We start from the raw sequence: 106344 nt of genomic DNA, 5'->3' as shown, positions 1-106344 counted from the left end.
GATTAATTTTACTAATTCTCCCTGAATGTTGGATAACTTTTCTTGTTCGGTGACTGAGCGTTGCTGATTTTGTTCTAGGATTGTCTCAGATTTTTGATTCAAGTCAGTAATTTTTATTCCTAACTCAACCATAGTTGTCATTGAACGCTGGAAGTCTTGAGTTAAAGAAGCTAGAGATTGAGTTGATTGGTTTAACTCAGACTGTAAGCTTTCCTTGACTTGAGTAAGTTGCTCTGTCACTGTATCAATATTATTACTTAAGCGGTTGACTTTTTTGGTTGACTCTTGGAGATGTTTATAGAGAGCAATTAAGACGGTGGGAAAAATAACCAAGACTAGAATTAAAAGAATCAGATAGGGAGGAAAAAGGTTAAGTAATGCCATGATAGTTATTGGATACCTCGAATTGTGGTTGATAGAGAGAGTTGGGGGTGAATGTTTCCTCAGATAGCTGGGGAAACATCATTAAGATTAATAAATTTTATCATTCATCAGTAGTGCTAACCTCTCCGGGTAAACTGGGTTGACTACTGTTATTGTTTGTTCCCAGTAAAGTTTGTTGCTTTTTCAACGATTAAACCCATGATTGCTTTATATAGCTATAATAATCTCACTCCAGAAGAATATCTTCAGTTTGAAGAAACCAGTCTCATTAAACACGAGTATATCGATGGACAAGTTTACGCCATGGCAGGGACGAAGGATACTCATAATATTGTTTTGGGGAATATATACACAATTATTTGTAATCATTTGCGGGGTTCCGATTGTCGAGTTTATTTTGCCGATGTGAAAGTCAGATTAGAAAAACGCAATCACTTTTACTATCCTGATATTCTTGTCACCTGCGATGACAGAGATAGAGAAACTGCTACCTACAAAAGGTTTCCTAAATTGATTGTTGAAGTTCTCTCCGATTCTACAGAAGCTTTTGACAGGGGTGATAAATTTAATGATTATCAAACTCTAGAAAGTTTAGAGGAATATGTCTTAGTGAATAGTAAACACCAACGAGTGGAAACTTTTCGACGGGGTGAACAGGGTTTATGGATTCTGCCGATTTATCTTCATCTCGGTAGTAAGTACGTCTATACATAGTTGCTTAGAATGGTTTTTTGATACTATCAGATACTTGATTGATTTCTTTTTCCATCTCAGATAAAAAAGAATTTTTCTGTTGATTGCTAAGGTTAATAATTTGGTTTAAGATGGCTTGTATATCTCTGAGATAACTGACTGTTTGCTGACTTTTCTCAGCAATAATTTCTCCTTGATAATTATTACGGCCAACTTCTTGAGAAATTAATCGACTTAACCGGTCGCCTAAAGCAGTTAATTGGTCTGAGTTATTGTTAATATTGTGAGTAGTTTCTAATAAGTTGTTTTGGATTGACTGAAGAGAAATAAGTAGTTGTTCAGTCCTTTCATTGAGAACAATGTTTAAATTTTGACTTTCTTTACGAATTGATAGAGAAGACTGTCCTAAATTTTTAATTTCCGCTTCTACGCTTACCAAGCTTTTGAAAGTATTATGAACATTATCTGTTGCTTGACTCATCAATTTAGTTAAACTATCTATATGTTCCACTGTTAGACATAACTTAGCATGAGTAGAATATAACTTTTCAGAAGTTGCGACTAAATTATCAGTAACTTGACTATTAACTAATTTATCAACTGTCGATTTAAAGTTACTAACGCAGTCATTCAGAGTTTGACTATATTTAACAAAGTTTTCGTGGTGAATTGCCTTATATAGTTTGTTGACATTTTCTTCAAAACTATTGGTAGAACTCTTAAAAGTTGATGCACCAGTAGATAAAGTTCCTGCGGTTTCAGTTAATCTGTCACAAACCTGAGTGACTAATTTAGCAGTTTCCTGATTACCATCATCAATTTTTTTAGCAACTTTTCCTAAAGAAGATTCTAATACTCTCGTCACATTCTTATGAAAGTTTTTAAGAAATTCCTCTTGTTTATCCACCATGCGATTAACCGCTTTATCCAAGCGACTATTCCCTTCTACAGTCGGCTGCAAGATGTTATCTAAATAGTCTTCTAGGGAACTAATTAGATTTACTTTAGCAAGGTTGGTATTAAAGATTAAGTTAATCACAGTCAGTAAAGAACTACAAGCTAAACCAATTAAGCTAGTGATAAAAGCAATCCCCATACTTTCTAGGGGAGTTTTGAGCTTTTCTCCTAAACTTTGCAAATCGACATTATTGATATCGATAAGTGTGCTGATTCCCGTCAGATTGAGAGTAATTCCGAAGAAAGTTCCCAACAAACCAAAAGCGAGGAGGAGATTGGGTAACACTCTTACAAAATAATCCCATTTCTCGCAGCTGAGGGATTTAGACATAAAAGTAAATTTTTCTTCATGGTATAAACTATCCACCAAAGCTGCGGTATTAACATCATCTAGTTGACGACTAGCTTCATCAAATCTCTTCGCTAGATTTAGATTAGAGATAATTTTAGGTATCTTCTCGGAACTTTTTCCCTTTTTAATTTTCTCCCCAATTAAGCTCTTGACTTCTTGGGTTGAATCTTGGAGATGTTTATAGAGAGCCATCCGGATTCCCACAGCTAAGACGGTGGGAAAAATAACCAAGACTAGAGTTAAAACAATCAGATAGGGAGGAAAAAGGTTAAGTAATGCCATGATAGTTATTGGATACCTCGAATTGTGGTTGATAGAGAGAGTTGGGGGTGAATGTTTCCTCAGATAGCTGGGGAAACATCATTAAGATTGATTAATTTTACCATTCATCAGCAGTGCTAATCTCTGCGGGTAAACTGGGTTGACTACTGTTATTATTTGTTCCCAGTAAAGTTTGTTGCTTTTGCTGTTGTCTTTCGAGTTTTTTCTGTTCAGCAGCACGTTTTTCTAGTTCCATTTTCAGTTGATTAACAAAACGGGTGATAATTCCTTCTTTTGCCTCCTGTTGAGTATTTCCATCTTGTCCAGCTACCTTATCTTTGTAGCGATAATTGGGGTGATAGGAGGGTAAATTTTTGACATTGTTGACAAAATAGCTGACATTCTGGAAATAATCACCCTCGTTAGTAAATAATAGAGGAGGATTAGCCAAAATCTCATTTTTTGCCTGATTAAGCAGTATCTGCAAAGCATTAATCATGTCCTTACGAGAAGCAAATTGTTCTAAAGCAAGTCGCCAATTACCGCTAATGTCAATGATGGACTTATTGTTAAATAAATCGCCTTCGATGACTAATTGATAAGTATCATCTTCCTCATCGTATTCTAGTAAACTGAGAGCAATTGCGGGATAGAAAATAAACTCTAATTCCTCAATTAATTTGGCAGGTGGTGGAATAATATCAGCAAAATCTATCCTGTAATCATTGTGTAAAATGCTGATTCTTTTTTGGTCTTGATAGATTTTTTGCAACCCAGATAAATCAGTAATGATTCTTAGGGGAAACCCACCAAACTCGCAGGTAATTAGGATTTCTTCGTCGGTTTGAATTGATTCAAAAGAAGTCCCCAGATTAATATTTAAATCAGATTCAAGAGTCTTCATAAATCTTTGCATGGTGGGTGAATTATCATCCTTAGTCCCAATTAGTAATGCTTTATCTGTATGCAAGCGATAGTAAGCATCATTAACATTTATCGGTAACATTAAATCAGCTTCTCGCAGAATTTGCGCCAAGCGTTCAGGAAAATCATGGGGTTTATATTGACCCATAAATCGCTTAATTACTGCATCAATTTTATTAGTGCTTACTGATTGAAACTGTTTCTCGATTGTTGCTGTTAGGGTCTCTTTGAGAGTTTCATTATCAATAACAAAAGATTGGCTAAATAAACTGAATAGGGAAGCATTATAGCCTAAATTATTGGTGACTTTTTGGCTAACGGAAATGTATTGAGTTCGGGAGTTACTGTCAGGGATACAGTTATCAATATTCTCCTCTGGGAAAATACCTTCCCCAGTCATCTCGTCGAGATTTAACTGCATTAACTCCTGTTCGTATTTATCGTATTCTGTGATTAGCTGATATAGGGATTCTTTCAGTTGTTGTATCTGCAGCATTCGACTAGAAATATGCTTGAGAATCGCTTCAACAATCTTTCTGGATTCCCCATTAATGCTGAAATTAAAGTTCTGCTGAATTAATTTTTGTCCGCTTTGAACGTAGTCTCTTAACTCAGCTTTGATTCTCTCACTATTGGCATTTTTATTGAACATCTTGAAGACAGACTTTTTCCCGTTTATATCTTCGAGAGTTTGTTTAACATTTCGCCAAATGTTATCAATTTTTTCCGAGGAATGAAACCCTTTATTATCCTGAGATAATTCCTCTAGATTCCCCTTGTAGGTATTAATCTGTACTTGTAAAGCGACCAAAAAAGATAGGCTATTTTCCAAAGAAAATTCTAAGCTATCAGGATTAAGAAGAATCTCCAAAAATTGGTCAATATCTGACTTAAATTTTTCGATTAATTTAGGTTGAGTTTGTTGGGTCAGAGTTAACCAGATTCCGCGACTGCTATCTGTTTCTCCCCCCTGTACTTTGCGAAACTCTTTTTCTAGGGATTGCTTGACGGTTTGGGGTAAATTCTCCAAATCTTGACTATTGGATATTTCTTCCTCTAGGGAATTTTTCCAAGAGGTTAAAGTCTTAGAAAAAGTTTTATTATTCTCTAGGGTTGCCTCTTCCAATCTGGCAGTAAAATAATCCTTATTACTTTGGGTACTCCAATTAGCTAGGAACTTACTTAATAACTCTTGTCCACTGGGACTTTGACCATATCCCTCTAACCAAAATTTAATTAATTTGAGACTAAAACGATTGAGACCAATCTGCACAATTCGGTCGCGAGTAAAATAAATCCTCGCTAGTCCAAAGGAGATATAACCTTGACACATCTGAAAAGGATGATTATCTTTACGAATCATCGGGTCTTTATAGTTATCCCGATTTCTTTTAATGGGAAGAGATAACTCATCGGCAAAATCCAAGAAAATCTTGTAAGCAATGACATTACATAATTTACCTTTGTTATTAATCTGGTAATCTCCCGCAGTGCGATTAGAAAGTAAGTAGGCAAAATCAAAAGGAGAACGTTTTTCATCAATGTTGACGAAATTTTGTTTATCATAACAGGCTTGAAAGGAATTACTTTCATTGGTATAATGATCTAACTCTTTCAAAGCTGCATAGGTATTAGCTCTCATAATTGCCCCATCACCATAAAGTTTAGGACTAATTACCAAATAACCAAAGGATGTATATTCGGCCGTTTGTTGTAAAATATGACGCAAAGTATAGGCCACATCGAGGAAAATACCGCTACCAGTTCCCCCACACAAAGAACCGACAACAAAGACATTTAACCCCCCTTGGACATTAAAACTTTGACCATTAACTTTACCGCTAAACATAAAGGATTCATGACCAGAAGTTCGTCTTTCCGCTGCTTCAATTGCCTCCTGAATTTTTTGATAGTTATGGAAGAAAGCTAAACGACCGACGGGACGAATACCCCCCGCACCATTTTCAATGGCAGTTATTTGTTTTTTTAGTCTTGGATCTAACCAGCTTTCAATATGGGAAAAGGGACTTTCAAAAAGGGTTTGGTGTTCAAGTTCAAAGATTAGATTGTTAACATCCTGAGCATTCATATTAATGAATACTCTTTCAGCAGCTGATAGAAGAATTTCTTCTCCGTGATAGCTATTTCCTGTGGGTAAACCCGAACCATTGAAAGCATTTTTATCTGTGTCAATATGAACAAAACTGACAACGGGTAGGTTAGATAACTTCCCATACTTATCAATAATAAAGCGACGAATTCTCATCAACACATCTCGACCAGTACCACCTAATCCGATGATAATTGTCCGTTTGATAGCGCGGGTTTGACTGGTGTTAGGCATGGTTTAAATCTCCTGAGTTATTTTTTACTAATCTGAATTTGTAGGTCGAAATCTTGATGGTTATGGTGATAGGTTAAAGTCAGGTAATTTTTATCTATCTTCACCTCCTGAGTTAGTTGATTACCTCGATAAAAAATCTCTGCTTGTTTAGTGGGTTTCAGATATAACTGATTGCCGCGTCTTTCTAAATAACAACGGGTTTCTTCACCAGCACGAGAAAAGGTATTCTTCTTATGTTCTTCACCACCGATGTTAATTCTTTCGGATGTTTTTAAAATATATTTTTGGGTTTCATCTTCATCATCATTAGATGAGACTTCAATAGTCCAAGCAGTATTTAACAGCAACCAGTGACGAATTCCCAAAATACTCGCTACTATTCCCCCAATTCCCATTAATGTAATTACCAATGCTGGCAACCATAACTGACTCAAGAGATAAGGATTAATCAAACAGGTTTCTTGTCCTCCCGGTGCGGGAGTGCAAAACTCTTGTGCTGTGGGAGCAATATCGACAACTGATAGTTTATATTTATTGCCGTTAGTGGCAGTAATTTCTTGGGTTCTTAGATTAATTGGTAGGGAACTAAGCCAGTTTTGTCTCTCCAAACTTTCGGGAGCATCAGCAAGACGAAAAGGGCTATTTTTTGGGGTTTCTATCCACTGTTGTGAAGTAATCCCCGCAGCAGTAGAAAGGGGTGCATCGGTAATCCAAACTACCGACTGGGGTTTGATAGCTTGATTGGCAGTTAAACGACACTGATTTAAGCGTGCCAGTCGGGGATAAACGTGCCATTCTGCTCGCTGAATATCGGTATTTTTAGCACTTTGGCTAGATTGCCAGGGAATCGCTTTTAAAACCGCGTCTATATCTTCCTGACTGCGAATTAAAATCGGTTCTGCAATCGGTTGAACATTATCAGCAAAGGGGAATAAATAAACGGAATCGTTATTTTTTAAACTATCGCGAATAATTTGACCGAGGCGCGTGCGTCCTTCATCATTAAAGTTAACACTACCGGTAAGATCGATCGCTAGGATAACATCTCGTCCCTGCCAACGAGCCACCAAATCTAATCCCAGTTTTTGCCAATCGGTAAGCGGTTCCCCGGGGGATACCGTTAAACAGTCAGCACTTTTCATTTAGCCTCGTTCGAGAGTGAAAAATTGAGCTTATCCCTATTCTTGCCCCATTGTACTAAAAAAGTTAATACTTCTTAAAAGTTTTTTTCGCTTTTATTCTCGACTCACTCTAGGTTATTGTCAATAGTAACCATAGACTAAAATAAATTTTAAAGTTAAGCTGCCCGCGCATTTAAATTGCTTGTTGAGATAAGGTACTCTTGCAAGAGACAACAGTAAAGGGATTGGGGGAGATTTAGCGGCTAGAATGCGTCTTAGCTTATCATCTAACCACCTAATCCTAATTCTCGTCTGAGCAATTGAATTGATTTATCCCCAATATAATTATCACTACAGATAATTTCTGGCAGACGAATTAAATCCGATCGCACTTCATTAATCATATTTTTAATTAAAGTATAACTCGCTTGATCACTGATAATTGTCTGGGAAGTTCGAGCTAAAACTTTTAACTTATCCGTTTCATGAATTTGGGCAGACATAACTAATAAATCATCGCCCCGTAAACTATGAATTAAAATTTCGGCCACCTTAATAATACCGGTGCTAATACTGACAATCCCCAAACGGCTATCGGTGGGTAATTTTTTGATTAATGCCAATTCCTTGCTGTAATCGTAGATATCGATGGGAATGACTCGTAGGTGAAAAGGAGCGGCAATTTCCTCCGCCACACTGATAAAATAGCGACTGGTGACAACAGTGGCAGATTTAGTATTGGCTAAAACTTGGGCTAAATCCTCCATTGCCACTAATTGGACGGGAATTTTGAGGGATTGCTCTAATTCTCTCAACATTAGTTTTCCTGCACCCAAATCGTGACGGGGAATGGTGACAAGAACTTGAGAACCACACTGCGAGCGCCAATCGATTTCCGCCAGTAATAACTCGCGAATTTGCTCTAAAGTTAAACCTTGAGCGAGAAAACCAGCCAAACTCTGGCGAATTAGTCGGCCTATTTCTGGATTTTGTTCCAATAGGGGCGAACCCGATAAATTATCGTTTTCATGCCCGCGAGCCTTGACATAAATCCCCGAACCTGCTATTGATTCCACTAACCCATCGTCTTCCAGTTGCTGATAAATTTTACTTATCGTATTACGGTGTAATCCCGTGATCATAGCTAGTTGACGGGTGCTAGGTAAACGATGGCCCGGTGGATACTGACGAGAGGCGATAGCGAAGCGAATTTGGTCAAATAATTGCTTAGAGGCGGGTATTTCACTGTCTGGCTGGATTTGGAACTGCATCGGATCACTTCGCTCACAAACTACTTTCGCTGATGCCCATTCTATCATTAGACCCCCTGCAACAATCGGATATCTTCACCGGTCTGATGGGTCTCCGAGGCGGTATTCAGGAGCCAGAAGCAGCAAGAACCAAGATATTATTTATTTAAACCAGAAAAGCCACTTTTTTACTTAAAAATAGTTAAAACAATCATTTTAATCCGTCCCCGAAATCCCACTTGTGCGGTAGATAGTCAATAGCTGATTAAGGGGATTGATCCTCGTGGAGAAGTTTTAAGCGATCGCTCAAGGTTTTGGTTAAGCGGACAGTTTCCCGTTTTAGCGAATTTTGTTGATAATCAAGCACATTAATCCCTTGACCGATATTTACAGTCGCTTCGCTTCCCCATCCGGGGTAAGGCTGATTATAACTAATGCTTACCGGCAAAATCTTGATATCTGCATCGGGTTTGATAGTCTTAACTTCCAACGCGATCCGCGCTACCCCCGGTTTAAGAGGATGAACCACTCGATCGCGACAGATACCCCCTTCCGGAAAAATCGCCACCATTTCCCCCGCGGCCAAAAGTTCGACGCTATGGACCAGACTACCCATACCGGGGTGATCGGTGTTGACGGGAAAACCCCCCAAACGTTGGATAAACCAACCTTGCACCCCTTTGATCTCGTTAGCGGAAACCATAAAGCGCAAATCCCGTCCACTAACTAAGCGTCCCACCGCATAGGGTAAAATCAGCGCATCCCAACGGGACCGATGGGTAGGTGCCAAGATGACACCTCCCGTTAGGGGAATATTTTCCTGGCCTGTCACCGTTATTTTGCCGAAAAAAGCTGGTAAAACCAGATAATTTCCCAGAAAATAACAAAAGCGAATTAAACAGGGATTAATTCGGGAATTGACAGCAGGACTTTTTCTAATGGTGAGGGACTCGTCAACGATAGTGCTTTGAGACATCCGAGTGTTAGGAAAGATCGAGACTTTCTGACCACTTCTACTTTAGTCTAGTTGTCTGGGGGGTCGCCATCTTGTCCTGACCAGTTCGGCAATTGTCTTGGGGGATTAATGGTTAGGATTGCGGTTCTACTCCCGATCCCACCGGTGCGATCGAGTTTAATTGCAAAGAGGGATGATCTTCTTTGACTTGCTGTAAATTCCACTCATTTTTGAATAATAAGACGGGACGGCCCCAGTAATCTTTGACGGTTAAAGTATTAAAGAGTTTACCTGCTTTTTCTAAAGCAGCCCAACCCCCGGCGACCCAACGGGCTAAACTATAGGCTAGGGGTTCGAGGGTAGTTTCGACTCCGTACTCGCTTAAAAGACGGAATTGCACCACTTCAAACTGTAATTGACCGACGGCGGCTAAAATTGGGTCGCGTTTAAATTCATCGATCGAGGATAATATCTGTACGGCCCCTTCTTCCTGTAATTCCGAGACTCCTTTTTGAAACTGTTTGAACTTGGAAGGGTTAGGATTTCTGAGATAGGCGAATAATTCCGGGGAAAAACAGGGAATCCCTTCGTATTCGAGCTTTTTACCCATATAAATCGTATCACCGATCGCAAAGACCCCGGGGTTATTCAATCCGATCACATCTCCGGGATAAGCTTCTTCAATAACTGCCCGATCTTGGGCAAAAAGTTTCTGAGGACGGGATAAACGGATAGTTTTACCAGTTCTAGCGTGGTTTACTACCATATCCTTCTCGAATTTCCCCGTACATACCCGCACAAAGGCCACCCGGTCGCGATGTTTGGGATCCATGTTTGCTTGCAGTTTGAAGACAAAACCGGTGAAATCGGGATAGGTGGGATCAAGGACACCGAGGGAGGAATTGCGTCCTCTGGGTGGCAATCCATAGTCGAGGAAGGATTCTAGGAATAATTTCACCCCAAAATTGGTCATGGCGCTACCAAAAAAGATCGGGGTCATTTCTCCTGCGTGGACTGCTGGTAAATCCAATTCCGCACCCAATTCCGAGAGCAGTTCTATATCCTCTTTTAACTGGTAATACAGGTCTTTTTCGAGATAATCCTCAATTTTGGGGTCGCCAAGCTCGATCACGGTTTCCTGCGCCTCCTGAGAGCCGTGGGAGCGACGTTCAAACAGGTGTATGGTCTGGGTGGCTCGATCAAAAACTCCCCGAAAGCGATCGCCAATTCCGATCGGCCAATTGACGGGATAGGTTTGTAATCCTAATTCTCGCTCGATTTCGTCCAATAAATCCAGAGGTTCGCGACCGGGGCGATCCATTTTGTTAACAAAGGTAAAGATAGGCAACTGTCGCAGTTTGCACACTTCAAAGAGTTTTCTCGTTTGCGGTTCCAAACCTTTGGCCGCGTCGATTAACATCACCGCATTATCGGCAGCGGCTAGGGTACGATAGGTATCTTCGCTAAAATCTTGGTGGCCGGGAGTATCGAGGAGATTAATCTGAAAATCACGATAATCGAACTGTAAAACCGTGGAAGTAATCGAAATTCCCCTTTGTTTTTCCATTTCCATCCAGTCGGAGGTGGCCTTGCGTTGGTCGCGTCTTGCTTTGACTGCACCCGCTTGATGGATTGCACCCCCGTATAGTAACAGTTTTTCAGTCAGGGTGGTCTTTCCCGCGTCAGGATGGGAGATAATGGCAAAATTTCGCCGTTTTTCCAAGACAGCTTCGCTGGTTTCTAGTTCTTTTTCAATTTCGGTCGTCATTCTAATTTCGATCGCTTTCCTATCTTTCTATTCTAGTTTAGCTGGGGAGTTAATCCGCTCAAAAAATCGATCGCTCCGGGAAAAGTCATTAAAAAAAGTCTATGCTAGGATAATTTACAATCCACAACTGATAGTGTTATGAGTGATAATACCAAACAAATTTATAACTACACCGTTATTCTAGAAAAAGAGTCAGACGGTGGTTATCACGCTTTTTGTCCTGCGCTTAAAGGTTGTCATTCTCAAGGAGACACTTTTGAAGAAACGATTGTCAATATTACAGAAGCTATGGAATTGTACCTCGAAAGTTTGATAGCTTTTGATTTTTAAGCCTTTAAATATTTGGCTCTTCTAGAGTAGTTATAGCGGTAAGCGCTTGAGTGAGATACAGACCAAGCTTTGCCTAGCATGGTTTATAGATCGTGACACTGTACCTCATACGACTGCACACCGCTATATGATATATTAGTACAAAATAATCGACGCAAGCCTTACTTGGCAAGGCTTGCCAGAATTCAAAAAAGCAATTTTAATAAAAAAAGCTTTTTGCTTTGTCGGATTCCAGGCTATTTAAGGGGTTAAGCTCATTTCAACTACTAATTTGCTATAACCAGTCTAGGAGAGCCAAATATTTTAATATGAGTCAGTATCCCGCGGTCTAATAATTTGGTCAAATTATTTCTAGTAAATTTCTAGCCACTGCTTCCACTACAGTTATAGGAACAGCGTTTCCGAATTGTTTTTTAGCGATAGCCGGCTGTGGATGATAGATAAAATTATCGGGGAATCCTTGTAATTTACGCGCATCTTGGGGAGTAATTTCTCGAAACTTTTTGGGTTTATAGATTTTCTTTAAAAACAATTGTTTGTATTCTTGGGGATGAGTAGCGGTAATTGAAATAGTAGCAATATAATCTTTAGCACCCGTAGCGGTTAGCGTAGGAATAATATCGGCCGTCGGTAAAATAATCCGATAAATGCCGTTAATTCCCGTCATATTTTTCGAGTTAATGAATTCATACTTACCCTCCTGGGTTTGCCAACAAATCCCCAGAGAAACTAACTGATTTAGTTCCTCGATTTTTAGATCGGGTATAATTTCCAAAAAAGTAGAAAAAGCCACGGGATGACCATCTTTTTCGCCATACTTTTTACTGCGTCTTAATTTCAGCAAAGCTAAACAGATACTTTTTTGTCGTTCCGTAGTTTTGATAATATCCCAAGAATGAATAGTTGTGTGACCATTTCTTAAATCAGAAAAAATAAAGAAGTCATTTAATTCATCTTCTTTTTGAAAACGAGTTCTCGATGGAGGAACAAAACCATTAAATAAAGTATCCGCCGATAACTTGACTTTCTTAACCGGTTGAATATTCTTGATGTCTTTTAAAATATCCAAAACCTTCGGATGGATACCCAAAGGTAAAGGAAATTTAAACCGATCATAGTTTTCTATATTTTTTCTAATTCCTACGATAAAAACTCTCTCGCGATTCTGGGGTAAACCAAAATCGTAGGCATTTAATAACTGCCAGTAAACTTGATAACCACAGCTGCTTAATTCATCGATAATTAACTCTAAATTCTCCCGATTGCGAGGACTAGCCAACCCACTGACATTCTCGAAAATAAAGCTTTTCGGTTGACTTTTCTGGACTAATTTAATCACATCAAACCAGAGTTTTCCCCGGGGATCCTCAAATCCCCGTAAACATCCCGCCACCGACCAAGGTTGACAGGGAACGCCGCCGACAATAAGATCAAGATTATCGGGTAAATTGCTGATTTTACTCACATCTCCGAAAGCAATTTCATCGCTGTTGAGATAGCTAATAAAATTTTGTTGATAAACTTGGATGGCCTGTTGATCAATTTCTGAATAGCCTAAACAACGTCCTCCCAATTTCTCCAAAGCGATTCTAAACCCACCGATTCCCGCGAATAAATCGACAAAACGATACTGGGGATGGATGATAACTAGATGTAGGGGTAATTGGGTTTGTGTGCTGACTTTAACTGTGGTTTTCAAGGGTCAATAATTCCTTTTCACCGTCTGGGAAGATGCCTATTTGTACTAACTATTTTAGTATAACTTAAGAGTTTTTTTCTAGAGATCTCCTCTCCTGCAAATTTCCTGTCTCCTGACTTGAAAGAGGGTGTGGGGTGTGGGGAAGGACACCTCTTTCATCTCTGGTGGTGAAAATTTTTTCATCGAGACTGACTCCTGACTAACTACGACAATTTTTGATTTTTGCAGGAGATCTATCGAGTCGAGGAATACTCGTAGTCTTCGATAATATGGAGAAGTCGCATAGCTGAACTACAGGATTCTTCTAAAATTTCCTGTTTCTCCTGAGAATCTTCGATTAAATCCTCAGATACCAGACGCAGAGAACCTAAAAGACTATTAAGACTGCTTCTCGCTTCGTAGGATAAATAAGCTTTTCTTTTTTGCTCATCTTCCCTATTCTTAGAGTCGGCCTCTTTGCTATCACTAAATTGCAGAGCGTGTAAACGGGCATAATGACCACCTTGAGCTAATAATTCCTCGTGATTGCCGATTTCTGCCACTTTTCCCTTGTCCAGCACCACAATTTGATAGGCTTTTTGAACAGTGGAAAGACGGTGAGCGATCACAAGAGTAGTCCGCTCGCGACAGAGTTCATCGATCGCTTTCTGTACTAAACGCTCAGAAATCGTATCCAAAGCACTGGTGGCTTCATCGAGAATGAGAATATCCGGATCTCGCAGTAAGGCACGAGCGATCGCTAATCTCTGTTTTTGTCCCCCCGAAAGTCTCACTCCCCGATCGCCAATTTCCGTATCCAGTCCTTCCGGCAGTTTGGAGATAAACTCGTAGGCATTCGCCCTTTTTGTCGCTGCTAAAATTTCTGCATCACTAACATCGCTTAATCCGTAGGCAATATTAAAACGGAGAGAATTATTAAAGAGAAAAGTGTCTTGACTGACTATTCCCATGGCTTTTCTCAGAGATTTGATCTCATAATCCCTTAAATCTTGACCATCAAAAAGAATTCTTCCGGCTGTAGGATCATAAAAGCGTGGTAATAAATCAGCAATTGTCGATTTTCCCGCCCCCGAAGCACCGACAAGAGCGATCATTTTTCCTTTTGGAATCCAAAGATCGATGCCCTTGAGAACTAATTCTTGATGACCAGGATAGGAAAATTGGACGTTATCAAAATGAATACCCGTCTCTAATCTTTGATAGGGAATAGAGCCATTGCTAATAAATGGTTTATTCTCTCGAATGAGAAAATCCGCTACCACCTCTACTGCGGAAACATCACCCAATAGACTACTCCTAGCACTGTTAATCTGACCAACTATCGGCAGGGCCCGGAAAAGTACATAGAGATAGGTCAATAAAATCGTCGCTAAAGCTTGCAGTTGTTCATTAAAAAGATAACGACCAGCAATGATAATTAAAGCAATAATAATTACCCCACCGATCTCATTGAGCGGAGCGATTACAGCATTATTAGTCTGGGCATCTAAACCCGCTTTCTCCCGGGCTTCTATATCTTCCACAATAGATTCTAATTCGTATCTTTCATTGCCTACCGCTTTAATTAGACGAATTCCCGTTAATAGTTCCAACAGTTTATTAGTTTGCTGTTTAGCCGTTACGGTGATAATCTCTCCAAACTTTTTCGATCTCTTGACAAAGTATTGATTAAGCAGACCTAAAAGGCCACCCAAAACACTAGAAAGAATAGTTAATTGCCAAGAAATTGATATTAAAATAGCCAAGTACATGAAAGCTGTGGCGATGACCTTAATCAGGTTTATGTAATTTCTAATTGATGCTACAGCCCGATTAATCTCGGACATAAAACGATTAAAAATATCTCCTATTTTACTTTTTACATAATAATCTATATCCACTTCTAGCAAAAGAATAACTGAATCAATTCGCATATCTTTTGCCATAATTAAAGACAAGTAAGTGCCTAGCAAATTACTGACAAAATTGGTAATATGCTTGAGGATTAAAATTAATAATATCGCCGCAAACATCCAGAAAAAACGAGTATCGACCGAGAAAATCTCAAAAACTGAGAGCAGCTTTTTGATAATTTGGGGGGCAGTTTTTAAGATATCATTTTCGGGATTAATAAAAGAAATTAGTAAGGGGATAACTAAAACAGTTCCTACCCCATTAAATATGGTACTGGCAAAGCCTATAATAATGCTGGAAACCACTAATATCCAGTGTTTCAGCGTATATTTAAGCAGAATTTGATTAGGATTCATCGCAAGTAATAAAGTAAATAGTCAACGGTCAATTATCCTACTCGCTAGACTCTAATATTTCCCTTCCAGAGAAGTAATTAGGCGAGAAAGAGTTGTCGCCATGGCGGTGGTACTATAGGAGGCGATACAGCGCTCTCTCGCTTTTAGTCCTCGTGCATTAGCCGAGTCGAGATGATGAAAAACTTCTCTAATTATGACAGCTAGTTGCCCTGGCGATCGAGGTTCGACTAAATAGCCAATATCAGCTAAAATTTCGGGAATATCTGCCACTTTAGTGGAAATAATCGGTTTAGCCATCGCCATAGCATCGGTGAGTTTAATCGGAAATTGGGCGTTAGCCGTGGCTTCATCCCTCTGGGGAACGATAATAGCATGGGCAGCGGCGATAACTTCTGGCATTTGATCGATCGGTTGAGCAGGTAAATGAATTAACCAAGGTTGACCTTTTTCTAGCAAACTATCCAGATAGCCATCCCCGATTTGGCGACCTCCCACCACCACCAATTTAAAATCAGGATCACCAATTTGATCTAAAGCGATTAAGACATCTTCTAAACCTTTGTGGGGTCTAGCTGTACCGGGGAACATTAAGATTTTATAGGCAGATAAACCGTATTTTTGACGACAAGCAACGGGATCGTAGAGATTGGGATCGAAAAGTTGCGTATCCTTGCCATTCGGTAAATAAATCCCCCCATAACGCTTTTGCAAAAATTGATTATTAACCGTCACCGCATCGGCGCGGTTAATTAAATTTTCCATCCAACGCAGATAGAGAGGGTGATTCGGATCCCTAAGCGCACCATTTTTTTTGAGGATATCCCTAGCTAATTGTCGGGGATGGGGACGATAGGACCATCGATCGCCACCAAACCAACTCATTTCCCAATCGTCAATATCGAGAATTAGGGGCCGTGGGGAAAAAAAACGTTTCAGTAAACCGATGCCGAAACTGGTGGGACGGGGTTTAACCGCATAGATAATCTCTCCGGAGAGGCGATCGAGTAAAGTTTTGATCTGGCCAAAAAACTGGGGATAATTATTGCCTTTGACCGATACCACCGGTAAATTCTGCGGTGGGGTGGGATAGATTTCCCGGCCAAAAATCGGGCCATAGATCGTCACCTGACAGTTTAGCTGTTGCAAGACTTGAGCAATCAAATAGACTCTTGTGCCACCACCACCGGATAAATCTGGTGCTAAAACAGAGATTTTTTTGTTCACGATCGCCGCTCAATCCAGATCATTTAGCACGATAGGAAAATGTTAATCAATGTTAACGTTTTTGTCAATCTTAGGCGAACTTAAGATTAATGCCCCCCGGAGATAGACTAGACAAAGAAAACTAACATATACATAGCCGAGACGACTAACTGAGTAAACATCACGGGTAAACCGTAGCGCAGAAAGGTATGAAAAGTAATTTTGCCCCCGTGTTGTTCAGCGATGCCAGCGGCGACAATATTAGAAGAAGCCCCCACTAAAGTACCATTACCCCCTAGGGTGGCTCCATACATCATCGCATAGAAAAGCGGTAAAACTTCCGGGGGAAAAGAACCGGCATAATCGGGAGAAAGAACCTCAGTCCCGACTAAATTAACATTAACAAGGTACTGTTTCAGTAGTGGAACCATGGCCACCACTAGGGGAATATTCGGAACGACACTGGAAATAAAACCGACAAAAAACAGCAAGACTAGAGAACCTAAAAAGATATTTTTGCCTAAAATTATCGCCAGAAGTCCCGATACACTATTAACTACCCCAGTTTTTTCTAAGCCGCCAATTAGGACAAAAATCGACATAAAAAATAATAGGGTACTCCAGTCCACATCCCGGAGAATATTATGCACCGTATCGATTTTCGATTGCTGGGCTAAAAGTAGGGCTAAAGTGGCACCCATCAAAGCAACGGCAGCAGGAGCAAGGGGTACAGGAAAAGATTCACCGACGACGAATAAAAATAAGACCAAAAAGACGATAATTCCCCCCACCGCTAAGACACGAGGATGATTAATTTTCGGATGGGGTAAGTCTTCTAAATGCTCGAATTTTGTCCGCCAGATTTTCGGGAATAACCAAGGTAACATAACCAGAATGGTAATGACTGCCAAGGCACCACCTAAACTCAAACGCTGTAGGTATTCCATGAAGGTGATATTAATAGAATCACCGACGATATAAGTGGCAGGATCACCAACAATCGTTAATAATCCGGAACTGTTGGCCACGAAAACCATCAGGATTAAGAGCGGCACAAAATCCACACCGATATCTTGAGCTAAGGGGGGAATCAGCGGGGCTAATAACATTACCGTGGTAGCGTTGGGTAATACCGCACAGATTGGGGTAGTAATGGCGACAATTCCTATTAGTAATAATTTGCCCTGTCCCTTGGCTAAAAGCACCATTTGTGCTGCTAAATAATCAAAGATTTTCGTTGGTTCAAAGGATCTCACTAACACCATTACCCCAAAAAATAGGGCGAGAGTGGCATAACTGCGACTGATATAACCGATCGCCTCCTGGAGAGTCATGATATGGGTAAAAACTAAGATTAAAGCCCCCAGTAAAGCCGCTACAGTAATATGAAGCCACTCGAACATAATCAACACGATGACGGCAATAAAAGTCCCCGCAGCAATCCACATTGGTAAAGATTCCAGCATTTTTGATCCTGTTTTTACTCTCGGTTTCTCGATACGACTAAAAGTTTGCTCGAAGAATGTACAGCAAACTCACAAAAAATATGGTTATCTACGGAAAATCTTAAAATTGTTGCGATCGGTAATCTGGCATGAGAATCTCCATAGACAATGTCTCCTGTAAGTTATCACTATCAAGTAGTATCAGCAACATAACTGAACCGATCAAGACATTGCTAGGAATGTAGTGATGTTTCAGTCTTCCCCCCCACGCCGACGAAGTTAGCTGACGGGCTAGGATAGAGAGATATCCTTTTCTAGGCTAAAAAATCTAGAAATACGCCCCAAATATGGTTCCTCCGCTCCGAATTTGTCTAGCTAATATCTAGCACATAAACTTGGATTAGGCTGACTTACTCTATTTAGTCATCCACCATAGCATACTAACCCCAAAAAAAACGATATAGCTCTATACTAGACCTATCCTCTCGCTTATCCCCCAGGTTGCTAGGATAGAACAATGATCAGCTAATAGCTAACGACTGACCGCCATAGCAGCCACATCAGAAATTTCTATGAATAGAAGACCTCGTTATACTCCTCCCCGATCGCGCGATCGTGATTATGACCGATCCTATGGCGATGACTCCCGCGCTTCGGCTGCTGGGGGCCTATTAGCAAAATTAAACTATGCCATGATCGCCCTGATTGGTGGTATTTTTGTACTAGGAGTGGGTCTCGGTCTGGTATTCAGTTCTACCGCTAATTTTAGCCCCGAAAACGTCGCTTCCCGAGAAGTAATTGATCGCAGCGCCCCCAATGCAGAATTATGCGTGCAATTTGGGGCTAGTGCCATTGTCACCGATTTGCGGGTTTATGTCACTCTTAACCCCTTTAATGTTTTTGTTACCCAACCAGTCATGCAACCCGGTTGCGTTTTGCGACGCAATAACTGGTCAATTTTAGAACAACAAAAATTAGTCGATGGACAGCAGGTACAAAGTTGTAAAAACCGGATGAATACCTTTGGTTATACCGGCCCCTTGGAAGGCAAACCGAAAATCGATTGTATCTTCCAAAATGAAGCCGGGGGCAATCTTTTTGTTAATCCCGCCGGTGCTGTTGGCCCCAGACCAGATACAGATAAATTCTAAACCAGAAAATATCTTTCTCCTGACTGCTGACTTGAAAGAGGGTGTGGGGTGTGGGGTGTGGGGTGTAGGGAAGGAAACCTCTTTTATCTGTGGGGGTGAAATTTTTTCATCGGGACTGACTCCTAATTAACTACGACAATTTTTGATTTTTACAAGAGGTCTAATGAGTTAGCCATTGGGCCGTAGTCACCACAAAAATTCCGCCGGCTTTTTTTAAAAAAGGCTGAATTTTATCGATCAGACGACCAAGTTGTTCGTCACTATTACAAACCGTCATAATGTAGTTACCACTGTAATCACAATCCAAGTCATCACAGGATAAACCTCGATCACCTTTTCCCGAAGTACTGCCAAAGACGGTATAACCGGAAACTCCGACAACATCAAGAACGCTTAAGGTTTCTTCCAGAAAAGCATGACTAACAATTATGTCTACTTTTTTGACAGTTTGTAGGGAAGGATGAGGGGATTCAAGCATGGTAGTTAAGTAAAAAAGGGACAAGTGCAAGAGAAAAATTTTGACAGGAATTATTTAAAAACCGCCGGGCCTTTTAGACTCCGCAGCCAATAATTTTGATCATCTCTAGGTACAGAGGAATACCGATGATGATATTGAAGGGAAAAGTTAAAGCCAAGGCCATAGAAACGTATAAACTAGGATTAGCTTCAGGAACAGTCATTCTCATGGCCGCAGGAACAGCAATATAAGAGGCACTGGCACACAAAACAGCGAATAATAAAGCATTGCCCTGTTCAAATCCGAGAACCTTAGCGATGAGAATTCCCACCATAGCATTGATAAAGGGAATGAACACCGAGAAACCGATGAGAAAAGAACCAGTTTTGCCTAATTCTCGGATTCTTTTCGCCGCCACTAATCCCATATCCAGGAGAAAGAAAGTTAACGCACCATAAAAAATCTCTTGAGTGAAAGGTTCTAATTTTTCCCAACCTTTTTCCCCCGTGAGCATACCAATAATAACACTACCGACTAAGAGAAATACCGAACCATTTAAAAAGGCTTCATGTAAAACTTTTGACCAAGAAAACGCTTCTTCTTCGCCATTTTTCTCTTTAAAGACTCGCACCAGGATTAAACCCACTACAATCGCCGGCGATTCCATTAAAGCTAAGGCCGCTACCATGTGACCGCCATAGGAAATATGAAGTTTTTCTAAAAAAGAACTGGCGGTGATGAAAGTAACGGCACTAATGGAACCATAGGCTGCGGCGATCGCTGATGCATTGGCACTATCGAGTTTAATTTTCAGGATAAAGAAAGTGTAAATGGGAACGATGCAAGCCATAACCACAGAGGCAATCAAAGTTAAAGCGATTTGGTTATTGATGCCACTTTCCGCTAGTTCATAACCTCCCTTGAAACCAATCGCCATCAAAAGATAGAGAGAAAAGAGTTTAGGCAGTGGTTGGGGAATCTCTAGGTCGGATTTAAAAAATACTGCCAGCATTCCCAAGAAAAAGAACAAAACCGGCGGATTGAGAATATTGAACAGGATTAAGCTGCCATCCATAGGTTTGCGTACATTGAGTTATTTCAATCTATACTATTCGATTTTGGGAATACTGGGAAAATGTTAAGAACCGGATTAAAACGCTTAACGATGGCCGCCCAAAAAAATTAAGATGGGTGATGTTTCAGTGATCGGTGATCAGTTATCTTGAAACCGTCAGCTTTTCTCCCCTCTCCCCCTCTACAATAATTACTCGCAGCCAGGAATCACTTGGGTTAATATCATACTTTGTGCCTTTTGTCAAAAAAACTTTTTTTTTGCAATAAAACTACACAAAAAAAAGATCATCGTTGTGGGTGAAATTGACTGATTTAACCGTCTTAATTGGGATTACCTTCTAGGTGTGGCAAAGGTTTCAACCTTTGCTGCCCAAAAAAGCACAGAATAACCCATTATGAAATTCAGTAAAATCGCTGTAACTATGATAACATCGTTGTTAAATAAAAATCTTTCTCAATTAATTCTTAAGAATTTATAAATATTGCGGAATGTTAATTTAAATATTCTCAAGTTTTTGGAGTCAATAAATAACTTTTGCTTATATTTGTCAGAAAATAGAACTCCTGCAAAAATCCCACATCTACTATTGGATTCAGGAGACAGGATTCAGGAGACAGGAGATTATTTTTATTTATTCTCCCTTCTCCCCACACCCCACACCCCACACCCCACACCCTGCTCCCTTCCCCGATCAATGGCAAAAATCCAGCTTAAAACCCCAAAATCAGAGCATCTTGCCGCCATGGTGGCACTCGATCGCACCAGTCTCGGCGGTATCTGGACGTTATCGGGATATCAACGGGAATTAGACAGCCCCAACAGTGAATTATTAATTCTTACCCTGGACCGGGATAGCGAAACCCTAATCGGATTGGCTTGTTTTTGGGCAATTCTCGAAGAAGCGCATATTACCCTCCTGGCAATTTATCCCGACTATCAAAGACAAGGATTAGGAAAACTACTTCTCTACAAACTTCTGGAGAAGGCTGTACAAAGACAACTGGAAAGGGCTACGCTAGAGGTGAGGGTATCGAACCAGTCAGCGATCGCGCTCTACGAGCATTTTGGCTTCCGCATCGCTGGAGAGCGTAAAAATTATTATCCGCAAACTGGCGAATCAGCCCTAATTTTCTGGCGCAACGATCTACAAACGGCCGCTTTTCAGGAACAATTAAGCAAGTGGCGACAAGAAATCCTTTCCAGACTGGTGCGGGGAGAGTGGCAATTAGAGGAAGAAACCAGAGCCAAAATAGATACCATGGGGATGCAATGATTACTTACAAGCTTAAATCAGGTCGAGGTTAGGGAAAAATGAGGATTTTAGTGTTGGCGTGGGAATTTCCACCGCGATTAGTGGGCGGTATCGCCCGTCATGTCGCTGAACTCTATCCCGAAATCGTCAAACTCGGTCATGAAGTCCATTTAATCACGATCGAATTCGGTCAGGCCCCCAGTTACGAACTGGTCGAAGGCATTCACATCCACCGCGTCCCCGTACCCCCCGGCAATGACTTTTTCCATTGGGTGGTCAACATGAATAACAGCATGGGGCAACAGGGCGGCAAACTAATCGCCGAATACGGAAAATTTGACCTTGTTCATGCCCACGATTGGTTGGTAGGGGATGCGGCCATTGCCATGAAACATCTCTTTAAAATACCCCTGATTGCCACTATTCACGCCACGGAATACGGACGTTATAACGGACTGCACACCGACACCCAACGCTATATCGCCGGCAAAGAGGGAACCCTCGTCTATAATGCTTGGCGCATTATCGTCTGCACTGGCTATATGCGTCATGAAGTCCATCGGGCTTTGGGTGCACCCTGGGATAAAATCGATGTGGTTTATAACGGTATTCGGGCCGAGAAAAAGCAAAGAGACCCTAACTTTGATTACCGAGCTTTTCGTCGTCAATATGCCCAAGATCACGAAAAAATCGTCTATTACGTCGGGCGTATGACCTTTGAAAAGGGGGTTTCGGTGTTACTCAACGCTGCCCCAAAAGTCCTGGCCCAGACCGAGGGTCAAACTAAATTTGTCATTATCGGTGGCGGCAATACCGACAAACTCAAACAACAGGCCTGGCATCTCGGTATCTGGCATCATTGTTATTTTACGGGCTTTATGTCCGATGAAAACCTCGATCGCTTCCAAACCGTGGCCGATTGTGCCGTTTTTCCCAGTCTTTACGAACCTTTTGGCATTGTCGCCCTGGAAAGTTTCGCCGCTAGGGTTCCCGTGGTAGTTTCCGATACCTGCGGTTTTCCCGAAGTTGTCCGTCATGGCCAAACGGGAATTGTCACCCGCGTCAATAATCCTGATTCCCTCGCTTGGGGCATTTTAGAGGTTTTAAATAATCCCGAATACGCTCAAAAATTAGTTAATAACGCCTATGAAGACCTAGAAAAACGCTTTCATTGGGCGAATTTAGCCCGTCAAACCGAGACAGTATATGGTTTGGTTGTCCAAGAACGACAACTGGTAGAATGGCGTTAATCAGGGAGCGGTTTTTTAGCCGTCAGCCGTCAGTATTAGAGGCCAGTTTATACCCTAAAATAACAAAGGCACAACTTAACTTCTCCAAATATGACTATGAAAGCAGCTGAAATTATGACCACGGAGGTGGCCAAGATTAAGGGTTCTGAAACCGTTGCCAAAGCGGTACAATTGATGAGAGAAAAGAACATTAGAACTCTCATTGTTGATCGTCGTCACGATGAAGATGCTTACGGAATTATCACCGAAACCGATATTGTCTATAAAGTCGTCGCTTTCGGTCAAGATCCGCAAAATGTGCGCGTCTATGAAGTGATGAGCAAACCCTGCATCGTGATTAATCCCGACCTCGGGGTTGAATATGTGGCCCGCTTATTTGCTAATACCGGTATTCGTTTCGCACCGGTAATTAAAGGCGGTTTACTCGGTGTTATCTCTGTTAGTGACATCCTCCATAAAGGTAACGCCGTCGAAAAGCCCCGCAGTCTTGATTTAGAAGCGGAGATTATCAAAGCTAGAGATATTGCCCGGGCAGTATGTGCTGAAAAAGGGGGAAATTCTCCCGATTGTGCTGCAGCTTGGGATATTGTTGAGGAATTACAGGCAGAATTGGCACACCAACGCGCTAAAAAACCGGAAAAAACCTATTTTGAGGAATACTGTCAAGAAAATCCCGATGCTTTTGAAGCGCGTATTTATGACACCTAATCCCCATGGGTTTTCGGTATTCTCCGATACCTCAAACTTTTAATCCGGCAAAAGTAGTGTATAAAGGTTTTATTTGTTAATAATCGAGGAAAAACTATGGCTGATCTATTTGTCATCGCCTATGAGGACGAATTTAAAGCAGAAGAAGTTCGTTTAACTTTGGCTAAACTGCAACGGGAACATCTCATCGAGCTAGAAGATGCCGCCGTAGTGGTTAAAAACAAAGATGGCGAGATTAAACTCAAGCAAGCGGTCAATTTAACGGCAGCGGGAGCCGCTAGTGGCAGTTTCTGGGGATTATTAATCGGAATGCTCTTTTTCTCCCCTTTATTAGGGGCCGTCCTCGGTGCTGCTGGTGGCGCTTTGGGAGGTGCTTTAAGTGATATCGGTGTGGATGACAATTTTATGCGGGAATTGGGAGAAACCATGCAGCCCGGTACATCTGCTCTCTTTGTTCTCGTCCAAAAAGTTACCCCCGATAAGGTCCTCGATGAAGTGGCCCCCTACGGAGGTAAAGTATTACGCACTTCTTTGACCAAAACCGACGAAGCAGAATTACAGAAAATTCTCGACCAAAGAGGTGTTAAACCCGAAATCGTTTAGGATATGGGTCCATAAAAGCCAGAAAAAGGGAATATATTTCCCTTTTTACTTTTTGAGCAAGAATGGGTTTAGTCTCACAACCACAGCAGCTATAAAATAAGAAACAATCAATAATTATTAATGAACTTTAAGCTTTGATCGAGAATAAAAGTGCTTCAGTGTCGTAGTATTTATTCGTTAATCCCATTGATTGCATTTCTAATCTTTCGGTGACACGAATTGAGCGATAATTATCGGGATTAACCACCGCCTAGATAATCGGCAATTGTAAGGTGATTAAGCCGTATTCTAGAATAACTTTAGCCGCTTCGGTCATATTATCCTTGTCCCCAATAGACATCGACCTAATATTATCTCAAGATCAAAAGTCTCTCTAGTTAAGGAATCTACCCGAATAAAAATTATTTTAATTGCCTCATATTTTTTCAGTGAAATTGAATTAGCAACGATAGATATACATTTCAGCTATCGAACCACTTAATTAGTACACAGGCTAAAAGCAAACTGTGACTGGGTTATAATTTTTGGAGATGTCTATTGGTAGGAGCAGTAGGAGCCAGATTAGGGAACTCACCCTACAAGATTGCGCTCTGCTACGCAGTGCCTTTGGCATCGCACTATTTTGCAAGGGGCAAGCAATTATTGTAGGTTGGGTTGACCCAAGGAAACCCAACAAAGAGTAACCTTTGGGGTGGTTGGGTTACGCTTTTTCAAGCGAATTGAGCTATTTTCGCCCCAGTCTTGTTTCGCTCAACCCAACCCACGAAGCTTAGACTCACAGCTTCAATCAATGTGCATGGTGCGTTCCCCAAAATCGATCGCTGAAGCGGTAGAAGTTGTTTTAGGGAACGCACCCTACAAGATTGCGATCGCAGTGCGTTATACCTTAGCTCTTCGCAGACGCAGTTCTCTGTAACTCTTCCCATCGAACTCCATGACGCAGGCTCGATCAAAAGAGCTTAGATACTCATTATTCATCAACTGCTCATGCGGGCGAAGCATACTTGCGCCGACGCTGCCATCTAAGACAAGTAAAAGCAATGCCTCATCAAATCCATCACGCCATTTCAGAATATTCCGTTCTTTGTCGTCAAGCGCATTCTGTATTAGTTCGTCTGTTGTTTCACCGACCCAAAAGCTATCTGTGTAACTCCAATGAGGGGGGTGATCCCCTTCAAGTCGCATTACGCGAACATAGTCGATTTCTTCAGGCCAATCCGGCCCCCACAACTTTTCAGCACGCAAGGTGAAATAATCTCCAATTTTAGGATCATACTTCTCAACCAATTTCACTAGCATCTCAGCTATTTTTCTTTCTCGCCTTGCGATCAGGTCAGCATCACGATAACTGCTAAAGGATACCTGGACATCAATCCATTTGTCGCTACGCCTTGAATGAATATGGGAACAAGTTTTAACTACAGATTCATATATGCCACGACGCTTACGGTCGCGACTGCCAGACCCCTCTTTCTCGTCATTGAATAGATTCCTGATTTCGATTCCAATCGTAATAGAATCAATTCTTGCTATGATATCGGGTCTTTCCAGGTGATCTGGCACGTGCAGTTCTGCGTAGTGGCTCAATCCTCCTGCATCACGAAATAGCTTGACTACGTTTAGCTCGTAAAGTTTTTGGCTTTCTCTGGTCATGGCTCTAATCGGTATAACTACATATTATACAGAAACTTTCTGCATAACAGTCTCCAAAGCAAGGATATGGGTCAACTTTCTGTATGTCACCCGGTCTTACAACACATATACTAATTTGTCAATAGGTAGTAATATTTAATCTGCTTATACTTCGAGTTTTGGTCTGAAAATGGGCGATCAATAGTCGAGCGATCGAGAGATGGGGATGACCACGAGCCTGGGGGATTATGCAACGGTGAACAACTTATCAGCAGGTTTCCAGGGGGACAAAACCATAATCCGGGAGATTCCGGGCATCTCCGCAAGTCAGCTGAGACCGATTGACCCCAGAAAAAATCTTCAGAGCTACAACTACTATAACTAATAGCCGCTCCCCAATAACTGATCACTGAGAGACAGCTAAACTAAAAAGCCGTGCTAAAATCAGCATATCTAGGGTCGCTTGTGTAGGTGATGGATAGGCTATGTTTGAAAGATTTACGGAAAAAGCCATTAAAGTAATCATGCTCGCCCAAGAAGAAGCCCGCCGCCTTGGCCATAACTTCGTGGGAACAGAGCAGATTTTACTAGGACTAATTGGAGAGGGAACGGGAGTTGCCGCCAAAGTCCTCAAGTCCATGGGTGTCAATCTCAAAGATGCGCGCGTGGAGGTGGAGAAAATCATCGGTCGCGGTTCCGGATTCGTAGCCGTGGAAATTCCCTTCACCCCCAGAGCCAAACGAGTTTTAGAACTCTCCCTCGAAGAAGCCCGTCAACTGGGCCATAACTATATTGGCACAGAACATCTCCTTTTAGGACTAATTCGCGAAGGGGAAGGTGTGGCCGCTAGGGTTCTGGAAAATCTCGGCGTGGATCTCTCGAAAGTTCGCACCCAGGTGATCAGAATGTTAGGGGAAACCGCCGAAGTGGCCGCTGGTTCATCTTCCCAAGGTCGCACTAAAACCCCCACTCTTGATGAATTCGGTTCCAATCTCACCCAAATGGCCAGCGAGGGTAAACTCGATCCCGTAGTCGGCCGGCAAAAGGAAATCGAGCGCGTCATCCAAATTCTCGGTCGTCGTACCAAAAATAACCCAGTCCTAATCGGGGAACCGGGGGTAGGTAAAACAGCGATCGCAGAAGGATTGGCCCAACGCATTGCTAACAAGGATATTCCCGACATTCTCGAAGAAAAACGGGTTGTCACCCTCGATATCGGCTTGTTAGTGGCGGGAACCAAGTATCGCGGCGAATTTGAGGAACGCCTCAAAAAAATCATGGACGAAATTCGCCAAGCGGGTAACGTCGTCCTTGTTATCGATGAAGTTCATACTCTCATCGGTGCCGGGGCAGCCGAAGGGGCGATCGATGCAGCCAATATTCTCAAACCAGCTTTAGCCCGGGGAGAACTGCAATGTATCGGGGCGACGACCTTGGATGAGTATCGCAAACATATCGAACGGGATGCGGCTCTAGAAAGACGTTTTCAACCGGTTATGGTCGGTGAACCCTCCGTAGAAGAAACGATCGAAATTCTCTACGGTCTCCGGGAACGCTACGAACAGCACCACAAACTAAAAATCTTAGACGAAGCGCTAGAAGCGGCGGCGAAATTGTCCGATCGCTACATTAGTGATCGCTTCTTACCAGACAAGGCGATCGATTTAATCGATGAAGCTGGTTCGAGAGTGCGCTTGATTAATTCCCAATTGCCACCGGCAGCCAAGGAATTAGACAAGGAACTGCGGCAAATTCTCAAACAAAAAGATGACGCGGTGCGCGGTCAGGACTTCGAGAAAGCTGGGGAATTGCGCGATCGGGAAATGGAAATCAAAACCCAGATCCGGAATCTCGCTTCCACCAAAAAAGGCGAAGATGGCAACGATGAACCCTTTGTCGATGCCGAGGAAATCGCCCACATCGTCGCTTCTTGGACTGGGGTTCCCGTCAACAAACTGACCGAAACCGAATCCGAGAAACTGCTGCACATGGAAGATACCCTGCATCAGCGTCTCATCGGTCAAGAGGACGCGGTTAAAGCGGTGTCTCGTGCCATTCGTCGCGCTCGCGTCGGTCTGAAAAATCCCAACCGTCCGATTGCTTCCTTTATCTTCTCCGGTCCAACGGGGGTGGGTAAAACCGAGTTAACTAAGGCTCTGGCCGCTTATTTCTTTGGTTCCGAAGATGCGATGATCCGTCTCGATATGTCGGAATACATGGAACGGCACACGGTTTCTAAGTTAATCGGTTCGCCTCCGGGTTACGTTGGTTACAACGAAGGGGGACAGTTAACGGAAGCGGTGCGTCGTCGTCCTTATACGGTGGTGCTATTCGACGAAATCGAAAAAGCTCACCCCGATGTCTTCAATATGCTTCTGCAAATCCTTGAAGATGGACGTTTGACCGATGCCAAAGGTCGCACGGTGGACTTTAAAAATACCCTGTTGATCATGACCTCGAACATCGGTTCTAAAGTGATCGAGAAGGGTGGCGGTGGTTTAGGTTTCGAGTTTGCTGATAATCAAGCCGAAGCCCAGTATAATCGCATTCGATCGCTGGTTAATGAGGAATTAAAACAATATTTCCGTCCAGAATTCCTCAACCGTCTTGATGAGATTATTGTCTTCCGTCAACTCAATAAGGAAGAAGTCAAGGAAATCGCCGAAATCCTGCTCAAGGATGTGTTTAAACGTCTGACAGAACAAAATATTACTTTGTCTGTCACCGATAAGTTTAAAGAACGCTTGATCGAGGAAGGTTATAATCCGGCCTACGGCGCTCGTCCCTTACGTCGTGCGATTATGCGTCTATTGGAAGATGTTCTGGCTGAGGAAATTCTCTCCGGACGGGTTTCTGATGGGGATACGGCCATGGTCGATATCGATGAGGAAGGTAAGGTGAAAGTAATTTCCGGTGAAAGACGCGAGTTAATCGCTCCCGTGATCGAATAAATTCTCACTGGAATTAGTTAAATAAAAGGTGGGCTTTTTGCTCACCTTTTCTCGTAAAAATAGCAGGAAAAAGTGCGATGAAAGTCTGGGTTGTGGGTTGTGTTTTGTTATTTTTGTTGGTGGAATTGTATCAATGGGCTAAGGGGTTTATTTTGCCTTTACCTCTCTATATTTTTGCCGGAGCTTTGCTATCGATCACTTCTAATTATTATCAAGATATGAGCAATTTATTTGCTAGAAATGAACAGGTGTATCAAACTGCTAGTTTAGGTGATATTCCTGACATTTTGACGGCAGAAAACTCGATACCTGTTCTAGAAGAAGGAGAAAATAACCTTGAATAGCTATAATAATCGTCTATTTATGGCTATTTTCCAGTATAAAAGCTTAAAATAAAGATGAAGTAGAATATAATAAGTAGGTAGGTGTTAAAAGTTGTCAGACACCCCCCTTATCAAGGGGGGCAGGGGGGATCAGAGGCAAAATCTATCTTCAATTTAATTATAAATACTTACTTATTATCGATAGCTAATGAGAATAAACTGCAAAAAAACTCTGCACCCATCCGCAAAAGCAACAGAAAGAGTGCAAAAATTAAGACAGGAATATTGGGATAAAAGTCTAGATGTGGATAATGAATTTTTGATGGGTCTGATTTCCTACTAGGCTTTAGGTCTTAAATAAACTAGAGACTGTTGCCAAATTAAAGTGGGTTTATCGTAGTGATCAACTAGGTATAGACAGTTAACATCTTGCCAAAGGATGCGACCAACGAGCAGATCATCGGTGCTTAACTTAATTTCTACTTCCCGTTTCTCTTGAATATAGCTCTGTACTTGTTTGACACTCGGCAGACCAGGATCGAATTGAGACATAATAAGTTTATCGATGAGGTGTTCATCCTCTATTATTCCTGTTGAGCAGCTTTTATTGACGATGAAAATCCCCTTTACCAAATATCAAGGCCTGGGCAATGATTTTATTTTGATAGATAACCGTCACAGTCCCGAACCCCTGATCACAGCGGAAATGGCCGTGGCTATGTGCGATCGACATTTTGGCATCGGTGCCGATGGCGTGATTTTTGCGCTTCCTGGCCAAGCGGAAACCGACTACACCATGAGAATTTTCAACTCCGATGGTTCAGAACCGGAGATGTGTGGTAACGGTATTCGCTGTCTAGCCCAATTTATCGCCCGTTTAGAGGCTAACAACGCCATTGGCCGCACCTATCGCATTCATACTCTAGCAGGAACTATCATTCCCCGTTTAGAAGCCAATGAACAGGTAACGGTCGATATGGGGCCGCCGCAACTCCTCGGCCGTGAAATCCCCACCACCTTGGTCAAGGGGTCAGAAAAAGTCCTCGCGGTTCCCCTAGAGGTAGAGGGTAAAGATTGGTTAGTTACTTGCGTTAGTATGGGTAATCCCCACTGTGTCACTTTTGTGGATGATCTCGCCTCTATTCCCCTAGAAACTATCGGGCCAAAATTCGAGCATCACCCGGTTTTTCCCCAGCGGACTAATGTGGAGTTCGTGGAGGTAATCGCGCCAGATTATATGAAGATGCGTGTCTGGGAAAGAGGAGCGGGAATTACTCTCGCTTGCGGCACCGGTGCTTGTGCTGTGGTAGTGGCGGCCGTGTTAACGGACAAATGCGATCGCATCTGTACCGTGGAACTCCCCGGTGGTTGTCTTCAGATTCACTGGTCCCAAACCGATAACCGGGTTTACATGACAGGTCCTGCTAAAGCTGTTTTTGAGGGCATTTATGCTATCTGAATCACCCCGTCTGGACGGGGACTGAACTCCCCGAACAGCGCGACGGGATTGTTAATTCTTAGAGACTGGTAATCCAAGCAATAATTCCTTTACCGGTTAACACTTCAATGGCCAAAAGAGAGACAAAGCCAATCATAGCTAGTCTGCCATTCAATTTTTCAGCTTTTTTGGTAAAACCGAGACCGCTGGAACTATCAACGTACATTTTCGGTTCGACAGCAAAATTATTCAGTCTTCCTTGTTCTTCGGTGGTGTAGCCGCGGGCAGTCATGGGGAGGCTCCTTTTGTATGCTTGTGTTAAGAAGTGTAACACATTGTTAAGTTATGTTGCAAATTTTAACAAAAAATTTTTGGGGACTCAGAAAACCTCGATCGGGTAGGCTGTCAGGGTAGTGCTATAGTTCTATCTCCTCTGGGTTTATCGATGAAATTTTGCCTTTTTCTTGACAAATTAGTCAGATTGTGGTACCAAAGAGGTATAAACTCGATCGCCTAATCAGGGAAAAGACAAAAACTATCTTAAGGTCGCCAGAGGAGTCCCGTTAAACCGTGCAGGAGTTAGCGGGGGATAAATTGCCACCAAAAGCGAACCCGACCCTAGAGAGTCAACTTACCTTGAGTGGAGATGCGCCGAATGGGTAAGTGTGGGGAGAATAGGTAAAAACCACTAGGAAAAACCTGAATAGAATCTTAATATATAGAGTGCCTAGTAGCCGTAACGATTGCGCTCACTGTTTTTGTAAATTCTATGGCAGAGATTAGCCCAGAGATCAACCTCATGCAGATAGCGACTATACTCAACCAATATCGATTTGAAATGAGAGGATATAAAGCGCAAGAATTAATCGAGCGCTGGTTGCCCACCTATTCGCTAAATTGGATTCGCATGGCGATTTTAGAGGCACTCTATCAGGGACGTTACAAAGTCATTTCGGTGGAGGAAATTCTCAAAATTTGGCACCGTCGCGGCCATCCTACCTTTCATTTTACGGGGGAATTCGAGCGCTTGGTTTGTAAAAACTTGCCAGATTCCCAGTTAAATGGCAAAAAACCAGTATTTATCCCTCAACAGGAACAGGTCAATATACTTTCTCCCACCCTTGAGCGGCCTTGTCCAGAGCCACAAGCGGAAGCCACAAGTGAAGATTCTTTACTCAACTTAGAAACTTCTCTTTTTAATGATCCTCGCAAAGGTATGAGTAATGTGGAGGAATTATTCTCGCAGTTAACCCCGGAAACGCCCAAATTCCCCGAATTAGAATCATTGCCTAAATCGCCTAACGGTCATGGAACTAGGGAGAATTTTCCAGCTAATTTTAAGCCAGTAATCGATGAGTTTATCCCTTTGTTAGACCCTTCGGAATTATATCCCAAATTAAAAGCTGTGGCTCGCTCACAGTCTAAGTAGGGTTGGCTGAAAAAGTTTTTCGTGGGGACAGGGTGTGGGGTGTTAGGTGTGGGGTGGTGGGGTACTGACACCAATTAATTGCCCGCCCTCAAGAAAAAAAAATCGCCCTGACGATTAAAATAGAGTTAACTTTTCCCCTCAAGGCTCTGCTCAATTAACTAAATTATGACATCCTCCTATTTTGGTCTAGAAACCGAAGAAAATAAACTAATTAACTCTAATAATCTTTCGTTCGCCGCTTCTCTTGGTATTCATGCCCTACTTTTAGCGATTATCTTACCTAATTTCCTCAATAATCCAGCGCAGGAGCCAAAAAAGGATTTACGCAACGTCAATCTGATTGAATTGAATCCTCTAGAGCAGTCACGTCTTCCCAGTCTTGACTCCTCCCTGTCCAGCTTACCCGGACTGCCTAACCTCAATTCGTCTTCTTCCTCTTTGCCTCCTCTCCCCCCCATGGACGGCATCCATAACAGCACCTTACCTCCTTTACCCTCGGTTTCTTCCCTTCCCCCCTTACCTTCCTTACCTGCTTTACCTCCCCTCTCCTCTTTACCCTCCGTCAATATCTATTCTCCTCCCGTGGCATCTATCCCCTCCCTGGGTAGATTACCGATTCCTCGCAATTTTCCCACTTCTACCCCCAGTTTACCTAGTCCTCCTGCTGTTCCCACCCTGTCAGAGAATAACAATCTGCCTAGGGAGACTAATAACCAACAGATGCCGCCTTACTTTGATCCCTACCAAGATAATCTAACTTTAGATAGATTGCGAAAATCGCCCCTTAGTGCATCGCAACAGGCACAGCAACAATTAAACAATTCCTTGGCCCGCACGTCGGAGCCGAATGGTCAATCGCCCCTCGATGAACAACGTCGTCAACAATTAATGTGGGAAATGCGGGAACGTTTGCGCTCCCTGGAGGCGGACAAAAGCAATACCAGTAACGAGGAGGCCATGAGAAATCAGGTGGATTGGCTGGCCAGAGTCCAAAAAACTAATCCTAACGCCTTAAATGAATTAAATCAGCCCAATCAAGGCAGCAGAGGCATAACTACCGTCAATTTGACTGGTAATTATCCCGCCACGGCTTGTTCCCGTCAATTAGCGGGGACGGCGGTTTATGGGGTGACGGTGGATGCCCAAGGCCGCCTCAGCAGTGAACCCCAGTTAATTAAAAGTGCTGGCTTCCCGATTTTCAATCAACAGGCGGCTGGGGAAGTGAGATCAACTCGTTTTAATAATCCCAGTGGTGAGTCGAGAATCTATCAGGTGCGAGTCAGTTTTGCCCCTAACCCGGAAGTGTGCCGAGGTGCGATCGCTAATCCTCCAAAACCAGAGGGTAGTAACCTCAATACGCGTAACTCCCCCCCTGTAACGCCAGCAATTGAAACCCCGCTTCGTCCCAATCAACCGCCGCAACCCGCCGTTAGTCCCCAACCGGATAACGTCAAGCCACCCGCAGCCACAAGTCCAAATCCGGCCCCAACCCAGCAAGAACCGCCCAAAGAAGCGATAATCGAGCAAAAAGCCCCAGACACTCCTCCCCAAACCCCCGCTCTCAATCAGCCGGAGGTTTCCCCCGCTAGTCCCCCCACTAGCCAAAATCCTCAACCCCTGGGCGGGGAAGCCTTGCCCCCCGGTCCGCCGGCGGAAGCTAAAACTGAACCAGAAAGTTAGGACTTTTCAGTGATCAGTTATCAGTGATCAGTTATCAGTTATCAGATGTGAGTTTTAGGTTTACTGATTACTGAAAAAAACTCTCATCTTCCTAGTCAATGATTCGATCCCCCCTGCCCCCCTTGATAAGGGGGTGCCGATCCCCCCTTAATCCCCCCTTAATAAGGGGGGCATCTGATAATTTTTAACGGCTACCTACTTATTTTTACTTAAATGATTTCCACTTCCCAGATCCCCGATTCTTTTGTCTCACCTTGCCGTCGCGCCTCGGTTAGTCGTACTACCAAAGAAACCGATGTACAGGTGACGATCGATCTTGATGGTAGCGGCAATTGTCGCGCCCAGACAGGAATTCCCTTTCTTGATCATATGTTGCAGCAAATCGCCTCCCACGCTGCGATCGATCTCGATGTGCGTGCCACTGGAGATCTAGAAATTGATGACCATCACACCAATGAAGACGTGGGAATCACCCTCGGACAGGCTCTACTACAAGCTTTGGGAGACAAAAAAGGGATCGTCCGTTTCGGGCATTTTGTCGCCCCTCTCGATGAAGCTTTAGTGCAGGTTGCCCTCGATTTTTCCGGTCGCCCCCACCTCAGTTATGGTCTAGAAATTCCCACCCAAAGAGTGGGAACCTACGATACTCAGCTAGTGCGGGAATTTTTCGTTGCTTTGGTCAATCACAGTCAAATGACCCTACATATTCGCCAATTAGACGGGATTAATTCCCATCATATTATTGAGGCTACTTTTAAAGCTTTTGCCCGGGCGATGAGTGGGGCCATAGCGATCGATCCCCGTCGCGCCGGTATAATTCCCAGTTCTAAGGGAGTTTTATAGAAGCACTGCTTAACCCGAATTGACGTTAGCTTAGAAGCCCATAATTTGAGCCACTTGCGTTAATTCGGGAGCAATCCCAGATTTTAGTTGATTATTGCTGTATTTTACCGCCGAATCTGGGTCTTTTAGTCCATTTCCCGTTAAAACACACACCACGGTGGCCCCATCGGGAACCTGTTGATGCACTTTTAATAATCCTGCCACAGAAGCGGCGCTGGCCGGTTCACAGAAAACCCCCTCTTGGCCCCCTAAAATCCGATAGGCTGCCAATATTTCCTCATCACTGACTGCGTGAAATTGCCCTTGACTAGCGTGACTAGCGGCCCAAGCTTTTTCCCAGTTAGCCGGGTTGCCGATACGGATAGCCGTGGCTAGGGTTTCGGGATGGTCAACCGGTTGTTTGGAGATAAAAGGGGCAGCCCCGGCGGCCTGAAAACCCATCATCTTCGGCAGTCGGTCACATTTGCCTATCTGGTGATACTGACAGAATCCCATCCAATAGGCGCTAATATTGCCCGCATTACCGACGGGAATACATAACCAGTCGGGGGCATTACCCAAGACATCGACAATCTCGAAAGCAGCAGTTTTTTGACCCTCTAAACGGTAGGGATTGACGGAATTGACTAAAGTTACGGGATAATTTTCTGATAGTTGGCGGACAATCTTGAGGGCATCATCGAAGTTGCCATTAATAGCGATGACTTCCGCTCCGTACAATAAAGCTTGGGCTAATTTTCCTAAGGCCACATAACCGTCGGGGATAATCACAAAGGCCCGCATCCCGGCCCTTCTTGCATAGGCTGCCGCCGCCGCCGAGGTGTTGCCGGTACTGGCACAAATCACCGCTTTTGCCCCTTCTTCCTTAGCTTTCGAGATGGCCATGGTCATGCCCCGGTCTTTAAAGCTGCCGGTGGGATTTAAACCATCATATTTGACAAAAACCTTGACATCGCGCCCGATTTGTGCTGAGAGATAAGGGGCGGGGATCAGGGGTGTATTGCCTTCTAGGAGGGTAATTACAGGGGTTTTACTGCTTACGGGCAGAAATTGGCGATATTCTTCGATCAAACCGCGCCAGCCGCCGATAGACGAGGATTTAGTGGGTGATTGGGGGATCGATCGAGAAATAATTGTCATAGCCTTAAGGATACAGATTTGATTAGATGGCCCAGCTTCCTATTTTATCGAATAAGCAGTCCAAAAAATTAATCTCGATCGCCCGATTGGGATTCATGGGGTTTAAAACAGGGATGCGGGGAGATAAAAGGCAATAACAGCAAATAAATGATTTTTTTAGGCAAAAAATGTTATTTTATCGATATAAATCTTATTTTTTGCCCTTTTTCGTCATAAAATTTCTGTTTTTCATAGTTATCAATAAATTGACAGCCACAGGTGACACAAATATGATTTTCCTTACCTTGTTTATTGATGCCATGTTTACGAATATGGGTGGATTTAGACTCAGGGCATTGCATTTTGATTTGCTCCATTCACATCTTGACTATGCAACGCCATCATTCTCAGCCGCAGCGGTAAAACCAAGGTCTTGGATGTCGGACAATCGTTTTAACCGAGGGTACCCGTTCCCCGGATTCTTTCTAGAGCGCGCTCGGATAGCCACTCCTGAAAGAGTTCATCGAGTAAACGCTGACGGGTAGTTTCGTCGAAGGGAGTGGGGAGCCAATGATCGAGACGGAGAAGCACCGACCATTCCCCGAACTCGATCGGGTAGTGGATTTTTCCAGGTTGACCGGTCTGTAATCGGAGCGCGATCTCCGGATGAACCTGACCGATCTCGATCGGGCCGATCATCCCTCTGGTGTATTTTTCCTCGCCTTCGGAATAGAATTCGGCGATTTCCTCGAATGAAGCTTCCCCTTCCTCGATCCGGAAATAGATCTCTGTCGCCATACCTGGATTGCGGACGCGGACGAGGGAGTAAACCACCCGATCGATCTGGCGTTTGCGCTCTAGATAGTAGCTCTCTAGTTGATTCTCCCAGTGCTGACTTTTAAAACGCTCGATCTGCCAAGCGCGGATCGCCATCTCGTAAAAAGCTCTCGCAGTTAAATCCTGTCGCGCGAGCCAATCGTGATAGATTTCCTCGCTATCGAGTCCCGTAGCCTGTCGCATTTGTTGAAAAGCGATGACTTGCTCTTCGAGAGGGCAGGGATATTCCGAAACGATCTCGTCCAGGATTGTCTCGCGGACAAGCGGGATCAATAAACGATGACGCTCTAGTAGAGAAAAAATTTCCCCGGGGGATAGAGATCGATCGAAGATTTTCAGGGGGGATACCGTATTTTCCATATTTTATAGCTTCTATCGGGAGAAATATCGGGGAAAGGAGCGAAAAAGAGCCTTTCCCCCGTGAATGTCTAGGCGACTACCGGAACGCTAAAATCAAAGTTCCGTTGCGCGAAACCGCCTAGACCGAAAGATTCGTTATAGAGCGTGGCGATATTGCCGCTACCGAGCGGAACATTGCGCTGGAAGAGAGGTCCGAAACCGGCGGTACGACTTCCCCGACGGAAAGGATTACGCCAGGTCGGATCGGGATAGGTCACGGTGGCCGAACCTTCTAAGGCAGATAGATTGAGATTGCTGTTTAAATTCAAACTCGTCCGGTTCGAGAGGTTCGCATCCAACCCGACGGTCGCGCGGATATTGAGATTGTTCCCGGTCGTTCCGGGCATGACGAAGCTGAAATCCTGACCGACCGTGAAAGGTCGATTCACGCCGTTGATATTCAGCGTTCCCGCTAACCGGTTCGCGGTCAGGCCGAGATTCTGCTGTACGCCGAGACCGGCGTTAATCACCGCGCTCAGTACGTTCCAGTTAACCGAGCCGCCCGCGATCCCGATATCGATACCGGCACTGCCCCGCAGAGGTGGCACGGGAACACCGATCGCGTTAAGGGCGCGGGTAGCGAGGGTGACGAGATCCGCGTTTGCGCTCAAAAAGTTATCGGTTTTAGAGCCAGTCAGTTGGTTGGAGGCCGAGCGGGAGCCGTTGATATTTAGGTTGGGAGCGCGCAGGGAAATCGCCCCGCCGATCGCGTTAATCGGGATATCGTACCGAAGGTTATTGCTATCGAGCCGGAGTAGGTTAACCGTTCGATCGATATCGAAACCGAGGAGTCGTCTGGAGAATGGCCCGACCTTTCCCTGCAACTGAGCAGCCGCGTCGATAATCAATTGCAAGTTGTAGTTGGCCGATGGACTTAGCGTTGTAAAAGTCGCTTTGGGATCGACCGAAAAACCAGAGCGGATCGTCACGGTGTCACCCGCCTTGGCGGTGGTAGGCACATCGAGCCATATATCGGTCGGCAAGGATGCGCTTACCGTTCCCCCCTGTACACGAAAGTTAGATTGCAAACCGACACGTCCGTCGGTACTGGCATCGAAACCTAAAGGCCCGATCCCGAAATTCCTGCTCGTGTTCCAACTCGTTCCGAGAAAACGGTTATCGCTAAATGTGGCCGCCGAACCACCGCGCCACAAACTTTGTCCGTTCGTGGCAAAAGTTAAATCTTGGATTTCTACGCGTCTGACAGACATGACAATAATCTCCTGAGTTGACAGAAATCACTAAATTCCGAGAGGAATATTAGGGGTTAGGAAAAATCATGATTGGCTGGGTTGTTAACTATTTGAAGTCACAACCGAGTCAAGTTTTGGTGTAAGGATTCAGGTACTCCAAATGCAGTTACAGAGGGGCTTCTAAAACTCGAAACTCACGAAACCTACAGCTTCATTCTCAATAACACGAAAAGGGAAGCCTTCCGGGTTTCTTAAATGAGACTGATAATTCGTCCATCTTCTGTCCAAACGCTTATATAGCATGGACTTTACTGCTTTTCGTATGACTTGAACTCTTACGTTTTGGTTAGGAACAAATAGGAAAACCAGCTTTTACGAGACTATCTTTACTCAAACGAGTTAAAATAGCTAATCGCAGGGAAAATCTATAGGTAACTATAGATTTCAACAACAATACTTCTGGCCACGAAGTGATTATAAACTAGCTTTCGCGAAGTGTCAACTGTATCAAGGGAACTTTACGAAAAATTTCTAATTCTTTCGGTTCTTCGGTTTTTGTTATGCAATGGACGGGGTTATAAGCAATGAAACCCTTATAGAGACGGACATTGGTGCAATTTTTGTCAATTGTTTTCGCTCTAGCCTGCATTATTCACCAACTGGCAAAAACCTGATTGTGAGGACATCTCAAAAAACAGACTCTTTTTCAGCCAGATCGCTAGATGAAGTTCTTGCCAAGGCTTTCGAGGATTTTCCAAAGTCTTCATGAATAATGCAGGCTAGAACGAACTAATCAATTAAGTCTCTTGCCAGATAAGGATTTAGTCGATTTATGTCCCCTGAGCGAATCATACCAAGTAACGAAGAGCCAATATAAATTAGATCAGGAATCAGGTATCTGTATAGGCTCAGGTGCGGTGGAATCAACAATTAAGCGGCTCGGTGCTAGAGTGAAAATATCCGGGGCGCAATGGAAAGTCGAAAATGTCCCACAGCTTTTGAAGTTAGGTTGTGCTTATCTCAATCAGACAATTGCTTAAGCATTTGTACTTATTTCCTAAACGGGATGCTCCCGTTAACCTCAGTTCGGGTTAAGGAGATTTTGCCATGACTTCCGGGGAAGAATAGGCTGACTGGCTACGGTAAAATTGGGGTTTCGGCTTATCCCGGACTCAGGTTAATTAGTATAATCATTTCAGATAAGTCTGATACACTCTATACCAATGAAACCCTTATGAACTCTGGCATTGATATTCTCAATCTTAATTGAAATGACTACTTAGTGCCAGATTAATTTCTTAGCTAGGATAGGCAAGAGGCAGCTGGAAAAAATTCTCCTGTCTCCTGTCACGGCTGCTGGCAGTAAATAATTTTCCACGCATCTGATGTTCAAACTCAAGCAACTATGTGTCAACTTCTAGGCATGAATTGTAATGTCCCCACGGATATCTGTTTTTCCTTCGAGGGATTTTGTGCGCGGGGAGGAAAAACCGACGAACATCGAGACGGTTGGGGAATCGCCTTTTTTGAAGGTTTAGGCTGCCGAACTTTTATTGATGTTAAACCCTCGATCGCTTCTCCGATTGCGGAATTAATTAAAAACTATCCCATCCATTCTACCAATGTTATCGCCCATATTCGCAAAGCCACCCAAGGAGAAATTAAACTAGAAAACTGTCATCCTTTTCGGCGGGAATTGTGGGGGAAATATTGGGTTTTTGCCCATAATGGTAATTTAGAAAATTTCTCACCTCCTGCGGGAGATTTTTATCAACCGGTTGGGGAGACGGATTCCGAAAGAGCTTTCTGTTTAATTCTTAATACCCTACGAGAGACTTTTCCCCAGGGCAAACCTTCCCTAGAACAACTTTATCAAGTCCTAAAAACTATCACAAACTCTATCGCTTGTCAAGGAATTTTTAATTATCTTTTATGCGATGGTGAACATTTTTTTGCCCATTGTTCGACGAAATTAAGCTATATAATCCGTCAGTATCCTTTTGCCGCCGCTCATTTAATTGATGAAGATGTTAGCGTTGATTTTCAAGCTTTAGCTCGTCCGGGCGATCAAGTAGCAATTATTGCCACTACACCCTTAACTGATAATGAAGTTTGGACAGCGATTAATGCAGGAGAATTATTAGTTTTTCAGGAGGGCGCACCAATTTTAATTTAATCTTACCAGTGGTCACTTTGTCGAGATTTTTCTAAATCAATTAACTGAGTTTTTAGCCCTAACCAATCTAATTGATGGGCGAGGCAATCTGAACCAATTTTTCCCGCTTCTAGATAAATAACTCTCTCGGCAAATTCCTCTAAAAAATCTAGTTGATGATTGACCATAATTATCGTCATTGAACTTTGATTGTTTAATACTTCTAATAACCTGCTGGCCGTGCCTGTATCTAAAGCAGAGGTGGGTTCATCTAATAACAGTATGCTCGGTTCTAACAACAAAGCTCTGGTAATTGCCACTAATTGTCTTTGTCCTAAAGATAATTCTAACTCCCCGCGCTCAAACCACTGTTGAGGAATTTTTAATAGGGATGTCCAACGGTCAATTCTCTGATTAATTTCCGCAGGTGTAAGTTTTTTTAATTGCAAAGGATAAGCGAGAGCATCTCGAACAGTCATCCCTAATAATTTCGACTCTTGTGGCAATAAAACTATCTGTTGTCGCAGGGAAATAACCGGTATTTCCCTAATCGATTTACCTTGAAAATAAATATTTCCCGTGCTTGGTTCCTGCAAACGATTTAACAATCGTAAAAGAGTCGTTTTTCCTGCCCCAGATGCTCCGACAATAGCTAACTTTTCTCCTTGCTTGATGCTAAAAGTAATATCTTCTAACAGATAAGCACTGCCCCGTCGGATAGCTAAATTTACTTGCTCTAGTTCTAAAATCAAGATCGGTCTTTTCCTTACTTAGTTCAAGTTTATTATATAATAAAAATAGCCCAATGAGTTCGGCAGGTATTCCCCATGGTTAGTCAAGTTAACAAAACCGAGATTATCTATCCTGAGAGCGACGGTAAACCGATGGCAGATAATACTAAACAATTTAACTGGATAGTGACGATTAAGCAGAATCTCGACTGGTTATATATCGATGATCCCCAGGTATTTGTAGCGGGGGATCTGTTGTGGTATCCCGTGCAAGGCCAGCCGAAAATTGCTGCCGCTCCTGATACGATGGTAGTATTTGGCAGACCGAAAGGCGATCGAGGTTCCTACAAACAATGGCAAGAAGATAATCTTGCTCCTCAAGTCGTCTTTGAGATTCTTTCTCCCAGTAACACCTCCATCGAAATGGCCAAAAAATTGCTATTTTATGATCGCTATGGAGTCCAAGAATACTACGTCTATGATCCCGATGATAATAGTCTAGAAGCTTGGCAGCGAATTGGTGACAGTTTAGACAGTGTTAGTGAGGTTAATAATTGGGTGAGTCCCCGTTTAGGCATTCGTTTTGACTTAACCGACGAGTTAAAAATTTATCGTCCTGATGGCACTCAATTTTTGTCCTACAGCGAAATTAATCAACTACTGGAGCAGGAAAAGCAACGGGCTGAAAATGAACGCCAACGGGCTGAACAGGCTAATCAGCAGTTAGCAGAAATGGAGGCAAAACTGCAAAAATATCGTCAACTTTTTGGGGAATTACCTAACTAGGGTCTGCTGAATAAATGTGAAATATAGACGAGGTAAGGGGTTTGGGGCCTGTTTGGCGAGGCAGGTGCAAGATTTTAAAGCTAGTGGCTCAAAAACCTTGCATCTTGATCGGCGATTGCGTCCTGTAGGGGCGAAGCATTCGGGCAATAACTTATCGGTGAAACCGTAGATTTTCTATCCGAATGCTTCGCCCGTACTTTTTGCCGCAAACCCTAACTAAAATCTTCACTAGCGACGGGAGTATAACAAAAAAAAAGAGGACTGGTTAGTCCTCTTAACAAGATTAGTTTTCGCTAAATGTTAAACACAGAATGATTGCCAGGCCTAGTAGGCTAGACCCATACTGCGGGTGGTTTCTGCTCCGAGATAAACCCGAATGCTTAGGAAATCCGTCGGACAAGCGGTTTCGCAACGTTTGCAACCAATACAGTCTTCCGTGCGGGGGGAGGAGGCAATTTGGGCAGCTTTACAGCCATCCCAGGGAACCATTTCCAGCACGTCGAGGGGACAAGCCCGAACGCATTGGGTGCAACCGATACAGGTATCGTAAATTTTAACGCTATGAGACATTGAATTATGACTCCTTACCGAGTGTTCTCCATGTTAAATTTCGGGTTTATCGGTTAGTTTACCTTACAGCGATCTGTTCATCGCTCGATCGGTGACATAACTTTAAACTCTGTAACACTTGGGGCAAAATGGCGATCGCTAGTCAGGGATCGGGCAATTCTAAAATAGCCTTAAAGAATTGCTTGCCGGGGTTACGGGGGGAACCGAAAAAGGTAATCTGGATCGCAAGATAATTTATTTCGTTTGCCATTATGACAGAAATAGCGATCGAATCGATCCTACAGGAAAATCGGCTGTTTCCCCCCAGTGCCGAATTTTCCCAGAATGCCACCATTAAAAGCTTTGAAGAATACCAGCAACTCTACGCCAAAGCCAAGGCCGATCCCCCAGCTTTTTGGTCCCAATTAGCCGAAAAAGAACTACATTGGTTTGAAAAATGGTCAGAGGTTCTTGACTGGCAGCCCCCCTTTGCTAAATGGTTCGTCAACGGCAAGATTAATATTTGTTACAACTGTATTGACAGACATCTCACCACCTGGAGACGTAATAAAGCCGCCATCATCTGGGAAGGAGAACCGGGGGACAGCCGCACCATTACCTATGAACAGCTACACCGAGAAGTCTGTCAATTTGCCAACGCTTTAAAGGAATTAGGCGTGAAAAAAGGCGATGTGGTCGGAATTTATCTGCCGATGATTCCCGAGGCGGCCATCGCTATGTTAGCCTGTGCCAGAATTGGTGCGCCCCACAGTGTAGTTTTTGGGGGATTTAGTGCCGATGCTTTGCGCGATCGTCTTAATGATGCGGCCGCTAAGGTGGTAATCACTGCCGATGGTGGTTTCCGCAAGGATAAAGTAGTTGCCCTCAAGGAACAGGTAGATCTGGCTCTAGCCGATAATAGCGCCCCCAGTGTGGAAAAAGTCCTCGTTGTCCAGCGCAGCAAGGAACCCATCAATATGGTTGCCGATCGCGATTACTGGTGGCATGATCTACAAAAACAGGTATCTGCTAACTGTCCGGCCGAACCCATGGATAGCGAAGATATGTTATTTATCCTCTACACCAGTGGTTCCACCGGCAAACCGAAAGGAGTCGTCCACACCACCGGCGGTTATAATCTCTACACCCATATCACCTGCAAATGGATTTTTGACCTGAAAGACACCGATGTTTACTGGTGTACTGCCGATGTGGGTTGGATTACCGGCCATAGTTATATCGTTTACGGACCGCTTTCCAATGGTGCAACCACGGTAATGTATGAAGGGGTTCCCCGTCCCTCTAATTTAGGCTGTTTTTGGGATGTCATCGAGAAATATCGCGTTAATATCTTTTATACTGCCCCCACTGCTATCCGCACTTTTATCAAAATGGGTGAAGATATCCCCAATAGCCGGGATTTATCCTCTTTGCGCTTACTGGGAACCGTGGGAGAACCGATTAACCCAGAAGCGTGGATGTGGTATCACCGGGTTATCGGTAAAGAAAAATGTCCGATTGTCGATACTTGGTGGCAAACGGAAACCGGGGGGATTATGATTACTCCCCTACCCGGGGCAATTGCCACCAAACCGGGGTCAGCAACCCTACCTTTCCCCGGTATTATGGCCGAAGTGGTGGACTTAGACGGTAATCCCGCCCAAGCGAATGAGGGGGGTTATCTGGTGGTCAAACATCCCTGGCCCGGTATGATGCGAACAGTTTATAAAAATCCCGATCGCTTCCGCAATACCTACTGGGAACATATCGCCCCCAAAGATGGCCAATATCTCTATTTTGCTGGAGATGGTAGTCGTCAGGACGAAGACGGTTATTTCTGGGTAATGGGGCGCGTCGATGACGTGATGAGCGTTTCTGGCCACCGTTTAGGGACAATGGAGATCGAATCAGCTTTAGTATCTCATCCCGCAGTAGCAGAGGCGGCTGTGGTGGGACGACCGGATGAAATTAAGGGGGAAGAAGTCTATGCTTTTGTGACTCTCGAGGGGCATTATGAAGCGAGTCCGGAGTTAGCGCAAGCATTAAAGGATCACGTTGTCAAGGAAATTGGCATTATTGCCCGACCGGGAGAAATCCGTTTTACCGATGTGCTGCCAAAAACGCGATCGGGTAAAATTATGCGTCGTCTCTTGCGAACTTTAGCATCAGGTCAAGAGATTTCCGGTGATACTTCTACTCTAGAAGATCGATCGGTTTTGGATAAATTACGGCAAGGTGCTTAATTTAATTGCCAGTTTTTCCTAGTAGTTAGGGTGAGGAATAAGAGTTAATCTTATCTCACTCTAACGGGAGTGATTCTCGGTGAACATATTTGCTCAAGCATCAAATCTATAACGGTTCTTCGTTAGAACCAGAATTAATTGGAAATTATAAAAATAGCGGTGCTGAATGGCTAAAAAAGGGAGAGCCAGTACAAGTATTGGTTCATGATTTTCCTGACCAAGATAAGGGAAGAATCATTCCCTATGGAATTTACGATCTGAGCGAAAACGCGGGATGGGTAAATGTAGGCAAAGGAATATACCAGAGCGCGTCGAGAGGCCGCCAGACAAACAGGTTTAGTCCTCAGCATTTTTCCCGAGTTTTGTCCCGATACTATCGCGCAGGTGATCGAAGATTGGTTGCCCAGTGATAGCCTTGATTAAAGGTTAAATAATATCAGCCAGACTGGGAAACTATCTGATCAAATTAGTTCCCCCAGAGAACCCCCTTAGTCCACATAGCACACTTTCCTTTTTTTGTCAAATTTTATGTTAAGAAAGATGTAACTAGGGCTGGCTGAATAAATCTAAAAACCTTGTTGGATAAGGCTTTTAGACTTTTTTTCCCTCAAAAAGTGCTGACCATTGGAGTGATCGGGGGTAAAATTCAGGTACTTTTTCCCTGAAAATTAGGTAATTGACCACCTGAAAATGGGTAAAACCCCACACCCCACACCCTACACCCCACACCCTACCCCCACGAAAAACTTTTTGCCGCAAACCCTAATTAGACCATCAAAGTTAAAGTTCAAGATAGAAAAACTTGATTTTGCTTTAATATTTTCCATTCTTTATATCAACTCTACGCCTGTTTTTGCACAATCTTCTCACTCAATTCTAGGAAGGTGGGACAATATTAGATTAAGTACTAATAACTTAATATCTTATAGAGTTTTTCAAAAAGCGTGAGTTGGGTCAATGATCAGGAAACCTAACTATTTTCTAACCAAACGATTAGGAAACAGTTATGTTATGATTTTCAGAGTAAGCCGGAGATGATAAGACACCATGAAAAATCGCATCTTTACTGTTATTTTGTACAAAGAAGATAATATGTATATTGCTGAATGTCCAGAAGTTGGTACAGTAGATCAAGGAGAAACAATTGAGCAGGCGATTGCTGGATTGAAAGAAGCCACACGGCTTTACCTAGAGGAATTTACCTTACCAGAAACATCCCCTAGATTTGTGACCAGTATTGAGGTTAGTTATGCCTAAGCTGCCACGAATCTCTAGTGGGGAGGCAATTAGATGTCTTGAACGCTTAGGCTTCGAGCAAGTTCGTCAAACAGGTAGCCATGTTGTGATGAAGAAAGAAACCGAAGAGGGCAAAATTGGCTGTGTTGTCCCTTTACATCAGGAATTGAAGGTTGGTACATTAAGTGGAATTCTGAAACAAGCCCAAGTCACAGTTGAAGAGTTCATTGAAAATCTGTAGAGTCTGACAAATCACTGCACTCGACGTGATACCAAAAGTATTTAGTCCCCCCAGAGAACCCCCTTGGTCCATATAGCACACTTTTCTTTTTTTGTCAAATTTTATGTTAAGAAATATGTAACTAATGGATAGGGGGATGATCAAAGATTAACCGTCTTCGTATTCGGGGATTCTTTCTTTTTTCTTCTCGGTGATATTGATGCGGGGGGGATTGTAATCTGGTTCCACGTCATCATCCCACATATCATCCTCGGCCTTATCCTCGTAATCGTCGTACTGAGGACGAGAAAAGCTTTCTGTGCGTTCTGAGCGCGCTTCTCCCCAGTTATCTTCTTCTTCCTCGTATTCTTCCTCATAATAACGAGCTTCGGCCCGTTTTTGCGGTGGGGGAGTGGCACGCAGGGGTTCTTTTTCCCATTCATCCTCACTCCAGCGTTCTTCAACGGGTTTAGCTGCCTCAACGGGGGTACGGAGAGGAATGCCCGTACCTAACTGATTTTCTGGGCGAGCAGCGGGGGTATAATAAGCTTCTTCCTCTTCTCTTTCCCAGGGGGGACGACCAATACCCAAACGTTCCAAAACCCCCACACTAACTTGGGTGAGACGTTCTTCGGCCCCTTCAAAGACGATTAAGCGATTCGGACCGCTGCTAACCACTTCTTCAATGGCAATTTCGTAGGTGCTGATCAATTGTTCGGGGATCAGAGGCAATCCCAGGGAAGCGATGATAATGGAATGTAATTGACCACTAAGGGGATCAAATTGATAATCGCGGACTTTGCCTAAAGGTTCGCCGGTTTCCGTGATCACGTCACTACCGATTAAGGGAGTATAAGCATCGATATCGACGGATTCCAAGACGTTATCATCTTCAACGAGAACCACGTCTCCCGTCTGACTGATGCTCGATAAATACATATATTGAGGCATTCCCGACAGGGAGAGGATATTATCGCGGAGTCCCAGGGCAACCACTTCTCGTTGATCGATATCTACTAGGATATCTTTAACAACGCCGAGTTTTTTGCCTGTATTGCGAGTGATAACCTGTGTATTTAAAAATTCTGAACGTAAGCGACTATTCTCTGTGATCATTTTTTCCTATGGGTAGGCGTTAGGGCGTGGGAATACGAATTATTGTAGGCTTAATATATAGGGCGAGATTGGGTGTTAATTTACCGATATTAGCTTAGATCTTAAAGTTCCCTGAGATTAACACTTTTTTTGGCCTCGTTTGGGCGATAGTTTCGGGTGATAGATAAGGTTAAACCCATTTTAGCTAATTCCTTACATTTTTTTATTGACAACAAAGCAGGAGCTAGAGAGAAACTCCCTTGGCTCCTGCTGTCTAGATTCTGATTACATAGTTAAAGACTGCACCTCAGTTTCGATCAGTTTAGCTAAGTCTTGCAGGAAGGAGGCTGCATCGGCCCCGTAGATGACTCGGTGGTCACTGGTGAGATTAACCGTCATCTGTTTTTGCACTCCGAATAAACCATCTTTATTGACGACGATTTGGGGACGGGAAGCACCCACTGCCAGGATCGCGCCTTGGTTGGGGGGTAAGATAGCGGTAAAGCGATCGACTCCGAACATTCCCAGATTAGAAATGGTAAAAGTACCGCTATTATATTCTTCCGGTTGCAGTTGTTTACTGCGGGCGCGATCGACTAAATCTTTCCAACTGCGGGAGAGGGAATAGATATCCATCTGGTTAGCAGAGCGCAAAACCGGCGTAATTAAGCCACCATCGGGCATAGCTACGGCGACAGCGACGTTAATCGCCCCGTGGTATTGAATTCCTGCGTCGCTATAGCAGGCATTAACGATCGGATGTTTAGCGAGGGTGTTGGCCACCGCTTTTGCTAACAGGGCCGTCATGGTGACACCCTTGGATTTTAGCTGTTGATAGAGTTGATCCAGTGGGTCGGTGGTGATAGTGTAGCCCACTTGGAAGGTGGGAACTTGTAAGCTAACCGACATATTCTGGACGACGGCTTTTTGCAGAGTGGTGAGGGGAACAGTCCGACCGACCGGGGCGCTGCCCGGAATCGGGGCTTTAGGAGCCGCTACAGGCACGCTGACGGGTTGCGGGGGAGTAATGACGGGAGCGGGGGCAGTGCTGACTTTTCCTGTCGATTTTTCTACGTCTTCGGCGGTAATTCGTCCGTGGGGACCGCTACCCACTAGGGTTTTCAGATCCACCTTTAATTCTTTAGCCAGTTTTTTGGCCCTGGGAGAGGCGACTAAACGGCCATTATCTTTAACGGCGGCGACGGGGATCGAAACGGGAGGCGGAGCGATTTCTGGGGTCTCTACGGGCTTGCTAGGGGCGACTGCGGCGGTTTTTCCCTGAGCTTTGGCCAGTTCAATTTCCGCTTCAGTTTCGGCGATATAGGCGATCGCTTCCCCCACGGGCGCTTCTTGGCCAGCTTCGACTAAAATTACAGCGAGATAACCATCATAAAACGATTCTACGTCCATGTCGGCCTTGTCGGATTCGACCACTAACACCGTTTCCCCTTTGCTGACTTTTTCCCCGGGGGACTTCACCCAAGAAACTATTTTTCCTTCGGTCATGGTGGAACTGAGCGCGGGCATGAAGATATCTCGAATCATGGTGGAGTGCTTCTATCTCTAATGTTTTGAGCCATAGCGCATTTTACCACAGTTGATGGGGGTGGGGGGCTTTTCAGTGAGCAGTAATCAGTAATCAGTAATCAGTAATCAGTAATCAGTAATCAGTGAACTGATAAGCTGTTGACTATCTAAATTACTCGTTAAGATTGCAGGGGAGCGCCGGAGCTGCGGAGCAGGGAGAAGCAGTTTGAGCATTTGTACTAAAATTTCCAAGACGCAGTTTCAATTCAGTACAGCTTAACTCACGTCTGATAACTGATAACTGGCAACTGATAACTGATAACTGATAACTGGTGACAGAGGGAAAAAGAGAAGGGAAAACGGACCCTTCTCTGCCGTATCTAGACAAAAATTGTTCTAGTTGCCAATATGGACCGGTTGTGCTTGCAGAGATTCAACTAAACCGCGCACGGCTGCCACCATAGCTACTTCATTATCCAATTGATTGATCGCCGAACCAACACCGATACCAGCCGCTCCAGCAGCGATCGCCATAGGGGCGGTAACGCTGGATAAACCGGAAGCGCAGAGGACGGGAACTTTAACCGCATGGGAAATAGCGTGGGCTGCCGCTAAAGTCGGGGCGGCTTTTTCAATCAGTCCCAAAATACCGGCGTGACGGGGTTGACTGCTAGTGCCGCCTTCGGTTTGAATGATATCGGCACCCTGACTAACTAAAGCTTCCGCTAGTCTCACCTGTTCATCGAGGGGTAGGAGATGGGGAACTGTCACAGACAGGGTAATTTCGGGCAGTAGGTCGCGAGTTTGACGGGTTAGGGCTAAAACTTCCGCCGCCTCAAAAAAGCGTCCTTGAGCATAAAAACTATCGAAATTACCGATCTCAATTAAATCGGCCCCGGCCGCCACTGCCATCACCAACAATTCTGGCTCGACGGCCGATACACACACGGGTAAATTTGTCAAGGCTTTTACCGCCCGAATTAGGTCAGCATTAGCGGCAATATCGACAAAAGTTGCTCCTCCGGCTGTAGCGGCTTTAACTACTGAGAGAACCTGCGAGCGATCGAAATTATTTAACCCACTGATCACTTTCAGGGCATGACGACGGGCGAAGGCTTGCTGTAAGGCAAAATTGATCATTAATCTACACCTATCTGGAATTCTCAAAAAACATTTTCCCACCTTCTCGCTGATCAGAGGGTGGGATTTGAGAATTCTTAGGGAAATTTTCTTTAATTTAGGTTTTGATTCTCTTGGTTTTTGCGCTTGAGGTTTTGCAGTTGTTGCAGCAGTACCTCGATTTCCGCTTCTAGATGCAGGTATTTCACCTGTTGGTCAGCTTGGTAGGTGGTGCGAATCTGTTTCATGGCGGAGGATTCCTTAGTTAGTACATTTGTCATAGCGGTATCTATAGAGTGCTGATTATGTTCAATTGTTTCAATTTGTATATAGTACCTTAACAATGTCTTAAAGAAAACCTTTTTATGGTAGTTTCTCAACTGGCACAGGATGAAAGAGGGGAAAAATTCTTGCAACCAAGGGGATCAGAGTGCGATATACTCAGTCGCGAACGATATTGGCAAGCATGACCATGGTAGCGGTAGCAATTTTAGCAGCGGGTAAGGGAACCAGAATGAAGTCCAGCCTTCCGAAAGTTTTACATCCCCTCGGCAGTCGCTCGCTAGTGGAACGGGTGCTTAATGTCAGCGAATCCTTACATCCCAGGCGAAAACTGGTAATTATCGGTTATCAAGGGCAACAGGTGCGAAATACTCTACAGCATCTTGAGGATATCGAATTTGTCGAACAAAAGGAACAGTTAGGCACTGGCCATGCTATTCAGCAGTTAATCCCCCATTTAGAGGACTTTCAGGGGGATTTGTTGGTCTTAAATGGCGATGTTCCCCTGTTGCGTCCCGAAACCTTGCAAAATCTTCTCCAGATTCATCAAGACCATGGTAACGCTGCCACCCTCTTAACTGCTAACCTCCCTAACCCGAAAGGTTACGGTCGAGTTTTTTGTGATGGCAATAATCTCGTTAAGCAGATTGTGGAAGAAAGAGACTGTACCGATGCCCAACGACAAAACCACTGGGTTAATGGGGGTATATACTGCTTTAATTGGTCAAAATTAGCGGCGATACTGCCTAATTTAACGCCCAATAACGATCAAGGTGAGTATTATCTCACGGATGTGGTCAATTTTCTCGATCCCGTCATGGCTGTGGATGTGGAGGATTGTTTAGAAATTAGCGGCATTAATGATCGCAAACAATTGGCCGCCGCCTATGATATCCTGCAAACTAGAGTCAAAGATGATTGGATGGCCGCCGGAGTCACCATAATTGACCCCGATAGTGTCACCATTGAGGATACTGTCACCCTCAGTCCCGATGTGATTATCGAACCCCAAACCCATCTGCGCGGTGAGACGATCATCGCTTCTGGTTGTCGTCTCGGTCCGGGGAGTTTAATCGAAAATAGTCGGATAGGCAGCGATGTAACCGTCTTATTTTCGGTTATTTCTGATAGTCAGGTGGATTCTGGTTGTCGTATCGGCCCCTATGCTCATTTGCGCGGAGAAGCGAAAATTGGGGCTAATTGTCGAGTCGGTAATTTTGTTGAAATTAAAAAAAGTGACATCGGCAATAAAACCAATATTGCCCATTTATCCTATCTGGGAGATGCCACTTTAGGGGAAAAAGTGAACGTTGGTGCGGGAACAATTACTGCTAATTACGATGGTGTGAAAAAACATCAAACTCTGATCGGCAGTGGCACAAAAACTGGTGCAAATAGTGTTTTAGTGGCTCCTCTAGAATTAGGGAAAAATGTCACCGTGGCTGCGGGTTCAACTATCACTAAAAATGTCCCCGATAACGCTTTAGTTATTGCTCGTCAAAGTCAGCGCGTGATCGAAAATTGGTCAAATTAGTTTCAGTAGGTTATGGCAGTTATCAGTTATCAGTTATCAGTTATCAGATGTGAGTTCACTGTTTACTGTTTACTGTTTACTATTTACTGATGGTGTCTAAGGCTTAAATTTGCGCGATGAAGCATGAAATGTTATAAAAATCTCAGTCCTCCCTATAGAAAAGAGTAGAAACTTTATGGCACGCACCGAGTCCACAATGTTAGATCTGGGGACAAAAGCTCCCAGTTTTGCCTTACCCGATGTGGTTTCGGGTGAAACTATTTCTCTGGACAGCTTTGCGGCTAAAACCGCTCTGTTAGTCATCTTCCTCTGTGAACATTGTCCCTTTGTTAAACACATTCAAGAAGAACTTAGCCGTCTAGGTCGCGATTATGCTAACACCAATCTGGGCATCCTCGCCATTAGTTCTAATGACGTGGAGAAATATCCCGATGATTCGCCCGAAAATTTGAAAAAAATGGCGATAACCCTTGACTTTAAATTCAATTTATGCTACGACCAAAGCCAAGAGGTGGCGAAAGCTTACACGGCAGCCTGTACTCCCGATTTTTTCCTCTTTGATAGTCAGCGCAGCCTAGTCTATCGCGGTCAATTGGATGATAGTCGTCCTAGTAATGGAATACCAGTAACAGGCAAAGATCTCCGGGCTGCTATTGACAAGGTTTTAACCGGTCAACCGGTGCCGACGGAGCAAAAACCCAGTTTAGGCTGTAATATCAAATGGAAACCGGGTAATGAGCCACCCTATTATGGTTAATTAACGAAGGGTGTGGGGTGTGGGGTGTGGGGTGTGGAGAGAATAAATAAAATAATCTCCTGTCTCCTGACTCCTATCTCCTAACGACCGACGACCGACTCCTAACCCCACCAACAAGCTTTTTGCCGCAAACCCTACTTATGAGACTATTTCAATAGCGTAACCGATTGCTGTGCTAATAGGGCAGTACCATAGGCCGCTTGCTCCTGTTTAGATAAAAGCACGGGAACCCCCAAATGACGCTGACGAATTATTCTCCAAGTCGGATTTTTTGCCCCACCACCGGCACTATCAACTCGCTCTAATTTATTGGCCCCCAATTCCTGTAAACGCTGATAACCTAAAGCTTCAATGCGGGCAATACTTTCTAGTAAACCATGTAAAAATTCTAGAGGATTATCGGGGCGGGGAGTCAGTTTTGCGGGTAAAAAAGGATCATTAATGGGAAAGCGCTCGCCCGGTTTTAGTAGAGGATAATAATCTAAATTACTTTCTTTTTGTCCATCTATTGCTAAACTATAATTTCTCAATTCTTGATCAGAAAAAAACTTCTTTAACACTGCTCCTCCCGTATTGGATGCCCCACCGGTTAACCACAAATTTCCTAAACGATGACTATAGATGCCATAGTTACTATCATCAACTTTCTGGCTACTTAATAATTTTAAGACTAAAGTTGAACCTAAAGATGTCACCCCATCCCCTAAAGAATTAGCACCACTGGCTAAAAATGCCGCTATGCTGTCGGTGGTTCCCGTATAAATTAAACAATCTTTCGGGATAGCAAAACGAGTCACTAAATCCGGTTTAATAGTATCGATCGCTGTACCCGGAGCAAAAATTTGCGGTAATAAATTAAACATCGGTAAATTCTCTAACCAATCGGGATAACAGAGATTTTCGAGATCATAACCTAACTTTAAGGCATTGTGATAATCACTAATTCCCAGTTTACCGTGCAGGAGAAATGCTAACCAATCCGCTTGCGAGAGAAAATAACGCGCTTGCGAAAAAATTTCTTGTTCACTCCACCAAAGTAATTTGGCTAAACTAGAGGTGGCACTAATCACGGGATGGTGAGGGGGTGCTATAGCTTTAATTGCTTCTAAAAACCCAATTCCTCGCCCATCATTGTATAATATCGCCTCGGAAAGAGGATTACCCCAATTATCACATAATAACACCGTCGAGGAAGTACCATTAATCGCGATCGATTTAAGTTCTGAACGCACCGAATCCCCTAGATTATCCAATAAATAAAATAGGGCCTTTTGCCAATCCTGAAAATTGGCATTAGTGAAAGGATAATGAACCTCAGCGACGATATTTTTGCTAGAATCAATAGCAATCGCTCGCGCTCCCGATGTGCCAAAATCAATACCTAAAGATAAACCCATAGATGTCTTCACAACCCCCTCATTCTGGCTACCATTGGGATGGTATCACTCCCCGATTTTTTGAAGGTTGGTACTTCCGAGTCATGATTCCGCAATTAGCCGACGGATTCGCCTTTATGTATTCTATTCAAGACCCAAGCGGCGGTCAAGTCAATAGCGGCGGAGCGGTACAAATTTTAGCCAGAGAATCTAATTATCTTTGTCGCACTTTTCCCGATACGGATAAATTTTGGGCAAGTCGTCAGGAATTAGCTATCATCCATTGGGGAAAAACTAACTTAAAAATCCGTCCCTGTCTTCTTTCCCCGTCAGCTTTTTTTGAGTCTATTCAAGAAGGTTATCAAGCAACAGCAAACCAGCAGCAAGGACGAATTTATGATCCTGTCACTGGAGAAATCTGTCAATGGGATTATCGCGTTGAAACTAGGTACAGTTGGGGAGATAAAAAGCGTTCACCCCAAGCAACAGCAGGAATATTATCTTATTTACCGATTTTTGACCCGGGTTGGCAGATTTTAACTGCTCATGGTTTAGCAACGGGAATGATTACCCATCGGGGAAAAAATTACCCCTTTGAGAATGTACCTTTTTATAGCGAGAAAAATTGGGGTTATTCTTTCCCGGAAAAGTGGTTTTGGATTAATTGTAATGCTTTCCCTGAAAATCCCGATTTAACCTTAACCGCAGTGGGTTCTACCCGGAAAGTTCTTAACTGGACGGAATCGGTGGGAATTATCGGTATTCACTGGCAAAATCGCTTTTATAAGTTTGATATCTGGAATTCTCAACTAACTTGGACAGTGCAACCCTGGGGATACTGGGAAATGAGGGCAACCAACGAGGATTATACCATTGTCTTAATCGGGATCAGTGATCATCCTCCCGATCGCGTGCGTGTACCCACGGAAAAAGGTCTCTGTTTTGCTTGTCAAGATACCCTCAAAGGTAAATTATCGATAAAATTGGCTGATAGTCGTGGTAAAACCCTTATAAATGCCTCTAGTCATCTAGCTGGCCTCGAAATTGGCGGTATTTGGCTATCAGCTTGGATTAAACAGTGATTTAAATCACCATGACGACGGGAGAATATCCAGTTATCTGGCTACATCTCAGACAACATTGAGAGGCAGCCTCTAGATTAAAAACCAAAACAAAAAACCATCTACTAATAAAAATGATAATTATTTACTTCTCTAGCATTTTATCTAATCTTTCCTGAATCAATAAAGCCATAGAAGAACGTAGAAAAAATAAAGCAAATAACCCCGCTAAACTGAAGGGAATAATGGCTAGTTTGCTATAGTTGCTGTCTAATAAAAATATGGCTGAGATAAGGCTAAATCCCAATAAACAGACATTAATTAATACTTTAATTCCCAGATAAATTCTTTTCAGAAGTCGTTCATTTTCGCGTGACTTAACTTGAAAAACTAAATTTCCTCGCTCGATTTTTTCCTCTAATTGACGGATCATTCTCTCATTTTTATTACCTTTTTGCCATTGTTGTTGAAGAAAAGTGCGTGCTTGATTAGCTAGGGTAAGCATGGTGTTGGTAGTTCCTCCCGATACCGCTAGACTTTTCACAAAAGGTTGACTAGCTGCTAATAAATTATACTGGGGATCTAAAGAGCGGGCAATCCCATCCAACGTGGTGACAGATTTAATAATAAAAGTCATTTGGGGAGGTAAGCGAAAAGGTTGCTGTTTAAACATTAAATACACTTGATCGCTAATTTGTTCAAAGACCCTCACATCTACCGGTTTATCGCGAAATTCATCTAAAAGAAACTGGACGATATTTCGCACGGGTTGCAGATCTCTAACGGGTTCAATTAACCCCATATACACCAGAGTTTTTAAGACTGTTTCCGTATCCTTTCTCAAGATAGCGAAAAAGGTTTCGATCATTTGATCTTTAGCGACGGACTTTAACTCGAACATCGTGCCAAAATCGTAGAAAATTAACTCCCCTTCCTGACTAACTGCCATATTACCCGGATGGGGATCCGATTGGAAAAAACCATCCTGTAATAGTTGTTTGAGATAGGAACAGATTCCCAGTTGAATAATCCCATCTACGTTAATACCATTAGCTAGTAAAGTCTCCCGATCATCAACTTTAATACCCGGTACATACTCCAAAGTTAATACCTTGCGGGTGGTATATTGCCAGTAAACTAAAGGGACTTTTACCTGGGGATAATTCTTAAAATTTTCCCGAAAGCGATCAGCATTTTTGCCCTCATGAATATAATCGATTTCTTGAAAGAGTAGTTCAAAGAATTCTTGATAGATAGCTTCTAAATTATATTTTTTCACCACGGGGAAAATATTTAACCAACGGGTGAGACGATGCAACACTTCAAAATCGAGATTAAATAGTCCTTCTAGATTTGGTCTTTGTACCTTAATAACGACCTCTTCCCCACTTAATAACCGCGCTCGATGCACTTGTCCTAAACTGGCACAAGCGAGGGGAGAAACTGTAAAACTTTCAAATAAATTATCTAGGGGTTGTCCTAATTCTGTTTCAATAACTCGGATCGCTTCTTGACTATTAAATTCGGGAACTCGATCCTGTAATTGGGTTAATTGTTCGATATATTCGAGCGGAATTAAATCTGCTCGCGTCGATAAAGATTGTCCAATTTTAATAAAAGTTGGTCCTAAATTCATGAGGCGATCAACTAACCATTTCGCTCTCCTTTGCCGTTTTTTGCCCCTATTAGCCCCCGTTAAACGATCCCAGAGCAAAAAAGTCAAAAACTGCGTTGTAAAGCTAAATATCTCCAATTGACGAACAATTGGTGATCGCAAGCTTTGCTGCCAATGTAAAGATTTGGGGGAATCAAAAGGAGTAAGCATCAGTTATCAGTTATCAGTTATCAGTTATCAGCTATCAGTTATCAGTTATCAGTTATCAGTTATCAGTGATCAGTGATCACTGATCAGTTATCGGTTATCAGTTATCAGTCATCAGCAAAACCGATCTACAGCGTTTCTCGTCAAGGTGAAGTATAGATTAAACCTTGCCGAAGTAAAAATTCCAGTCGCAAAAATGCGCTTCATCCATCTGAGAAACGCTGTCAATTACTCCATTCCTGTTTAAGAATTCGCCGGTAAAAATCCGGATTTTCAGCTTTTAATCTCTGGACGAGGCAAACCGAGATCTACCGCTAGACGATGACTGCAAGCAAAACCAGAAAAGGCCACCGCGTTTAATCCTTGACCGGGGAAGGTACTATCTCCTACACAATAGAGATTAGGAATAGCTGTGCGATTAAAGGGCATTCCTAACAAGCCTAACAGTTTTCTTCGAGGTATTGGGCCGTAAGTGCCATCGATTCTATTCAAAAAGCGGCGATGGGTGCGGGCCGTGCCAATTTCGATATAATCTAATCCTGTATCCAGTTTGGGAAAGAGTTTTTTCAGGCGCTCGATGAGACGATGAGCAGCGGCCTCTTTTTTCTGTTGATATTCTTGGGGGGGCAGTTTTTGCCATTGATCAATCCAGCTAGGGGTGAAAGCATGAATGATATGATGGTCCCGGGGTGCTAGGGAGGGATCGAGTAAGGTAGGAATAGAAACAAAGATAGTTCCCTGTTCTGCTTCCATATTTTCCCAATCTTCTAGTAAAATATGGTGACATTCGCTTCCTGATGGTAACACATCGGCCTTGACTCCCAGATGCAAACTGAGGAAACTGGGGGATTTTTGATAGCGTTTTTGCCAATTTTTTTCACTGCGGGGGAGAGATTCCAGGGGGAGTAGTTTCTCGAAGGTATCCCAACGGGTAGCATTAGAAACAATCTTTTTAGCGTAATATTCCTTGCCATTGGTCAATCTTACCCCGATCGCCCGTCCTGCATCTAAAATAATCTTAGTCACTCTCGCTTGATACTGGATTTCACCACCAGCTTTTTCCAATCCCTCGACTAACTTGAGAGCAATCTGTCCCACTCCCCCTCGGGGATAGTTAATTCCGCCGTAATGGCGATCGCTAAAGACCATTCCCGCATTAATCATCGGAGTGCGATCAGCGGGTACTACCGACCAACAATAACATTCCATATCGATAAATTTCAATAATTTCGGGTCTTTAATATATTTTCTGGCCAGATCTCCCGCATTTTGGGGTAAATACTTGACCAATCCCAAACAGGATAAAGGATGCTGGAAAAAAACCCTAGTCAGATAGCGGGGTTCTTCCAATGATAGTAAATCCATACTATTGAGGCAATTAAACACCTGCCAGCATTCATCGTAAAAGCGCCGGATACCGGTTTTTTCTGCGGGAAAATGGCTAATTAATTCCTGTAAAAATTGTTCGTAGTCGCGATGAACTTTTAGGTCTAATCCGTCCGGGAGATGATAATGGATCTGGACGGGATCAGCAATGGTTTCGATACTCATATCCACCGCTGCCAAAGCCTTGGTTAAGAGGTTAGTCGTCCCCTTTTTGCCAAAACCAAAAATCATCGAAGCACCCACATCAAAACGATAACCCTCTCGTTCAAAATAACCCGCGCTGCCCCCCGGAATCAGATAACTCTCTAAAACTAAGACTTTTGCTCCTTTTGCCACTAATTGCGTCGCTGTCACCAATCCCCCGATTCCTGACCCAATCACGATCGCATCGTACTGATTACTCATAACTTTAGTTGATAAATTTTTGTGTCAATTCTTGATTGTAACCCTTGACTAGGGATCATTTATCGGCTAGTTTTCGGGAGCAGAAAATTTTTGAGGAGAGATGAAAAGTTGCTAAAAGGAAAAAATTCTGGACAAATCTGGCAACTTGACATAATTGGGTTTGGATGATATCATCTCCGGAAAGACAGGTAGCGCTACTGTTATAAAAAACATTAGCTCTTCTTGTTTCTGTGTGGAAGGGAGAAGAATAGGGGTAATTTTCCAGAAATATATTCTTCAAAGCCTTGCCTAGCAAGACTACTAGAAATAATAAGCACTGATTATCACAGAAAGTCGAGAGGAGCTAAGTAAATTTACCTTAAAATTAATTAATCAATTGGATAATGTATAGAAAACTGGCCAACAAAATCCTTAAATTAGCTAATTCCCTATCTAGATCATCGAAGCGCTCTCTTTTAATTGTCACCGATTGCCTGGTTTTTTGTCTAACCATCTATCTAGCCTTCTCTCTCAGGTTTAATCTCAGCCTCGAATATCAGGAAATTAGACCTTTTTTGGGGGAAATATTGGGCTTAATCGCCATTAAAACTCTAGTTTTCTATCTCAGAGGTATTTACAGTCCCGTAGTACGTTATACAGTATTAGAGTTTCTTTCGTCCGTACTGCAAGCGGTTCTCTATAGTTCAGGGGTTTTAATCAGTCTTGCCTACTTTCAAAGGGATGCCTTTTTGCCGCGTTCAGTCCTGATTATCGACGCCTTGTTAACCCTAGTATTGGTTATCGGGATCAGATTGTTGATTCGTTCTGTCTTTCACCGTCTGAATATTTACGTTAGTAGTGTAGATAGAGAACCGACAATTGTTATCTATGGTGCCGGGGTTGTGGGTCGTCAATTAGCACGTTCCCTACAAAATGACCCCCACTATCGTTTATTGGCCTTTGTTGATGATAATCCCAATTTGCAGCAGCGAGTTATCCAAGGCATTAGGGTTTACCCCCCCCTCTCAATTGGCACTACTGCAGCAAAAACGGGCCTTTGACTGGGTTGTTCTCGCTATTCCGAACCTAGACAAGGCCAGAAAGCGGCAAATCATCGAAAGTCTAGAAACTTTACCCATCGTCATTAAAACCGTCCCTCCCCTCTCAAAAATTTTATCGGGAGAAGCGACCATCAATCAGATTCGCAGTGTCGATGTCTCGGAATTATTAGGACGAGAAGAAATTCTACCCCATCCCGAACTTTTGGGAAAAAATGTCACGGGTAAAGCGGTGTTAGTCACCGGGGGTGGCGGTTCCATCGGTTCGGAATTATGCCGACAAATCGCCTTCCTTAAGCCAAAATGCTTGGTAATCTACGAATTAAACGAGTTTTCCCTCTACAAAATCGATCTCGATTTAAGTGAAAATTATGCCGATTTACGCAAGTATGCCTATCTAGGCAATGTTCTCGACCGTAATCATCTGGCCCGAGTCATCCAACAACACCAGATCCAGACAATTTATCACACGGCCGCCTATAAGCACGTTCCCCTTGTGGAAGCTAATCCTAGTCAAGGGATTTACACTAATGTTTGGGGGAGTTTAAATGTCGCTCAGACCGCGGTCGAGAATTCAGTTAGTAATTTAGTTCTCATTTCCACCGATAAGGCCGTCAGACCGACTAACATTATGGGGGCCAGTAAACGCTGTGCTGAGTTAGTCGTGCAAGCTTTGGCCGCTTTACCCGACACTTCCACCTGTTGCGCTATCGTCCGCTTTGGCAATGTTCTCGATAGTAGCGGTTCCGTGGTGCCGCGTTTCCTGGAACAAATCGCCCAACGTAAGAATATTACCCTCACCCATCGCGATATTATTCGCTATTTTATGTCTATTCCCGAGGCGGTGCGTTTGGTTATGCAAGCAGGAGCCATGGCCCGAGGGGGTGAGGTATTCCTGTTAGATATGGGTGAACCGGTAAAAATTTACGATTTGGCCCTACAGATGATTCGTTTAAGTGGCTTGGAATTAGGACAAGATATCGATATTGAAATCACAGGATTAAGACCGGGGGAAAAACTCTACGAAGAATTATTAATCGATACCGATAAAGCTCGTCCCACCCCTCACCCAAAGATTTTTTGCGCTCATGAACACTTTCTTGCTTGGGACAAATTGCCAATCAAATTAGAGCAACTGCTTAATTATATTCAAGTTAATGACCGTCAGGGCTTAGTTAAGTCCCTACAAGATTTAGTTCCCGAATATCAGCCGCCGCAGCAAATAGCCAGTAATTTGTCAAGTAAAAAGTAAAAAAGAGGAGTTTTACCTCTCCTCTTGTTGCCAAAATTTATTAATCTAATTGAACCGAATGCTCTTGTTTTAATTGCTTTTGGATAGTTTTTACCGTCTGCTCAATTTTATTGATTCCGCGAGAAGAAGGGCGATTTACTCTATCAGCTAGAGGAGAAGTTTGTTGAATAGCAATGCTTAAATAAAGAGGAAAAGCGAGGGTAAAGGCTAAAAAAAGACGTTGTAACATAATCCACTCCCACAAAAGTTTTTCAGCGATTATTCTAGCCGGCTGAAACTTTTACCAGAATAACGACTAACTAGGAAAATTTCAGCTAGTTTGTGACAGTCCGGCAATTGGTGGGGCAATCCTAAAGAATTAGCGCTGAAACCCTCAACCCTAGACCGAGATTCTGATACATTGATCTAGAAACATGATCGATCGCTCTATCTATGCACAAAATTCCAGTTACTGTGATCACGGGTTTTCTGGGTGCGGGAAAAACTACCCTCATCCGTCATCTACTGCAAAATAATCAAGGCCGACGGGTGGCCGTTATGGTCAATGAATTCGGAGAAGTGGGAATTGATGGTGATTTGTTGAAAAGTTGTCAGACCTGCGACGACAACCCCAACGATAATATTGTGGAACTGACCAACGGTTGTCTGTGCTGTACAGTGCAGGAAGAATTTCTCCCCACCATGCAGAAATTGCTGGAGCGACGGCAACAGTTGGATTGTATGCTGATCGAAACTTCGGGGTTAGCTTTACCTAAACCTCTGGTTCAAGCTTTTCGCTGGCCGGAAATCCGCAACGGTGCGACGGTGGACGGAGTAATCACCGTGGTGGATGGTTTTGCCATCGCTAGGGGTCGTCTGGTGGCGGATTTGGACGCTTTAACGGCACAAAGGCAAGCAGACCCCAATTTAGAACACGAAACGCCCATTGAGGAGTTATTTGAGGATCAGCTAGCCTGCGCTGACCTGGTACTCTTAACTAAAACCGATCTCATCAGCGAAATTGAATTAGAAAAAATTATTAATTGGCTGAAAACGCAACTGCGATCAACGGTAAAAATAGTTACTTGTGCTGATGGACAAATTAGCCCCGATGTGCTATTGGGATTTAATGCCGCCGTCGAGGATAATTTAGCTAGTCGTCCTAGTCATCATGATCACGAGGAAGAACACGATCACGATGAGGATATCAATTCTGTGCAGTTTTGCCTCGATTCTCCCGTAGATGCCCAAATTTTGACCCAACGGATCAAAGAATTGGTGGCCCTGGAAGAAATCTATCGGGTCAAGGGATTTGTTAACGTGGCCAATAAACCGATGCGTATGGTGTTACAGGGAGTCGGCGAGCGCTTTGATTCTTTCTTCGATCGACCCTGGCAATCCACAGAAATGCGGCAAACCCGCTTGGTCTTTATCGGCCGCTCCCTCGATAGTCAGAGAATCGAGCAGGCCTTAACTAGCGTTTGCTGAAGAAGTTTTTCCTGGGGTTAGGGAGATTATTTTTATTTATTCTCCCTTCTCCCTTCTTCCCCTCTACAATAATTACTCGCAGCCAGAAATACGTTGGGTAATGTCATACTTTGTGCTTTTTGTCAAAAAAACTTTTTTTTTGCAATAAAACTACACAAAAAAAAGATCATCGTCATGGGTGAAATTGACTGATTTAACCGTCTTAATTAGGATCACTTTCTATATGTGGCAAGGGTTTCAAGCGTTGCTGCCCAAAAAAGCACAAAATAACCCATTATGAAATTCAGTAAAATCGCTGTAACCATGATAACATCGTTGTTAAATAAAAATCTTTCTCAATTAATTTTTAAGAATTTGTAAATATTGCGGAATGTTAATTTAAATATTCTCAATCTTGTGCAGTCAATAGATAATTTTTGCTTATCTTTGCCCCACATTGGGTTAGGAGTCAGGAGTCAGGAGTCAGGTTTTAGGTGTTGGAGTTTTAGGGTTTTGGGGTTTTAGTTCAATTTCCCCACTTCCCCACCTCCCCACTTCCCACACCCCACACCCCACTGATCACTGAAAAAGCTCCGGCAATCGATCGCCCAGATAGATGGTTGGGGATTTGGGTTAGGGTAGTAAAAGATACAGATTACTCGCCCTTGCAGACCAAAAATTATGACGAATACCAGTAACCCGCTGCTTGCCGGTCAAGGATTACCGGCTTTTGACCAAATCCAACCCGGCCTGATTGTCCCTGGGATGACGCAACTTTTGCAGGAACTGGCCAGAGAATTAACCGAACTAGAAGCGCAGATTATCCCCACCTGGGAAAAATTGGTCGAACCCCTCACCCGGATCGAAGAACGTTTAAGCTGGAGTTGGGGGATTATCGGTCATCTGATGGGGGTAAAAAATAGCCCGGAATTGCGTCAAGCTTACGAAACCGTACAACCACAGGTAGTCGAGTTTATTAGCCGTTTAAGCCAAAGTAAACCCATTTATGAGGCATTTTTGTCCCTGCGCCAAGGGGAAAGCTGGGGGCAATTAGACGAGGCACAACAGCGCATTGTCGAAGCTTCCCTGCGGGATGCTCAATTGGCCGGGGTGGGATTAGTAGGGGAGAAAAAAGACAGATTTAACGCGATTCAACTGGAATTAGCGGAAATCACCACGAAATTTTCTAATAACATCCTCGATGCCACCAAAGCTTTTCAACTGAAACTAACAACCCCAGAAGATATCGCCGGTTTACCCCCTAGTCTCCTTAGTTTAGCCGCCCAAACCGCCCGGGGCCAAGGGGAAACTAACGCCAGCAGCGAAACTGGCCCCTGGGTGATTACCCTCGATTTTCCCAGTTATTTCCCCTTTATGAAATACAGCGATAATCGGGAATTGCGCGAAAAACTCTATAAAGCCTACGTTAGTCGGGCCGATCTGGGAGAATTGGATAATAATCCCTTAATCGATCGCATTTTGCAACTTCGTCAGGAACAAGCCCATCTTTTAGGTTATAGTACCTACGCCGAGGTTAGTCTTGCCCGGAAAATGGCCAATTCTGTGGATGAAATCGAGAAATTGCTTGACAATTTACGCCAAGTAAGCTATGAAGCGGCAAAACAGGATTTAGAGGCCTTAAAAACTTTTGCGGGAACCGACGATCTCAAGCATTGGGATATAGCCTATTGGTCAGAAAAACAGCGTCAGGCCAAGTTTAACTTTAGTGCCGAGGAATTACGCCCCTATTTCCCCCTACCACGGGTTTTAGAAGGCATATTTAGCCTCGCTAAACGGATTTTTGGGGTAGAAATTATCGCTGCCGACGGTAAAGCACCTATCTGGCATCCCGATGTGCGTTATTTCCAGATTAACGACGAAAAGGGCGAAAAAATCGCCTACTTCTACCTCGATGCCTACAGTCGTCCCGCCGAAAAACGCGGCGGCGCTTGGATGGATGTCTGTATCGGTCGGGCCAAAACCGGCACCGAGGTGCGTTTACCCGTGGCTTATTTAATCTGCAATCAAACGCCTCCAGTGGACGGAAACCCCAGTTTAATGACCTTTGAGGAGGTAACTACCCTATTTCACGAATTTGGCCACGGTTTACAGCATATGTTAACCACTGTGGATTATTCTGGCGCAGCGGGTATTAATAACGTTGAGTGGGACGCGGTGGAATTGCCCAGTCAATTTATGGAAAATTGGTGTTATGATCGCCCTACTTTAATGAGTATGGCCAAACACTACGAAACGGGTGAAACTCTCCCCGAACATTACTACCAAAAACTGCTTCTAGCTAAGAATTATATGAGCGGTTCGGCCATGCTGCGTCAGTTACATTTGTCTTTAGTAGATTTGGAATTACACCATCGTTATCAACCCAATGGCGGCGAAACTCCTAAACAAGTCAGACAGCGTTTAGCGGCGACGACGACAATAATTCCTCCTCTACCGGAAGATGCTTTCTTGTGTTCTTTTGGGCATATTTTCGCTGGCGGTTATGCGGCGGGTTACTATAGTTATAAATGGGCAGAAGTTCTCAGCGCCGATGCTTTTGCCGCTTTCGAGGAAGTGGGATTAGATAACGAAGAAGCAGTGAAAGCGATCGGCCGCCGTTTTCGCGATACTGTCTTAGCTATGGGGGGAAGTTCTCATCCTATGAATGTTTTTAAAGCTTTCCGCGGTCGCGAACCTAGTACCGAGCCTCTCCTCCGTCATAGCGGCTTATAAAAGTAGTCAAAAACTTTTTTTTGTGGTGCGTTACGGCAATATTTAGCTCTTGATTTTTTCCCTAAAAACAAGGGATTGTCTGACGCACCCTACTTGAATATATTGTGATAACATATCAGGAAAAAAAAGTTAACTAACAGGAGGAAACTGTAATGAGTATCGCATTTTTTCAAGATATTATCGAATCGGTAGAGAGTCTATCCATTGAAGACCAAGATTATTTGTTTGAGCTAATTCGTAAAAGACGCATTGAGAAACGCCGGGAGGAGATGGCTAAAAATGGCGAAGAAACCTTAAAATCTTTAGCAATGGGAACAGCAAAAAAAGGCAGTGCTGAAGAGATAATGGCTTATTTGTTAGAGGATGAAGAAGAATAAAATTAGTTGCTGACAAAAGCTTTAAAAGAGCTTTTCAACGCTTAATCAGCAAAAATCCTCAACTACAAAGCAAGGTATCAGAGGTTCTACATTTGTTAGAAGATAATCCCTTCACCCCTTCTTTAAAATCTCATAAGCTGACAGGTAGATTAGAAGGTTATTGGTCATGTTCTGTTAGTTACGATTGCCGTATTATTTTTACTTTTCGTCAAGATACTGATTCAGGAGAAACTTTAATTGTTATAGTTGATATTGGAAAACACGATCAAGTTTACTAATTTATCTCTTGAATTTGTTCTTGCTTATCAATTGTATAATTACAGTGCGATATCGCCTACTTTTCTAGCGTGCGTTCCTGGAAATTTTTGGGTCTGAAACCCCTTAACTACTGTATATTTTTATTAAGAATTATCTGTCCCTTGTAACATTAACTCTTAATTCTTAACAAATTACCCTAGATTCTCAGAGAAAAACTGATTATAATAAAGGGAACTGAACAGAACTGCTCGATCGATAGATAACTGATTAATTAAAGTTTTATTACTTTTGATGGACTGGGATTAAGAGAAGTAAATTTATTCTCGATCGCTCCCTGAAAGTGAGAAGAAATAGTTTTAATAAACAAAGAGTTTTCAACTTGGCAAAAATCCTCTGGGGGCAATACACATGGAAGTTATAACCGAGACAATTAACCCAACTTCGCTCGAACGGGAACCGATCCATCTCTATAACCGAATTCAACCGCACGGGGTGCTTTTAGTTCTCAGCGAACCGGAGCTAAAAGTCAGCCAAACTAGCAGTAATAGCCGCAGTTTATTGGGCATTTCTCCGGGGGAAATTATCGGTAAAACCCTAGAGGAAATCTTCGATCCCTTTCAGATCGATCCTCTGAAATCAGCCATAGAAAATAACGATTTTGATGCTATCAATCCCTCCAAAATTTGGGCGCGGGTTAAAGGGGATGATTTTGCCGTCTTTGATGCTATTTTTCACCGCAACGCCGAACAAATGCTGATTTTAGAGTTAGAACCAGCTATTTCCTATGAAAACATTCCTTTCCTGAGATTCTATCACCTAGCCAAAACTTCGATCGATAAAATTGAAGCCACCCGTAGCCTGAAAGATTTCTGTAATATCATCGTTAAAGAAGTCAGAAAAATGACAGGATTCGATCGAGTTATGTTATACAAATTCGACGAAGAAGATAACGGTGATGTGATAGCAGAAGACAAAATAGAGCAACTAGAACCCTATCTCGGTTTACGTTATCCCGCTTCCGATATCCCTCTCCCGGCACGAAATTTATTAAGTGCTAATTGGATTCGACAGATTCCCGATGCTACCTCTGAACCCGTCGATCTAGTGCCTAGTCTTCATCCCGAAACCCAACAACCCTTAAATTTAACCCTGTCCAGTCTTAGAAGTGCTTCTCCCTGTCATTTAGAATACCTGCATAATATGGGAGTGGGAGCATCTCTAACCATTTCTCTGATTGAAAATAAACGTCTTTGGGGTATTATTGCCTGTCATCACCGTACCCCCAAATATGTACCCTACGAACTCCGTAAAGCTTGTGAGTTCTTAGGAAGGGTAATTTTTTCGGAAATATCGGCACGGGAAGAAACCGAGGATTATGACTATCGAGTAAAATTAAGCTTTGTGCAATCGCAATTAATCGATTATATGGCGGAAGCTAATAACTTTATTGATGGATTAATTGCCCATAAACCGAATCTGCTCGATCTAACTAAAGCCACGGGAGCCGCTATTTGCTTAGGTGGTAACTATACCTTAATTGGAGTAACACCGAGCGAAGAAGAATTAAACTATCTGATTACTTGGCTAGAAAAAAACGTCCATGAAGATGTTTACTATACTAATTCCTTACCGCGAATTTATGCCGATGCGGGTAAGTTTAAAGACATTGCCAGTGGTTTACTAGCAATTCCCATTTCTAAACGTAATTATCTCCTCTGGTTTCGTCCGGAAGTAATTCAAACCGTGAACTGGGGTGGTGATCCGGGTAAAGCGATCGAAACGACTGCCATAGATGGTGATATTCGTCTCTGTCCGCGTAAATCTTTCTCCCTCTGGAAAGAAACCGTTCGCTTGAAATCTTTACCCTGGAAAGCAGTAGAAATCAACGCGGCACTAGAATTACGAAAAGCGATCGTCAATATCATCTTAAAACAAGCCGATGAATTGGCACGTTTAGCGCGGGATTTGGAACTATCGAACGCCGAATTAAAAAAATTCGCCTACGTCGCTTCCCACGATTTACAGGAACCCCTCAATCAAGTCGCCAACTATGTGCAGTTGCTAGAAATGCGCTACACCGAAGAACTGGACGAAGATGCTAAAGAATTTATTACTTTTGCCGTCGAAGGTGTCAGCTTGATGCAAACATTAATAGATGATGTGCTGGCTTACTCAAAAGTGGATATGCAGGCGGTAGAGTTTAATACCATCGATGCTAATCTGGCACTGGAAAAAGCTCTCGCTAACCTGAAAGGGAGAATTCAGGAAAGTCAAGCTATAATCACCGTTGATCCTTTGCCAATTGTCATGGCAGATAAAACCCAGTTAATGCAATTGTTCCAAAATCTCATCGGTAATGCCATTAAATTCCGGGGAAAAGCAACTCCCACTATTCATATTGCTGCCCAACGTCAAGAGGAGGAATGGCTGTTCTCTGTCACCGATAATGGAATTGGTATCGATCCCCGATTTTCCGAACGCATTTTCGTGATTTTCCAACGACTGCACACCCGCGACGAGTACCCCGGCACAGGTATGGGTTTGGCGATTTGCAAGAAAATTATCGAGTGTCATCGCGGACGAATTTGGGTAGAATCCCAATTAGGTAAAGGAGCGGTTTTCTATTTTACAATTCCCCTAGGAGGTAACGAGCGTGAGCGCTGGCGAGGACGTGCCACACAAAATTATCTTATTAGTGGAGGACAGCAAAGCTGATATTCGCCTCATCCAAGAGGCATTAAAAACTAGCACCGTCCCGCACGAATTAGTTATCGTTAGGGATGGTGTCAACGCCATGGATTATCTGCGTCGAGAAGGGGAGTATCTCGATTCTCCCCGTCCTAATCTGATTCTTCTCGATCTGAATTTACCCAGAAAAGACGGACGGGAGGTATTAGCGGAAATAAAAAACGATCCCAGTTTAAAAAGAATTCCTGTGGTGGTTTTAACCACTTCTCGCAACGAGGAGGATATTTTTTATAGCTATGAACTGCACGTTAATTGTTATATAACCAAGTCGCGCAATCTCAACGATTTGTTCAAAATTGTCAAAAATATCGAGGCTTTTTGGTTAGAAACCGCTACTTTACCCGGGGAGTGAATCATTATCAGTTATCAGTTATCAGTTATCAGTTATCAGTTATCAGGTTTGAGTTTTCAGTTAATAGTATCAAGTGGCAAGTTCGGAGCTTTCTTTTCACTGTTTACTGTTTACTGGACGGCTACGCCGTGCCTTTGGCAACACTGAAAAATCTTCCCACTTCCTAACCTCCCAAATCTCTTTAACTCTTGATTAAAAAATGGGACTCTCGCAGGATATAAAAGTTCTTTTAATCGAGGATAATTTAGCCGAAGCTCGATTATTAAAGGAAATTCTTAAGGGTAATGAAAAAAAAGAATTTCATCTGGTTAATGTCTCAAGATTATCCGAGGCTATTTCCCTGTTACAACAAACAAATTTTGATGTAATTTTATTAGATCTAACTTTACCAGATAGTCAGGGTTTGGAATCCTTAGCTCCCCTTTTAATTACGGCTCCGAAATTACCAATCGTGGTTTTAACTAATACTAATGATGATAATTTAGCTTTGGCAGCACTACGTCAGGGAGCGCAGGATTATTTAATTAAAAGAGAAGTAAGTTTAGAAATTTTAACTCGATCGCTATGTTATGCGATCGAGCGAAAACAGATGGAGGAAGCTTTACGAGAATCGAACGAAGCTTTAAAAATGAGCGTGATTGAACGCACTAATCAACTGGAAAAAGCTCAGGAATTAAATCAGTTAAAAACTGAATTTGTTTCCATGTTATCCCACGATTTTCGCAATCCTTTAAATAAAATTTTACTCTCGGCTGGATTATTAGAAGAAAGTCGCGATCGGTTGACAAAAGATCAGCAAGTTAGCTATTTTCGCATGATTCGATCGGCCATTAAAGACATGGATCAATTGCTCACAGAAGTGTTATTAATTGGCCGGGCCGATTCCGGGAGATTATACTGTCAATTTGATCCGGTGGATTTGCTGGATTATTGTCAGAAATTGGTAGAATCTTTTACGGTTAAGCCAGAGCCGCAATTAGCAATTATTTTCCAAATTGAGGGGAGCTTAGAAAGAGGACTTTGGGATATTAATTTAATTAAACATATCTTGACAAATTTACTGGGAAATGCTCTCAAATATTCACCCCAAGGGAACCAGGTAGAATTTAAGATTATTGTCGAATCCGAGCAGGTAGTCTTTAAAATTATCGATCGAGGGATTGGTATTCCCAGCAAAGATCAAGAACATTTATTTAAACCTTTTTATCGCGGTAGCAATGTCGATAATATTCAAGGAACGGGATTAGGATTAGCCATTGTCGGGCGCTGTGTGGAAGCGCACAAAGGACAAATTCACCTAGAAAGTGAGGAAGGAAAAGGCACAAAGATCACGGTAATTTTACCGATTATTACCGACATTGAACACCTAAATTGAGATCAACAATAGGGTGGCACCACAATTTTTTTTCTGCTGCCCCTCTCTCCTCTCCCCTAGGGTTGATTCATAGTAGGGTTGATTCATGAATCAACCCTACCTCTCCCCTCTCCCTTCTCCCCTTCCATCAGATTGATACTAAATCCAGTTATTAAAAACTGATTATCTATTCCCCCTTTTGCCTCTTGCCTCTTGCCTTTTGACTATCCTGATATGTCACCTATACTTAGGGTTTGCTGACAAAGTACGGGCGAAGCATTCGGGCAATAACCTATCGGTGAAACCGTAGATTTTTTATCCGAATGCTTCGCCCCTACAGGACGCGGGCCGATGAAGACGCAAGGTTTTGAAGCACGATTCTCTCAAAATCTTGCACCTGTTTCGCGAGAAAAGCCACAAAACCCTTACCTTGCCTACATTTCACCTTTATTCAGCAAACCCTACTTAACGGATTTAGTATGAGGATCACCCTGAGCGTTCATCCGATCGAGTGATTTTGCGGAAAAGTGTTAAAAAAGATTGCTGTTTGTAAAGACAACTGTTACCGTGGGTTCAAGAGTGCGCTTTGAAGGAGGAAAAATCCCATGCACCCTAACCTATCCATCTATCCCTCGATTGCTTCACTACTTATGTAGGGCATAGATGCACAAATAAAAGATTTCAGAAGCAAAACCAATAAATTTCTGTACTGTTGCTTAAAACAGGAGTTTGATCATGAAATTACAGGGAAAAACAGCCCTAGTCACGGGAGCATCCCGGGGTATCGGACGTGCGATCGCCTTAGAATTAGCCCGACAAGGTTTAAGCAGAATTGTGATTGTTGCCAGAGATCAAGAGCGATTAGAAAAACTAGCCAAAGAAATTGAGTCCCTAGGGGTCATTGCCACACCTTTAGCCCTAGATTTAACCGAAAATGACCTTGTTAGTCCTTCAATTATCCGCGTTTGGCAAGAATGCCGTGGCATTGATATCCTCGTTAACTGTGCCGGTATTGCCCATCAAACCCCCTTTCTACGCTCGCAATTTTCGCAAGTGCAAGCAGAAATATCTTTAAATCTGATGGCCATGTACACAGTTACTCGCTTAATTGCCCGCCGGATGGCAATTAGGGGACAGGGAACGATTGTCAATGTTTCCAGCATGATGGGTAAAATTGCCGCTCCTAGCTTCGCTACCTACTCGGCCACCAAATTTGCCATTTTGGGTTTTAGTCAAGCTCTCAGGTCGGAATTACGGGAACACAACATCAAAGTTGTCACCCTCTTACCCTCTTTAACCGATACGGATATGGTGCGAGAATTGCAGTTATTTCGATGGTTAAAGCCGATGAGCGCCGAAGAAGTCGCCCAAACTCTAATTACCGGGTTAAATAGGCAAAAAACAGAAATTGTCGTCGGTTGGCAAAGTCATCTAGCTCTTTGGTGTCAAAAATTGGCCCCGAAACTGCTTGAGAAAATTGTCGATTTAGCTTCTCCCTTACGCCAAAGCAAAGGAAAGCGAGGATGGCGAGAAGTGTTTAACTAGGGTTTGATTAAATCTATCAGGGTGAGCATGGCTCACCCTAATCACCTTCACCAACAGGCAATTAAACGGCTGTCAGGGTTTTTTCTAGAAGTTGTCGGGGAGCTTGAACCGAACCACGACAGTGGATTTCCGCAGAATTATTGGGACTTTCAATCAGTTTAACTTTATCTAATTCGGCTCCTAATTGGCGGATCGGTTCTTCTAATAGTTGAGCGATATGTAAGGCAATATTTTCGGCGGTGGGAACCACTTCGGCAAAGTAGGGAATATCCTTATTTAAAAAAGCATGATCGAAGGGTTCTACTACCAATTCATCGATCACTTTTTGTAAATCCCCTAGATCCACAATCATACCGGTGCGGGGATCGATTTCTCCCGCCACGGATACTTCTAGGTGATAATTATGGCCATGACCGTTTACCCTGGCGCATTTGCCGTAGATTTCCGAGTTTTGTTCGAGGGTTAATTGCGGTAAAGCCAAACGATGAGCGGCACTAAAATGGGTTTTGACAGTTAAAGTTGCTTCCATATCTTTTCCTTGATATTCTGCCCACAATTCGGGGTGTTCAAATAGTTGAATTTTGACCAATGGTAAATAGGGTGCTAATCTTTGCCAGATAACTCTAGCGATATTTTCTGTGGTGGGTAGGGTTTGCTGAAATTCCGGCCAGACTTGATTGAGATAGGAGTAGTCTAATTGACTGGTTATCTCTCGTTTAATTACCTGTTTCACGGTGGAGAGATTCTCCACCATGCCATAAAGATTGAGTTCTTTGTATACGGAGACGTATAATTCGTAATTGTGACCATGACCGGGAAAACGGCTACCAAGACCAAAACGTCTTTGATTTTCGGCTTCGTCCCATTCTGGTAGATAATAGCGATGGCTGGCTGAAAACCGCGCTCGACGATTGATGATGCAATCCATAAATGTGGGCGATCAATGACTTTGTAAAGTTACGTTAAGAGTAACCCTTTCTAGCATAAACCAGTTTTGTCTCCTCTGGCTTGCGGACCGGGGAAAGTTATCCCTCAATTCCAGCAGGGTGCGATCGCTGTGAGCTTCTAGTCAGAAAATTGGCGTTGCTGAATCAAGGTATTAATGCCAACCGTGCATCGTATCCAAAAGTTAGTTTGGGTCTAGGTTTTAAAAATCCCACAAAAGAAGATTCAAGTCTCAAATCAGCAAGGCCGAAAATCCCTTGACTATCAAACTCCCGATCAAGTATTCTACAAACATACTTCAGACTTCGTTGCACTTCAGCTCTGAATCGGCACTTTGTCAATGCGTAAGTCCTATAATTTATGGTCGAGCAAATACCTCCTATTTATTTTCATCTTCCCGCTTCCCATCGACCCGACCCTTTGCCCGATCACGCCGATCAATTACGAACGGGTCGAGGTTCATTGGCTTGGATTTTACAAACTTATTTGCGATTACGCGAATCGAACTTTCCCTGTGAATTAGTAGATACTATCCCTAAAGAAGGTATTGTAATTGGTCATCGAGAATCGTTAGCTTATGATTTTCAACCCTATCCCAAGTTATTACTGGCTTGTGTTAAAGGGGATCAAAATCCTCAACCCTACGCTCAAATTCATATTGTCCAAAATCGACAGGAATTAACTGCTTCTCAACTTTATATACAATCAATAGCCGAAGATCGCTATCTTTTACCCGGTAAGCGATACTTTTTACCCCATTGGACTCAACCAGGCTTAATTCCTCGTGATCCTCAACGGGGCGATCGGTTTGAAAATGTAGTTTATTTTGGCCTTACTTCCAATTTAGCTCCCCCCTTACGCAAACCGGAATGGCAACGGCAGGTAGATAATTTAGGTTTAAACTGGTGCATTCAAACTAATGATAAGTTTTGGCATGATTATCGTCAAGTAGATGCAATCATCGCTGTTCGTCGTTTCGACTCAAAGGAAACTTATCCTTGGAAACCCGCCACTAAACTCTATAATGCCTGGTTAGCAGCTGTTCCTGCTATTTTAGGAACTGAATCCGCTTTTCAAGCAGAGTACAAAAGTGAGCTAGATTTCTTTACTGCTAATAATGAGAATGATGTTATTTATTATCTCAAAAAATTGCGGGACGACAATTACTTAAGGCAGCAAATAAAATCTCATTATCAAGAAAGGTCGAAAACCGTGACTATTAGCCATCTTGTTCATTGTTGGCATCAGTTTATCTTAAATGAATGTGTTCCCGCCTATAATCAATGGTGTTCCCTTTCTCTCTGGCAACAAGAACAGTTCTTTTTGCGTCGTCGTCTCCTGTTGAAATTGAATCAACTGCAAATGAAAACCCTGAAAATCATCACTCCTCAATAGCCAATGGTTCTCGGTGATTGGGGACAGTAATCTTTGAAGTCCTCTTTTTACCCAGTTTTTGGGGTAGTATTCACTTATCTCTCTTAGATGGCGAGTAGTTGAGTAGTTACTGAGATTGACTTGACACTTTTTCTATAGGTTTTTTTCTGATCGGTTTCAATTATAGATATTTTATCTTGAACGAAAATTACCCTTCCTGTACTAAATCAAGATAACCCAAAGATTCGCCAGTATGCGCATCTAATATTTCTTCGTCATCGATAGGATAAACCATCATTCTTTGACCTTCTCGAATTCGACTAATTTCACCTCTATTCATTACTAATTTATAGTCGTCAATAACTTTGACAACTTTGGCAGGGAAGGTTCCTTTGGGTGATAAAAGGCGAGTTTCTGTGACGTTTTCGGCTCTTCTAGGTTCTGTGTGAGTGTGGTATAATAGTAACACAGAACAGGAGGTGGGTTATCTGGATAAATTTTGAGCAACTCCTCGATTTACCAAATGTCACAGTGGTCAATTATCAAAAAATTGAGCAGACAATTTTCCTAAAGCTCGCCCTTTTAAATGAAACAATTGAATGTCCGAATTGCCATGAAACCTTGGACAGAATCAATCAGACAGAGTATAATCTAGTCAGAGATTTGTCAATATTAGGCAATCGAGTATATTTAGAAGTACCACGCCGCCAGTTTCATTGTCAAAATTGCCAAAAGTATATGAGCGAAAGACTGAGTTTGATGAGATTAAGACAGCATCATACAATCCGCTATGAATCGATGATTTATGAGAGAGTAAAAAATTGTAGTATCGAAGAAATAAGTCGAGAAGAAGGGTTAGGATGGGAAGAAGTTCAGTTAATATTTAATCACTTTGCTAAAGAACTAGAAAAGGAAGAGTGGGAAGCACCAAAACGAATAAGCTTAAAGGATTACCTCATTTATTATGGAAGAATAAAGAGGACTTAAAGGACGAGCAAAAACAACAACTAGAAGTTATCTTGAAAGAACATCTATGCTTGGGAATAGCCGACGAAATGAAAGAAGAAATTAGACAAATTTATCAAGGTTGTAGAACGTTCAAAGGTGCTGAGAGAAAATTGGAAAAATGGATAAGAATAGGCGGAATATTAGATCAAAGTAGTGCCAGTATGATCCAGAAGCATTTGTCGGGTATCTGTAATTACTTTGAAAATCATACAACCAACGGATTAATTGAGGGAATGAATACCAAAATAAAGCTTATTAAAAGAATAAGTTATGGATTTACCAATTTTGAACATCTTCGACTTAAGCTGTTTGCTTGCTTTAATTCATAACAAAAATTAACACACGAAAACCAGAAGATCCCCCTGCTCCCTAGCTTACCTCATCAGCGATTAAAGGTAGCAAAAAAAAGAATTAGATTCGCAGAATGAATCGTACTAAATCTGGTTATTAAAAACTGATTATTTATTCACCCTTTTCCATAAGTGCCTGTTGCATGAGTGCCTCTCCTGATAGGTAGCCTATACTCAAGGGATTTGGTATCATTAAGCCTTGGCGGAGAGTTTTTGGGTCTTCGAGAATCTCTGGATAGTAAAGAGCGAGCATTCTTTGCCAGTGACGGACAGGATCACAACCCCCGGTGACAGAGACAAGACGACCAAAAACGGAATTGTTCAACCCAGTTTCACAGAGACGAAATTTCGCCTCTGTTAGCCGGACTGATAGCCGATTGAATCGCTAATAATTTTCTCGAGGATTTGTGGTCGGAGAATTTTCTTGGTAGGAAAGGCTGCTACCAAACTCGAATTCTTGTCCGTAGGCTTCCTCTCCGTGTTCAGGAACATCTAACCCTTCTGCTTCCGTATTCGGTTTAACCCGCAGCTCCATAAATAAACCAAGAACTTTCAGAATCACAAAAGTACCCACGGCCGCAAAGATATAAGTAGCGGCAACGCCAACAAATTGCGTCCACAGTAACCCCGGATTCCCAAAAAACAAACCATCATTTCCGGCTGAATTAACTGATTTTGTGGCAAAAAGCCCCGTAAGCAGCGCACCTATGGTCCCGCCGACACCATGGACGGGATAGGTATCCAAAGAATCATCAAAGCGCAATTTTGCCCGCAGACTAACCGCAAAAAAACAGGTAAGGGCAGTGATCGAACCAATGAGAATCGCCCCGATCGGCAGCACATAACCGGCAGCGGGAGTAATACCGACTAATCCCCCTAAAAATCCACTAGCAATGCCGATCGCCGTCGGTTTACCGCGTAGAATCCATTCTATAAGCATCCATGTCAAACCACCAGCCGAAGCTGCGATACTGGTATTAACAAAAGCTGTCGTGGCTAGGGAACTAGAGGAAAGCGCGCTACCCCCATTAAAACCAAACCAACCGAACCAGAGTAAACCGATACCCAGAAGAACAAACGGCACATTATGGGGTGCATAGGTTTGGACACCAAAACTACGCCGCGGACCGATCATCCAGGCGGCCACCAGTGCGGAAATCCCAGAACTAATGTGAACAACGGTTCCACCGGCGAAATCCAGCGCCCCAGTGGCTGCTAACCAACCCTTACCCCAAACCCAGTGAGCTAGGGGAGAATAGATAAAGGTGGACCAAAGCAGTAAAAACCAAAAATAGGCTTTAAAGTTAACCCGTTCCACGATCGCCCCTGAAATTAAAGCCGGGGTGATGATGGCGAACATCATCTGATAGACCATAAACACTTGATGGGGAACGGTGGGTGCATAACCGATATTGTCAGGTGCGGCCGCGGTGACACCGTTGAGAAAAATCCAATCCAGACCACCGATAAAAGCTTCGATCCCTTCACCAAAGCCACTTTTACCCGGGGTGACATCAAAAGCAAGACTATAACCCCAAAGCACCCAAGTTACACCAATTACGCCCATGGCCACCAAACTCATCATCATGGTGTTGAGGACGTTACGCGAACGTACTAAACCCCCATAAAAAAAAGCCAGTCCGGGGGTCATTAATAAAACTAAGGCCGACGAGATCAGCATCCAAGCGGTATCTCCAGCACTAATCGGATTGGGGGGAGCGGCGGCGATGGTTTCCGCAAAAACCGGGGCAACTCCGAAATTGAATCCCAGTCCCAGCAAAAGTATGGTTATTCCTACGATCTTTTTCATTGACGGTTGGTGCCTAGTAGCAAGATTAATTTTTTCTGTCCGGAAAGAGACAAAAAACCGAAAGAGAAAAGGTTTAGAAGGTAATTGTAGCCACCGATCGCATCGGGGCGAGGCCTTCTTCCTTTTCTCTTTAACTTTGTCGGGGGTAAATTAATCTATCTTTACAAGGTTTACCCTAACGAGTACTAGGCGTTTCCATGTCAACACTGGAAGCATAATGGCCGCCAGTAACGATATCGGACTCCTTGACGAAACCGCTATAGGCTTCCATTCCGTGTTCACCCACATCCAAACCTTCCATTTCTTCTTCGGGAGTAACACGAATACCGAGGGTAGCCTTGAGGATTGTCCAAACAATACCACTAACAATCACGGTAAATGCCCCTACTGCCACAATTCCGATAATTTGGTTAATAAACAGTTGGAATTGACCGGTGATTAAACCCGCATCTTTGTTGAAGATACCGACGGCTAAAGTTCCAAACACACCACAGACGAGGTGAACGGAAGTCGCACCCACGGGGTCATCAATTTTCAGGTTATCGAAGAAAGCCACCGAGTAAACCACGACTACACCGGCAATTAAACCGATGATTGCCGCCGACCAATAGGATACACCATCACAACCGGCAGTAACGGCTACTAAACCGGCCAGAATACCGTTAATAATCATCGAAAGGTCGGGTTTACCATCTTTGAACCAAGCGGTAAAGGTAGCGGCAATGCCACCCGCAGCCCCGGCGAGGTTAGTGGTGACAGCGATATAGGGTACAGTTTCATTAACCGCTAAAGTAGAACCGGGGTTAAAACCAAACCAGCCAATCCAGAGAATTAAACAACCCAAGGTCGCAATACTCATGTTATGACCGGGTAAGGCATTGGTGCGACCGTTGATATATTTACCCATTCTCGGGCCGAGAATTGCCGCCCCGGTTAAGGCAGACCAACCACCCACCGAGTGAACCACCGTCGAACCGGCGAAGTCTTTAAAACCAAGGTCAGCTAACCAACCGCCACCCCACACCCAGTGACCGGTGATCGGGTACATGATACCGACGATAATTAAGCTAAAAACGAGGAAATCGGTGAATTTAATCCGTTCTGCCACCGCCCCAGATACAATGGTTGCCGCCGTTCCCGCGAAAGCGACTTGGAACAGGAAGAACACTGAGGTGGGCAAAGAGGCAGGCATAACGTAGGTGGCAGGATCGCTACTGCTAAGGAACCAGCCTCCTGTACCGAAAAATTCGTTACTGACAGACCCGAACATCAGGGAGAAACCGATCGCCCAAAATGATATGGTGGAGAGGGCGAAAACGATCAGGTTTTTGGCGAGAACGTTAACGGCGTTTTTCTGGCGACAGAATCCCGTTTCTAGCATCGCAAAACCCGCATTCATAAAGATCACGAGGATGGCGGCAATTAAAACCCAGATGGTATTGAGGGCATTTTGCACATCTTCGGGGGTTAGGGGTTTCGCATCTTGGGCCTGTACGGCCGTGTTCCAAACCACAAAAATAATCGCAGACAAGGGAACACAGGCTAACCAGACAGGGTTAATTTTCGGTAATAAACCGACAAGTTCCCCAGATTTTCGAGCAATTCGTTTCATCGTTAATTCGTTTACTTTGTTGAGTTAGTAGGTCGATTCATTACTTTTGAAAATAATTACCGAGCAATTATGTCCGTTCAACCGCTAAATCCTAGGAACAGAGGTCAATCATTTCAGAAGACCAAACAGCTAGGAATTTATCTTGATGTGTGAGTAGTCAACGTTTTTCGATCTTTGTTTTTTTTTATTTGAGATTTCTGTATTCTTTGATACATTTCATTTTAAAATAATAATAGTAGAGAAGTGATCAGCTTTTTAGCTATCGGTCGTCGGTCGTCAGGAGATTATTTTTATTTATTCTCCCAACTCTGGCGCTGCCATCTGCCCATCTGCCAATTGATAATTCATAATCTATAATTCCCACTGATCACTGATTACTGTTTACTGATCACTGAAAACTCTCCCCTCCTTTGGAGAAATAAACCATGGCCCAAGCAACGGAATTCGATCGCACAATGATGCAAAGATGTCTAACCCTTGCTAGGCAAGCCTTGGGGCGGACTTCTCCTAATCCCTTAGTCGGTTCTGTGATCGTTCAAGAGGGTACAATTATCGGCGAAGGTTTTCACCCAGGGGCCGGACAACCCCATGCAGAAGTTTTCGCCCTGAGACAGGCAGCAGAAAAAGCCCGTGGTGCCACTTTATACGTCAATCTTGAACCCTGTAACCACTATGGACGTACTCCCCCCTGTAGCGAGGCAATTGTGCGAGCAGGCATTAAAAAAGTGGTGGTAGGGATGATCGATCCTAATCCCCTGGTGGCGGGGAAAGGCATTCAAAGACTAGAATCGGCAGGGATCGAGACGCTGGTGGGGGTGGAGGAGTCCGAATGTCGTCAACTCAATCAGGGTTTTATCCATCGCATCACCGCTAAAAAACCCTTCGGTATTCTCAAATATGCCATGACTCTCGATGGCAAAATTGCCGCTACTAGCGGTCATAGCACTTGGATTACTAGCCCCGCTTCTCGCCAAATCGTCCATCAATTGCGATCGGCTTGTGATGCGATTATCGTCGGCGGTAGCACTGTCCGTCAAGATAATCCCCACCTCACCACTCACGGCCTCTCTGATCATAATCCCCTGCGCGTGGTCATGACTCGATCGCTCGATTTACCTCCCTCGGCCCATCTTTGGGATACCAGTCAATTTCCCACGCTTGTTTATACACAAATTGATGCCAATGTCAAGCTTAAGCAACAATTATTAACAAAAGGCGTGGAAGTGATCGAACTCACCGAGGTGACGCCCACTTTAGTGATGGAAAATCTTTATCAGAGGGGATTTTGTCAGGTTTTGTGGGAGTGCGGCGGCGGTTTAAGTGCGGCAGCGATCGCTGAGGGCATGGTACAAAAAATTATCGCTTTTATTGCGCCCAAAATCATCGGGGGAATCCAGGCACCCACTGCCGTGGGTGATTTAGGTTTCCAGTTAATGAGCCAAGCTTTACAGCTAGAAAATGTCACGGTTAATTATCTCAATCCCGATATTTTGATTGAGGGATATCTGCAAAGTAAACAGTAGAGCTACTGCAATTCTGGCTCAATCGGCAAATCTCAAGCAACCGCTTGCAAAAGTCAAAAAGTCATCAATAACTGCGGTAATCTGGCACCTACCCCTAATTTTTGTGATCGAGTTCTAGAAATCGCCCTGCTGCCGTTAAATGCCTTTATCGGTACGGTTATCACCCTAGAAGAAGTTGGGCAATCGCTCTGTGATCAATGGTGCCATTATCGAGCAAAATAAAAAAGTTAGAATAGTCAAACCCTTAGTGATTGAACGTATGACGGTACTCGAAAAAGGTAATATCACGATTCATACCGAGAATATCTTCCCTATTATCAAAAAATCTCTCTACACCGACCATGAAATTTTTCTACGGGAATTGATATCCAATAGTGTTGATGCCATCTCGAAATTAAAAATGGCTTCTTTAGCAGGAGAAGCAAGAGGAGAATTCCCCGAACCAGAAATTAATCTCGCCATCGATAAAGAAAATCGTACCCTATCAATTACCGATAATGGGATCGGGATGACGGGGGAAGAAATCAAGAAATATATTAACCAAGTTGCCTTTTCCAGTGCGGAAGAATTTATCAATAAATACCAAAAATCAGCCAACGATTTAATCGGTCATTTTGGACTAGGTTTCTATTCGGCTTTTATGGTGGCTAAAAAGGTAGAAATTGATACTCTTTCCTATCAGGAAGGTGCTACCCCTGTCCATTGGTGCTGTGATGGTTCTCCAGAGTTTGAACTAACCGATTCTTCCCGCAGCCAAATCGGCACCACTATCACCCTAACTTTAATGGATGAGGAAGGGGAATATTTAGAACCTGCCCGCATTCGCCAGTTAGTCAAAACCTACTCGGATTTTATGCCTGTTCCCATTAAAATTGATGGGGAAGTGATTAATCAACAACGGGCTTTATGGAAAGAATCTCCTCAAAATCTGACGAAAGAAGACTACCTAGAATTCTATCGTTATCTCTATCCTTTCCAAGAAGAACCTTTACTCTGGGTACATCTGAATACCGATTATCCTTTCTTGCTCAATGGCATTCTTTATTTTCCCAAACTAAGACCGGATGTGGATGTCTCAAAAGGACAATTAAAGTTATTCTGTAATCAGGTTTTTGTCAGCGATCATTGCGAAGAAATTATTCCCGATTTCCTGATACCCTTGCGAGGAGTTATCGATAGTCCAGATATTCCTTTAAATGTGTCTCGAAGTGCTTTAACCAAAGATCGCACCGTTCGCCGTATTGCCGATTTTATTGCCAAAAAAATTGCTGATCGCCTCAAATCTCTCTACAACGAAGACGCAAAAGAATATATTCGTTGTTGGGGAGATGTGGGAAACTTTATTAAATTTGGTTCCTTGAAAGAGGATAAATTTAAACAGCAGGTAGAAGATATTTTAATCTATCGCACTACCTACAAACCCCCAGAAACCCCAGTACAAGTGGAAGTGCAAACCGCCGAAGGTGACGCATGGCAAGAAGCAACGGCGAAAACTCCCCTAGAAGCGATCGAACAGGAAGGTTATACTACTCTCAAAGCCTACCTAGAACGCCATAAAGAACGCCACGAAAATCGAGTTTTTTACTGTACCGATCCTCGTAGCCAATCCACCTACGTTGAACTCTACAAAAATCAAGGCTTAGAAATCCTTTTCTTTGATTCTTTCATCGATACTAATTACTTTATTCCTTTCCTAGAAAGAGAATACTCCGATGTGAAATTCACCCGGGTTGATTCTGAATTAGACTCGACGCTGCTCGAACAGGATCAAGCTAGTGAAATTATCGATCCCGCCAGTAATAAAACCCGGGCTGAATTGATCAAAGAAATCTTCGCCAAAGCTCTCGATAATTCCCGCATCAATATCAAAACTGAAGCCTTGAAATCCGATGATCCCCAAGGTACTCCCCCAGCAATTGTCTTACTTCCAGAAGCGATGCGACGCTTACAGGAAATGACGGCAATGATGCAACAAAAAGCCATGGCTTTCCCCGAAGAACATATTCTGATGATTAATACTAATCATCCCCTAATTCAACAGATTGTCCAGATTAGTCAGGGAAGTATTGTTACCGGTAGCGGCGAATCTCCATCGGCGCAATTAGCGAAAATGCTCTGTCAGCACGTTTATGATTTAGCTTTAATCGCTCAAAAAGGATTTGATGCCGAGGGAATGCAAGCTTTTGTGGAACGTTCCAATCGCGTTCTGACTAAGCTAACCGAAAAGATTTAATCTATTGCCAAACTTTAGCTGTTTCGATATGCTAAGAGTGTGTTAATTCACACTCTATTTTTTTAGCCCGATCAATATGATCTAACGATAAGCTATCTTGCCGCCGTCAGCCTTGAATCAGTTAAGTAGTCGTGCAAAATTAATTTCCTAGTGAAGATAGGCAAGAGGCAAGAGGCAAGAGGTGGTTAGATATGTGTAATTAATTTTGCTTAGGTACTTATCAGTTATCAGATGTAAGTTTTCAGTTCACTTATACTGTTTACTGTTTACTGATAACTGTTTACTGATAACTGATAACTGATAACTGATAACTGAAAAATGCGCTTACCCACCCTCAAATATGAGCGAGGAACCTTAATTCTCCATCCACCACCAAAAGGGAAAAAATGGCTAGATTTTGCCACTTGGGATGATCGTATTGAAAGATTTCGCATTTTGGCCATTCATTATCGTCCTCTCGTGGAAACTCTACAGGAGGAGGGCATTAACTTCCAAGATGAAGCAAAAGCTTTCAACAATTTAGAATTAATTGCCAGTTTTGAACGGGAACCCTACCCCCACCAAACTGAAGCGTTAATCGCTTGGAAAAAATCCCAGAGAAGGGGTGTTATCGTCCTTCCCACCGCTGCCGGCAAAACCTATCTTGCCCAATTAGCTCTACAATCGACTCCCCGCAGCACCTTAATTATCGTGCCGACTATTGATTTAATGCACCAGTGGTATGCCCAGATGTTGGCGGCTTTTCCCGATGCCGAGGTGGGATTATTAGGGGGAGGTTCTAAGGATAATAGTGCTATTTTAATCGCCACTTATCAAAGTGCGGCAATTTATTCAGAAACTCTTGGCAATCGTTACGCTTTTTTAATTTTTGATGAATGTCATCATTTACCATCGGATTTCTTTCGGAAAATAGCGGAAGATTCGATCGCGCCCTATCGTTTAGGCTTAACAGCAACACCGGATCGCGGTGATGGTAGTCATCAGGATTTAGATTATCTTATCGGTACAATTGTTTATCAAAAAAGTCCCCAAGACTTGTCAGGAAAAGCCCTAGCCGATCATGAAATAATTCAAATTAAAGTGAAACTATCTGCCAAAGAACAGGAAAAATATCAAGAAGCAATTAAAATTCGCAATGATTTTTTAAGAAAAAATAATCTCAGTTTGTCTGGTTTAGATGGTTGGCAAAATTTTGTTATGATTAGTGCCAGAAGTAGCGAAGGGCGCCGGGCCATGTTAGCGCACCGGGAGTCGAAGGAAATATCCTCTGGAACCCAGGGTAAATTGCGGGTTTTAGCCGAGTTAATCTGTGAACACTATCCGGAACCAATTTTAATTTTTACCAACGATAATGCCACAGTTTACCGCATTTCCGAGAGCTTTTTAATACCTGCCATAACCCATCAAACTCCCGTGAAAGAACGCCATGAAATCCTGACCCGTTTTCGTCAGGGAGAATACAAAATTCTGGTGACTTCCCATGTTCTCAATGAAGGGGTTGATGTGCCGGAAGCGCGCATCGCGATTATTTTATCGGGAACCGGTTCCACCAGGGAATATATTCAGCGTTTAGGACGGGTTTTAAGAAAAGGCCAACAAGAGGATAAACGGGCGATTTTGTATGAAGTGATAGCCGAAAATACCACGGAGGAAAAAACCTCCCAACGACGACGGGGAGAGCAGAAAAATAAAACTAGCTATAAAACCGGTAATCGACAATTGGAATTATTGCCTTCTGCTCCGAAAAAATCTTTTTCTTTCCCGAAAGCTGCCGAATCTTCTACCCCTTGGGTAAGTTCTCCGGAGTCAGAGGAAGAATAGAAAATTTCTCTGGGGGATTTTCCTCTATAATAAAGATAAAAAATCTTAATTGATACCCCTATGACCGAACTTGCCCAACAAAAATGTCAACCTTATCAATCGGGTTCTTCTCCTATCACGGACGAGGAAATTACCGCTTTACAGGCTAAAATTCCCGATTGGAATCTCTTAGAATACGAGGGTATTCCCCGTCTGCAAAAACTCTATAAATTTGCCAATTTTCAAGGGGCAATCGCCTTTACTAATGCCGTGGGAGAAGCGGCGGAAAAAGAAGGCCATCACCCCGCTTTATTGACAGAATGGGGTAAAGTTACCGTTTCTTGGTGGACCCATGACGTGGGGGGATTACATCAAAATGATTTCATCATGGCTGCCCGTACCGATGATATTTATCGCCAACAAAATGCTTAATCGTAGGCGCGAATCATCGCTTGGGTTCCCTGTTTAATTCCCTTGCCTTCGTCCAATTCCGCTACTACTTTAAATAGAGTTTCCGCTAAATCTGTCCCGGGCAGAATTTCCCCGGCTGTCTGGGCAGTTTCTTTAACTAATCGCAAATCTTTTAAAATATGTTCAATCATAAAAGCTGGCTGTAAATCTTGGGCGAGGATTTTTGGTCCCAAATTTTCCAAAGCCCAAGAACCCGCCGCCCCCGTTTTACAGACTTCTATGACTAAATTGGGGTCTAATCCTTGAATTTTTGCCATTTTTAGAGCCTCACACAGCGCCACCATGTGAACCGCCCCCAAGACTTGATTACAGAGTTTTACCGCTTGTCCGTTGCCAATTTCACCACACCAGCGAATAGTTTTGCCCATGGCTTGAAAACAGGGCAAACAAGTCTGAAAATCCGCTTCTTTCCCCCCCACCATAATAGTTAAACTGCCGTTTTTCGCCCCAATATCGCCCCCAGAGACGGGAGCATCGAGAAAACGGAGATTATTTTCCTCTAGCTTTTTACCAATCATCCTAGCGGCTTGAGAGCCAATGGTACTCATATCCACCACCAGAGTTCCCACCGCTGCCGATTCCATGACACCCCCAGGTCCGAAAATTACCGCTTCCACGTCAGGCACATCCCCGACGCAGGTAAAGACAATCTCGGCATCCCTGACGGCGGCGGCAATATTAGAACAAATGTTCGCACCTGCTGCCCCAGCAATGGTTATCCCCGGCGCCTCTGGGGTACGATTCCAAGCATTGACGGCAAAACCTTGACGGACAAGATTAGCCGTCATTGGCGCTCCCATTACTCCTAATCCTAAAAAGGCAATTTTTTGACTCATAATTTTGGTAATCAAGGGAAAGGGAATTATGAATTATGAATTGTGAATTATGAAGTGGGAAGTTTTTTCAGTAAACAGTGAACTGATAACTGATAACTGATAACTGATAACTGTTTTAGGATTCTACCATTTGCAGAAATTGGGCTTCTGAAAGGGTTTTAATGCCTAATTTTTGAGCCTTTTTGAGTTTCTCACCGGGAGCTTTACCGAGGAGAATATAATCAGTATTCGCACTGGGGGAACCGGTAACAGTACCACCGACATTAATAATCAATGATTTCGCTTTCTCGCGACTGATTTTGCTGAAGGTTCCTAGTATAACTACGGTTTTTCCCCTTAGGGGATTTTCTGCGGATTCTTGACTCGTTTGGACTATCTTTGCTGCGGGTTGCACTTCTAAACTTGTATCGGCAACCGTGATTTTTTCTGCTGCTACTACAGGGGTTTCCTTGGCAATCACCGGGGGGGTTTCTGGTTCTGCTACTACCGGAGTTTCACTAATAATTGCTTCCGGTTCATTAGTGGTAATGGGGGCAGTTTGTTTAGAGAAATCGTCTCTTTCTTGTTGTAGGTTTTGAATTTTAACCTCTAAAGCGGCGATTTCTGCTTGCTTAGTTGCTAACTCACCCTCAAACTTAATTTTTGCCTTTTCTAAAGCTTTAGCTGCCGTTTTTTGGACTTCTAAATCTTGAGTTAGTTGGCGATTTTGTTGGCTTAATTCCTCGATATGACGGGAAGTTGTGGTTTCTAATTGGTCTTTTTCGGAACTTAACTGGTGTAGTTGAATCTCTAAATTAGAAATGTTTTCCCGATAGGTTTCTAGCTGTTGGGGTAACTGGGTTAATTTCTCTAATTGCCCTTCTAAATGGACAATTTTTGCCTGAGAATCAGCCAATTGTTGGGGTAACTGGGTTAACTCCTGTAATTGCCCTTCTAAATCAGCAATTTTTGCCTGAGAATCGGCCAATTGTTGGGGGAACTGGGTCAATTCCTGTAATTGCCCTTCTAAATTAGCAATTTTTTCGGCAGCAGTGGTTAATTCTGCCGATAATTCCCCTTTCTGGACTTCTAAAGCTTGTAACTCCAGTTTAGCCGCTTCGAGACGAGCGCCGAGACTGTCCTTTTCGGCGGTTATGGCTGTCACTTGAGCGACGGTTTCTTGGAGTTTTATAGTTAAATTGTCGCATTCTTGGCCCAAAGAGAGCGATCGAGTTTGACTTGCGGCTAAATCTTCGCTGAGAGACTTTTTTTGCTGCTCTAACCCAGTAATTTGACCCTGTAAGCTGGCTATTTCCTGCTGTCCTCGCTCATACTGTTCTGTTTGGTGAGCCAGATTCTGTTCTAAGGTTTGAATTTGACCTTGCCAGCTGGGAATTTGGGCGGCTAAATCGCTTAATTCTTGGTTTTTATGCTCTAAATCGGCCACTTTTGCCCTTAATTCCTCGGCTTTTTCTAGCTCTTGCTGTAAGAGAGCTTTATCCTGTTCTAGGGTCTGAATTTGACTATAGAGAGAGGTGGTCTGTTTTTTAGTCAAATCAAATTGACGGTTAATTTCACCTTTTTGCTGCTCTAAAGTTTGAATCTGTGCCTCTAGGCTAGTAATTTGGGCTTTTTCTCCCTCTAATTGCTCCATCAAACCAGCTTTCTCCGCTTCTATTTCCTTAGCGGTGGTTTTCAGGTGTTCAATTTCACTCTCACCTATCTGGACAGCTTGCTGGAGGGACTGGAGAGAATTTTCTAAATCCGTAGCTTTGTGCTGTAATTGGGCGGAATGTTGTTCTATGTAAATTATTTTGGCGTGCAGCTGCTGATTTTCGTCTTTTAACTCTGATTGCGCCACGTCTAAACCCTTGACTTGAGCAAACAAATCTGAGTTACTTTGCTGTAATTGCGCTTGTGCGGCTAAAAGGGCGGTATTTTTGCTGACGAGACCAGAGCGCGACCAGAGGAATAGTCCTCCGAAAACAGCACTTAAACCTAATCCTTCATAAATTAATTCGTTGAGCATATCTACCCTCCTAGACAAGCGAAAAACAGTCACCTAACCGAACTGATGCGGCAATTTTGGTTATAGACCTACATCTCTACTTATATCAGTTACGGGGTGCATTCGGGGTAAGGGGGGGGAAAAAGTCACTTCTTCCATCCCGGTGTAAAAAGTGATTTAGCTATTTGCGTCATGCTAATTTGTACCTGATCCCATTCTTGGGTGATTTCCAGGTCAATTTCTTCCTGATGATCAAAATAGTAGCCCATGGCCGCATGAGCTTCGGTTGATAATTATCCATTGTCAATTGCCTATTATCCATTGACCGCGATCGCCTTTTGACCTTTGACCCCTTCCCCTTGAACTGCGATCGCTGATTAGTTGATAGTCAATAATTGATTGAAAAAACACGGATGAGAAGCTAGGGACATTTTTTCTGGGCCAAGTCGCTAGAATGGGACTAGACTCCTCAAGCTTGAAGAATCTTCCTATGTCAGACGCTGTAACGATCGCCGATATTTACAAGTTATTTGAAAGAACTGAGGCCCAATTTGCCGAGTTTCAAAAGGAAGCTGATCGCCGCAGTGCCGAAGCTGATCGCCGCAGAGAGGAAGCTAATCGCACGATGGAAGAATTAAAAAAACAGGTACAAGAAACGACCAAAGCGGTCAATAGCTTAACAACTCCTTTGTGTCTTTTTATAGAAGAAATGGTAGAGCCTGCGGTTGTGCGTTTATTTCAGGAACGGGGCATTGATGTCACTCAAACGATGAGTCGCTTGAAAAGTAAGCGTTCTGGGGCGGCAATGGAGATTGATATTGTGGCGGTGAATGGGAGCGAGTTGGTGGCGGTAGAATGTAAATCTCGACTGTCGAGGGATGATGTAGATGATTTTGTCAGCCGATTACAGCGATTTAAGGTTGCTTTCCCCCAATTTCGAGAGTTTCGGGTTTATGGGGCAGTGGCAGGCATTGAAATTGATCAGGGGATAGATGTCTATGCCTATCGGCGCGGTTTGTTTGTGATTAAGCAGTCGGGGGAAACGGTTAAAATTATCAATGATGTTCAGTTTCAACCTTTGGGTTTTGCTGAAGGTGTTTAATCTCTTTTTTAAGAAGGCGTAATTTTGCGATCGCCCTTTTAATTAATAATGAATAGTTGATAATTATCCATTGTCAGGAGTCATTTTGGAAACCATCATGGAAATAAAAAACATTAAACAAAAAGCAAGAAATTTAGCCGTTAATTATTGATCAGCCATCTACAACTACATATCACAAAACTCCCCTCAATATGCTCAAAGACTGGTTGAAAGATTGACCAGACGCTCAGAACAGATCGCTGCTCTAGGGTAGCATCTTTGAGCAGCAGGTGATCGCCGTTTTTGCTGACAATTAACACTCGTTCGATCTTCGGGGTTTCAGGAGAGTCAATTTTTCGCTTTAATTGGTACAATTTCTCAGCGATGGCGATTGTTCCGCTAATAATGCCGATGATGGTGGCGATGGTGGCAAGGGTTCCCTCTCTCTCCACTTCGGAGATAACTTCGTAGCTGCCTTGCACCCCTTCCATCTCTAGGATATCCTGAGCAACTTTGATAGCATCGGCTCCTTGAATTTCTATCTGCATCAGTTTTGTTCCCCCTGTCAGTACCCAAGCAAAATGATACTAAATCCAGTTATTAAAGACTGATTATCTATTCCCCCCTTTGCCTGTCCTCATAAGCAGCCTATACTCAACGAATCTAGTATGACCAGCTTAGTTGGGGAAAAAATCTCAATTACCATCAATAGTTGACCTAAGAAAATATTTCAGTCTCTCCGTCGGGAAATAACCTATTAGAGACTGAAAAATCTTAGTCATTCCATTCCCCTTTGGGTGGTACGGGGGGATTGCGTCGAAGATGACGGGTTAAGTCCTCATCCGGTTGTTTCTCTCCTCTTAGCCACTGTTTAATCGCTGTTTCGATAATGCGACTAGGATCGTTAGTCAGGTGTTTAATCTGTTCTAAAACTTCCGAGTCAAGGTGAATAGCGATTTCAACTTTCTCCGCCGTGCGCTGAGTCGGTGTAGCATTGTCGTTCATAAGCTCTATTAATGATTGCTATCTATCATTCTACCCGTCAGTCGAGGATTCTCATCCAAGAGTTTATCTATAGTAATCCGATTTGGACAAATCATAGAGCCTTTCCTTAGCCATTGCCCTTTGCCTGATTTTGTCAGCATAATCAAGCCTACCATAGTTTCCTGTGGATGCCGAGAGGGGAAGCTAAGGTCAAAACCCTGACTATACTTGCAGTTTAGCTTTTTTTACCTTTTACTTTTCGCTTTTGCTCCAGCCTTAGAGACTTTACCTCTACAATGAATTAAGGAATCTAAAATTTTATAAACCCCTGACTTTTGCCAACAGTGAACCACGATGACTGACGTTCCCGTTTCTCGCATTCGCAATTTTTCCATCATCGCTCATATCGATCATGGTAAATCAACTCTCGCCGATCGCCTCCTGCAAATTACGGGAACCGTAGCCCAACGGGAGATGAAAGAACAATTTCTCGATAATATGGACTTGGAACGGGAACGAGGTATCACCATCAAGTTACAGGCGGCACGCATGGATTATACCGCTAAGGATGGTCAAAAATACGTTCTCAATCTGATTGATACCCCCGGCCATGTGGATTTTTCCTACGAGGTTTCTCGGTCTCTAGCGGCGTGCGAGGGAGCTTTATTAGTTGTGGATGCGTCCCAAGGAGTAGAGGCGCAAACTTTAGCCAATGTTTACCTAGCACTGGAAAATAACCTCGAAATTATCCCAGTTTTAAATAAAATCGACCTACCCAGTGCCGAACCGGAACGAGTCGCGGCGGAAATCGAGGAAGTGGTGGGTTTAGACTGTAGTGAGGCGATTCGGGCCTCGGCTAAGGCTGGGATCGGTATTAATGATATTCTAGAGTCGATCGTCCAATTAGTTCCCCCTCCCCAAGATACCCTCGAAGAACCCTTCCGAGCTTTAATTTTTGATAGTTATTACGACGCTTATCGAGGAGTAATTGTTTATTTCCGCGTCATGGATGGTCGGGTGAAAAAGGGCGATAAAATTCGTTTTATGGCTTCTGGTAAAGAATTTGTTATCGATGAATTGGGAATTTTATCACCGCAACAGGTACAAGTAAATGAACTGCACGCGGGAGAAGTGGGTTATCTGGCAGCCGCGATTAAAACCGTCGCTGATGCCCGGGTGGGTGATACGATTACTCTAACCGCTAAACCGGCACAAGAGCCTTTACCCGGTTATACAGAAGCAAAACCGATGGTTTTCTGCGGATTATTCCCCACCGATGCCGATCAGTACGCCGATCTCAAAGATGCGCTGGAAAAGTTAAAATTAAACGATGCAGCTCTATCCTACGAACCGGAAACTTCTAGCGCCATGGGTTTTGGTTTCCGTTGCGGTTTCTTGGGACTGCTACACATGGAAATCGTGCAGGAAAGACTAGAAAGGGAATATAATTTAGATTTAATTACCACTGCTCCCTCGGTAGTTTATCAGGTCACTACCACCGATGGGGAAATTGTCGAAGTGGATAATCCCAGTTTGTTACCTTCCCCACAAAAACGGGAAAAAATTGAGGAACCTTATATCCAAGTGGAAATGATTACTCCGGAAACCTATGTAGGTGCTTTGATGGAATTATGTCAAAGTCGTCGGGGAGTTTTCAAGGATATGCGTTATTTTACTAAAACTCGCACCGCTTTGATTTATGAGTTACCTTTAGCAGAAGTGGTGACGGACTTTTTCGATCAATTAAAATCTCGATCGCGCGGTTATGCTAGTATGGAATATCAATTAATTGGCTATCGGGAAAATGAGCTAGTTAAATTAGATATTATGGTCAATGGTGATCCCGTTGATGCTTTAGCGATGATCGTTCACCGGGATAAAGCTTATTATGTTGGTCGTGCGTTAACCGAAAAGTTAAAAGAATTGATTCCCCGGCATCAATTTAAGGTTCCCATTCAAGCAGCTATTGGTTCTAAAATTATCGCTAGTGAACATATTCCCGCTTTAAGAAAGGATGTCTTAGCTAAGTGTTATGGTGGTGATATTAGCCGCAAGAAAAAGCTGTTAGACAAGCAAGCAAAAGGGAAAAAACGGATGAAAGCGATCGGAACTGTTGATGTCCCCCAGGAAGCATTTATGGCAGTCCTAAAACTCGATCCGCAGTAAAGTCTTGGGGTGAGAATTAACTCACCCTTTTTAGTTTTGGCAGTGGCTAATTATACTAAATCTGGTTATTAAAAACTGATTATTTATTCTCCGTTTTGCCTTTTGCCTATTGCCTCTTGCCTTTTGCCTATCCTCATAAGTAGCCTATACTTAACGGATTTAGTATTATTATGAAACTTTTGAGATTATCCTATCAAGATTTATCCTCTGGATTAAGTATAGATTCTTGGGATATTTTTCCAGATTTGAATTTATTAGTTGGTATCTCAGGTGCAGGAAAAACCTCTATTTTAAAGGCAATTAGTAATTTAAAAAGAATCGCTAACGGTGCATCTGTAAATGGGGTAAAATGGGATGTAGAATTTTTGGCGTTGCTGATTTGAGATATGAATCTTCTTTTGTGGGATTTTTAAAACCTAGACCCAAACTAACTTTTGGATGGGTGCAAGGTTGTCATTCATACCTTGATTCAGCAACGCCAAAAATCTTTCTGTTTCTTTTTGGGGTGTTCAATGGGAGTTTCCGTTACATCCATTACCGTTACGACCGGTATCTCTGCTTGATTTAGTAGAGCTTTTTTTCCTTTTAAACGGAAATTTCCCGACTGTCAAAGCATTTTTTCCGTCTTATTTACAATCCGACCTATAGTTGATTCTGATATTTGACCGCTTGTACCAATGTGAAAATATGTTCTATATTCTCGCCAATATTCTAACGTTAACTTGTTCTTCTATAGATAGTTTAGGTTTCGGTTCCCTTTTAGATACTGAATTAGATTCAGCTTCAAAACTTTTTACTGATTCTACCATCTTTCTCTAGGTTTGTTTATACAGATCGAAACGGCGTTTGAAATGTTCATCTGATAAGTCTTGATAATCCATACTTTTGCTAATAAACATAGTAAAAGTATAGATGATTTCCTGACCTAAGATCACATTTTATTCTTTTTTCCACTTCCATCTAAAAATCGAGAAAAAAGCAAAACTATTCATCGTACCATAAAAAAATTATGCAAGAGGTCTAAACTAGAAAAAACCGGGTTAAACTGGCGAAAAAGTATTCCTACCGCTAGTTGAGCGGCAGGCGAGATTTTCGAGACATTTTCGATGACAGGAGAAGAGGTGAGGATGCCTACTCGATTAAATTTTTCTAGGGAGCGGTTTTCTCTACCCGGGTTAAAGCGTCTGCGCTCCTATCGCTCGGCCTGGTTGCGGGGAGATGTCATCGCGGGGATCACCGTGGCGGCCTATCTCGTTCCCCAATGTCTGGCCTACGCAGAACTGGCCAGAGTACAACCGATCGCCGGATTATGGGCGATCCTACCGCCGCTGCTTATCTATGCGCTGCTCGGTTCCTCACCACAACTCTCCGTCGGGCCGGAATCGACGACGGCAGTAATGACCGCCGCCGCTATCATGCCCCTCGTCGCGGGAGATAGTAGTAACTACGCCAGTCTGTGCAGTCTATTGGCCTTACTCGTGGGGAGCGTCTGCTGCGTCGCCGCTTTCGCCCAGTTGGGGTTTCTCGCCGATCTCCTCTCCAAACCGATCCTCGTTGGCTACATGGCCGGAGTAGCGGTGATCATGATCGTCGGTCAGTTGGGAAAAATTAGCGGGATGTCACTGAAAGCGGAATCGCTTTTCGGACAGATCGGGGAATTTTCCCGACATTTATCCGAGATTCACCCACCAACTCTGATTCTTGCCGCCGGTGTTTTAATTTTCCTGCTAGTGGTACAACGTCGCTTTCCCAATGCCCCCGGCCCTTTACTCGCGGTTCTACTGGCGACATCGGCAGTATATTTGTTCGATCTGAACGAGCGAGGCATCGCCGTGATCGGGGAAATTCCCGCCGGTTTACCGAGTTTGAAAGTACCGAGGGGTTTTTCTTCCCAGCAGTTCGTCTATTTACTCTCCTCGGCTATCGGTATCGCCCTCGTCGGCTATTCCGATAACGTCTTGACCGCACGCGCGTTCGGGGCGAAAAACAACTATCGCATCGATGGCAATCAGGAATTACTCGCCCTGGGAGCGCTGAATATTGGTAACGGCATCATGCAAGGCTTTCCCGTCAGCAGTAGCGGCAGTCGCACGGCGATCGGCGATTCTCTGGGCAGTCGATCGCAACTGTTTTCCCTCGTGGCTTTTCTGATCGTGATTTTGGTACTGTTGTTCTTGCGCCCGCTGCTATCCCTGTTTCCGAAAGCGGCCCTGGGGGCGATCGTGATTTACGCCGCGCTCCGTCTGATCGAGATCTCGGAGTTCAAACGTCTGCTTTGTTTCAAAACCAGTGAGTTCCGATTGGCGCTCGTCACCATGTTCGGTGTCCTGGCCACCGATATCCTCGTCGGGGTGGGCGTTGCCGTGGGGTTATCGGTGGTCGATCTGTTCGCACGGCTGATGCGACCACACGATGCGGTTTTGGGGGAAGTGCCGAATCTGGCGGGCCTGCACGACATCGAGGATTGGAAGGGCGCGACGACGATCCCCGGATTGGTTCTCTACCGTTACGACGCGCCCCTCTGTTTCGCCAACGCCGAGAATTTTCGCAAACGGGTAATAGCGGCGATCGAAGCGGAGAAAGTCCCCGTCGAGTGGTTCGTTCTCAACGCCGAAGCGATTCTAGATATCGATATTACGGCGGTCGATATGTTGAAAGAATTACATCGAGAATTAATCGGCCGTGGTATTACTTTTGCCATGGCGCGGGTGAAGCAAGATTTATATCAGCAATTAAAAAAAGGAGACCTATCCGAGACGATCTCGACCGAACGTATTTATCCAACCCTAGAGGAAGCGATCGAGGTGTTTCATCATCGTAACCCACCCCCATCATCCCCTGCTCAAGATTGACACTTTCACCGCTCATTTCTAGACAATCTAGGGGGAAATTCTCGGTTCACAGACCTAAACTAATAAGCTGTTCATAATTTAAATTGCTTGTTGAGATCAGGCAAGAGGGCAAGAGGCAACAGTAAAGGGATTGAGGGAGATTCGGCTGATCATTAAGAATAAGCGGTTTAAATACGTCTTAGCTTACTACCAAATCATTACCCAAAAAAATAAACAGAAAACTTCTTACAGAAGTCGGGCAAGGGGGAAATTTTCACCTTTAACCTGAAATATACCCCCCTTTTCCCGACAAAAGAGCGAGAGTTTAGCCCCTGGCTGAAGGCTGACCATTAGATAAAATTTTGTTACGAGCATTCCGCCAGCAATTTTTGAGCAAGATATAATTGAAATAGTAGGGCTGCCATTGGGCTAAAAGTTAAGCAAATTTAAGAGATAGCCATTTCAGAAAAAAATGTATCATCGATAATGTTGATCTTCCCCGGATAAGAAACGAGTGAAGATTAATTGTTGAACCGAGCATCAGAAGCTATCTCTAAAGGGGGAAATGTTAGAAAGTTATCCAAGAAGGGGAACCATCAGTCTTAACTTATCTATTTCCTATTGCTTGTATTCATTTAGTCATCTAACAGCAAGGGATGTAATCTCATTCAGGGGAAAAAGTCGCTATGAACCACCAAATAGAAACCCCGATCCGCTCACCTTCTCAAGCTCGATTCCGTTCACGGGAAGAACGCATCCAGATCGGTAAATCCCTGCGGGAGCGATTGCCGCGTTCTAGCCACGCTATCTGGCAACCCCCCGCAGCTGGTCGAGAGCCGATCGAAATCATCGAAGCATCAAATCGGGGGCGATTACAGGAATTGATTCCCATCCGCTACGGACGAATGTTGCGGAGTCCCTTTACCTTCCTGCGCGGTTCCGCTGCCTTGATGGCCTACGATCTGGCCACCACTCCCAAAACCGACATTATCGTGCAGGCCTGCGGGGATTGCCACCTGTTGAACTTTGGATTTTTTGCCACCCCCGAACGCAATTTAGTCTTCGATATTAACGATTTCGACGAAACCCTACCCGCACCTTGGGAATGGGATCTCAAGCGTCTAGTGGTCAGCTTTGTCATCGCCGGCAGGGATAGCGATCTATCCGATCGAGAATCGAAGGCAGCGGCGATCGATTGCGCTCGTTCCTATCGGGAACACCTGCGGGAATATTCTCGCCTCAGTCCCTTAGAGGTATGGTACACGCGCATAGGAGTAGAACAGGTGATCGAGATGGCTCCCGACGAAAAGACGCGGAAGTTGCGGGAACAGATGATGACAAAAGCCCGCGAGCGCATCATCGAACATCTCTACCCCAAGATCGTCACCCAAACCGCGGGACGCAATCGCTTTGTCGATCAGCCGCCCATCCTCTACCATGTCAACGAACCGGATTGGGAGACTCTCGTGCGTGAGGGTCTGGAAGACTATCGCCAATCCCTGCCGGAGGAACGCCGGGTCCTGTTTGATCGCTACCGGTTAGAGGACTTTGCCCTGAAAGTGGTAGGCATTGGCAGTGTCGGCACCAGATGTTATATCGCCCTATTTTTCTCGGAAGATAACCATCCCCTCATCCTACAAGTTAAGGAGGCTTGCCCTTCGGTTCTGGAACCCTATACCGCCAAGAGCCAGTACGAAAATCAGGGACAACGGGTAGTTACAGGCCAGAGATTGATGCAATCCTCTAGCGACATATTTTTAGGCTGGACCCAGGGAAGACGGGGCAATAACTTCTATTTACGGCAACTGCGGGATATGAAGTTTTCCCTACCCATTGAGGGAGTATCGGCCGTCCAACTGCAACGCTACGCCGAGTTCTGCGGCTGGACTCTGGCCCGCGCTCACGCTAAATCTGGAGACGCGGCCACTATTAGCGGTTATTTGGGAAAAGGAGATCAGTTCGATCTAGCCATGGGCGAATTTGCGATCGCTTATGCCGAGCAGACAGAACGAGATCACGCCGCTTTGGTGGAAGCGGTCAAAACAGGACGGGTCGAGGCTTTGGTAGAAGAAGATTTATAGGGTTAAGCTCTCAGCTATCAGCCTGTTATTTCTTGACCTTAGATTAGGGGCGCGAGCTTTGCGCCCCCACATTGCAGCTGGTGTGATACCAAATCCGTTTTTATACTAAATCCGGTTATTAAAGACTGATTATTTATTCCCCTTTTTGCCTCTTGCCTCTTGCCCTTTGCCTGTCCTCATAAGTAGCCTATACTCAACGGATTTAGTATTAATAGTCTGATTAACTCTCAAGTTATGGATTGTTTCTCCCTGTTCTGGCCTTCCCCACTCTCCTATACTTTTTAAACAGGATTTAGTATGATTGCTCAGTAGGTCAGATTTGCTCACAGAAAATACGGCCTATATCTACAAAATGCTCTAGAAAAAGGATGATGGTATGTGATATAATTTGCTCTTGCTTTCATCTACATATTTAAGTAATTTTGTCAAGAAAATGAGCGAATTAAAATCCCAAATCACGGCTATTGATAATCAACTTTCCAAACGTCCGATCGCTCTCGATCCCGCAGGATATTTTATTATTTATCTCGACCGAGAAGCAGGGTTAATCTGTGCCAAACATTACAGCAATATTATCAATGAAAAAGGTTTAGCCGTCGATCCAGAAACGGGAAAAGTTATCGGTGTTAGGCAAAAACTTGATCGCAATCCTGAGACTATTTACACTGCCAGAACTGCCAAAGAATTAGCCGTCAAAGTGATCGAAGAAACCCAACCTTGTCCGATTACTATGTTCGATCATGCTGCTTATTTAGGTCGAGAATTCACCCGCGCTGAATACGCTTTAATCACCGGGGAAGAATATATTCAGGATTAAAGATTGGGCTTTTCAGTGTTGCCAAAGGCACGGCGTAGCCGTCCAGTAAACAGTAAACAGGGATAAAGATGAAGATAAATAACTTAAAACTTACATCTGATAACTGATAACTGATAACTGATAACTGTTAAACCGTGCCTTTAAATAAACCTTGGGGACGGAATAATAACAGCAAGATCATAATTAATAAAGCCACGGCTAATTTATAATCAGAACCAATTAAGGGAACACTAATTTCTTGGGCAACACCAATAATTAAAGCCCCAGCAATCGCTCCGTAGGGATTACCAATACCACCTAAAATCACGGACGCAAACATTGGTAAGATTAAAAACCAGCCCATATTGGGACGCACTCCCCCAGTAATTAACCCGAACATCGCTCCGGCTAAAGCAGTTAAAACTCCCGTAATTATCCATGTCCAGAAAACAACCCATTCGACGTTAATTCCGGTTACTCTAGCTAAATCGGTGCTATCAGCTACGGCACGCATCGCCTTACCGATTTTGGTTTTTTGTAATAACAAATGGAGGGCAATAATAACTATAATTGCCAAACCAATAACTAACAAGCGATCAAAAGCTACTTTAATCCCAAAAATTTCTGTAGCGGTCATCACAGGCAGATCGTAGCGTTGATTACTACCGCCCCAGATCATTAAAATACCATTGCGAAGAAATAAAGCCAAACCGATCGAAATAATAATTAAAGTGGTAGAATCGGCCCGTCGATCGCGCATAGGTTTCCATAATAATCTCTCGGCAATGAGCATGGCAATAGCTGTCACTGCTGCCCCCACCAGCATCGCTAACCAGAGATTAATCCCTTGAGCATTTACCACCCAAGTTATGTAAGCACCCAAAGTCATAAAATCGCCGTGGGCAAAATTAGACAGACGCAAAATGCCACAGGTAAGGGTTAACCCAACAGCAGCCAGAGCAATAATACTGCCGACGGCTAAACCATTGAATAAAAGTTGCGGTGTATCCATCAAACCTCTTGTATAAATCAGAAATTGTCCTTAGAAATAGGAGTCAGGAGAGAGAAAATTAATTAACTTTTGTCTTTTACCTTATTTAACTGAAAGCTGAGGGACTGTAGCTTAAATATTTTTGTTTAGACCAAATTGCATGGCAGTATAAGCCTAGACAGCCATTATAAAGGTTTGTGTGCCAGCAATTTCTAGCGGCCGGCGAAAAGCTGACGGCTGATGGCTTACTGCTATAAAATCAAGAATGCCCACTGATGGAATTTTCCGCCAATGAAGACTATCTTTCGATTAGCGATCGCTTTTTTTGCATTACTATTTATCCTATCTCCTGTCAATGCCTTAGCGGCCAGTTCTGCTGCTGTCACAGGAGCCAATGCCAGTTATGAAAACCAGAATCTGACAGGAAAGGATTTTTCGGGACAAAATTTGCAATCTGCCCAATTTACTAACGTTAATCTGCAAGACTCTAACTTTAGCTCTGCCGATTTGCGCGGGGCAGTGTTTAACGGAGCCTCTATCATCGAAGGCAACTTTCATGGAGCGGACTTAACCAATGGATTAGCCTATCTGAGTACCTTTAAAAATTCCGATTTAAGCGATGCCATTTTTGCCGAAGCGATCATGCTGCGTACCATTTTCGAGGGAGTCAATATCAACGGTGCTGATTTTAGTTTTGCAGTGCTTGACGCTCAACAAATCAAAAATCTCTGTGAAAGAGCCGAGGGTGTCAACTCAAAAACCGGCGTCTCTACTCCAGAATCTTTAGGATGTGATCAATGATGCAAACAAGGGTTGGTGTTATTGGTGGTGGACAATTAGCATGGATGATGGCACAGGAAGCCAAGAAATTAGGCATTTCTCTAATTGTACAAACACCACACCCCGACGATCCCGCCGTTGCTTTAGCTGACGGGGTTGTTTTTGCCGAAATAGCTGACGTGGAAGGCACAAAAAAACTAGCTCAACATTGTGATCTGATCACGTTTGAAAATGAGTTTGTTAATTTAGATGCCCTGGAAGAATTAGCGGCCACAGGAGTTAAATTCTATCCTAGTTTGGCAAATCTGCGCCCCCTATTGGATAAATACGAGCAAAGATCTTATTTACGCTCTCTAGGGTTGCCTGTGCCTGATTTTTGGGCGATAGATAATTTATCCCAATTAGAAAATTATCCTTTTCCGCTAGTGCTGAAAGCGCGACGACACGGTTATGATGGTCAAGGAACCTTTATTATCCGCACTCCTGAAGAATTAAACACCAAAAAGCCGCAATTAGAGCGTCTTGACTTGATGTTAGAAGCTTATATTCCCTACGAGCGCGAATTAGCCATCGTTGCCGCTAGGGGATTAACTGGGGAAATCGTCACCTATGCCGTGGTAGAAACCCATCAAGAGGAGCAAGTCTGTCACTGGGTAATCGCTCCCGCCGCTCTTAACCAATCTTTACAGGCTCAAACCGAATCTATCGCCCATCATCTGTTAAGTAGTTTGTCGGCGGTGGGTGTTTTCGGGATAGAGTTATTTGTCACTCCGCAGGGAGAGGTATTGATTAATGAAATCGCTCCCCGTACCCATAATTCGGGTCATTACAGCCTTTCTGCCTGTCTTACCTCCCAATTTGCCCTACAACTGCAAGCAGTGGCTAATTTGCCCCTTGGAGCCACGGATTTAAAATCTGCCGGGGCAGTCATGGTTAATTTATTGGGTTTTGAGGATAGTGACGGCGATTATGGCGAAAAAAGAGCAATTTTAGCGGCAATCCCCGGCGCTCAGGTTTTTTGGTATGGTAAAAAATCCCGTCCCGGTCGAAAATTAGGCCATGTCACCCTGTTAAGGGATACAAGCGATCGCTCTGAGTTATTGGCCCTAGCAAAGCAGATAGAAAAGCTTTGGTATGGTTGTTAGGGAATTATGAATTATGAATTATGAATTATGAATTGGGGAGTGGGGAGTATTTTCAGTAAACAGTGAACAGTAAACAGTGAACCGATAACTGTTTACTGATAACTGATAACTGATAACTGATAACTGATAACTGATAACTGATAACTGATTCAGTAAACCCTAATTAAAAGACTTTTTTGATTGCCTCGGTCAGTTTTTGACTAATTAACTCGTTACCGTCTCGACTAAGATGAATATTATCGCGATAGAGGGAATCAGGATTAGGATGAGCTTGAAAAATGGGCAGAAAATCTAGATAAAAAATCTGCTGGTTGCTGGTGAAATCCGCTAGTCTTTGACGGGCTTTTAATTCATAATCTCGCCCCTGTTTTTGAGCTTCGCGAATGAGGGGGGTAATAGCGATAATTAAACCGGCTTGATTAGCCTGAGCAAGGGCTTGAATTTGGGCAAGAGCGGTTAGATTATTGCCCACTCGATCGCCCCCTTCTTGCACTGGTGGTAGGGGAGGATAACGCTTAAAATATCGATCATATAATTCGATTAAAGCTAAAGCTGGCCGGCGAGCGGGATAATTAATTTCTCGTCCCACCACCGCCGAACTAGGAGCTAAAGCGAACAGATCATCGGTGTTCATTAATAACACAATCACCTGAGATTCAAAGGTGCCGAAACGTCGCAGATAGGCCAATTGATTGCGCGGTCCCCAAGAATTGGCCGAAGCATTGAGAACTTCCACCGAACCCGTCAGATTCTGTCCTAAATTTTTGGCGATTAAAGCAGAAATGGTCTCTTTTTGATCTGTCCACCAGGAGCCATTAGCGATCGAATCACCGATTAACATTATTCTCGTCGTCTCCGGGGGCCGTTGGGGTGTAATCGGATCGCTCCGCATCGAATACTGATTAACGGCGATAAAATTGGAAAACCGGCGCGTTTGTTGATTAGGAGCCAAAAGATAGCCAATTTCGGCATCGGCTTCGTAAATAAGCGGATTACCGAACCCGAAGACAATTCTTAAAATAGCCTCAAGGAAAAGGGCAAGGGCGAAAAGAACGCCTAGAATGATTAAAGACAGCCGAATGATACCAATTTCTAATAACACGGATAGATGAGAGTTCGCTAATTTATGATCCTAAAGTGTCTCATACTTTCCACATCCATCTCATGAAAAGGAGTTAAGGGCAATGTCAGACTTAAATCGTGGCATTATGAAATTCGAGGGGGCCGATAAACCAGCAGTAGTGGCGATATCGTCCATTATCGTTATCGGTAGTATTATTGCTCTGATCCTTTGGGCAATGAAAGTCGCCTACATCTAGTTAGGGTTTGCGGCAAAAAGCTTTTCCTGGGGGCAGGGTGTGGGGTGTAGGGTGTAGGGTTTTACCCATTTTCATCTGGTAAATTACCTAATTTTCAGGGAAAAAGTACCTGAATTTTCCCCCCGATCTCCGCAATGGCTGGCACTTTTTGATTTCTCAAAAGTCTAAAAGTCTTACCCAACAAGGTTTTTAGATTTATTCAGCAACCTCTAGTTAGCTAGAATAATTTCGCTCACTTTTGGCATCACTCGGTTTAAATTTCTTGCCATCACGATCTCACCTCTTGTCCCCTTGAGCCTGTAGGATAGGGTCAAGGGAGAAATTGCTAGTTCCCTCTATCGCGCTTGCTAGTTACACCCGACTCGAAACAGATCATCGATGAGCAGATCAACTTCTGTTTTAACAGAACTGTTGCAGTTACTCCCTCAATTGCGATCGCAGATGTACTTCAAAGCATCCCTGACCGCGCTATCCCACGCCATGGAGGATCAGGTTTTAGCGGAAGACGATCAACCGTTAGTGATTGCCAGTTTTCAGCGTGAGCGCTTTTATCGTCAAGAGGCCCATCGCTATCGACGCATTGCCCACAAAAGCGGGCAAGTTTATGTTTTGTCGGCCCCAGAAACCGATTTTAAGCATAGTTCCGACGTTTACGAGACGATCGCTTTTCAACCGGACGACAGTTTAGCCCAAGAATGGCATCTAGTGGTTATCAGTCGCCATTATGCTAGTTGTTTAATCTGTCGGGAACGAACCCATCTGACAGCAGAGGGGGAAAATGGGGCAGCTATGGATAATAATCGCCGTTTTGAGGGGATTTGGACGAGCGATCGCCATGTGAGTCAACAGGCCGCCCAAATTCTTTTAAATCATATTCTCGATTATCGTCCCGAACTAGCGGAGAAAATTAGGCGCGCCCAAGAAGAATACCTGATCTGTGAACTGACGGACAGGGATCATCAAGAGGAACCAGATCCCTTTGTCCAGCGATTGGTCACTTATTTGCAAGCGGGACAGTATAAACTGCTGAAAGCCAATCGTTCCTTGGCATCGAAAGAACACAAGGAAAGACTGATCAACTCGGTGACAGCGGCGATCCGTCGTTCCCTCGACCCGGAAGCCATCCTCCAGGTGGCAGTGCAGAAATTGGGGCAGGGATTGGGAGTCTGTCGCTGCGTGGTCTATCGTTGTCATGAGGCCGACATTAACGCCACCATCGAACACGAATTTTTAAACTCCGGCATTAGTTCCATCAAAGGACAAAAATGGCCTCTGAAAAATAATCCTCTTTTTCAGGAAGCGCTGGAATTGAGAGAATCCCTGAAAATTGAAGACGCTATTCACGATCCCCGTCTCCCCGGGGATTCCATTCAAAATCTGGTGCGGGAATGTTCCATCTATTCCTGGTTATTAGTACCGATTTTTTACCAAAGTCGTCTCTTGGGAATGTTGGAACTGCATCACTGCGGACCCTATACCACCACTTGGAAAAGCGAGGATGTCGCCCTGGTGGACGCGGTGGCCACTCAAATCGGAGTCGCCCTCATTCAAGCAGAAGCCTACGCTAATTTACAGGATTTAAATGAACAATTAGCCGCCCTTGATCGCACTCGTTCTAATTTAGTCGCCATTACCGGCCACGAATTACGCACCCCCCTGTCCACCATTCAAGTCTGTCTAGAAAGTTTGGCCTCGGAACCGGATATGCCGGGGGAAATGCGCCAAATTATGCTTGATACTGCCCTGAAAGATGCGGAACGAATGCGTAAATTAATCCAAGATTTTTTAACTCTTTCTAGGTTAGAAAGTGGCCGGGTTAATTGGAATCCCGAAGCTTTATCCTTATCGGAATGTGTGGAATTAGCCATCAGTCACGTTCACTCCCGCAATCTCGACAACGACAACCCAAAAATTAGCAATCTTGTCCCCCCTAATCTGCCCTTTGTTTTAGCCGATGGCGAGTGGTTAGTGGAATTACTCTCCAAACTTCTCGATAATGCCTGTAAGTTTACCGGTCGCGAGGGAAATGTCTCGATCGAAGTCGCTTCGGGAAAGCCAAAAACTCTAGAAGTAACCATTTCTGACACTGGACGCGGGATCGAACCCAATCTTTTAGAACAGGTTTTCGATCGCTTTTACCAAGAGGAGGGGGCCCTGCGACGCAGTGCCGGGGGAACCGGTTTAGGACTGGCTATCTGTCGTCAGATCGTTAATGGTTGGGGCGGCGAAATTTGGGCAGAATCCCAGGGCAAAAATAACGGCAGTCAGTTTCATTTTACTATTCCAATATTTAAAGATAAAACTAACGATAATCCCCAAAATACCGCTCCGAAAAAATCCTCCCGTCGTCCTGCCAGTAAACGTAAATAGCGGCCGGTTGCCCGTTTAGTTTTGGCTCTTTGCTCGTGACTTCCTATTCCTTTTCTTCATCAAAAACTAAACAAAAAAGCATTAAAAAAGAAGCATCCAATCCCCAAGATATATAATAAACTTGAAAGAGTAATCAATTAGTCGTTTTTAGGTGAAAAAATTATGGGACGCGCCAAGAGAGTGGTTTTAGCTTATTCCGGGGGAGTCGATACTTCCGTCTGTATTCCCTATCTCAAACAGGAATGGGGAGTAGAAGAAGTGATTACCCTAGCCGCCGATTTAGGACAGGGAGACGAGTTAGGACCGATTCAGGAAAAAGCCCTGCGCTGCGGAGCGCTCGAATCCTTAGTAGTCAATGCTCAGGAAGAATTCGTCAAAGAATACGCTTTTCCCTCAATTCAAGCTAATGCTCTCTACGAAAATCGTTATCCCCTTTCTACCGCCCTGGCTCGTCCTTTAATCGCTAAATTATTAGTAGAGGCTGCCGAGAAATACGGGGCCGATGCCGTCGCTCACGGTTGCACCGGCAAAGGTAACGATCAAGTGCGTTTTGATGTGGGCATTATGGCCCTCAATCCTAGTTTAAAAGTTCTCGCTCCCGCCAGGGAATGGGGCATGAGCCGGGAAGAAACCATCGCCTACGGGGAAAAATTCGGGATTGAGTCTCCCGTGAAAAAATCCTCGCCTTTTAGTATCGATCGTAACCTGTTGGGGCGCAGTATTGAAGCTGGTCCTTTGGAAGATCCGATGACGGAACCCCCGGAAGAAATCTATCTAATGACCAAAGCGATCGCCGATACTCCCAACGAGCCGGAATACGTCGATATTGGTTTTAATCAGGGAATTCCCGTCAGTTTAAACGGAGAAAATCTCGATCCTGTCACGCTAATTAGTCAATTAAATGACCTAGTGGGTAAACACGGTGTTGGTCGGTTAGATATGATCGAAAACCGGGTAGTGGGAATTAAATCCCGAGAAATTTACGAGGCCCCGGCTTTATTAGTTTTAATTGACGCTCACCGGGACTTAGAAAGTTTGACTTTAACTGGAGATGTTACCCAATATAAACGGGGAATTGAAGATACCTACGGACAGTTAATTTATAAAGGATTGTGGTACAGTCCCCTCAAGGAAGCGATCGATGCTTTTATCATCAAAACTCAAGAACAGGTAACGGGATCGGTGCGAGTGAAACTGTTTAAAGGTAACGCTAAAGTGGTCGGTCGTCAGTCAGTCAATTCTATCTATTCTCCCGATTTAGCTACCTACGGAGCCGAGGATCAATTTGATCATAAAGCTGCCGAAGGTTTCATCTATGTTTGGGGATTACCCAGCAAAGTTTGGGCCGAAAAAACTAGAGGGAAGTAATCAACAATCCTCCCCTAAGTAAGTGGGTGTTAATTCAGATTCCCCCGCCGATCCCCCCTTAATAAGGGGGGAGGGGGGATCGTTTAAATTAAGTCTTCACTTTTTCCCAGTTTGGCAATTAATTCTAAATCTCTAATACAGTCCCCAATAGATACCATTAATTGATGACCGTAAACAACCCCTATAAATTCAATTCCTTCTGTTTGACGACGACTAGCTTCTATTAAAAAATCGCTATCTTGGCTAAAAATCACTCTTGATAAAGTTTGAGATTCACTACTTTATTCCCTGTGCTTTAAGTCGGGTAACAAAGGGAGAATCTCCTGCTTTTTCTCGCATTTTTTTGGCAAATTCTAAATCAGCTTGGATAGCTTGATCTAATTCTTCTCTATGTTCCCAATAGTAAGCTAATGCTGAGTGAATTTGACTCATGCTTAAATCACGATGGTTAATGTGAATTTCTTCTGGAGTCCAACCGTAAGCTATTTGTGCCATAACTAGATCAATCACTTTCAGGGTAGAACCCGCAATTATTGGTACTCCCCGATGATCAATTGAAATATGTTTATAGTCTGTGAGATTTGTTGTCATGTGGAGAGGGTTAAGCTAAGACACATTTAAATTATACTACCTCATTGCCGCAAATTCTTGAGACAAGCGGCTTAAGCTACTTGTCTATACCCAATAGACCTCTCCATAATTTAATTAAATCACAATAATAGGATATAATAAAACAAATAGTAACTCAAAAAAAGCCATGAAAAACTACACTTGGGAATACATTCAAAAATATCCGAAACAAACTAAAAGACTATTAGGAAT

General features: G+C 43.5%; 87 protein-coding genes, 8 pseudogenes and 1 riboswitch. Of the genes and pseudogenes, 50 read left to right on the top strand and 45 right to left on the bottom strand.

Annotated elements, in window-relative coordinates:
* Nucleotides 1–201, bottom strand: a pseudogene (locus IM475_RS22965) (methyl-accepting chemotaxis protein); the annotation flags it as partial.
* Between the two features lie 381 nt (nucleotides 202–582).
* Here IM475_RS22965 and IM475_RS09050 point away from each other — a divergent pair.
* Entirely contained in the window at nucleotides 583–1098 is a 516-nt protein-coding gene (locus IM475_RS09050; RefSeq protein WP_287667275.1) for a Uma2 family endonuclease, read from the top strand.
* A gap of 4 nt (nucleotides 1099–1102) precedes the next feature.
* Here the strand turns inward: IM475_RS09050 and IM475_RS09045 are convergent, their stop codons facing one another.
* The 6 genes from IM475_RS09045 to prfC all read right to left on the bottom strand — a co-directional run bounded on the left by IM475_RS09045 (nucleotide 1103) and on the right by prfC (nucleotide 11009).
* The gene (locus tag IM475_RS09045) at nucleotides 1103–2668 is read right to left on the bottom strand and encodes a methyl-accepting chemotaxis protein (RefSeq protein ID WP_287727339.1); all 1566 of its coding nucleotides are present in this window, start codon (nucleotides 2666–2668) and stop codon (nucleotides 1103–1105) included.
* A 97-nt stretch (nucleotides 2669–2765) separates the two neighbouring features.
* Entirely contained in the window at nucleotides 2766–5915 is a 3150-nt protein-coding gene (locus IM475_RS09040; RefSeq protein WP_287727338.1) for a tubulin-like doman-containing protein, read from the bottom strand.
* 17 nt (nucleotides 5916–5932) lie between these two features.
* A complete protein-coding gene (locus IM475_RS09035) occupies nucleotides 5933–7057 on the bottom strand; it encodes a vWA domain-containing protein (protein WP_287727337.1) in 1125 nt (374 codons plus the stop codon).
* A 266-nt stretch (nucleotides 7058–7323) separates the two neighbouring features.
* Nucleotides 7324–8355, bottom strand: coding sequence for a GntR family transcriptional regulator (locus tag IM475_RS09030; protein WP_287727336.1), 1032 nt, complete (start codon nucleotides 8353–8355; stop codon nucleotides 7324–7326).
* Nucleotides 8356–8551: 196 nt separating this feature from the next.
* Nucleotides 8552–9262 carry a lysophospholipid acyltransferase family protein gene (locus IM475_RS09025; protein ID WP_287727335.1) on the bottom strand — a complete coding sequence of 237 codons (711 nt, stop codon included), beginning with the start codon at nucleotides 9260–9262 and terminating at the stop codon, nucleotides 8552–8554.
* A gap of 112 nt (nucleotides 9263–9374) precedes the next feature.
* Nucleotides 9375–11009 carry a peptide chain release factor 3 gene (gene prfC, locus IM475_RS09020; RefSeq protein ID WP_002732604.1) on the bottom strand — a complete coding sequence of 545 codons (1635 nt, stop codon included), beginning with the start codon at nucleotides 11007–11009 and terminating at the stop codon, nucleotides 9375–9377.
* 138 nt (nucleotides 11010–11147) lie between these two features.
* Here prfC and IM475_RS09015 point away from each other — a divergent pair, with 138 nt between their 5' ends.
* Nucleotides 11148–11339 carry a type II toxin-antitoxin system HicB family antitoxin gene (locus IM475_RS09015; RefSeq protein ID WP_002764873.1) on the top strand — a complete coding sequence of 64 codons (192 nt, stop codon included), beginning with the start codon at nucleotides 11148–11150 and terminating at the stop codon, nucleotides 11337–11339.
* Between the two features lie 340 nt (nucleotides 11340–11679).
* Here the strand turns inward: IM475_RS09015 and IM475_RS09010 are convergent, their stop codons facing one another.
* From IM475_RS09010 to IM475_RS08995, 4 genes are all read right to left on the bottom strand, one after another.
* A complete protein-coding gene (locus IM475_RS09010; protein ID WP_287727334.1) occupies nucleotides 11680–13038 on the bottom strand; it encodes a DNA cytosine methyltransferase in 1359 nt (452 codons plus the stop codon).
* A 233-nt stretch (nucleotides 13039–13271) separates the two neighbouring features.
* Nucleotides 13272–15287 (bottom strand): ABC transporter ATP-binding protein, encoded by a 2016-nt coding sequence (locus IM475_RS09005; protein WP_287727333.1) that lies wholly within the window; start codon nucleotides 15285–15287, stop codon nucleotides 13272–13274.
* Nucleotides 15288–15338: 51 nt separating this feature from the next.
* Nucleotides 15339–16511: a glycosyltransferase family 4 protein gene (locus IM475_RS09000; RefSeq protein ID WP_287727332.1), complete on the bottom strand. Its 1173-nt coding sequence runs from the start codon at nucleotides 16509–16511 to the stop codon at nucleotides 15339–15341.
* Between the two features lie 107 nt (nucleotides 16512–16618).
* The gene (locus IM475_RS08995; RefSeq protein WP_287727331.1) at nucleotides 16619–17956 is read right to left on the bottom strand and encodes an ArsB/NhaD family transporter; all 1338 of its coding nucleotides are present in this window, start codon (nucleotides 17954–17956) and stop codon (nucleotides 16619–16621) included.
* 232 nt (nucleotides 17957–18188) lie between these two features.
* Nucleotides 18189–18318, bottom strand: a riboswitch (cyclic di-AMP (ydaO/yuaA leader).
* Between the two features lie 189 nt (nucleotides 18319–18507).
* On the opposite strand from IM475_RS08995, the gene IM475_RS08990 reads away from it, so the two are divergent.
* Nucleotides 18508–19086: a DUF3172 domain-containing protein gene (locus IM475_RS08990; RefSeq protein ID WP_193961675.1), complete on the top strand. Its 579-nt coding sequence runs from the start codon at nucleotides 18508–18510 to the stop codon at nucleotides 19084–19086.
* 160 nt (nucleotides 19087–19246) lie between these two features.
* Here IM475_RS08990 and IM475_RS08985 read toward each other — a convergent pair whose 3' ends face one another.
* Together IM475_RS08985 and IM475_RS08980 are read right to left on the bottom strand one after the other, a co-directional pair.
* Nucleotides 19247–19564: a P-II family nitrogen regulator gene (locus tag IM475_RS08985; protein WP_287727330.1), complete on the bottom strand. Its 318-nt coding sequence runs from the start codon at nucleotides 19562–19564 to the stop codon at nucleotides 19247–19249.
* Nucleotides 19565–19637: 73 nt separating this feature from the next.
* Nucleotides 19638–20618 (bottom strand): sodium-dependent bicarbonate transport family permease, encoded by a 981-nt coding sequence (locus IM475_RS08980; protein ID WP_287727329.1) that lies wholly within the window; start codon nucleotides 20616–20618, stop codon nucleotides 19638–19640.
* Nucleotides 20619–21312: 694 nt separating this feature from the next.
* On the opposite strand from IM475_RS08980, the gene rimI reads away from it, so the two are divergent.
* From rimI to IM475_RS08960, 4 genes are all read left to right on the top strand, one after another.
* A complete protein-coding gene (rimI, locus tag IM475_RS08975) occupies nucleotides 21313–21891 on the top strand; it encodes a ribosomal protein S18-alanine N-acetyltransferase (protein WP_012268101.1) in 579 nt (192 codons plus the stop codon).
* 38 nt (nucleotides 21892–21929) lie between these two features.
* Nucleotides 21930–23120, top strand: coding sequence for a glycosyltransferase family 4 protein (locus tag IM475_RS08970; RefSeq protein ID WP_287659499.1), 1191 nt, complete (start codon nucleotides 21930–21932; stop codon nucleotides 23118–23120).
* 90 nt (nucleotides 23121–23210) lie between these two features.
* Nucleotides 23211–23828: a CP12 domain-containing protein gene (locus IM475_RS08965; protein ID WP_287727328.1), complete on the top strand. Its 618-nt coding sequence runs from the start codon at nucleotides 23211–23213 to the stop codon at nucleotides 23826–23828.
* 96 nt (nucleotides 23829–23924) lie between these two features.
* On the top strand, nucleotides 23925–24431 hold the full coding sequence (locus IM475_RS08960; RefSeq protein ID WP_287659498.1) for a DUF1269 domain-containing protein: 507 nt from the start codon (nucleotides 23925–23927) through the stop codon (nucleotides 24429–24431).
* Between the two features lie 879 nt (nucleotides 24432–25310).
* Here IM475_RS08960 and IM475_RS08955 read toward each other — a convergent pair.
* Entirely contained in the window at nucleotides 25311–26084 is a 774-nt protein-coding gene (locus tag IM475_RS08955; RefSeq protein WP_104397033.1) for a hypothetical protein, read from the bottom strand.
* 464 nt (nucleotides 26085–26548) lie between these two features.
* Here IM475_RS08955 and IM475_RS08950 point away from each other — a divergent pair, with 464 nt between their 5' ends.
* Nucleotides 26549–29014, top strand: a complete 2466-nt coding sequence (locus IM475_RS08950; protein ID WP_002732350.1) for an ATP-dependent Clp protease ATP-binding subunit — start codon at nucleotides 26549–26551, stop codon at nucleotides 29012–29014.
* Nucleotides 29015–29091: 77 nt separating this feature from the next.
* Nucleotides 29092–29358: a hypothetical protein gene (locus IM475_RS08945; protein WP_287727327.1), complete on the top strand. Its 267-nt coding sequence runs from the start codon at nucleotides 29092–29094 to the stop codon at nucleotides 29356–29358.
* A gap of 318 nt (nucleotides 29359–29676) precedes the next feature.
* Here the strand turns inward: IM475_RS08945 and IM475_RS08940 are convergent, their stop codons facing one another.
* Entirely contained in the window at nucleotides 29677–29889 is a 213-nt protein-coding gene (locus tag IM475_RS08940; protein WP_045357091.1) for an Hfq-related RNA-binding protein, read from the bottom strand.
* A gap of 61 nt (nucleotides 29890–29950) precedes the next feature.
* On the opposite strand from IM475_RS08940, the gene dapF reads away from it, so the two are divergent.
* Nucleotides 29951–30796: a diaminopimelate epimerase gene (gene dapF / locus IM475_RS08935; protein WP_287657850.1), complete on the top strand. Its 846-nt coding sequence runs from the start codon at nucleotides 29951–29953 to the stop codon at nucleotides 30794–30796.
* 58 nt (nucleotides 30797–30854) lie between these two features.
* On the opposite strand, the gene IM475_RS08930 is transcribed toward dapF, so the two are convergent.
* Nucleotides 30855–31067, bottom strand: a complete 213-nt coding sequence (locus tag IM475_RS08930) for a CAB/ELIP/HLIP family chlorophyll-binding protein (protein WP_002801686.1) — start codon at nucleotides 31065–31067, stop codon at nucleotides 30855–30857.
* Between the two features lie 477 nt (nucleotides 31068–31544).
* Between IM475_RS08930 and IM475_RS08925 the strand changes: the two genes are divergently transcribed.
* The 3 genes from IM475_RS08925 (at nucleotide 31545) to hisB (ending at nucleotide 34727) form a co-directional block, all read left to right on the top strand.
* A complete protein-coding gene (locus tag IM475_RS08925) occupies nucleotides 31545–32204 on the top strand; it encodes a hypothetical protein (RefSeq protein WP_287657849.1) in 660 nt (219 codons plus the stop codon).
* Nucleotides 32205–32369: 165 nt separating this feature from the next.
* On the top strand, nucleotides 32370–33884 hold the full coding sequence (locus IM475_RS08920; protein ID WP_287727326.1) for an energy transducer TonB: 1515 nt from the start codon (nucleotides 32370–32372) through the stop codon (nucleotides 33882–33884).
* A gap of 213 nt (nucleotides 33885–34097) precedes the next feature.
* On the top strand, nucleotides 34098–34727 hold the full coding sequence (gene hisB / locus IM475_RS08915) for an imidazoleglycerol-phosphate dehydratase HisB (RefSeq protein ID WP_002801689.1): 630 nt from the start codon (nucleotides 34098–34100) through the stop codon (nucleotides 34725–34727).
* A gap of 30 nt (nucleotides 34728–34757) precedes the next feature.
* Here the strand turns inward: hisB and thrC are convergent, their stop codons facing one another.
* The 4 genes from thrC to IM475_RS08900 all read right to left on the bottom strand — a co-directional run bounded on the left by thrC (nucleotide 34758) and on the right by IM475_RS08900 (nucleotide 38293).
* A complete protein-coding gene (gene thrC / locus IM475_RS08910; RefSeq protein ID WP_008203543.1) occupies nucleotides 34758–35867 on the bottom strand; it encodes a threonine synthase in 1110 nt (369 codons plus the stop codon).
* Between the two features lie 170 nt (nucleotides 35868–36037).
* The gene (locus IM475_RS22960) at nucleotides 36038–36208 is read right to left on the bottom strand and encodes an IS1/IS1595 family N-terminal zinc-binding domain-containing protein (protein ID WP_502865538.1); all 171 of its coding nucleotides are present in this window, start codon (nucleotides 36206–36208) and stop codon (nucleotides 36038–36040) included.
* A gap of 91 nt (nucleotides 36209–36299) precedes the next feature.
* Nucleotides 36300–37043 (bottom strand): peptidylprolyl isomerase, encoded by a 744-nt coding sequence (locus IM475_RS08905; RefSeq protein WP_287727325.1) that lies wholly within the window; start codon nucleotides 37041–37043, stop codon nucleotides 36300–36302.
* A 68-nt stretch (nucleotides 37044–37111) separates the two neighbouring features.
* The gene (locus IM475_RS08900; RefSeq protein WP_287727324.1) at nucleotides 37112–38293 is read right to left on the bottom strand and encodes a hypothetical protein; all 1182 of its coding nucleotides are present in this window, start codon (nucleotides 38291–38293) and stop codon (nucleotides 37112–37114) included.
* Between the two features lie 872 nt (nucleotides 38294–39165).
* Between IM475_RS08900 and IM475_RS08895 the strand changes: the two are divergent.
* Nucleotides 39166–39315, top strand: a pseudogene (locus IM475_RS08895) (ISKra4-like element ISMae18 family transposase); the annotation flags it as partial.
* Nucleotides 39316–39680: 365 nt separating this feature from the next.
* On the top strand, nucleotides 39681–40451 hold the full coding sequence (locus IM475_RS08890; protein ID WP_287727323.1) for a class II glutamine amidotransferase: 771 nt from the start codon (nucleotides 39681–39683) through the stop codon (nucleotides 40449–40451).
* A gap of 2 nt (nucleotides 40452–40453) precedes the next feature.
* Here IM475_RS08890 and IM475_RS08885 read toward each other — a convergent pair whose 3' ends face one another.
* Nucleotides 40454–41182, bottom strand: a complete 729-nt coding sequence (locus tag IM475_RS08885) for an ABC transporter ATP-binding protein (RefSeq protein WP_287727322.1) — start codon at nucleotides 41180–41182, stop codon at nucleotides 40454–40456.
* A gap of 75 nt (nucleotides 41183–41257) precedes the next feature.
* On the opposite strand from IM475_RS08885, the gene IM475_RS08880 reads away from it, so the two are divergent.
* A complete protein-coding gene (locus tag IM475_RS08880) occupies nucleotides 41258–41947 on the top strand; it encodes a Uma2 family endonuclease (RefSeq protein ID WP_287727321.1) in 690 nt (229 codons plus the stop codon).
* A 324-nt stretch (nucleotides 41948–42271) separates the two neighbouring features.
* On the opposite strand, the gene psaC is transcribed toward IM475_RS08880, so the two are convergent.
* Nucleotides 42272–42517 carry a photosystem I iron-sulfur center protein PsaC gene (psaC, locus tag IM475_RS08875; RefSeq protein WP_002734319.1) on the bottom strand — a complete coding sequence of 82 codons (246 nt, stop codon included), beginning with the start codon at nucleotides 42515–42517 and terminating at the stop codon, nucleotides 42272–42274.
* A gap of 251 nt (nucleotides 42518–42768) precedes the next feature.
* Between psaC and acs the strand changes: the two genes are divergently transcribed.
* The 5 genes and pseudogenes from acs (at nucleotide 42769) to IM475_RS08850 (ending at nucleotide 46216) form a co-directional block, all read left to right on the top strand.
* Nucleotides 42769–44739, top strand: coding sequence for an acetate--CoA ligase (gene acs / locus IM475_RS08870; protein WP_287727320.1), 1971 nt, complete (start codon nucleotides 42769–42771; stop codon nucleotides 44737–44739).
* A gap of 131 nt (nucleotides 44740–44870) precedes the next feature.
* A pseudogene (locus IM475_RS08865) lies at nucleotides 44871–45029 on the top strand (ISAzo13-like element transposase-related protein); the annotation flags it as partial.
* Nucleotides 45028–45162, top strand: a pseudogene (locus tag IM475_RS22955) (DUF29 family protein); the annotation flags it as partial. The pseudogenes IM475_RS08865 and IM475_RS22955, both read left to right, overlap by 2 nt.
* Nucleotides 45163–45786: 624 nt before the next feature.
* Entirely contained in the window at nucleotides 45787–45996 is a 210-nt protein-coding gene (locus tag IM475_RS08855; protein WP_002734849.1) for a type II toxin-antitoxin system HicB family antitoxin, read from the top strand.
* Complete coding sequence (locus IM475_RS08850) at nucleotides 45989–46216, top strand: type II toxin-antitoxin system HicA family toxin (protein ID WP_123231136.1); 228 nt, start codon at nucleotides 45989–45991, stop codon at nucleotides 46214–46216. Before IM475_RS08855 ends, IM475_RS08850 begins: the two co-directional genes overlap by 8 nt.
* Before the next feature lie 147 nt (nucleotides 46217–46363).
* Here IM475_RS08850 and IM475_RS08845 read toward each other — a convergent pair whose 3' ends face one another.
* The 4 genes from IM475_RS08845 to IM475_RS08830 all read right to left on the bottom strand — a co-directional run bounded on the left by IM475_RS08845 (nucleotide 46364) and on the right by IM475_RS08830 (nucleotide 50217).
* Nucleotides 46364–47311, bottom strand: coding sequence for a PRC-barrel domain-containing protein (locus tag IM475_RS08845; RefSeq protein WP_287657840.1), 948 nt, complete (start codon nucleotides 47309–47311; stop codon nucleotides 46364–46366).
* 264 nt (nucleotides 47312–47575) lie between these two features.
* A complete protein-coding gene (locus tag IM475_RS08840) occupies nucleotides 47576–48835 on the bottom strand; it encodes a dihydrolipoamide acetyltransferase family protein (RefSeq protein ID WP_287727319.1) in 1260 nt (419 codons plus the stop codon).
* Between the two features lie 378 nt (nucleotides 48836–49213).
* Nucleotides 49214–49957: a DUF561 domain-containing protein gene (locus tag IM475_RS08835; RefSeq protein ID WP_287657838.1), complete on the bottom strand. Its 744-nt coding sequence runs from the start codon at nucleotides 49955–49957 to the stop codon at nucleotides 49214–49216.
* A gap of 92 nt (nucleotides 49958–50049) precedes the next feature.
* Nucleotides 50050–50217 (bottom strand): hypothetical protein, encoded by a 168-nt coding sequence (locus IM475_RS08830; protein WP_287727318.1) that lies wholly within the window; start codon nucleotides 50215–50217, stop codon nucleotides 50050–50052.
* A 191-nt stretch (nucleotides 50218–50408) separates the two neighbouring features.
* On the opposite strand from IM475_RS08830, the gene glmU reads away from it, so the two are divergent.
* Both glmU and IM475_RS08820 read left to right on the top strand, forming a co-directional pair.
* Nucleotides 50409–51752 (top strand): bifunctional UDP-N-acetylglucosamine diphosphorylase/glucosamine-1-phosphate N-acetyltransferase GlmU, encoded by a 1344-nt coding sequence (gene glmU, locus IM475_RS08825; protein ID WP_287727342.1) that lies wholly within the window; start codon nucleotides 50409–50411, stop codon nucleotides 51750–51752.
* Between the two features lie 175 nt (nucleotides 51753–51927).
* Nucleotides 51928–52509 (top strand): thioredoxin family protein, encoded by a 582-nt coding sequence (locus tag IM475_RS08820; protein WP_287727317.1) that lies wholly within the window; start codon nucleotides 51928–51930, stop codon nucleotides 52507–52509.
* Between the two features lie 146 nt (nucleotides 52510–52655).
* Here the strand turns inward: IM475_RS08820 and IM475_RS08815 are convergent, their stop codons facing one another.
* Complete coding sequence (locus IM475_RS08815) at nucleotides 52656–53906, bottom strand: FGGY-family carbohydrate kinase (RefSeq protein ID WP_287727341.1); 1251 nt, start codon at nucleotides 53904–53906, stop codon at nucleotides 52656–52658.
* 2 nt (nucleotides 53907–53908) lie between these two features.
* Here IM475_RS08815 and IM475_RS08810 point away from each other — a divergent pair, with 2 nt between their 5' ends.
* Nucleotides 53909–54967: a tocopherol cyclase family protein gene (locus IM475_RS08810; RefSeq protein WP_287727316.1), complete on the top strand. Its 1059-nt coding sequence runs from the start codon at nucleotides 53909–53911 to the stop codon at nucleotides 54965–54967.
* A gap of 124 nt (nucleotides 54968–55091) precedes the next feature.
* Here the strand turns inward: IM475_RS08810 and IM475_RS08805 are convergent, their stop codons facing one another.
* Nucleotides 55092–56771: an ABC1 kinase family protein gene (locus tag IM475_RS08805; protein ID WP_287727315.1), complete on the bottom strand. Its 1680-nt coding sequence runs from the start codon at nucleotides 56769–56771 to the stop codon at nucleotides 55092–55094.
* A gap of 270 nt (nucleotides 56772–57041) precedes the next feature.
* Complete coding sequence (gene crtH, locus IM475_RS08800; protein WP_287727314.1) at nucleotides 57042–58559, bottom strand: carotenoid isomerase; 1518 nt, start codon at nucleotides 58557–58559, stop codon at nucleotides 57042–57044.
* A 383-nt stretch (nucleotides 58560–58942) separates the two neighbouring features.
* On the opposite strand from crtH, the pseudogene IM475_RS08795 reads away from it, so the two are divergent.
* A pseudogene (locus IM475_RS08795) lies at nucleotides 58943–60848 on the top strand (polysaccharide biosynthesis protein).
* 40 nt (nucleotides 60849–60888) lie between these two features.
* Here the strand turns inward: IM475_RS08795 and IM475_RS08790 are convergent.
* Nucleotides 60889–61077: a hypothetical protein gene (locus tag IM475_RS08790; RefSeq protein WP_002784873.1), complete on the bottom strand. Its 189-nt coding sequence runs from the start codon at nucleotides 61075–61077 to the stop codon at nucleotides 60889–60891.
* 203 nt (nucleotides 61078–61280) lie between these two features.
* Between IM475_RS08790 and cobW the strand changes: the two genes are divergently transcribed.
* From cobW to IM475_RS08750, 8 genes are all read left to right on the top strand, one after another.
* Nucleotides 61281–62315: a cobalamin biosynthesis protein CobW gene (cobW, locus tag IM475_RS08785; protein WP_287727313.1), complete on the top strand. Its 1035-nt coding sequence runs from the start codon at nucleotides 61281–61283 to the stop codon at nucleotides 62313–62315.
* A 660-nt stretch (nucleotides 62316–62975) separates the two neighbouring features.
* Nucleotides 62976–65027 (top strand): M3 family metallopeptidase, encoded by a 2052-nt coding sequence (locus IM475_RS08780; protein WP_287727312.1) that lies wholly within the window; start codon nucleotides 62976–62978, stop codon nucleotides 65025–65027.
* 152 nt (nucleotides 65028–65179) lie between these two features.
* Nucleotides 65180–65404 carry a hypothetical protein gene (locus IM475_RS08775; protein WP_002784870.1) on the top strand — a complete coding sequence of 75 codons (225 nt, stop codon included), beginning with the start codon at nucleotides 65180–65182 and terminating at the stop codon, nucleotides 65402–65404.
* The gene (locus IM475_RS08770; RefSeq protein ID WP_004163338.1) at nucleotides 65401–65682 is read left to right on the top strand and encodes a type II toxin-antitoxin system RelE/ParE family toxin; all 282 of its coding nucleotides are present in this window, start codon (nucleotides 65401–65403) and stop codon (nucleotides 65680–65682) included. Before IM475_RS08775 ends, IM475_RS08770 begins: the two co-directional genes overlap by 4 nt.
* 388 nt (nucleotides 65683–66070) lie before the next feature.
* Complete coding sequence (locus IM475_RS08765) at nucleotides 66071–68377, top strand: sensor histidine kinase (RefSeq protein ID WP_287727311.1); 2307 nt, start codon at nucleotides 66071–66073, stop codon at nucleotides 68375–68377.
* Complete coding sequence (locus IM475_RS08760) at nucleotides 68316–68762, top strand: response regulator (RefSeq protein ID WP_002758488.1); 447 nt, start codon at nucleotides 68316–68318, stop codon at nucleotides 68760–68762. Before IM475_RS08765 ends, IM475_RS08760 begins: the two co-directional genes overlap by 62 nt.
* A 199-nt stretch (nucleotides 68763–68961) precedes the next feature.
* Nucleotides 68962–70137, top strand: coding sequence for a hybrid sensor histidine kinase/response regulator (locus tag IM475_RS08755; RefSeq protein WP_287727310.1), 1176 nt, complete (start codon nucleotides 68962–68964; stop codon nucleotides 70135–70137).
* Nucleotides 70138–70851: 714 nt separating this feature from the next.
* The gene (locus IM475_RS08750) at nucleotides 70852–71661 is read left to right on the top strand and encodes an SDR family NAD(P)-dependent oxidoreductase (protein ID WP_287727309.1); all 810 of its coding nucleotides are present in this window, start codon (nucleotides 70852–70854) and stop codon (nucleotides 71659–71661) included.
* 61 nt (nucleotides 71662–71722) lie between these two features.
* Here IM475_RS08750 and IM475_RS08745 read toward each other — a convergent pair whose 3' ends face one another.
* A complete protein-coding gene (locus IM475_RS08745) occupies nucleotides 71723–72589 on the bottom strand; it encodes a 6-pyruvoyl trahydropterin synthase family protein (RefSeq protein WP_287657821.1) in 867 nt (288 codons plus the stop codon).
* Nucleotides 72590–72966: 377 nt separating this feature from the next.
* On the opposite strand from IM475_RS08745, the gene IM475_RS08740 reads away from it, so the two are divergent.
* The gene (locus tag IM475_RS08740; protein ID WP_287727308.1) at nucleotides 72967–74001 is read left to right on the top strand and encodes a hypothetical protein; all 1035 of its coding nucleotides are present in this window, start codon (nucleotides 72967–72969) and stop codon (nucleotides 73999–74001) included.
* 146 nt (nucleotides 74002–74147) lie between these two features.
* Here IM475_RS08740 and IM475_RS22950 read toward each other — a convergent pair.
* Nucleotides 74148–74449, bottom strand: a pseudogene (locus IM475_RS22950) (hypothetical protein); the annotation flags it as partial.
* 17 nt (nucleotides 74450–74466) lie between these two features.
* Here IM475_RS22950 and IM475_RS08730 point away from each other — a divergent pair.
* A pseudogene (locus IM475_RS08730) lies at nucleotides 74467–75317 on the top strand (transposase).
* Nucleotides 75318–75450: 133 nt separating this feature from the next.
* Here IM475_RS08730 and IM475_RS08725 read toward each other — a convergent pair.
* From IM475_RS08725 to IM475_RS08715, 3 genes are all read right to left on the bottom strand, one after another.
* Nucleotides 75451–75663, bottom strand: coding sequence for a hypothetical protein (locus IM475_RS08725; RefSeq protein ID WP_287727307.1), 213 nt, complete (start codon nucleotides 75661–75663; stop codon nucleotides 75451–75453).
* A 60-nt stretch (nucleotides 75664–75723) separates the two neighbouring features.
* Complete coding sequence (locus tag IM475_RS08720; protein ID WP_287727306.1) at nucleotides 75724–77148, bottom strand: ammonium transporter; 1425 nt, start codon at nucleotides 77146–77148, stop codon at nucleotides 75724–75726.
* A 175-nt stretch (nucleotides 77149–77323) separates the two neighbouring features.
* On the bottom strand, nucleotides 77324–78760 hold the full coding sequence (locus IM475_RS08715) for an ammonium transporter (protein ID WP_287727305.1): 1437 nt from the start codon (nucleotides 78758–78760) through the stop codon (nucleotides 77324–77326).
* A gap of 425 nt (nucleotides 78761–79185) precedes the next feature.
* Here IM475_RS08715 and ribD point away from each other — a divergent pair, with 425 nt between their 5' ends.
* From ribD to IM475_RS08695, 4 genes are all read left to right on the top strand, one after another.
* Nucleotides 79186–80283, top strand: coding sequence for a bifunctional diaminohydroxyphosphoribosylaminopyrimidine deaminase/5-amino-6-(5-phosphoribosylamino)uracil reductase RibD (ribD, locus tag IM475_RS08710; RefSeq protein ID WP_287727304.1), 1098 nt, complete (start codon nucleotides 79186–79188; stop codon nucleotides 80281–80283).
* Nucleotides 80284–80542: 259 nt separating this feature from the next.
* Nucleotides 80543–82516 (top strand): molecular chaperone HtpG, encoded by a 1974-nt coding sequence (gene htpG, locus IM475_RS08705; RefSeq protein ID WP_287727340.1) that lies wholly within the window; start codon nucleotides 80543–80545, stop codon nucleotides 82514–82516.
* 318 nt (nucleotides 82517–82834) lie between these two features.
* A complete protein-coding gene (locus tag IM475_RS08700) occupies nucleotides 82835–84337 on the top strand; it encodes a DEAD/DEAH box helicase (RefSeq protein WP_287727303.1) in 1503 nt (500 codons plus the stop codon).
* 60 nt (nucleotides 84338–84397) lie between these two features.
* Nucleotides 84398–84748 carry a 4a-hydroxytetrahydrobiopterin dehydratase gene (locus IM475_RS08695; protein WP_287727302.1) on the top strand — a complete coding sequence of 117 codons (351 nt, stop codon included), beginning with the start codon at nucleotides 84398–84400 and terminating at the stop codon, nucleotides 84746–84748.
* On the opposite strand, the gene IM475_RS08690 is transcribed toward IM475_RS08695, so the two are convergent.
* From IM475_RS08690 to IM475_RS08680, 3 genes are all read right to left on the bottom strand, one after another.
* A complete protein-coding gene (locus IM475_RS08690; protein WP_287727301.1) occupies nucleotides 84745–85623 on the bottom strand; it encodes an NAD(P)-dependent oxidoreductase in 879 nt (292 codons plus the stop codon). The two genes, IM475_RS08695 and IM475_RS08690, sit on opposite strands and share 4 nt — an antisense overlap.
* 115 nt (nucleotides 85624–85738) lie before the next feature.
* Nucleotides 85739–87631 carry a BRCT domain-containing protein gene (locus tag IM475_RS08685; protein ID WP_287727300.1) on the bottom strand — a complete coding sequence of 631 codons (1893 nt, stop codon included), beginning with the start codon at nucleotides 87629–87631 and terminating at the stop codon, nucleotides 85739–85741.
* Between the two features lie 125 nt (nucleotides 87632–87756).
* On the bottom strand, nucleotides 87757–87879 hold the full coding sequence (locus IM475_RS08680; protein WP_287727299.1) for a hypothetical protein: 123 nt from the start codon (nucleotides 87877–87879) through the stop codon (nucleotides 87757–87759).
* 221 nt (nucleotides 87880–88100) lie between these two features.
* On the opposite strand from IM475_RS08680, the gene IM475_RS08675 reads away from it, so the two are divergent.
* Nucleotides 88101–88712 (top strand): DUF3782 domain-containing protein, encoded by a 612-nt coding sequence (locus tag IM475_RS08675; protein WP_287727298.1) that lies wholly within the window; start codon nucleotides 88101–88103, stop codon nucleotides 88710–88712.
* Between the two features lie 140 nt (nucleotides 88713–88852).
* On the opposite strand, the gene IM475_RS08670 is transcribed toward IM475_RS08675, so the two are convergent.
* Nucleotides 88853–89239, bottom strand: coding sequence for a hypothetical protein (locus IM475_RS08670; protein ID WP_287727297.1), 387 nt, complete (start codon nucleotides 89237–89239; stop codon nucleotides 88853–88855).
* Between the two features lie 226 nt (nucleotides 89240–89465).
* Nucleotides 89466–89696, bottom strand: coding sequence for a type II toxin-antitoxin system CcdA family antitoxin (locus IM475_RS08665; protein ID WP_002762207.1), 231 nt, complete (start codon nucleotides 89694–89696; stop codon nucleotides 89466–89468).
* Nucleotides 89697–90029: 333 nt separating this feature from the next.
* Here IM475_RS08665 and lepA point away from each other — a divergent pair, with 333 nt between their 5' ends.
* Nucleotides 90030–91841 carry a translation elongation factor 4 gene (gene lepA, locus IM475_RS08660; protein WP_002762209.1) on the top strand — a complete coding sequence of 604 codons (1812 nt, stop codon included), beginning with the start codon at nucleotides 90030–90032 and terminating at the stop codon, nucleotides 91839–91841.
* 170 nt (nucleotides 91842–92011) lie between these two features.
* Nucleotides 92012–92224, top strand: coding sequence for a hypothetical protein (locus IM475_RS08655; protein WP_287727296.1), 213 nt, complete (start codon nucleotides 92012–92014; stop codon nucleotides 92222–92224).
* 95 nt (nucleotides 92225–92319) lie between these two features.
* Here the strand turns inward: IM475_RS08655 and IM475_RS08650 are convergent.
* A pseudogene (locus IM475_RS08650) lies at nucleotides 92320–92740 on the bottom strand (helix-turn-helix domain-containing protein); the annotation flags it as partial.
* A 228-nt stretch (nucleotides 92741–92968) separates the two neighbouring features.
* Between IM475_RS08650 and IM475_RS08645 the strand changes: the two are divergent.
* From IM475_RS08645 to IM475_RS08635, 3 genes are all read left to right on the top strand, one after another.
* Nucleotides 92969–94693, top strand: a complete 1725-nt coding sequence (locus tag IM475_RS08645; protein WP_287727295.1) for an SLC26/SulP family anion transporter — start codon at nucleotides 92969–92971, stop codon at nucleotides 94691–94693.
* Nucleotides 94694–95358: 665 nt separating this feature from the next.
* Nucleotides 95359–96753 (top strand): DUF2252 domain-containing protein, encoded by a 1395-nt coding sequence (locus IM475_RS08640; RefSeq protein ID WP_287727294.1) that lies wholly within the window; start codon nucleotides 95359–95361, stop codon nucleotides 96751–96753.
* Between the two features lie 433 nt (nucleotides 96754–97186).
* On the top strand, nucleotides 97187–97570 hold the full coding sequence (locus IM475_RS08635) for a DUF4346 domain-containing protein (protein WP_008197426.1): 384 nt from the start codon (nucleotides 97187–97189) through the stop codon (nucleotides 97568–97570).
* A 127-nt stretch (nucleotides 97571–97697) separates the two neighbouring features.
* Here the strand turns inward: IM475_RS08635 and IM475_RS08630 are convergent, their stop codons facing one another.
* On the bottom strand, nucleotides 97698–98561 hold the full coding sequence (locus IM475_RS08630; RefSeq protein WP_287660166.1) for a branched-chain amino acid ABC transporter permease: 864 nt from the start codon (nucleotides 98559–98561) through the stop codon (nucleotides 97698–97700).
* A gap of 270 nt (nucleotides 98562–98831) precedes the next feature.
* Between IM475_RS08630 and IM475_RS08625 the strand changes: the two genes are divergently transcribed.
* The gene (locus IM475_RS08625) at nucleotides 98832–99341 is read left to right on the top strand and encodes a pentapeptide repeat-containing protein (RefSeq protein WP_002760385.1); all 510 of its coding nucleotides are present in this window, start codon (nucleotides 98832–98834) and stop codon (nucleotides 99339–99341) included.
* A complete protein-coding gene (locus IM475_RS08620; RefSeq protein WP_287727293.1) occupies nucleotides 99338–100465 on the top strand; it encodes a 5-(carboxyamino)imidazole ribonucleotide synthase in 1128 nt (375 codons plus the stop codon). Before IM475_RS08625 ends, IM475_RS08620 begins: the two co-directional genes overlap by 4 nt.
* Nucleotides 100466–100628: 163 nt before the next feature.
* Here IM475_RS08620 and IM475_RS08615 read toward each other — a convergent pair whose 3' ends face one another.
* Complete coding sequence (locus tag IM475_RS08615) at nucleotides 100629–101567, bottom strand: SGNH/GDSL hydrolase family protein (RefSeq protein WP_287727292.1); 939 nt, start codon at nucleotides 101565–101567, stop codon at nucleotides 100629–100631.
* Between the two features lie 82 nt (nucleotides 101568–101649).
* On the opposite strand from IM475_RS08615, the gene IM475_RS08610 reads away from it, so the two are divergent.
* The 3 genes from IM475_RS08610 (at nucleotide 101650) to IM475_RS08600 (ending at nucleotide 105522) form a co-directional block, all read left to right on the top strand.
* Nucleotides 101650–101784, top strand: coding sequence for a hypothetical protein (locus IM475_RS08610; protein WP_002736350.1), 135 nt, complete (start codon nucleotides 101650–101652; stop codon nucleotides 101782–101784).
* A 378-nt stretch (nucleotides 101785–102162) separates the two neighbouring features.
* Nucleotides 102163–104154: a DICT sensory domain-containing protein gene (locus IM475_RS08605; RefSeq protein WP_287727291.1), complete on the top strand. Its 1992-nt coding sequence runs from the start codon at nucleotides 102163–102165 to the stop codon at nucleotides 104152–104154.
* Between the two features lie 162 nt (nucleotides 104155–104316).
* Nucleotides 104317–105522 carry an argininosuccinate synthase gene (locus tag IM475_RS08600; RefSeq protein WP_287660170.1) on the top strand — a complete coding sequence of 402 codons (1206 nt, stop codon included), beginning with the start codon at nucleotides 104317–104319 and terminating at the stop codon, nucleotides 105520–105522.
* Between the two features lie 83 nt (nucleotides 105523–105605).
* On the opposite strand, the gene IM475_RS08595 is transcribed toward IM475_RS08600, so the two are convergent.
* Together IM475_RS08595 and IM475_RS08590 are read right to left on the bottom strand one after the other, a co-directional pair.
* Nucleotides 105606–105776 carry a hypothetical protein gene (locus tag IM475_RS08595; RefSeq protein ID WP_287660171.1) on the bottom strand — a complete coding sequence of 57 codons (171 nt, stop codon included), beginning with the start codon at nucleotides 105774–105776 and terminating at the stop codon, nucleotides 105606–105608.
* Nucleotides 105777–105798: 22 nt separating this feature from the next.
* A complete protein-coding gene (locus IM475_RS08590) occupies nucleotides 105799–106113 on the bottom strand; it encodes a DUF433 domain-containing protein (protein WP_287660172.1) in 315 nt (104 codons plus the stop codon).
* Between the last annotated feature and the right edge of the window lie 231 nt (nucleotides 106114–106344).

Source organism: Microcystis sp. M061S2, from assembly GCF_020245605.1.
Taxonomy (GTDB): domain Bacteria; phylum Cyanobacteriota; class Cyanobacteriia; order Cyanobacteriales; family Microcystaceae; genus Microcystis.
The sequence above is the reverse complement of the archived record's forward strand: the minus strand, read 5'-3'. Positions and strand labels throughout refer to the sequence as shown.

What these genes read in the sequence shown, in the direction of transcription:
- IM475_RS09050 (WP_287667275.1), top strand. Translation starts at nt 583, where the DNA reads ATGATTGCTTTATATAGCTATAATAATCTCACTCCAGAAGAATATCTT.
- IM475_RS09045 (WP_287727339.1), bottom strand. Translation starts at nt 2,668, where the DNA reads ATGGCATTACTTAACCTTTTTCCTCCCTATCTGATTGTTTTAACTCTA.
- IM475_RS09040 (WP_287727338.1), bottom strand. Translation starts at nt 5,915, where the DNA reads ATGCCTAACACCAGTCAAACCCGCGCTATCAAACGGACAATTATCATC.
- IM475_RS09035 (WP_287727337.1), bottom strand. Translation starts at nt 7,057, where the DNA reads ATGAAAAGTGCTGACTGTTTAACGGTATCCCCCGGGGAACCGCTTACC.
- IM475_RS09030 (WP_287727336.1), bottom strand. Translation starts at nt 8,355, where the DNA reads ATGATAGAATGGGCATCAGCGAAAGTAGTTTGTGAGCGAAGTGATCCG.
- IM475_RS09025 (WP_287727335.1), bottom strand. Translation starts at nt 9,262, where the DNA reads ATGTCTCAAAGCACTATCGTTGACGAGTCCCTCACCATTAGAAAAAGT.
- prfC (WP_002732604.1), bottom strand. Translation starts at nt 11,009, where the DNA reads ATGACGACCGAAATTGAAAAAGAACTAGAAACCAGCGAAGCTGTCTTG.
- IM475_RS09015 (WP_002764873.1), top strand. Translation starts at nt 11,148, where the DNA reads ATGAGTGATAATACCAAACAAATTTATAACTACACCGTTATTCTAGAA.
- IM475_RS09005 (WP_287727333.1), bottom strand. Translation starts at nt 15,287, where the DNA reads ATGAATCCTAATCAAATTCTGCTTAAATATACGCTGAAACACTGGATA.
- IM475_RS08995 (WP_287727331.1), bottom strand. Translation starts at nt 17,956, where the DNA reads ATGCTGGAATCTTTACCAATGTGGATTGCTGCGGGGACTTTTATTGCC.
- IM475_RS08990 (WP_193961675.1), top strand. Translation starts at nt 18,508, where the DNA reads ATGAATAGAAGACCTCGTTATACTCCTCCCCGATCGCGCGATCGTGAT.
- IM475_RS08985 (WP_287727330.1), bottom strand. Translation starts at nt 19,564, where the DNA reads ATGCTTGAATCCCCTCATCCTTCCCTACAAACTGTCAAAAAAGTAGAC.
- IM475_RS08980 (WP_287727329.1), bottom strand. Translation starts at nt 20,618, where the DNA reads ATGGATGGCAGCTTAATCCTGTTCAATATTCTCAATCCGCCGGTTTTG.
- rimI (WP_012268101.1), top strand. Translation starts at nt 21,313, where the DNA reads ATGGCAAAAATCCAGCTTAAAACCCCAAAATCAGAGCATCTTGCCGCC.
- IM475_RS08970 (WP_287659499.1), top strand. Translation starts at nt 21,930, where the DNA reads ATGAGGATTTTAGTGTTGGCGTGGGAATTTCCACCGCGATTAGTGGGC.
- IM475_RS08965 (WP_287727328.1), top strand. Translation starts at nt 23,211, where the DNA reads ATGACTATGAAAGCAGCTGAAATTATGACCACGGAGGTGGCCAAGATT.
- IM475_RS08960 (WP_287659498.1), top strand. Translation starts at nt 23,925, where the DNA reads ATGGCTGATCTATTTGTCATCGCCTATGAGGACGAATTTAAAGCAGAA.
- IM475_RS08955 (WP_104397033.1), bottom strand. Translation starts at nt 26,084, where the DNA reads ATGACCAGAGAAAGCCAAAAACTTTACGAGCTAAACGTAGTCAAGCTA.
- IM475_RS08950 (WP_002732350.1), top strand. Translation starts at nt 26,549, where the DNA reads ATGTTTGAAAGATTTACGGAAAAAGCCATTAAAGTAATCATGCTCGCC.
- IM475_RS08945 (WP_287727327.1), top strand. Translation starts at nt 29,092, where the DNA reads ATGAAAGTCTGGGTTGTGGGTTGTGTTTTGTTATTTTTGTTGGTGGAA.
- IM475_RS08940 (WP_045357091.1), bottom strand. Translation starts at nt 29,889, where the DNA reads ATGTCTCAATTCGATCCTGGTCTGCCGAGTGTCAAACAAGTACAGAGC.
- dapF (WP_287657850.1), top strand. Translation starts at nt 29,951, where the DNA reads ATGAAAATCCCCTTTACCAAATATCAAGGCCTGGGCAATGATTTTATT.
- IM475_RS08930 (WP_002801686.1), bottom strand. Translation starts at nt 31,067, where the DNA reads ATGACTGCCCGCGGCTACACCACCGAAGAACAAGGAAGACTGAATAAT.
- IM475_RS08925 (WP_287657849.1), top strand. Translation starts at nt 31,545, where the DNA reads ATGGCAGAGATTAGCCCAGAGATCAACCTCATGCAGATAGCGACTATA.
- IM475_RS08920 (WP_287727326.1), top strand. Translation starts at nt 32,370, where the DNA reads ATGACATCCTCCTATTTTGGTCTAGAAACCGAAGAAAATAAACTAATT.
- hisB (WP_002801689.1), top strand. Translation starts at nt 34,098, where the DNA reads ATGATTTCCACTTCCCAGATCCCCGATTCTTTTGTCTCACCTTGCCGT.
- thrC (WP_008203543.1), bottom strand. Translation starts at nt 35,867, where the DNA reads ATGACAATTATTTCTCGATCGATCCCCCAATCACCCACTAAATCCTCG.
- IM475_RS22960 (WP_502865538.1), bottom strand. Translation starts at nt 36,208, where the DNA reads ATGCAATGCCCTGAGTCTAAATCCACCCATATTCGTAAACATGGCATC.
- IM475_RS08905 (WP_287727325.1), bottom strand. Translation starts at nt 37,043, where the DNA reads ATGGAAAATACGGTATCCCCCCTGAAAATCTTCGATCGATCTCTATCC.
- IM475_RS08900 (WP_287727324.1), bottom strand. Translation starts at nt 38,293, where the DNA reads ATGTCTGTCAGACGCGTAGAAATCCAAGATTTAACTTTTGCCACGAAC.
- IM475_RS08890 (WP_287727323.1), top strand. Translation starts at nt 39,681, where the DNA reads ATGTGTCAACTTCTAGGCATGAATTGTAATGTCCCCACGGATATCTGT.
- IM475_RS08880 (WP_287727321.1), top strand. Translation starts at nt 41,258, where the DNA reads ATGGTTAGTCAAGTTAACAAAACCGAGATTATCTATCCTGAGAGCGAC.
- psaC (WP_002734319.1), bottom strand. Translation starts at nt 42,517, where the DNA reads ATGTCTCATAGCGTTAAAATTTACGATACCTGTATCGGTTGCACCCAA.
- acs (WP_287727320.1), top strand. Translation starts at nt 42,769, where the DNA reads ATGACAGAAATAGCGATCGAATCGATCCTACAGGAAAATCGGCTGTTT.
- IM475_RS08855 (WP_002734849.1), top strand. Translation starts at nt 45,787, where the DNA reads ATGAAAAATCGCATCTTTACTGTTATTTTGTACAAAGAAGATAATATG.
- IM475_RS08850 (WP_123231136.1), top strand. Translation starts at nt 45,989, where the DNA reads ATGCCTAAGCTGCCACGAATCTCTAGTGGGGAGGCAATTAGATGTCTT.
- IM475_RS08845 (WP_287657840.1), bottom strand. Translation starts at nt 47,311, where the DNA reads ATGATCACAGAGAATAGTCGCTTACGTTCAGAATTTTTAAATACACAG.
- IM475_RS08840 (WP_287727319.1), bottom strand. Translation starts at nt 48,835, where the DNA reads ATGATTCGAGATATCTTCATGCCCGCGCTCAGTTCCACCATGACCGAA.
- IM475_RS08835 (WP_287657838.1), bottom strand. Translation starts at nt 49,957, where the DNA reads ATGATCAATTTTGCCTTACAGCAAGCCTTCGCCCGTCGTCATGCCCTG.
- IM475_RS08830 (WP_287727318.1), bottom strand. Translation starts at nt 50,217, where the DNA reads ATGACAAATGTACTAACTAAGGAATCCTCCGCCATGAAACAGATTCGC.
- glmU (WP_287727342.1), top strand. Translation starts at nt 50,409, where the DNA reads ATGGTAGCGGTAGCAATTTTAGCAGCGGGTAAGGGAACCAGAATGAAG.
- IM475_RS08820 (WP_287727317.1), top strand. Translation starts at nt 51,928, where the DNA reads ATGGCACGCACCGAGTCCACAATGTTAGATCTGGGGACAAAAGCTCCC.
- IM475_RS08815 (WP_287727341.1), bottom strand. Translation starts at nt 53,906, where the DNA reads ATGGGTTTATCTTTAGGTATTGATTTTGGCACATCGGGAGCGCGAGCG.
- IM475_RS08810 (WP_287727316.1), top strand. Translation starts at nt 53,909, where the DNA reads ATGTCTTCACAACCCCCTCATTCTGGCTACCATTGGGATGGTATCACT.
- IM475_RS08805 (WP_287727315.1), bottom strand. Translation starts at nt 56,771, where the DNA reads ATGCTTACTCCTTTTGATTCCCCCAAATCTTTACATTGGCAGCAAAGC.
- crtH (WP_287727314.1), bottom strand. Translation starts at nt 58,559, where the DNA reads ATGAGTAATCAGTACGATGCGATCGTGATTGGGTCAGGAATCGGGGGA.
- IM475_RS08790 (WP_002784873.1), bottom strand. Translation starts at nt 61,077, where the DNA reads ATGTTACAACGTCTTTTTTTAGCCTTTACCCTCGCTTTTCCTCTTTAT.
- cobW (WP_287727313.1), top strand. Translation starts at nt 61,281, where the DNA reads ATGCACAAAATTCCAGTTACTGTGATCACGGGTTTTCTGGGTGCGGGA.
- IM475_RS08780 (WP_287727312.1), top strand. Translation starts at nt 62,976, where the DNA reads ATGACGAATACCAGTAACCCGCTGCTTGCCGGTCAAGGATTACCGGCT.
- IM475_RS08775 (WP_002784870.1), top strand. Translation starts at nt 65,180, where the DNA reads ATGAGTATCGCATTTTTTCAAGATATTATCGAATCGGTAGAGAGTCTA.
- IM475_RS08765 (WP_287727311.1), top strand. Translation starts at nt 66,071, where the DNA reads ATGGAAGTTATAACCGAGACAATTAACCCAACTTCGCTCGAACGGGAA.
- IM475_RS08755 (WP_287727310.1), top strand. Translation starts at nt 68,962, where the DNA reads ATGGGACTCTCGCAGGATATAAAAGTTCTTTTAATCGAGGATAATTTA.
- IM475_RS08750 (WP_287727309.1), top strand. Translation starts at nt 70,852, where the DNA reads ATGAAATTACAGGGAAAAACAGCCCTAGTCACGGGAGCATCCCGGGGT.
- IM475_RS08745 (WP_287657821.1), bottom strand. Translation starts at nt 72,589, where the DNA reads ATGGATTGCATCATCAATCGTCGAGCGCGGTTTTCAGCCAGCCATCGC.
- IM475_RS08740 (WP_287727308.1), top strand. Translation starts at nt 72,967, where the DNA reads ATGGTCGAGCAAATACCTCCTATTTATTTTCATCTTCCCGCTTCCCAT.
- IM475_RS08720 (WP_287727306.1), bottom strand. Translation starts at nt 77,148, where the DNA reads ATGAAAAAGATCGTAGGAATAACCATACTTTTGCTGGGACTGGGATTC.
- IM475_RS08715 (WP_287727305.1), bottom strand. Translation starts at nt 78,760, where the DNA reads ATGAAACGAATTGCTCGAAAATCTGGGGAACTTGTCGGTTTATTACCG.
- ribD (WP_287727304.1), top strand. Translation starts at nt 79,186, where the DNA reads ATGGCCCAAGCAACGGAATTCGATCGCACAATGATGCAAAGATGTCTA.
- htpG (WP_287727340.1), top strand. Translation starts at nt 80,543, where the DNA reads ATGACGGTACTCGAAAAAGGTAATATCACGATTCATACCGAGAATATC.
- IM475_RS08700 (WP_287727303.1), top strand. Translation starts at nt 82,835, where the DNA reads ATGCGCTTACCCACCCTCAAATATGAGCGAGGAACCTTAATTCTCCAT.
- IM475_RS08695 (WP_287727302.1), top strand. Translation starts at nt 84,398, where the DNA reads ATGACCGAACTTGCCCAACAAAAATGTCAACCTTATCAATCGGGTTCT.
- IM475_RS08690 (WP_287727301.1), bottom strand. Translation starts at nt 85,623, where the DNA reads ATGAGTCAAAAAATTGCCTTTTTAGGATTAGGAGTAATGGGAGCGCCA.
- IM475_RS08685 (WP_287727300.1), bottom strand. Translation starts at nt 87,631, where the DNA reads ATGCTCAACGAATTAATTTATGAAGGATTAGGTTTAAGTGCTGTTTTC.
- IM475_RS08680 (WP_287727299.1), bottom strand. Translation starts at nt 87,879, where the DNA reads ATGGGCTACTATTTTGATCATCAGGAAGAAATTGACCTGGAAATCACC.
- IM475_RS08675 (WP_287727298.1), top strand. Translation starts at nt 88,101, where the DNA reads ATGTCAGACGCTGTAACGATCGCCGATATTTACAAGTTATTTGAAAGA.
- IM475_RS08670 (WP_287727297.1), bottom strand. Translation starts at nt 89,239, where the DNA reads ATGCAGATAGAAATTCAAGGAGCCGATGCTATCAAAGTTGCTCAGGAT.
- IM475_RS08665 (WP_002762207.1), bottom strand. Translation starts at nt 89,696, where the DNA reads ATGAACGACAATGCTACACCGACTCAGCGCACGGCGGAGAAAGTTGAA.
- lepA (WP_002762209.1), top strand. Translation starts at nt 90,030, where the DNA reads ATGACTGACGTTCCCGTTTCTCGCATTCGCAATTTTTCCATCATCGCT.
- IM475_RS08655 (WP_287727296.1), top strand. Translation starts at nt 92,012, where the DNA reads ATGAAACTTTTGAGATTATCCTATCAAGATTTATCCTCTGGATTAAGT.
- IM475_RS08645 (WP_287727295.1), top strand. Translation starts at nt 92,969, where the DNA reads ATGCCTACTCGATTAAATTTTTCTAGGGAGCGGTTTTCTCTACCCGGG.
- IM475_RS08640 (WP_287727294.1), top strand. Translation starts at nt 95,359, where the DNA reads ATGAACCACCAAATAGAAACCCCGATCCGCTCACCTTCTCAAGCTCGA.
- IM475_RS08635 (WP_008197426.1), top strand. Translation starts at nt 97,187, where the DNA reads ATGAGCGAATTAAAATCCCAAATCACGGCTATTGATAATCAACTTTCC.
- IM475_RS08630 (WP_287660166.1), bottom strand. Translation starts at nt 98,561, where the DNA reads ATGGATACACCGCAACTTTTATTCAATGGTTTAGCCGTCGGCAGTATT.
- IM475_RS08625 (WP_002760385.1), top strand. Translation starts at nt 98,832, where the DNA reads ATGAAGACTATCTTTCGATTAGCGATCGCTTTTTTTGCATTACTATTT.
- IM475_RS08620 (WP_287727293.1), top strand. Translation starts at nt 99,338, where the DNA reads ATGATGCAAACAAGGGTTGGTGTTATTGGTGGTGGACAATTAGCATGG.
- IM475_RS08610 (WP_002736350.1), top strand. Translation starts at nt 101,650, where the DNA reads ATGTCAGACTTAAATCGTGGCATTATGAAATTCGAGGGGGCCGATAAA.
- IM475_RS08605 (WP_287727291.1), top strand. Translation starts at nt 102,163, where the DNA reads ATGAGCAGATCAACTTCTGTTTTAACAGAACTGTTGCAGTTACTCCCT.
- IM475_RS08600 (WP_287660170.1), top strand. Translation starts at nt 104,317, where the DNA reads ATGGGACGCGCCAAGAGAGTGGTTTTAGCTTATTCCGGGGGAGTCGAT.
- IM475_RS08590 (WP_287660172.1), bottom strand. Translation starts at nt 106,113, where the DNA reads ATGACAACAAATCTCACAGACTATAAACATATTTCAATTGATCATCGG.